Raw genomic sequence first — 112,049 nt, forward strand, 5'->3', positions numbered from 1 at the left:
GGGTGGAGCAGCCCGGTAGCTCGTCAGGCTCATAACCTGAAGGTCGTAGGTTCAAATCCTACCCCCGCAACCAAAACAAATTCTTCAATACATTCAGTGCCTAGTAACCCCAAAAAAGGGGCTGTCGGCGTTTGGCAATAGCCTAAACGCCCCAAACAATCTGGCCGTCAACAATCGTGGTTCGTGCTTTGGCTTGATCGAGCACGTCGATTGGTAAATCTTCAAGATTGCTGCCCATAATCACGAGATCAGCAAGCATCCCAGCCTTCAGCATCCCTAGTCGATCCTCGTCGAAACCAGCATACGCGCCTCCTGCCGTATAGGCATGGAAGGCTTCGTGGAGCGTGCAGGTATTGTCGGGGCAATCATCTGACAGCTTTGGGCGCGTCATGGCCGCTTTTACGCTGCGCATAGGGTTAATATCGGTGATTGGCCAATCTGAGGAGAAGGCGATTGGTACGTTCGCTTCACGCAGGGCCTTGTCTGGGAAAGCATGTTTCAAGCGAGCTTCACCTACCATTGCTGCCCACGGGTCGCGTGGAAAGTCCATCGCTAGGGGGGGATGTGAAGGTTGGACCGATGCGATCACGCCAAGTTCGGCAAAACGGTGAAGATCGTCAGGATGCATCACTTCGATATGCTCTACACGGTGGCGACTATCGCGCGGGCCGTTGGCTTTTCGAGCAGCTTCATACCCATCAAGCGTTCGCCTAACAGCGGCATCACCGATGGCGTGTACTGAAATTTGTAGGCCGTGTTTGTCCGCTTCAATACAAATTTCGTTAAACCTCTCAGCAGTGTGCAGCGGTTCGCATGTGCTACCGTCACTGAACGGTTCAAACATGAAGGCAGTGCCACTATCTATCACGCCATCCATAAACATTTTGATGCGTCCCGAACGGAGGCGGTCCGTGGAATATCGTTCGCGCATCTCGAGCGCGTCGATAATCGATGAAACCGGTTTTTCAGGGGTGAGGTGAAATGGGACTTCGGTGCGGCAGATGAGTTCCCCGCGCCTCTCCAATTCCCTTAGCAATTCTAATTGATAGAAGTTCCCGTCCATATTGTGGAGCGAGGTAAAGCCAAACGAGGCGCAGTATTCGAGGCCTCTGCGTAGGGTGTCGAGGTCTTCCTCTCTTTCTTCCGCAGTCGGCGGTGTGGAGGGTTCTAAGCCCGCGAAGCCCAAATCCTCGCGTCCGCCAGAGGTTCGCAAGGCTAGGACGGGTGCATATGCGAATTGTTCTCGCAACTCGCCGCTTGCGGTGCCATCGTCGGCCATGACGACTTCACATCCGACTGGCATTTTGGCGCCATATAGGATCCCAGCTTTTTCCAATGCGATTGTGTTTGCCCAAGCCGTATGATGATCGCTGGATAGTAGAATAACGGGTCGGTCGGAGAGAGCCGCGTCCAAATCCTGTCGCGTAGTATGTTTCCCGTCACCGAACAGGTTGTAGTCCGCAGCCTTGCAGATCAGTAGACCTTCAGTCGGGTTAGCATCTGCATAGGCTCGCAGCCGAGGGGCTAGCTGATCCAGCCCCTTAACGCCCGTCAGTTGGAGGAGTTTCAAGCCATATCCGCCCCAAAAAAGGTGCATGTGTGCCTCAACCAGTCCAGGCAGAACAGTGCAACCTTGTGCGTCGATCCGCTTGGTTGTGTGGTCCGCCAATGGCGCAATCGACGTGGCGTTGCCGACGGCGATGATACGATTGCCTTGAACTGCCAGTGCCTCTGCTCGGGGATTTTCTGGATCCATTGTGAGAATGGATGCGTTTTCGATAATCAAATCTGCAATCGGCATTTGGAAACCTGTTGCTAAGGGGTCGATCAAACACTCAGTGAGACGTGGTTTCCTGTCAATACGGCTAGAGCGAAGTGAATTGGGCGCCCTACTTTTCGGCATCGTAATTAATCAGATTTGAACCAAATCGATATTTGATTGGGCCAAGCCAGTCCAATCGCGGAGTGCTCTATGCACGTTTCGAAATTCCCCAATAACCTTCTAAGTCCGCTTTCTCTTTCTTGGCGTGCATTCGCTGTCGTTGGGCTTTTTAGTGCGGTCATCAATCTCTTGATGCTCACGGGCCCGCTGTTCATGCTTCAGGTCTATGACCGAGTATTGATCAGTCGATCGACGGCGACCTTGGGCGTTTTGTTTGCAATTGTCGTGTATTGCTATGTGCTGATGGGGCTGCTGGATATCTATCGTGGTCGCGTGCTCGCCCGCATTGGGGCGAAATTTCAGGCTTCTTTGGATCGCCGTGTTTACGATGCGGTGTTGATGCAGAACCAACCGAGCGAAGAGCTCCGTTCTGTGACGGTCGTCCGTGCGGCATTGGCCTCAGCCGGAACGGGTGCAATTTTTGACTTGCCTTGGGTGCCGATCTTTATCGGCGTCTTGTTCGTGTTCCACCCTGTGATGGGCGGCTTCGCTATATTTGGGGTTGGCGTTGTGTTCGCTTTTGCGCTGGTTAACCACAGCCTGACCGCCTCTCCCCAATCTCGAGAGGCTGCTGAGACGTCGCGCGCTGACGCTCATGCCTTCGCAATTAGCGCGCATAATGAGACCGTTCGTGGGTTGGGGATGGCGTCAGTGTCGGGCGATATCTGGCAGGATTTACGGATGCGGGCGCTTGGTGCCTCGCTGAAGGTTTCGGACGCTGGCGGTGTGGTCACCTCGCTCAGTCGTTCAGCGCGCATGATGATGCAGTCTGGTATGCTTGGCCTCGGGGCCCTTCTGGTCATTCAGGGCCATATTTCAGGTGGGGTGATGGTTGCGGGTTCTATCCTGCTTGGTCGAGCTCTTTCGCCTGTAGAGCAGGTTGTCGCTCATTGGCCCCACATGCAGCGCGCTATTTCAGCGTGGAAATCTTTGGATCAGACGTTGTCGATGACCACGCAGCGCACAATGAGATTGCCTTTGCCCCGCCCAGCAGCACAGCTCGAAGTGACCAATCTGGCGGTTGTCGTAGGACGCCAGAAACGGCCAACGCTCCAAGGTATATCGTTTAAGGCCAACGCTGGAGATGCGATCGCAGTGATTGGCCCATCAGCCGCAGGGAAATCAACCTTTGCCAAGGCCATCGTGGGGATATTGCCTATCGCAATCGGTGATGTTCGACTGGGAGGTGTTGCCTTGAGCCAGTATGATCCAGACCAATTGGGGCGCTATTTCGGTTACCTTCCCCAAGACGCCGCACTTTTCAACGGCACCATCGCACAGAACATCGCGCGATTTACGCCGGATGCCGACCCACAAGCGATCATAGATGCGGCCATGGCAGCGTCGGCGCACGATGTGATCCTTGGGCTGCCCGATGGCTATGACACGGTCGTCGACCACGGCGCGACTGTGCTCTCTGGTGGACAAAAACAGCGGATTGGCCTCGCCCGAGCGCTCTTTGGTGATCCAGTTGCGCTTGTTTTAGACGAACCGAATGCACATCTGGACGATGTTGGAGTTCAGGCTTTGAACGATGCAATTTCGAATGCGCGGAACGCGGGAAAGGTTGTGGTCGTCATGGCGCATCGCCCCTCTGCCTTAGTTGAATGTAATAAGGTGATGATTTTGCGTGACGGTCAAATGCGCGCCTTTGGGCCACGTGATGCGGTGCTTCAGAAATTCGTCCAGCCGCAGGGTATTCCCGCATGACTTTGACTGCTGATTTCTCTTCTGACAGGTCGACGAAACGCGGCATTCAGGTCATCCTGGTTGGGCTAGTTGGCTTTTTAGTCTGGGCAGTTTCTGTCGAAATCGACGGCGCAGTGATTGCATCTGGCCATGTGGAGTACTCCCTTGGGCGGCAGGTCGTGCAGCATCCTGATGGGGGTGTTGTTTCTCAAATCCACGTGCAAGATGGATTGGAAGTGCGCGCGGGCGATTCGATTGTGACACTCGATGGCATTGAACTAGTCGCCCAACGTTCTGTCATTCAGGCGCAATTGGCGACATTGCTGGCCCAAGCGGCACGATTGCGGGCAGAGGCAGTGGGGGCGGCTGCAGTTGATTTTGACGGTCTTCCAGTCGATGCCGGCCAAGACGCAATTTTTGCGGCGGGGCGAGCGGCTCAAGCGCAGGCACACTTGCAGCTCGCGCAACAGCAAGCGAAAGCAAATGCAATTGCGGCGGGGCGGGAGAGGCAGTTGACGGCGGTGCGTACTCAGATCGCGCTCGTTCAGGATGAACTTGTTGCTCAGGCCGCCTTGCTGAATGTTGGGCTGACACAAGCCAATCGGGTCTCCGCTTTGCAACGTGAAGAGGCGCGGCTCGAAGCGCAAATTGCCGAAATCGAAATAGCGATAACCGAAGCGCGAGGTGCCGCCGACGGCTATGTTGCCGAAGGGCTTCGTTTGGAAGCCGCGACCAGAGATGCAGCACGGGCTGAATTAGCGACGACCTTGTCGCGGGTTGAGGAACTACAAGAGCGCTTAGCGTTGATCGAGGCGCTCGTGGATCGCCTCGTTGTTCGGGCGCCCATCGACGGTATTGTCACTGCCCTACAAATCGAAACAATCGGCGGAGTAATTCCATCAGGTGCGGAAATCGCGACGATTTCTCCAATGGGCCAACCGCGCATAATCGCGGCGGAGGTTGATCCAACCCAAATTGATAGCGTTCAATTGGGCCAATCGGTACGAATTCGGTTTCCGACAGTTGATGCAGTCGCCACGCCAGAGGTCAGTGGCGTAGTTCGCTTAGTCTCTCCTGATACCGTCACCGACCAAATGACAGGAAGGGTGGCCTACCGCTTGGAGGTGGCGATAGACGACGACTTGTTCCCGCTTCCTGCAGGAGTGCCAGCCCAAGTGTTTCTGTCGACTGGGCCCCGCACTTTGGCGTCCTATTTGGTTAAACCAATTGCCGACTATTGGGCGCTCGCTGTGCGAGAACGATAGCCTTCTAAAGGTTCGCGATTTCGACTGTTTTCCCAGTCGCGGCGGACCTTTTGATAGCCGTGATCACTTCAACAGCCGCCAGCCCGTCGGCGCCGCTAACCACGGGTTCTGCGGTACCTGCGATAACCTCAGAAAAATGGGAAACTTGCAGAACTAGCGGGTCATCAAATTCGAAGATCGGTTTCGACGCCGAAATGGGGGACCACCAGCCGTTCGGCCCGTCGTGCGTCCAAACAGCGAGGTTCGGAAGGGCAAGCGACCCTTTAGTTCCACCGAGCCAATAGCAGTTTTCACTAGTCGCGGGATAATGCGCATTCTCTCGTGCGGTGAGTTCCCAACTCCACGGTGCCGATGCCGTGTCGCTCACGTTGACAGTGCCTAAAACGCCACTTTCAAATTTCAGCAGAACGACAGCGGTTTCTTCGACCTCGTTCCCACGAACCGCATTGGATTCCATCGCATGGACAGAGGTAATCGGACCGCATAGGGCGTTAAGCAGATCAATGTCGTGGATCAGGTTCAGGTAAACTGGGCCAGCGCCCGCCTTGCGGCGCCAATCGACGTCGAAATAGTGATCAGGTTTGAGGAAGCACGTTTGCGCTTGAACGGTGGTGATGTGACCAAGTTTGCCACTTCGAACGATTTCAACAGCCTTTCGTATCAACGGGTTATAGCGCCGATGATGGCCTGTCAAAAGCGGAAGGCCCGCGGCTTTGGCGGCGGCAAGCACCCTGCGTCCTTCAACTAAATCCGTTGTGAAGGGCTTTTCGACAATAGCGGGAATGCCTGCCTCAACGCATTGCATTGCAGTGACGCCATGAACGGTGTTCGGAACGGCTAGCACAACTCCATCAACCTCGCCCGCTGCAAAAAGAGCCGCAAGATCGGGATGCCACCTGACGCCCAAGCTACTGGCGAATGCTTTGCCTTCGTCTGTTGGGTCCACAATTGCGCAGAGTGTGGCAGCGGGGGACAGCTGCACTGCTTCCGCATGGCGACGTCCGATCAAACCTGCGCCGATACTGCAATTCTTTTGGTCGCGGTGGCCTTCAACTTACTCAAATGACAATGAAAACGCGGCGCTGGATTACCTCTAGCGCCGCGTTTTTAGTTTTAGATCAGTGTTGCAACATGGCTGGTTGCAAGTGTGTAGCCGTTGATCCCGAAGCCAGCCATCACAGCGTCAGCGCGCATGCTGACATACGAATGGTGGCGGAAGGACTCACGTTTGTGCACTTGGCTAATGTGGACCTCGATAACGGGACCTTCGAATGTGTTCAGCGCGTCGAGAACCGCAATGGAGTAGTGGGTCAGCGCACCTGGGTTGATGATGATTGCGGCCGCTTGTTCGCGGGCTTCGTGGATCCAGTCGACGATCTGACCTTCGTAGTTAGATTGCAGTAGCTTCACGGCAAAGCCAGCAGCAGTCGCCACTGCAGAGCAGTTTGCTTCGACATCGTCCAAGGTGTCGCGACCGTAAATTTCCGGCTGCCGTTTGCCCAATAGGTTTAGGTTCGGACCGTTCAGAATGTAGACGGTTTTGGACATGGTGTTCTCCTCACTTGAAATCTTTGGCGCGTTTTTCGAATAGAGCGCTTAGGTCGTTGCCCGTGCGTTCGATATGTCGGGCGAGCAGGGTTGGGCCGAGTTCCGCATCTCGGGCGAGAGCCGCGTCAGCAATCGCGGCGTGTTCGCCAGCCATGTCCCGTCCTGCTCCATCATAGTTCAGGATATTGGCGTATCGTTTGTGGAGATTGCCAAGCATGACGCACAAATCGCGTAGCATCGGCATCGCACATCCACGAATCAGACTTGTGTGGAACAGGTCGTGTGCGGCCGTCTGATTGGTCCCCGTGGTATTATTCATGTGGTGGATCGCAGCTGGAATTTTGCTTTCCCACTCAAGCGTTCCTATCGCTATCGCGTGTTTAAGAGCGAGAGCTTCGAGGTCCGCACGTAGACGAGTGATCTCCAGCAAGTTTGCCATGCCAAGAGGGACGATCCTGAACCCCTTTTTGTCTTCAAATTCAACGAGCCGATCAGCAACCAATCTGGAAATCGCTTCTCGGATCGGTGACAGCGATACGCCGTATTCTTCGCGGAGGTGATCAAGGTTCACCTTCGCTCCGGGCCTCATTTTGCCCGCAATAATAGCGTCGCGTATCTCGTTTGAGACGCGGCTTGCACGGGTTAGTTTGGACGGGTCTTGAAGCGTATCGTGGAGCATTTTTTTGCCTTTAGTTAGACCTGACCATCGGAATATAATCGATTTAGGTCAAGTCTGTTGCACTTCCCAATTACCTGTTTATCCTCCGCTCGTCTGAGGGAAGGCGTAGAGTTAGAGATTTTCATGAGCAAACTTGGGGACGATATTTACCGCGTAATGCGTCACGACATCGTTTTTGGTCGCTTGGATGCTAATTCGAAAATTCGGCTTTCTCACCTCAAGGCAACCTATGGCGCGTCGATCCCGACGCTACGCGAGATCCTGAACCGTCTCGTCTCTGAAGGCTTTGTTGTCGCCGAAGGAAAGCGCGGTCACATTGTGGCGCCCATTTCCAAGGAAGGCCTCAAGGAAATCGCGGACCTTCGCATTCTATTGGAGTGCTACGCTCTTCGGCAGTCACTGGCGGAAGGGACAACGGATTGGGAGGCGCATGTTATTTCGGCGCATTACAAGCTGTCCCAGATGGAAAAGCGTATGCAGTCAGGTGATGACAGCGCACGTGAAGCATGGAAGCAATATGACTGGGAGTTCCATCAGGCGCTGATTTCCGCCTGTGGTTCGACCGAACTGTTGCAAGTCCACGGCATCGTTTTCGACAAATACCTCCGCTACCAAATGCGCCTTCTGACATACCGTGGCGATGTCGCGAGTGCTGAACATAAGGCCCTGCTTGATGCCGCGCTGAATAGAGATGCCGACACGGCAGAATCCGTCTTGCGTGCTCATATCGACGGCGGTGTGGCGCATAGCCTCCAAATTTTCGCAAAGTGAGCCGATGGTCACAGTGCGGCGCTTGAGATGTTATAATCGATTATTTTCGCAAAATAAGATTTATAACGAATTTACATACAAAGTGAATATCGCCTGTTGATTTAGATTTTTTATTTGTCAGCATCCCTCCTGATGCTTCATCTGCCTACATAGAAGCACTGGCATATAAACGGAGGAAAATTTATGCTCCTTACCCTCGCATAAGTCAAAGTTCGGATGCGTCTTTCGACTGTTATGTCCGTCGCCGACCAGCGCGCCGTCGCTGACACTTCTGATCTTTGAAAACTATTTCGCCGATCAGAATGCACGTGGGTCTCTAAACGCAGAAGAAATTGCTCTCTTGAAGGCCGTGAACATCCTCTATGACGAGGATAAAAAGGGGCCTACTATCAGCTTTATAGCCCCCCATACGGCAATGGCTTCTTCTTCGAAATTATCCAGCGCAAAGTTGAGTATGCGGGCTATGGCGCACCAAACGCATCCTACCGGACTGCCGCGTTGAAACGGCTCGCCCGCGATATCCACATCCCCAAAGTGTGAGGCGGATTAGAGGCCGATTGTCTTTTCGGCCTCTGCCACCGCTATGGCAGCCATTTTCTGAATGGCCTCATAACTGTTGGCCACGGCGATAAAGCGTGCGTTGTGGCAGAACTTCGCGCCTTTGACACCTGACGCGAGTTCGAGCGCTTCATCAGTCAATCCAGCCCAAGCGGCGGGTAGATCGGCGCGTTGGTCAAAGGTGTCAGCCGACATTTTGATTCCGTTAATCGCCCAATCGTCATCGCGTGGATGGATCACAAAGAGCAAGTGATCCGCGCCGGCTTTCTCGACGGCTGATCGATATGGCATGCCCATTGGCAGTTCGAGCACCTTTGAAGTCCCCGCTTTTTCTATCGCGTCACGGACCATCGCTTCGGCTCGGTATTTTGCGACGACGTTCTGGATGCGGGCTTCGACGAAGGCGCGTGCGATGGGAAGGGCCGAGCGGAATGCATCATCGTCTGCTGTTGGGGAACGGTCGTCGAATATGGGCTTCAAGCTTTCGAGGAGCACAGGAAGCGTAAGGCCCGAGAGCGGTCCTGCAACCGAAGGCGCGACGGCACCATTGTCCAAAAGATCGATGGGCAGGACGAAACTCTTATCAAAGCTGGCGAACACCTCCTCGATCATCGTGTCGGGAACATCCATTGCCGCGAGGTAGTCGCGCCCATACTGTGCCCAAATCAGACCGAATGAGCTGTAAGGCTGACCGTCGTCGCGCAATGGGTTCGGGCGCTGATGGTGGTCAAAAATCTGCGCGACAGCGTCATAGTCGCGGCCCACATCGTAGATGATTTTCGACGGGGCAGGGGTGATCCACGTTTCATCACGGCTCCGCACCAGTTCGGCTTGTGGGTACAAGCGGGTCAGGATGACAGACGACAGAAGTTCGTCGGCATGAAAGCCGCCAGAGTGCGTAACGAGGTGGGTGATGGTCATGGATATGGGCTCTTGCAAAGGAACCCTCGGATACACCGAAAAACGACGTCACTTCCATGGTCTATTTTCTGTGACGGCGTTCGAAGCAAAAAACATCCGAGCCAAACGCCGATGAACTGTCGGTCAATCGAGGGGATTTAGCCACAGAAGGTGCAGCCGCTGTCCTGCCAATATCGCTATAGTAAGGGGCAGTTCTGCTCGAGGGCATTTGGGTAGCGCTCTCCCTCCAGTGTTGGCTGAACAAGTTCATTTGGGAAAGTCAGTTTACATACGGATCAGCGTATGTTCTGTTTGCGACATGCGTGGTCGTATTTTTGCATCTGCAGCATTTCGACTTCGTCTCAAGAGGGGCCGTAACGGCGACCCTTCAAAATGAAATATGACCAGGGAGACTGGACCGTTGAAATTCAAGACACTTAGCACAATCGCTGCCATCGGACTCACCGCGGGCTTTGCAAATGCGGCAATGGCCGAAGAATGTGGCTCGCTGACTATGGCAGAAATGGACTGGGCTTCGGCCGAGTTCATGGCAAACGTCGATAAAATCGTTCTCGAAGCGGGCTACGGCTGTGATGTCGAACTTATCCCGGGTGCAACGACGACTACTTTTGCATCTATGAATGAAAAGGGTCAGCCTGACGTAGCTGGCGAACTCTGGATCAATGCTGTTCGGGATCCGCTGGCCGCTGCAATGGCCGAAGGGCGTCTGCATTCCGTCAATGGCGGCCCGATTGATGGGCTCGGCGAAGGTTGGTGGGTCGATCCTAAATTCGCAGCTGATCACCCTGAAATTACTACTGTCGAGCAACTCCTCGAACACCCAGAGTTCTTCCCTTACGCCGAAGATGAATCGCTCGGTGCGTTCATGGGTTGCCCTGCGGGTTGGGGTTGCCAGCTGTCGAACGCCAGCCTGTTCCGTGCCTTTGACATGGAAGAAAAAGGCTGGACATTGGTTGATCCGGGTTCCGCAGCTGGCCTTGACGGGTCCATCGCCAAAGCGGTTGAGCGCGGCGAATATTGGTTTGGCTACTACTGGGCGCCGACTGCGGTGATCGGCAAATACCAGCTCCAGATGTTGGACTGGGAAACCCCGTGGGGTGGTTCTGAAAACTGGGACGGCTGTATCGTGAAGCCCGAACAGGAATGCCTCGATCCGCAGCCGACGTCCTACACCGAGTCCGAAGTGCACTCGGTCATCACCGATCGCCTGATGAAAGAGGGCGGCTTGGCTGTTGATTACCTCGGCACACGTGTGTTCCCGGGTGAGGTCATGAACGCCATGCTCGTTTACATGACCGAAAATCAGGCCACTGGCGAAGATGCTGCTTACTACTTCTTCGAAGAGTACGAAGACCTGTGGAGCGGTTGGGTCAGCGCCGAAGCTGCCGAAGGCATCAAGTCTGAACTTTGATCACTGAATAGACGAAAACATGCGGGGGGCCTGTGCCCCCCGTTTCCCATTCATGGGTATAATTTGGGACTAAGGACACAGAATGGAATTCTTGCTGGAATTTCCCGCACTTGGCCGCCGCACATTGAGCGGCATGAAACAGGCGGTTGATGAGACGTTCAAAGCGTTCTCTCGCGCGTATGGCGAAGCACTCGAAAACTTTTTCGACCCGCTTCTGCAATTTCTAATTTGGCTGGAAAAGCTGCTCTTGGCGGCACCGTGGCCGATCATTCTGTTGATCGTCGGTGGCCTGTCGTGGCTGGGTTCACGGTCGTGGAAGGTGACGATCGGAGCCGTCGCGGCCTTTGTTGTGATCGGCATTTTCGACATGTGGGAAGACACGATGGCCACGCTCGCGATCATCTCGGTCGCGACACTGGTGTGCATCGTGGTTGGGATTCCGCTGGGCGTCCTAATGTCCCGATCTGACCGCACACAAGGCATCATCACGCCCATCCTTGATGTGATGCAGACCATCCCGTCATTCGTTTATCTGATCCCTGTCGTGATGCTCTTGGGCATCGGCAAGGTTCCCGGCCTTTTGGCCGTCTGCATCTACGCGCTTCCGCCAATCGTTCGCCTGACAAATCTCGGAATTCGTTTGGTGGACAAAGACGTGCTCGAAGCGGCCGATGCGTTCGGCGCGTCACCGCGGCAGAAACTGCTGGGGGTTCAGGTGCCGCTGGCCCTGCCAAATATTTTTGCTGGCATCAACCAGACCATCATGATGGCACTGTCGATGGTTGTGATTGCCTCGATGATTGGTGTCAAAGGCCTCGGTGTGCCTGTGCTGCGCGCAATCTCGAACCAATACCTCGCGCTGGGCCTGATGAACGGCCTCGCCATCGTTGCATTGGCTATCATCTTTGACCGCGTCACGCAGAGCTACGGTAAACGTCTACAGGCATATCGACAGGGGCACGGCAATGACTGAGACCAAAGTCAGCATTAAAAATCTCTACAAAATCTTCGGCAAATCGCCCGAAAAAATGTTGCCGCTGGTCCAAAAAGGATTGTCCAAATCGGACCTTCTAGACCAGCATAACCACGTTCTTGGGATCGACAACGTGTCGCTCGAAATCCCTGAAAAGCAAATTCAGGTGGTGATGGGGCTTTCGGGATCTGGGAAATCCACCCTGATCCGACACATCAATCGATTGATCGAACCCACGGGCGGGGAAATCCTGATCGACGGCGAAGACGTTTTGGCGATGTCCGAAACCCAACTGCGCGACCTACGTCGGAAAAAGACGTCGATGGTGTTCCAGAAATTCGGTCTTCTGCCGCACCGTCGAATTGGCGAAAACGTCGCCTATGGCCTGAACATCCAAGGCGTCCCCGAAGACGAAGCGACCAAACGTGCACGTCACTGGATCGATCGGGTTGGATTGACTGGCTACGAGGACCATTACCCAGGGCAGCTATCGGGCGGTATGCAACAGCGTGTCGGTCTGGCCCGAGCATTGGCGACGGACGCAGAAATCCTCCTGATGGACGAAGCCTTCAGCGCGCTCGATCCGTTGATCCGTTTTGATATGCAGTCGATCCTTCTCGAACTTCAGGAAGAACTGCATAAGACGATCATCTTCATCACTCACGATCTGGATGAGGCACTCCGCCTTGGTGAAAACATCGCCATCCTTCGGGACGGATCAATGATCCAGCAGGGTGACGCGCAGGAAATTGTGCTCAAACCTGCGGACGACTACATCGCCGACTTCACCAAGGATATTAACCGCGCAAAGGTCATCCAACTGCGTGCCTTGGCGAAACCAGTGGCGAGCTTTGATGGGCCAACCTTGCGTGGCGCGACGGTTTTGGACGAAGCGCTATCCCCCCTTGCGCAAGCACCAGATCAAACGGTTGGCGTGGTGAACAGGGCTGGTGAATTGCTCGGCGCCGTCACACTGACTGACGCAATTGAGGCGCTGCACGGTTAATTCAGTGGCCCTAAGGGGTCCCATCAGCGGTCCGATAAAGCGCTAATCCCCAGATTGCATTGATATTTATCAGATAATCTGGGGGTGCTATCTGTCGCTACATGGCAACCAGCCCTTCGCTAGGTTGGGCGGACTGTGGGGTCACTTCTCCAGAGCGGGTCAGTAGAGCGGGCAGTTTCTTCTGGTCACTTTCTAATACTAATGCCCGCTCAGGAAAAGACGACACCGGCCGACGACATCCGCATTTCAGAAACGTCAGTTGGTCCAACCGCGAGAGTTCCATGCTTAATGACGGTGACGTCATAGCCTCTGTGTCTGGCGGCCAGCGCTGTCTTTTGCACACAATAGTTTAAATCCAGACCAACGAGACGCAGCGAGCCGACGTTAAGACGCTCTAAAAGAGCATCAAGCTCGCCTGTTTCAAATGCATCCTGCAAACGCTTTACAATCACATGTTCAGGACACGACGCGAATGGCCTCGCGAGTTCTGTCCCTTCACTGCCTTCTAGCGCCTGGCCTTTCATCGTGAGCTTCGCCAAGAATTTTGTTGAAGGGATCGACCATTCCTGACGGACCGCAATAACAGGATGGTTCTGTGCCCGAGCCGCTGCGACCTCCTCAAGAATGACGTCGGCAGCAGATTGCTTTGAAGTGTCCGAATAGGGGCCGCGATCCCAGAAAACGGATTGAAGATCAATCAGCAGGAGGGCTGATCCGCTACGTCGCCCTATGGGTTCCCCGACACTGACTGAGCCAATGCGTCTTATGCCATTGCCGAGCCAAAGTATGAGGAGAAGGACCGCAGCACCAATAATATACCCTGCTGTCATTTTCGTTCTCCGGTCCGTTTTTGCAAACCGTCCACCACAGAAAGTATAACCTTAAGTGCGGTTGCAATATCTTCCGTGCTGAGGTCTTCGCTCATTTCCTGCATGATCTGCATCTCTTTAGAAAGGATATCTTCGATGAGCGCGCTGCCCTGATTGGTCAACGTCAGGATAGGCGAACGCTTATGGCGGGGATTTGGACGTTGCTCAATGAAACCTGAGGTCAGCGTTTCGTTGCACATGATTTGGACGTATTGCCGCTGGATATCGAGCCTTGCCGCAAGTTCCGGCACGGTCTGCTCTCCGTACTTGTGCAGTATTTCGAGAACGGCGCGCATACGGACGGTAAGGTTGGTGCCAGTCAAGCCATTTTCAACGCAGCCTTCCGCAGCTTGCATCAAGGGGCGTGACATCCAAATCAGTTGGTGGAGTTGTTCTGCTTTCATATTGACATTATGCATGTCATTTTGACAAGTGCAATGTCAAAATCGGGCAGGACTGACGTGGTGTATCGTATTGTATCGAATAACGTAGGCACAGTGCGGTCATGCGGCGGCCTTTGTGACGATCAAACGAAGGTTGGCTTTGATCAATTATTGGTTTTTTGAACCAATCGTCGCCACTGACCCGGTGAAATCCCAAAGCCTGCTTTGAATTGCCGTGTCATGTGCGCTTGATCAGAAAATCCTGCACGAAGAGCCGCTTGGATCAGAGGTACACCAGCTGCAATGTCGCCACGCGCCTGATCTAGTCGGCGCATTGTCAGATACCGATACGGACTTGTTCCATAGGCTCTCCGAAACTGGCGCGACAGCGCATACCTGTCCAAACCAGTGATTTTTTCTAGCTCCTCCGATTGAACAGCCTCGCTAAGGTTACTTTCCAAGTATTCTTTGGCGCGACGGGTGGCATTAAAGTCGATCAAAGACCGGGTCGTTCGACGAGCGGATGCATCATTCGCAATCAACCCATCCGCCAGCAACACTGTCAATTCATCCATCGCGACCGTTTCAAGAGACCTGTCCATATCGGTAAACGCGGCATGGATAGCTCGCATCAACAGTGGATCAGTTAGAACAGCGTCACGCAGAAACGGAAGTGCACTTGCGCGCTCCGCCAGAGCGTCGCGCACCAACGAAGGTTCGACGTATAGCATTCGGTAGTGAAAGCCAGCTTCTGTCCCCGCCTCGCCCGTATGAATTTCGTCGGGATGAAGAACAATCACTTGGCCTGCGACACTGTCACTACGAGCACCACGATAGTCAAAGCTTTGGACGCCCTTAATTGTGTAGCCAATCGAATAGGTATCATGGCGATGCGGGGCGTAGGCCTCGCCAGAGAAATAAGCCTCGATCCTCTGGATGCCAGTTTGCCAAGGAGCGGTCACGACCCAATCCGTCGCGCACGATCGTTCAAGACCCGGCGTCAAGTCTTGTGATGTTATATCCTTGGATCGTCGTTCGTTTTGGATGGAAAGTCCCTCACCAGCTTCGAAAGTATATTGGAACACCAATTAGAAGGAAATCGTCAATGAATTCAGTAAATCTCGCAGAGAAATTATCTCAATTCTCAACGCATTGGGACCCGCATGTTGTCGCTGACTACAACGAAAACGAGATCATGGTGGTAAAGCTCATGGGTGAGTATCCATTCCACAAACACGACAACACCGATGACTTTTTCTATGTTCTGGAAGGTGAGATGCAGATGGATATCGAAGGGGAACCGTCGCGCACTGTAAAGGCGGGTGAATTGTTTGTTGTGCCCAAAGGCGTGGTTCATCGACCGAGGGCAGAATCCGAGGTGAAGGTACTTCTGATCGAACCGAAAGGGGAACCTAATTCAGGCGATTCAGATCGTGAAGCTGCGCCAAAAACTCGCATCTAAAACGTTGCGGCGGGATGGCCGGTGTTCGTTCCCGCCGCAGCTTACTGTAAATGCGGTCAGGTGAGAAACCTGACCGCAATTCACAAGGTGTAGGTTAAGTGCCCATGATTTCGGTCAGTGAAACAGTTCGATGTTCACGCATAGAGATTTGTGCCGCCATTCCCATCAAGATAGCCATTTTCCCGTCGTTCAAACTCACCTCCGGAGCGTTCCGTTCGCCACGGACGAGTTCAAGGAATTTCTGATGTTGGTAGAAGGTCGATCCGTTATGATCTCCAGCTTCTAGCAACGTCGGATCGACAGGTATTTCGCGCAATTCAGGACCCTTTGGTGCACGAGGACTGACGATCAGTTGGGGGATCGGCGGCTCGCCCAAATGCTCGGGCCAGAACCGTCCCGGTCCCGGCACCAGCGCCTCTACTTTGCCAGCGGGTCCGACGGCGGAAATTTCTTCCTGATATCGCGACCCTTCGGCGAACATGCAGAGTTCCAGCATTGCGCGCACGCCGTTAGCGAAATCGACAATCACATAGCCATTGTCGAGGATATCAGGCGTTTCACCTGCATAGGATTCTTCGAGGTGGTTGGCATCCTGACCACCTGACGCCATCACGCGGATCGGTTCAGACTGTATCGCGAGGCGCATCAGGTCAAAGAAGTGGCAGCATTTCTCGACGAAGGTGCCGCCTGTGTAGCGATTAAAGCGGTTCCAATCCCCCACCTTTTCCAAGAACGGAAAACGGTGTTCACGAATGGTTAGCATTTTTACTCCGCCAGTCGCGTCGTCCAAGCACTCCAGAAGTGCAGCGACTGGTGGCATGTAGCGATATTCCATCGCGACCCAAACTGGTGCGGGATATGTTTCGATAAACGTGTTTAGACGCGCAAGGTGGTCTGGGTCGGTGAAGAGCGGCTTTTCCACGAGAATTGGTACAGGCCGCTTTGCGCCAATCATCTCGAGCTGCTCGATATGACGGAAGTTTGGGCTTGCAATCAGAATACAATCGAGGTGCTCGGCCTCCAAAAGCGCGTCGATACTATCGACAAATTTGGCATCGGGTGCGAATTTCGCGGCCTCTGCTTGCATGCCTGTGTCAGGCTCAAAGATTACGGACACCTTCGTATCGGGCAAGAGCGCGATATTACGGAGGTGTTCCTGACCCATCATGCCGCAGCCGATGATGCCGTAGTGCGTGGTGGTGGACATGTCCTCTCCCTATTTCAGGCGCTGCACGTAGCGCGCCGTTGTGTGGTCAAACCAAGTGCGTGAGAATTCGACGGTGCCGACCTGTTCGGAGTGGCTAAACCGTTCGATAAATCCGATGGGGGTGCCGATGGGCTTGGGAAATTCGTTCGGAGACCAATCGGGGACCGAATCCACACCGACCGAGTCTTCCGCTCTCGAAATCCAAAACCCTAGCTGCATCTTGTAGTAGCGGTAGAGTGAATCAGAGAGTTCAGTGGCCTTGATTCGACCCGCCGAGCCGTCCAGCCAAATCTCTTCGACAGCGATTGGTACACGATTGAGATACCTCAGTCGCCGAATGCGATTGGCACGGTCTGACTGGCCGAATTCTGGTAAATCGTTCGGTTTCCTAAGGTCATCTACGGATAAAATCCGCGCAGTAGGAAGACCACCACCTGTCCGCAATTCGAGCCGGAACATAGAGTAGACGCTATCGACATTCTGGCTCGATCGGACATAGTTTCCCGAACCTTGGATTCGCTCGATAAGCCCCTTATTTTCTAATATATCCAATGCCTTGCGGAGTGTTCGGACGGTGGTGAAATGCTCTTTGGCGAGCTCGCGTTCGGGTGGCAAACGGGTGCCGTCAATCAGGCGTCCGGACGCAATTTCGCGGATCAGCACTTCGCTGATCTGGACATAAATTGGCAGCCCGCTGGAGGCCTCGCTCTTTGAGTAGATGGTCTGCGGCATTGTGTCCGATAAAAAATTGATACACCATTGATCCAGATCAAAGACACTGTTAGCGATAAAGAAAGTCAAGCGGTTTCTGAGGAGAGGGGCAGCATGACTGGAGCGCCAAAACAGGGGAGTTGGTCATGGGTGTTGTTCCCGTTACATCCGAAGATCTGGATGCAGTCGAAGTGTCGTGGTTCGCGGCGCTGTGTTCGGATGATTATCAATTCCTTGGCGTTCCGGATGGATCGCTGCGGTCTTCGTGGGCGCATTGTTCTGAAATCGTAAAAACCGCCGAAGAGCAGGGGTTCCGTAACATCCTGTGTCCGTCCTCCTATCAAGTCGGACAGGACACGCTGAGCTTTGTTGCGGGCTGTGCTCCGATCACGTCCAAGATCAATATGCTGGCCGCTGTGCGATGCGGGGAAATGCAACCGATCATGCTCGCTCGCACGATTGCGACGCTTGATCACATGCTCGAAGGTCGTTTGACGGTAAACATCATTTCGTCGGACTTTCCTGGCGAAGTTGCGGATAGCAGCTATCGTTATCAGCGGTCCCGCGAAGTCGTTGAAATTCTCAAACAGGCTTGGACCCAAGACGAAATCAATCACGCGGGCAACGTTTACAATTTCACGGGCATGACGACCGATCCGGTACGTCCTTATCAAACCGGTGGCCCGCTTTTGTACTTCGGGGGCTACTCGCCTGATGCGCTCGAGCTATGTGGACAACATTGTGATGTGTATCTGATGTGGCCCGAAAAAATGGAAGAAATCGAAGGACGTATGAAAGCCGTTCACGCCGTGGCTGACCGCTATGGACGGACGCTGGACTACGGTCTGCGCGTGCATGTCATCGTGCGAGACACCGAAGCCGAGGCTCGCGAGTATGCTGATTACATCGTGTCAAAGCTGGATGACGACAAGGGCACAGCCATTCGCAATCGTGCGCAGGACGCGAAATCTCTAGGTGTGAGCCATCAGGCCAAAAACCGTGAAATCGCAGACGATCATGGCTACATCGAACAGAACCTCTGGACGGGTGTTGGTCGTGCCCGCTCAGGCTGCGGGGCAGCGATTGTCGGATCGACCGATCAGGTGCTGAGCAAGCTAGAAGCTTATCAAAAGATGGGCATCCGCGCGTTTGTTCTGTCGGGTTATCCGCATTTGGACGAAGCCAAACACTTCGGCTCGCGTGTTCTACCGCAGATGAAAACCTGTTCCCTTCCTCACGCCTATGGCCGCGTTCCAGCGTCAACCCCAGCAACCCCACTCGGAATTGGAGAGCGCCGCTGATGATGCCGCGTGTTGATATCGCCCCTGACCTTACGTTTAGCCGCCTGATTTATGGCATGTGGCGTTTGGCTGATGATGCCGATACGTCGGTGAGCCACGTCGAGGCCAAGATCCAGTCGTGCTTAGAGCAAGGGATCACCACGTTTGATCAGGCCGACATCTACGGTGGCTACACAACCGAAGACGTCTTGGGCGCAGCCTTGCGCGCTAATCATTCGCTACGTGATCAGATGGAGATTGTCACCAAATGCGATATCGTGGCGCCCGTTGGTCGCTACGAGAATGCTCCGGTTAAGTACTACGATACGTCGCGTGCTCACATTCTGAAATCGGTTGATCTTTCGCTAAAAGCGATGGGGATCGATCATATCGACCTCTTGCTGATCCATCGTCCTGATCCTCTGATGGATCACCACGAAACCGGCATGGCGCTGGATGAAGTCGTCAAGAGCGGAAAGGTCCGCGCAGTTGGCGTGTCGAATTTCCGCCCTTGGGATTGGCAGTTACTGCAATCGGGCATGAAGACCCAGTTGGTGACGAACCAGATCGAGGTGTCTCTGTCTGCAGTCTCGCCCTTTACGAACGGCGATGTAGCGTTCCACCAACAGCACGGTCAGCCGATCATGGCGTGGTCGCCTCTGGGTGGCGGGGCTTTGATGTCAGATGGTGGTCTTTTGGGGCAGCGTCTCGATGCGATCGCTTCTGCACAGGGTGTCGATCGCGCGGCGGTCGCCATCGCGTTCCTGTTGCGTCATCCCGCTAACATTTTGCCAGTCCTTGGCACGAATAGTCTGGGACGGATTGCTACGATTTCAGAAGCCCTGAGGGTTGAGTTGGATCGCCCGACTTGGTTCTCTCTCTACGAGGCGGCGTTGGGGCAGGAGGTTCCATGACCGAACTTTTGCCGACCAAAACAATCCAGCATTTCGTTCCAAGTGAGCAAACACAGCGTTCGTTGCGCGATGCCTTTGGGCGGTTCGCAACGGGTGTGACTGTCGTGACAGTCGGCACGGATGAGGGACCAATCGCGATCACAGCGAACAGTTTCGCTTCGGTCTCAATGGAGCCGCCATTGGTGCTGTGGTCTCCACAAAAGTCGTCGAAACGCTCGCAGTACTTTTTGAATGCAAAGTATTTCGCGATCCACATTCTGGCCGCGGATCAGGACGATCTGTGCTGGCGCGTCGCTAAAGATATGAATGCGCTGTCTGGACTTGATTTGGTCGAAAACTCCGAAGGTGTGCCTTTGATCGATGGCTGTCTTGCTCGGTTCGAGTGCAGTCAATACGCGGTTCATGACGGAGGAGATCATGACATAATTGTTGGAAGAGTGCTGCGCGCGGCCTTTGTGGAGGAAGGCGACGGGCTGGGCTTTTTCAAAGGGAAGATGAACCGGATTGTGACCCAATAGCCCGAGGAGGGGCGGGTATCCGGACAAAAGAGTGATGGGCGCGCAGTGTCCAGAGCAACCAAACGGGAGGAAACTATGAAAAAACTGACAGCTTCGACGGCTATGTCGATTGCTCTTTTTGCTGGCGCATCTGTTGCGTGGGCAGATGAGATTACTTTTCTATGCTACCAAGACGCCAACGAATGTGACGTGATTGCAGGCATGCTGCCTGCGTTTACCGAACAGACCGGCCACACCGTGAAATTGGAAACGGTTGGTTACGATGTCATCCGTGACCAATTGGAAAACCAGCTTCAAACAGATGCGGCGCCTGACGTTGCACGGGTTACAAACCTTGGCGGTTTGAACCAGTACTACCTTGATCTCGCACCCTATGTAGATGGCGCGGCATGGGAAGCATCCTATGGCGCAACACTGCCGTGGTTCCGTCAACCCGGTGGTGCCGATCAGGGCATTTACGGCTGGATGACGCAGCTCACCGTGACTGGTCCGTTCGTGAACGTATCCCTCTTTGAGGATGCGGGCGTCGACATGCCGGGTGACGGCGCGACCTGGGATGACTGGGCGGCTGCTCTGTTGGAGGTCAAAGAGGCAACTGGCATCACTGCAGGTCTTGCAATGGACCGCACGGCACACCGCTGGGCTGGTCCAGCGTTCAGCTATGGCGCAAAGTTCTTTGATGATAGCGGCAACCCGATCCTCGTTGACGACGGCTTCCGCAAATACGCAGAGGTCTTTGTAGGCTGGCACCAGAGTGGTCTTATGCCCGCAGAGGGTTGGCCGGCAGGCGAGGGCACTCAGTATCGCAACGCGGCTCCGCTGTTCCAGTCGGGTGACGTTGCTATGCATATGTCGGGTTCGTGGATGATCAACAGCTATGCTGAGAACATCTCTGATTTCGACTGGAAAGCTGTCCCTGCGCCGTGTGGTGATGGTGGCTGTGGCGCAATGCCCGGTGGTGCTGCTGTTGTAGCGTTCAAATCGACCAAGTCGCCTGAGGCTTCTGCTGCATTGATCGACTTCCTTGCTGCCGAAGAAAACGCAGCGGCATTTGCTGCGCAGACAAAGAACATCACTGCGCATCAGGGCCTTCAGGAATCTGGTATTGATTATGCGGATGCGTCTCCTGCAGTCGCTGCGGCTTTGTCGGTCTTTGCGGCAAACGCAGGTAAGGCGGCTCAGACCACACCGCAGGCCTATACCTTCCAAGGCTACGCTAAGAACTTTGTCATCTATGGTGTGATCCCTGATTACATCACCAAAGCCATCACAGGCGAGATGACCTTGGACGAAGCACTGGCTGCCATCGACGCGGATGTTGCCGCGAAGATCGCAGAATAACCCAGCGGAGGCATTCGTATGACAGAGGCGCTTCACGCCGCGTTTGCGGGTGCCCCATGGCCACTTTATCTGCTGGTCTATTTACTCATCGGTTGGGCGCTCTTGCGCCCAACTGGCCCCTTGTGGGACCGTGCAGTCAGCGTGATTGGCTGGCCGATTGAGATGACACAGAAGCTGGCAGGCGCAACGGGGCTCCCATACTTGTTTCTCTTGCCTAATATGTTGATCTTTGGGGCATTTACCTTTGCGCCCATGTTTATCAACTTCGGCTTCTCGGTCACCGAAGGCCAGTCAATCTTGTTTTCAGAACGCGATTGGGCGGGGCTAGATAACTTGCGTCGTTTGCTGTCTGAGACACAGATCGATACGGGCGCACCCAACCTCGAAGACGATAAATTCCTTGGTGCCGTCTACGCGACAGCCACATTTGTCGTGTTCCAAGTGCCAATCATGATCGCGGTTGCTTTGATTTCTGCCTTGGCGCTGAACCGCAAAATTGTAGCCCGCGGGTTCTGGCGAGCAGTCTTTTTCTACCCAGTAATGCTGTCGCCAGTGGTTGTCGGCTTCTTGTGGTCTCTGATCCTGAAACGGCAAGGTGTGCTGTCGCAAACCTTAATGATGTGGGGCTGGATTGATGAACCGATCCAATGGCTGACGGACCCATCTTGGACAATGTTCTGGTCCGTTTTTGTCTACACATGGGCGCACCTTGGATTTTATATGTTGATCCTCCTCGCTGGACTGCAGGCAATCCCCCGTGATGTCTATGAGGCGGCCGAGATGGACGGAACGTCGGCGTGGCGCCAGTTGACGCGGATCACCATTCCGCTCCTTGCGCCGACCCTACTGGTCGTGACGGTTCTTTCACTGATTAAAGCCTTCCAAGCCTTTGAAGAGCTTTACGCCATGTCGGTTCGGTGGACCTCTCTCGTGGGTTACATCTTCGAAGCATCAGGCCTTCGCGGACAACCAACAGCCAACGGATTGGGGATTGCGGCGATGGCATCGCTCTTGGTCGCGATTGTCTTGATCTTCCTCTCCCTTCTCCAAGTTTACCTTTCGTCGAAATCGAGCAAAGCATGAACGCAGTAACCACTTTTCTAACGCGTAAAGCGGGCGGACAGCGGGCGAATTGGCTCGATTATCTGACCTATGCATATCTGCTGTCTGGGGTGTTGCTGATCCTCTTGCCGGTGGCGTGGCTGGCGCTCAATTCGTTGAAGTCCTCGTCGCAGCTGGAAAAACAGGATCTGTCGCTTCTGCCGACGTCGTTCGAAACCGTTGCACGGGCAACGGTGTCTTACCCAGACGGAAACCAGATCTTCTTCATCCCAGATTTGCCGCAGTGGGTATTGAATTGGGGTGACCTGTCCGACGACGAACGCGCTGCGCGGGATGTCTCAGAATTCCTGAGCGGTTTTGAAGGTCGTGACCTCTATGCGCTGCGGTCGCACCTAGGTCAGGTTCCGTCGCTCGTTCGGGATCTGATCGAAGCGAAGAATTTGCCGGAATGGATCGTTCGCTATCCGTCGATGTCAGCCAGCGCGCGCGGCGAATACGATCTGGATGGTGTGTTGACGTCTCTCAACACCGAAGACGTCCGCCTCTTGTCCGAATATCTGAACCTCGAACCATACGAACCAGCGCGGCTTGCGTTGCAGGTTTTGGTCACGGCACCTGACCCAGTGACGGGCGTGGAAACGGAGTTCGGCATTTCCAACTTCAAAGCAACCCGAGACTTCACGCCTGCGCGATATGTCAACAACCGCAATGATGATGTTGTGCGTTTGGATACGGCGTCCATCACCATGCGGCGAACCCTCGATCCGAGTTGGGAAAACTTCACAGATCCGGTTATAGGGCGCGCGTTTGGTGTGAACGTCAACTTTGCCACCTGTTTCACCAATTCCGTCTTAGTCACTGTGATTGCGACTGTTCTAACGTTGTTGATCAACTCGATGGCTGCCTTTGCATTGGCAAAGTATAAATTCCGCGGTCAGGTCGCGTTCTTTATCGTGATCTTGGCAACCCTTATGGTGCCACCGACCATCACGCTCGTTGGGGTGTTCAAGGCTGTCTACGCGACAGGGTTGTCGGGATCAATTTGGGGCGTGATCATTCCGGGGGCTGCAACACCAACCGGTGTGTTCCTGTTGCGCCAATACATGCTGTCGATCCCTGATGAGCTGATTGAGGCAGCGCGTATGGATGCAGCATCCGAGTGGAAGGTCTATTGGCGTATTATTCTGCCTCTAGCACTCCCTGCGATTGCTGCTCTCGCGATCCTGTCCGTCATTTGGCGGTGGAACGACCTTATTCTTCCTCTTGTGGCTATCGCCACCACCAAAGAGGCTTACACCATCCAACTCTGCCTGCTGGAGTTTCGTGGTGAACACCTGAGCCAAGAGCATTATCGACTTGCCATGACCATGGTTAGCCTCGTGCCTTCCACGCTCGTTTTCGTGTTCCTCCAGAAATACATCACCACAGGCATCGCCAATACGGGGCTGAAATAATGACTGATCTCGTCCTTTCCAAAGTTGTGAAACACTACGGTGCGGTTGAGGTCATTCATGGCATCGACATGGAAATCGCCTCGGGGGAGTTTTGCGTCTTCGTCGGGCCTTCGGGTTGCGGGAAGTCTACGCTCTTGCGCATGATTTCTGGACTCGAGAGCATCACGGACGGCGAAGTTCGAATTGATGGGGAAGTAGTGAACCATGTGCCCGCGTCGCAGCGTGGGCTGGCAATGGTATTCCAATCCTATGCTCTCTATCCTCATATGTCGGTGAGAAAGAACCTGAGTTTTGGCCTCGAAAACCTGCATACGCCGAAAGCCGAGATCGCAAAGCGGGTAGAGGACGCAGCACGTATGCTGCAGATCGAAGACTACCTAGATCGTCGACCCGGCCAGCTTTCTGGAGGGCAGCGTCAGCGCGTTGCAATCGGGCGCGCGGTGGTTCGAGAACCCAAAGTATTCTTGTTTGACGAGCCTCTCTCGAACCTCGATGCAGAACTGCGTGTGAACATGCGACGCGAGATTGCCAATCTGCACCGCCGGTTGGGGAACACGATGATTTACGTCACCCATGATCAGGTCGAAGCTATGACTATGGCCGACAAGATTGCGGTGCTTCGTGCAGGTAAGGTTGAACAATTCGGAACGCCGCTTGAGCTGTTCAATGCGCCAAAGAACCGATTTGTCGCGGGCTTCATCGGATCTCCGTCAATGAACTTTGTGACTGCGACGATTGCGGACGGTGGCGTAAAACTCAGCGACGGAACCCATCTGAACATCGATCGCACCCGGGCCGGTGTTGCCACTGGTGACGCTGTCGAAGTGGGATTTAGGCCCCGTGATCTGGCGATTGACGATACTGGACCGCTCGCACTGACCGTCACCGAAGTCGAACAATTGGGATCGGAAAGCTATGTCTTCGGCGAACTGGCAACGGGCCAAACAGTGACGGTTCATCAATCTGGACAGACATCAGTCAAGATTGGAGCTGTTGTTAAACTGTCTGTATCACCCTCGGCCCTTTACATATTCCGACAAGACACTGGTCTCGCATGTTACTAACAGCCGCTCGCGCCAAAGGCGTCGCGCCGGGTTTGTTCATGGCCTTATTGGTCGCGATGGCGGCGCAATTCTTGTCGGACCATTACGGCGCGCCTGTCATGTTGATGGCGATCCTTTTGGGGATACCGTTCCAGTTTCTGTCAAACGACCCTCGTATGGGCGAGGGTATCAATTTCGCGGCTAAATCTATTCTACGGATCGGGGTAGCCCTCTTGGGGCTCAGAGTAAGTGTTGAACTGCTTTGGCAAATCGGACCGACCTTTGCTGTGTTGATTGCATTCGGTGTTGTGCTGACAATCGCCATTGGCATCTTAACAGCCAGTATCTTTGGCAAAGACTACGCGTTCGGATTTCTGGCGGGAGGATCGGTTGCCATTTGTGGCGCATCTGCAGCCCTCGCATTGGCGAGCCTTCTGCCTAAACATGAAAAAAGCGAAACCAACCTGACGTTCACTGTGGTTTCAGTGACCGTCGCATCGACTGTTGCGATGATCGTCTATCCTATCTCGGCATCCTTGGTTGGTTTTGACGATAGATTGGCTGGAATATTCTTGGGCGGCACGATCCACGATGTTGCTCAGGTCGTCGGCGCCGGATTTTCGATGTCTGATGAAACTGGCGAAGTTGCGACACTGATCAAGCTGTTCCGCGTGACGATGTTGGCGCCTGTCGTCTTTGTCGGGGCACTCGTCTTGCGGAAAAATGCGCCCGCTGAAACTGCTCCCCCGATCGTACCGATGTTCGTACTCGTGTTTATTGCGCTGGCGGGGCTGAATTCCCTCCACGTTTTCCCTATAGCTTTGATTGAATATTCCAATCAGCTGTCACGTGCTTGTTTGATTACGGCTGTAGCTGCGGTCGGGATGAAGACATCGCTTCAGGATTTGCAGAAGGTTGGCGGTGGGGCCGTTGGTTTGGTCGCGTCACTGACAGCGTTCTTAGCAATATTCGTGATGCTGGGGGTGTTGGCGTTCGGCTGACGTTTGGGGGCAAGGATGACTGATCAGATGCATGACCTGTTTATCATTGGCGGCGGGATCAATGGCTGCGGGATTGCCCGTGATGCCGCGGGTCGTGGTCTGTCGGTTGTTCTGGCAGAGCAGGGGGATCTGGCATCGGCCACGTCCTCTGCATCGACCAAGCTATTCCACGGTGGTCTGCGGTATCTTGAGTATTTTGAGTTCCGTTTGGTTCGCGAGGCCCTGATTGAACGCGAGACGCTCTTGCAGGCGATGCCGCACATTTCATGGCCGATGCGGTTTGTGTTGCCGTATCACGCCTCGATGCGGTTCGAGGGTGCGACACCGACCTCACGGTTGTTGAATGTCGTAATGCCGTGGATGAAGGGACGAAGGCCCGCGTGGCTCATTCGGTTGGGACTTTTCCTCTATGATCATCTGGGCGGACGTAAGATTTTGCCGCCCACGCAGGTGGTTGATTTAACGACCGCTGTGGAAGGGAAGCCGCTCCACTCCAAATTCGAAACGGCTTACGAATATTCCGATTGCTGGGTCGAGGACGCGCGGCTTGTTGCGTTAAATGCACGCGATGCGGTGAACCGTGGGGCGCGCATTTTGACCCGCACAAAGGTGATCGCGGCTGATCGACTGAAGGATCATTGGGTCATCACGTTAGAGGACGTAGAGACGGGGGAACACCGCACCGAACGGGCGCGGATGCTGATCAATGCGGCGGGGCCGTGGGTTGGCAATGTGATCGCAAATACCCTGCGCCTCAACTCTCGCGATGGGGTGCGTTTGGTGCGCGGCAGCCATATCGTGACCAAGCGTCTCTATGATCACGATAAATGCTATTTCTTCCAAGGGACCGATGGGCGGATCATTTTTGCCATTCCCTATGAGACGGACTTTACCCTGATCGGGACCACGGACGCGGAACACCACGATGTTTCAGAAAAGCCGCGCTGCACGGAAGAAGAACGCGATTATCTGATCCGTTTTGCCAACGGCTATTTCAAACGCCAGCTTACAGCCGACGATGTTGTCTGGACCTACTCGGGCGTTCGGCCGCTCTACGATGATGGGTCCAGTTCTGCGACGGCCGCGACGCGGGATTACACGCTGAAGGTCGATGATACGGGCGGGGCTCCGATCCTCAATATTTTCGGGGGTAAGATCACGACCTATAGGCGCCTAGCTGAGGCCGCTATGGCGAAGGTCAAAGGCTATGTCCCAGACCTAAAACCTGATTGGACAGCTGGCGTTCCGCTGCCGGGTGGCGATTTCCCTGTCGATGGGGTGGACCATTTGATCGTCGAGGCAAAGATACAGTTTCCGTTCCTCGATGACCGTTTGATTAGACGATTGGTGCGTGGATATGGCACCGACCTCTGGGCGATCCTTGGGCAGGCTAGATCGATTGAAGAGCTCGGTCAGCACTTCGGAGCGACGCTCTATGAGGCCGAAGTGAACTGGTTGATGGAGCACGAATTCGCGCGAGAGGCCGAGGATGTCCTTTGGCGCCGGACCAAGCTTGGCCTAAGGTTCGAGGACGCAGAGGTGGAAGCGCTCGATGCGTGGATGCGGGATAAGAGGAGGTACTGAGGATGCCGTCAAAACAGTATATTCTGGCGATTGACCAAGGAACGACCTCATCGCGGGCCATCCTCTTTGATGCGGATATGACCATCGCGGCGAGCGCCCAAGAAGAATTCCCACAACACTTCCCTCAGTCGGGATGGGTCGAACATGATCCGAGCGACCTCTGGACAACGGTTGTCGACACGGCGCGTGGGGCGTTGGAACAGGCCAGTGCGTCAGCAGACCAAGTGGCTGCAATCGGCATCACCAATCAGCGCGAAACGACCTTGGTTTGGGACCGCACCACAGGCGAACCCGTCTACAATGCGATTGTTTGGCAGGATCGTCGCACGGCAGAGTTTTGCCGCGACCTGACCGCTGCGGGCCACGCAGAGATGATCACGGATCGGACGGGTCTGCTCGTTGATCCGTATTTTTCTGCGACCAAGGTGAAGTGGATTTTGGATCACGTCGATGGTGCGCGGGACAAGGCGCGGCGCGGTGATCTGCTCTTTGGCACCGTGGATAGCTACCTGATCTGGAAGCTGACCGGCGGCGCGTCCCATGTGACTGATGCGACCAATGCGGCGCGCACGATGCTCTACGATATTCATAAAGGACGGTGGAGCCAGACGATCTGCGATCTCTTTGATATTCCGATGGCAATGCTGCCCGAGGTCAAAGACTGCGCTGCTGAGTTTGGGACAACGCAGGCCGATCTGTTCGGCGCGCCCATCCCGATCACGGGCGTTGCGGGAGATCAGCAGGCGGCGACGGTCGGCCAAGCGTGCTTTGAACCCGGTATGATGAAATCGACCTATGGTACGGGCTGCTTTGCGCTGTTGAACACCGGCGACGTGCCCGTGCGGTCGAACAATCGCCTGCTCACAACGATTGCGTATCAATTGAATGGCAAGCCGACCTATGCCCTCGAAGGATCGATTTTTATCGCAGGTGCGGTGGTGCAATGGTTGAGGGATGGTCTACAAATCATCGACAACGCGTCAGAAACGCAATCCCTCGCTCAGAGTGCAGACGAAGGCCAAGACGTCATCCTCGTGCCCGCTTTCACAGGGTTGGGTGCGCCCTATTGGAACCCCGATTGCAGGGGCGCGATCTTTGGCCTGACACGCAATTCCGGTCCTGCGGAACTATCAAAGGCGGCACTCGAAAGTGTTGGGTTCCAGACGCGCGACCTCTTGGAGGCGATGAAAGCGGATTGGAGCACGGATGAGGCCACAGCCACCCTGCGGGTCGATGGCGGGATGACGGCCTCTGATTGGACGATGCAATTCCTCGCCGACATCATTGGTGCCCCCGTCGATCGGCCTGAAGTCCTTGAAACCACCGCGCTCGGGGCGGCGTGGTTGGCTGGCCAATTCGTCGGCTTCTATCCTGAACAGGTTACCTTCGCGCGCCGCTGGAAGGTCGACACACGTTTTGAACCCGCAATGGAGGACACGGTCAGAGACCGACGTTACGCAGCATGGAAACGCGCGGTCGCCGCGACGATGACTGCTGTATCATCCAGCCAATAGAGAACATGTCTTACGTTGCAGCGAATGACTGCAATTCGCCCAAGGTACCGTAACCTCTCAGTGGTAGGGGAGCTTTAGACCGTTCTCATAATTTTATTGGTCGTGAAATGTGTCTGAATTCGGAGTGTTGGGTTAGTCGTGCGCTGATCAGTAGCCGTTCAATGCGTTGCGCGGAGAACGAGTTCAGCATCGAGCCACTTGGTTTCGCCTGCGCGATCAGGTTCGGCCTCGCGCGCCATAAGGAGGTCTATCGTCCCTTTCACCAACGGCTCGATTGGATTGCGTAGGGTGGTAAGTGCCATGTTCGGCCACTCCGCCATTGAGATATCGTCGAACCCTGTCACCGCGATCTCTTCGGGCACAGAAGTGCCTTTTTCCTTAAGGTACATCAAAGCGCCCAGCGCCATTGCATCGTTAGCGCACACCAATGCATCAATGTCCGCCAGATCGGTACATGCCTGCATGGCGTTAAACCCACCCATAACGGAGTAATCGCCATAAAGCCGTGAAACAGGTTCTAGGTGATGCGCTTTCAGTGTCTCTTCAAACCCGCCGTAGCGTTCACCCGTGGACCAAAATGCGTCTGGTCCTGAAAGATAAGCAAATTTCCGGCGACCTTGCTTAATAAGGTGTTCTGTCATCACCGCCATGGCCTCGCGATTTCGGACGCAGATGTTATCGACGTTTGGCCCATCCACGATGCGGCCTGATGAAATCACTGGAATGCCGAGCTTTAGGCAGGATGACACGACATCCGCACCGAGGCTCCCTGACCGGAGGATCATCGCTTCGAGCGGATAGCGAAGGACGTTCTGAATGGCGGCTTTTGCCGCATCGCCAGACCCGCCGACAACGATGGGCCATTTGCCCGCAGCGTTGAGACCGTTGATCAACGCGGTCGCGACTTCTTTGTCGTAGTGGTTTGGCATTTCGCCGACAAAGATCGCGACGAGGTTTGACCCTGCCCCCTGCAAACTGGCCGCAAGGGCATTTGGACGATACCCCAATTCATCGGCAGCTTTTAGGATGCGGGTTTTCTTGTCAGCATCCAGATATGCGCCCTCGGTAAAGGCGCGGGACACAGCGGATCGAGACACATCCGCGAGCTTTGCCACATCAGCCGCGGTGACCCGACGTTTTTGACCAGTCATGAAAAAATGCTCTCCGCGTCACTTTGGCGTTACACAGCATCGGTATATGAACACGTGTGCAGATGGTGTGCAAGCGGAATCAATGCGCTGCGGCTGTCTGGCAAAACTCTGACCCGCGCTGGGTCCGAACCTGCCATCGCGTCCACATTTGAGGGCGTTGTCTAACCCAAGGCCATGACGGCTTTGATTGGAGAATGAGAATGAAACACCTGTCTTTTGTTTCGGCTGCCGCCCTCGCGCTGGTTGCCAATACTGCTTTTGCTGAAACTGAAATTACTTGGTGGCACGCAATGGGCGGCAAACTGGGTGACACCGTCAACCAGATCGCTGCTGACTTTAACGCGAGCCAAGACGAATACACCATCACGCCAGTGTTCAAAGGTTCTTACGAAGAGACCCTCACCGCTGGTATCGCGGCGTTCCGCGCGGGTGAACAGCCGAACATCATGCAGGTGTTTGACGCTGGCGCTGCAACCGTGATCGGCGCAAAAGGCGCAACTGTTCCGGTTCAGGACCTTCTCGAAGCAAACGGCGTTGAGTTTGACATCAACGACTACATCTCTGGCGTTCGTTACTTCTACGCTGACGCAGATGGCAAAATGATCGGCATGCCGTTCAACTCGTCCTCGCCGATCATGTACTTCAACGTCGACGCTCTGGCAGCTGCTGGTGTTGAAGCGCCGAAAACTTGGGAAGAGTTTGAAACTGTAACCGCACCTGCACTGGTTGCTGCTGGGTACATCCCGCTCGCAGAATCCCACTCCCCGTGGATTTTTGTTGAGAATTTCATGTCCCGCCACAACCTGCCGTTCGCAACGAACGACAACGGTTACACTGGCGTTGACACCCAGATCCTCGTCAACTCTGACGAACTGAAAATGCATTGGACCAACGTTAAAGAATGGCTCGATGAGGGCTACTTTGGCTGGTACGGCGCTTCGTGGGACGACAACCAAGCACCGTTTGAAGAAGGCAAAGTTGCACTGTGGATGGGCTCTTCGGGTTCGTTCGGTGGCCTGATGCAGAAAGACCTGCCGTTTGAATTTTCGGCAACCTACCTGCCGTATTGGGAATCGATCACCACGGAGCCGACCCAGACCTTTATCGGTGGCGCATCGCTCTTTGCTATGGCTGGTCAGTCTGACGAAGAAAACGCAGCAACTGCAGCGTTCTTTGACTACCTGACTTCGCCAGAAGTCCAGTACATGTGGCACCGTGAAACCGGCTATGTGCCGATCACCACTGCGGCCTACGAAATGGCAAAAGCTGACGGTCACTACGATCGCTTTCCTGCTGCCGAAGTTGGCATCCAGCAGCTTTCGCTCGCTTCTGGTGAGAACACCAAAGGCTACCGCCTGGGCTTCTACGTTCAGATCCGCGACGTGATGAACCGTGAATTCGGCCGCATCCTGACGGGTGAGACCTCGGTTGATGACGCATTCGCAACCATTGAAACCGAAGCAAACGAGCTCCTGTCGCGCTTTGCGATGACCCAAGGTTAATCGCTTAGCTCAGACACCGCTGGCGGCTGCAGAAATGCGGCCGCCAGTCCATATTTTAGGGGGTTTCATGAAACGCGCAGGATTTTCGACACGGTGGTTGCCGATCCTATTACTGCTTCCGCAGCTATCCATCATTCTCATCTTCTTTTACTGGCCAGCCGCCCACGCGGTTAAGTCGTCCTTTTATCTTCAGGACCCGTTTGGCTTTGGCGAAACCTTCGTCGGGATGAAGAACTATACCTCGCTGTTGAAATCTTCCGCCTATCTGCGATCTGCGCAATTCACTGTCATCTTTACCCTACTCGTGACGATCCTTTCCCTGTCTCTCGCCCTTCTCTTGGCGGTGAAGGCCGACAAAGTGATCAAAGGGGCCAAAGCCTACCGCACCCTTTTGATGTGGGTCTACGCTGTCGCTCCACCCGTCGCGGGCGTCATTGGCCTTGTTCTGTTTGACCAAACATGGGGACCGCTCAAGGACTTCTTTGGCCTCTTCGGCTGGGATTTCCGACTGGGCGTGAATTACTTCGATACCGCCTTTGCGATGGTTGTTGTCTCTGTCTGGAAACAGCTACCCGTGAATTTCATCTTCTTCCTGTCGGGCCTGCAGTCCATTCCCAAATCCGTCCGCGAGGCAGCGCTGATCGACAACCGTTCAGCATCGGGACGGTTCTGGGACGTGACCTTCCCTCTTCTCGCTCCGACCGCGTTTTTCCTGCTGATCATCAACATCACTTACGCGCTCTTTGACACTTTCGGCATCATCGACACGGTGGTCAAAGGGGAGCCCAGCAACAACCCCATGACGCTCGTCTACCGCGTTTATGTGGACGGTTTCCGTGGCAATGACCTTGGCGGATCGTCGGCGCAATCGGTCGTTCTGATGGTGCTCGTGCTTGCGCTGACCGTTTTCCAGTTCCGCATGGTGGAACGCCGCATCCATTACACCTGAGGATCACGATGAAACGTATTAAGTTTGAAACCATTGTGGACCATTCGATCCTGATCCTCGGATCGCTGATTATGATCCTTCCCGTGGTGATGTTGCTGCAAATGGCCTCCACCACGGACCTAGAGACCATGCGTAATGGTCCTGGTTTGGTGTTCGGGGATCAAATCCCGATCAACTTTGAAAAAGCCATGTTCGAAGCCTCTGGATTCAGCGGCGAAAATACAGGCCTGAGTATGCTCTATAACTCGCTGATCCTGGGGTTTGGCTTTGCCATTGGTAAGATCGTCATCGGTATGATGGCCGCCTACGCCATCGTCTATTTCCGTCTGAAGTTCGCGACAATGGCGTTCTGGATTATCTTCACGACGCTGTTGTTGCCGCTCGAGGTGCGCATCCTGCCGTCCTATGAAATCGTCCAGAAACTCGGCATGCTGAACACCTATCAGGGCCTGATTATCCCCCTGATCGCCTCGGCCACCGCCACGTTCTTTTTCCGACAGTTTTTCCGTTCGGTCCCTGAAGAGCTGATCGAAGCCGCCCGCATTGATGGCGCAGGCCCGATCAAGTTCTTCATCGACATTCTGGTGCCGCTCTCACGTACCATGATCGCCGCGATGTTCATCATCATGTTCGTCTACGGGTGGAACCAATACCTCTGGCCCACCATGATCACGACAGATGAGGGGATGTTCACCCTCGTTCGCGGTATCAAACAGATCACCCAAACCCTCGAAGGCACGAACCTGCCCGAATACGGCAAGTCGAACATCCTTCAGATCATTGCGATCCTTCCGCCCGTCCTCATCGTCATTTTCTTCCAGAGCTGGTTCGTAAAGGGCCTGACGGAATCCGATAAGTAAGGAATTTACCATGGCTCAGGTTACTCTGAACGCTCTCCGCAAGGTTTACCCCAACGGTTTCGAAGCCGTGAAGCCTGCGAGTTTCACCATTGAAGAAGGCGAGTTCGTCGTGCTCGTCGGACCGTCTGGATGTGGCAAGTCTACGATGCTGCGCATGATCGCAGGGCTTGAGGAAATCACTGAAGGCGACCTCCATATCGGCGACCGTGTTGTAAATACCGTCGACCCCGCCGACCGTGACATCGCGATGGTTTTCCAGAACTACGCTCTCTACCCGCATATGACCGTTCGTAAAAACATCGGATACGGGCTGAAAAACCGTAAAATCGCTAAAGATGTGATCAACCAAAAGGTCGAAGAGGCCGCGAACCTTCTGAACCTCAACGACTACCTTGATCGCAAACCCTCGCAATTGTCGGGCGGCCAGCGTCAGCGCGTTGCGATGGGCCGTGCGATTGTCCGCGATCCATCACTTTTCTTGTTCGACGAGCCTCTCTCGAATCTTGATGCAAAACTGCGCAATCAGATGCGGATCGAGATTAAGGCCCTTCAACGCCGACTTGGCGTGACCTCCGTCTACGTGACCCATGATCAGGTCGAAGCTATGACCATGGCCGACCGTATCATCGTGATGAATGGCGGAGAGATTGAACAGATCGGCACCCCGTCCGAGGTGTATCATTCGCCCGCATCGACATTTGTTGCGTCCTTTATGGGCGCGCCACCGATGAACCTTTTGGATGTCTCGCGCGAGAACGGCGCGGTGATGGTCGGTGGGCAACAGGTTGCCGAATTCACTGGCAGCGGTTCTGTGACGTTGGGCGTCCGTCCCGAGGATATTCTGCCTGATGCGAACGGTTCCTTCGAAATCAATGTCACCCTTATCGAGGAACTCGGTGCGCACCGAATTCTGCACGCGGTCTGGGCAGGACAGCCGATCATGATCAGCGTTACCAAAGACGTCGCCGCTGAAACGGGTCCGCTGCGCGTCGCTATCAAGCCTGATGCGCTTAAGTATTTTGACCCTCAGACAGGTCGCCGCCTATGATCACCGAAACTCTGAACGAACTGCCCCTCGTATCGGCAGAGCTAAGGGCCAAAATCCTTTCTGCCCCACGCACCACAGAGGCGCACCGCGATCTGTTTGAACAAACAGACGCGATGCATTTTGTGCAGACAGGAGGCGAGGCAACCTCCGAGGCTCTACCGAGCCCACTGACGATCGCCGCATGGAATGTTGAACGCTGTCTGTTCCCCAAAGAAACTGCCGATAAACTACGAGCCGAAGGTGCTGATATTGTTTTGCTGTCCGAAGTCGACCACGGCATGGCCCGCACAGGCCAACGTCACACGACCGAAGAGGTCGCAGCGCACCTCGGCATGGCCTACATTTACGGCGTCGAGTTTTTCGAGCTTGGCCTTGGCAGTCCCACCGAGCGTGAATTCTGCGAGGACACCCAAAATGCTCGTGGCTGGCACGGCAACGCGATCCTGTCTGCGGTGCCGTTCAATCGTGTCGCGCTCGTGCGGCTCGACGATCACGGACATTGGTTCTCGACCGAGTTTGGCGCCGATCCAGGTCAGCCACGCATCGGGGGCCGGATGGCTCTCCTCGCGGAGGCCGAAACCGAAAATGGTCCGATTTGTGTCGTATCGACCCATCTTGAGAGCAATTCAAACGAAGCCCACCGTGCGGCCCAGTTTTATATCCTGATGGATGCCATCGACGATTTCGCCCCCGACCTACCTGCGGTGATCGGAGGAGACTTGAACACAGGCAACCACATGCCTCCTGATTTCGATTGGCAGTCCGAGACCCTGTTCGAGAACGCGCGGAACCGTGGCTATCATTGGGATGGCACTGCCGAGGGTATGACCACCCGCCCCAGCCTAATCACCCGTCACCCCGACCGCACGATGAAACTCGATTGGTTTGCTTGCAGAGGTCTGACCGCACAGGCGCCGCGTATCGTGTCTTCGATGAATGGCGAGGTCCCGCTTTCAGATCATGATCTGATCGTAATGGAGTGTGTCAGCGAGTAATTTGGACGAACCTTGCGTTCAACCTCTATGCGGCGGGCATCGCTTTGGGCACAACAGACGTTCGATGGCCGACTGCTTGATTTAGAGCCATAACCGCCTAGCTCGATGAGGATGACGAAACGAGAAATTATCCCCGAAGACCATCTGAGCGAGATTGTCGAAATGGCGCTGTCTGATGATATCCAATTCGCGGACATTGAGCGCCAGTATGGGCTGTCCGAGAAGGCTGTCAAAGCGCTTATGCGAGACACCCTTAAACCCGGGAGCTACAGATCCTGGAGAAAGCGCGTGCGTGTTTTTTCGGACCGCCGCGAACACTATAAATAGTCAATAGGCCCCCGTCAGAGCAGGTTTCAGTTCACGGGACAAAGGATCATTTGTCAGCGGTTGCACAATATCTGCAATCGTTGTTTGGTGTGCTATGGTAGTTAAATGCCTTAAGACGCCGTTCCCAAATACTTTTTCCGAGGGCAACACATTGAAAACAGCAACGGTATGAAACGTCATTTTACAACTCGTGCATTCATAACGGCTCTGCTCTTTGGGGCGCTCTATTCGCTGGTTATTGGAATTATTGGAGAGGTGGCTGTTGAGTATTGGGGCCGTCCCAGAGGTGTCGCCTATGGCATCTTCGGCTACTATTACTGGGTCTTTCTCAGCATCAATGGGCTTGCAATGGGCTTTGTTTTTCGGACGACACCAATTCGGTATGCGCTGCCAATGTTCGTGACCATCATTACCGTGCCGACATTTCTGTTTTTGCCAGATCAGGGCGAGCGTCCGATCCTTGCCGTGTATGCTGGTGCCATCTCAATGTGTCTGGCCTTGGCTGCGTTGGAATACTATCGCAGGAAGCGACCCAAACGGCAGTCTGATGCTAGTATGAAGGACTTACGAAGCTGATACTGCTCACGCGTTTATCCTGTCCGAATTCAATCAAGATACCCCATTCGTCCTCCGCATCGGGTACGTCGGAGCAGACGTGGGTATAATACCGATCTGAGGTGGCTGAATATCCGCTTGGCACACGCCCCAAAATACGGATCACTTCGCCGCGGGTCAGGCCAACCCTTAGCCCTGAGGGCGTGTGCCAACCCGGTGATGTGGTGGACATTCCATAGACCTTGTCCTGAAAAATATCGATATTCGCGCCAACAAGGACCATCCGATCTATCAACTCACCGCTCCCGAAAGGGTCTGCGACCGTTTCGGGTGATCCAAGTTTGCCGAGCGTATCCAGCGGACTGCCCATGCTGACGCCATTCAGGCTGAACTCGGATACGGGCAGGCAATCTTCGACGGTCTGATACAGATGGCTTTCCAACAGAAGCGGCGTGATCGGCGGTACAATACTGTCCGATACCCATGTAAAGGAGGATGGGTCCCACGACTGCCCAGCTGCTACCTTGATGTCAAGAATGCCGCCGCCAAAACCGTAGCTCACCGTTTCGGGGATGCATTCGAGACGTGCGGCTATTTCACCGCTCTGGGTCACCTCTACCCAGCCAAAGCGCCTGATTGGCTTTTGCATCTCTTTTTCAGAAAATGGACGGTCAAAGCCGCCGCCAACGTCATAGGCAAAGTCTCCGTTGTAAAAGGTAACGCTTTCGCTGATCGCTTTCCCCAGACCCGACCATGGTTCATAGTCAACACGCTCAACAGGTTCTGACAGGAACAGATCAGGTGTGCCGCCGACAGGCCCATAGCTGTAGGTTGCGACCTGATCGTCGAAACAGACAAATACCTCTGTGTTGCGTCCCTCGATCTGGCACGATGTAAAGGGTTCTTGTCCTGCCGGACAACCAGCCTGCGTCATGTTACCGATAAGTGCGCAGCAAGAGGCGAGATACGGGACAAGGTTCTGTTTCATGCCCTCGAGCCTAATCCATTTCGCCTCTTCCAATCAAACCGAGTTTCAATGCAGACTCCCGCATCGCTTCGACGGCTCGCATTGGCGGGTTTGCAGCACATGTGCCCGAAATTTCGTAGTAGAAATCGGAATAGAGCAAAGGCCAAGGCGTTGACTGCGTAACCACTTTGCTTTCACTGATGTTGTTATCGCGCATAAATCCCATCATCAGAACAGCAAATGGCAGAACGTCTTCGGATGGGAGCCCTAGGTCCGCATGAAACGCGGCGGTCCGCCCGTAATGGACAATCTCTGCGTCATGGTAGGCATCGATGACTTCAGTGTGGCGTTCACTAAGCTCCTCACACGTCAATTCTGACAGGTCATCGAAGGTGTAATGCCTGATAGGGGCCGGACCTGACCAGACGAAAGCAGCCAGAGCAGCTACCGAGACACATAACATAAGAGCAACTGCAACATACACCTTCATGATGCCAACTTGGATATGTGCAAGTGGATTGTCAAAACGCAATGAACTGCTCGGAGGCTGGGAGGGGGTTTTGGACGAAAGGCCCACGACCACATTCTTTTTACGTTGATTAGACATCATCATATTTTACTCGAGTAAAACAGCTGAGGCCAGATCAGCGCATCCGGCCCAAAGCTGCCATTTGCCAATGGCGCAGTGAACGTCAGGTAAGGCTCCATTTGTCTTAACGACACGTTTGAGCCTGGACGATTGGCCGAGTCGAGGAACGATCCTCAAAGGTGCTACATTCTTCCTAAAACTATGCTGAAATCGGAAGGCATATCGTGAACTGAGCTCCTTTGGAGACTAGATCTACTGTTAACCTGCCGTTCGATTGCTGGACGATCTCATTTGCAATCGCGAGGCCCAATCCGCTGCCTGTATTCGGTTCAAGCTGTGTGAAGCGTCCAAAAATTTTTGTGGCGTTGTCAGGATGCAGATCCTTTCCGTCGTCCCAGATAGACACTTTCGCGTGGTTGTCTTCCGCGTAGCAGTTGACGATTATTGTGCTCAATAACGGGCCGCCATGCGTCAGGGCATTGTCCAGTATGTTCTTGATCGCCTCTTTCAATAAAACTTCTGTACCATGAACTTTTAGCGCACCGTCAGATGAGTTGAATTCAAAGTGGATGTCTTGCTTGAGTACGAGGTAGGCGAAATCGGTGCAAACATCTGAGACGACAGAGTTCAGGTTGATCTCATGTGTTTCTCTCTGGTCGCGGCCATATGTCAGCCGTTCTAGGGACAAGAGTTGCTCGGTGACATGGGCTGAGTGTTTGGCAGCATAGAGAAGCTTTTCGATCCGTTGTTCGCGATCCTCGTTTGTTTTCGCAGATTTGACGGCCTCTGCCATTGCCAAGATGCCAGCTGCAGGATTTCGAAGTTGATGGGCCGCGTCAGATATAAAGGCCTGTTGAGCCGAGATGCTGTCGGAAACTTGCCCGAACAGACGGTTTAACGTTCTCACAATCCCTTTTACTTCGCCTGGAACAGCCCGTTTGATCGGGCTTAGATCGTTCTGAGATCGCTTATCGATTGCGTCTTGAAGGTCGTTGAGGGGGCGCAGACCCAACTGCACACCAAACCAAACGACAAGAGCAAGAGTCACCAGAAGTGCGCCCATCAATGCAGCAGCCTTAAGTGCGAGATCTCGTGCAAATTCGTTTCGGTCTGACATGCGTTGCCAAACTCGAATTATCGTTTGACCCGTTATGCCTCCGACTTGAGTGTTTTCGGTGAGCTTTAAGACACGGACCGGCTCATCACGGTATATGGCTTCAAAATAGGACGTCGTTTGAGGTTCAGCGCCGAGCGTTGCTGGTTCGACGGGTGGATACGCATATCCGGTGACGTAATATCCACCAGGTCCTGTCGCGTGATAGAAGACTTCGCCGCCAGACGCGTCGGTGAGTAAATCGCGGGTTGAAGGCGAAAGTGCGTCGCCCTCAGAGCTCGCTACGTCGCGTGAAATTGCTAAGGCTGTAGACAGCAAACCCCTATCAAAAAGCTCGTTTGCAGTCTGTTGGGCAACCGAAAATCGCCAATAGCCAAGAAATAAGCTCACAATCAAAAGTGGTGTAAGGATCAGAACGAATAGGCGAAATCGAAGTGTATGCGGGTCGGTTTTCATCCTTCGACCTCGAGTAGATATCCGAGGCCGCGGGCGGTCTTGATTTGAACCCCACATTGCGCCAATCGGCGGCGAAGGCGCGAAATATGAGGTTCAATTGCCGTGTCATCCACATCAGCACCGATACCGTAAACGTGGTCAATAATTTGGGACTTGGATACCAATCTCCCCTTGCGTTCGATGAGGCATTCTAAAGTCGCCAGTTCTTTGCGTGGTAAATCGAGGGGAAGGCCGTCAACAGTCACTTGGCGAGTCGAGCGATCAAAAATAAGTCGACCGAGGGTCTCTTTCGGGCTGTATTCGAGGTTTTTACGTCGTGAAAGAGCTCTGATCCGTGCTTCGAGTTCGTCCATTTCAAAGGGTTTCACCAGATAATCATCAGCGCCGCGATCCAGTCCTAAAACACGGTCGCTGGTTTCAATGCGGGCCGTGAGCAAGATCACGGGTGTATGCCCTCCGCGTTGTCGCAGCGCGTGCAACACGTCCAAGCCACTCATACTTGGCAGATTGATATCAAGCACGATGAGGTCTGCGCCTTCATTGCGAAGGTAAGTGTCGGCTTCTAATCCATCATGCAGAACGTCAACAGCATGGCCGCGGTCCCTCAATCTATAGGCGATCGCGTTGGAGAGTGTGACGTTGTCTTCGATGATGACGATACGAATTTTTCGACTCCGCAAGTTTGCCGCAAGGTTCGCACACAAAGTTCAACGCGTTGGAGGGGGGAATCAATCCCCAAAAAATAAATCGGATTAAAGTGGAGTTTTGACTGCCGCTGTGATCCCATCGGTCATTAAGGGAGGAAACCAATGACCTTACTAAAGCTTTCACGCCGTGCGGCGCTTGCCCTTACCGCAGCTGCTGGCTTGGCTGCGCCCGCAATGGCTGACGTTGATTTTTCCGGTAAAACGATTGAGTGGGTGATCCCATTCTCTGAAACTGGTGGGTCGGCGAAATGGGCGAACTTCTTTGCACCTCTTCTGTCCGAAGAGCTACCAGGTAACCCAACCGTTGTCGTTAAATTCATGCCAGGCGCTGGCTCCACTAAGGGCGCAAACTGGTTCCAAGAACAAACTGAAGGCGACGGCACGCTTCTGTTCGGTTCGTCCGGTTCTACTCAGTTCCCGTTCCTGCTGGATGACCCGCGCGTGATGTATGAATACGCGGATTGGAACGCAGTTATGGCAACAGGCACTGGCGGTGTTGCCTATCTCAACGCTGAAGATGGCGCGTTGTTCGATGGCTCGGCCAACCAACTGAAAGATATCCCGTTCATTTTCGGTTCGCAGGGCGCGACTGGTCTCGATCTTGTGCCTCTCTTGGCTTGGGAAATGCTGGGCATGAACGTCGAACCCGTCTTTGGCATCAAAGGCCGTGGCGATGGTCGTCTGATGTTTGAACGTGGTGAAGCAACGATCGATTACCAAACGTCGTCTGGCTACATCAGCGGTTCTATGGACCTCGTGAACGCAGGTACTGCGGTTCCAATGATGTCGTGGGGCGCTCTGGACGAAAACGGTATGATCGTGCGCGATCCAACGTTCCCTGATCTTCCGAGCTTTAAGGAAGTTTGTGAAGCGACTGACGGTTGTGAAACCTCTGGCCCAGCATGGGATGCTTGGAAAGCGTTCTTTATCGCAGGCTACCCGTCCCAGAAGATCGCGTTCCTGCCAGCTGGAACTCCTCAGGACGTGATCGACACCTACACTGCAGCTTTTGAAGCAGTGCGGGCACGCCCAGATTTCAAAGAAATCGCATCCCAGCAGGTTGGCGAATACCCGATGTTCGTAGGTGCAGGTGCTCAAAAGGCAACCGACGAAGCGACAACTGTTTCGGACGAGGCAAAACAATTCGTCCTGACATGGCTTAAAGACGCATATGGCGTCGAACTGAACTAAGCCAGTTCAAAGCGCCCTCTCGAATACGAGGGGGCGCACCTCATCAAAAAATCCAAATTAACAGAAAGCGACTCCGATGGAGATTTTCGCCAACGCACTTCCTGCGCTCGGTGACGCATGGGCATTGATACTCCAGCCTATTGTGCTGGGCTATCTAATCCTTGGTGTCACCATGGGCCTCGCGGTTGGGGTTTTCCCTGGCCTTGGTGGTATCGCCGGCTTGTCCCTCCTGCTCCCCTTCATGTTCGGCATGGAACCCGTTTACGGTTTGGCCTTGATGGTGGGGATGGTGGCGGTTGTGCCAACGTCAGACACCTTTGCTTCGGTCCTAATGGGGATACCTGGGTCATCGGCATCTCAGGCAACTGTGCTTGATGGTTTCCCGATGGCGAAGAAAGGCGAGGCCGCGCGTGCGCTTTCTGCGGCATTCGCATCTTCTCTGTTTGGCGGCTTAGTTGGGGCTCTCTTCCTGACTGCGTTTATCTTGGTCGCGCGTCCTATTGTTTTGGCATTCGGGTTACCCGAAATGCTGATGATAACGGTCCTAGGACTTTCGATGGTGGCTGTGCTTGCAGGGCGCGTTCCGTTGAAAGGACTGGCCGCTGCTGGCCTCGGCATGATGGTCGGGACTATCGGGATCGCCGACGCTGGCGGTTCGCTTCGTATGGCCAGCTATGACATCCCATACCTGACCGATGGCCTTCAGTTGGTGATTGTCGGCCTTGGTATCTTTGCGATTCCAGAAATTGTGTCTCTGCTTCGTCAAGACCGCTCCATCTCTGAGAATAGCAATTTGGGCGCTGGTTGGCTGAGCGGGGTAAAGGACTGGTTTGACAATATCTGGCTGTCCGTCCGCTGCTCGTTGATCGGTGTCCTTGTCGGCATCATTCCTGGCCTTGGTGGATCCGTTGTTGACTGGATCGCTTATGGCCACACGGTTCAGACCACCAAAGATAAATCGGGCTTTGGCAAAGGTAATGTGCGCGGTGTCATTGGGCCTGAAAGCTCGAACAACGCGAAAGAAGGCGGTGGCCTCGTTCCGACCTTGCTCTTTGGTATCCCGGGTTCGGGATCAATGGCGATCTTCATCGGCGCTATTGCTCTTCTGGGCTCTGGTGACATCGAAGTCGGGCCTAAGATGCTCAAGGACAACCTCGACATCACTTATTCGATCGTCTGGTTGCTCGCGCTCGCAAACGTGTTTGGCACGCTGATGTGTATCGCGTTGTCGGGCGGGATCGCACGGTTGACGACGATCCGCTTCACATACCTTGCACCATTCCTGTTCATGCTGATCAGCTTTGCGGCATTCCAATCTGGTCAGAGCTTTGAAGACCTCCTTGCTCTCTTTGCGATCGGGTTGGTCGGTATTTTCCTGCGGCGCTTTGATTGGTCACGACCCGCATTCCTGATTGGGTTTGTTTTGTCGAACCCCGTGGAAAAGTTTTCCAACCAAGCGTTTCAGATTGCGAGCTTCAAGTTCCGTCGCGGCTTTGAGACGGGCATGGAATATCTGTTCAGCCCAATCGTCATTGTATTGATCATCGTTACCCTGATTTCGGTTGTCTTTGGCATCCGTCAGGCCAAAGCGATCATGGCGGAAGGCGATGTTCAGTCTGGTAGCAAGCGGGCACCCGTTACGTTCTTGCTGATCATCACAGCCTATCTCGTTGTTGCGCTGTTGAACGCCAATGCGATCCCAGACTTCAACATGACCGATAAAATCGTGCCGCTCGTTGTTGGTGGGATTTCGCTGGCCTGTTGCTTGATTGTGTTGGTGCAGATGATGCGTAGCCCCGAAGGCGATGTGGTCTTTGCCGACAAAGAAGTGGCCGGTGAAGATGCGGACGCGCCTTACGGCCTTTGGTCGACGTTGGCGTGGTTTGCGGGATTGATCGCGGCCACGTGGGTCGTTGGTTTCATCATCGCTTTGGTTGGTTTCTTGATCACGTTCCTTCGGGTTCGCGCTCAGGCTGGTTGGTTCAAAACTCTTATCCTCACGGCATGTGGCCTAGGGTTCATCTGTTTGATGGCCGGCGCATTGAACCGTGATTTCCCCCCAGGACTTTTGCAGGGAGCGGTTGATATGCCGTGGCCGTTGAAATGACACAACATCCTATTCCGTACGTTTTTATGCGTGGTGGTACATCTCGTGGTCCGTATTTTAGCCGCGCAGATCTTCCAGAAGATCTCGATCATTTGGCCGAGGTATTGTTGGCTGTGATCGGGTCTGGACACAAACTTAATATCGACGGCATTGGTGGCGGAGCCGCAGTCACAACCAAGGTCGCGATGTTGAGCCGGTCGACTGACAGCTGGGCTGATGTGGACTACTTTTTTGCACAGGTTTCGGTCGAAGATCGTCTCGTTGATTTCAAGCCAACTTGTGGGAATATCCTTTCCGGCGTTGGTCCAGCTGCTCTCGAAATGGGGTTGGTAGAACCCTTGGGGGATGTCACTGAAATCAAGATCAACGCGGTGAATACAGGAGCACAGGTTGTTGCAAAGGTCCAAACGCCCGGCGGAAAATTGGACTATACCGGGCAGGCAGAAATTGCGGGAGTTCCAGGGACGTCTGCGCCTGTTGCTCTCAATTTTATGGGCGTCGTCGGGTCGTCGACTGGGGCGTTTTTGCCGACCGGAAATCTAACTGATGTTATTGGCGGGATCGAGGTCACGTGCATGGACGTCGCCATGCCATTGGTTATAGCTCGTGCATCTGATTTTGGACTTACGGGATATGAGTCCGCTGAAGAACTGGACGCCAATCGCGACTTCTTTGCGCGAATGGAGGCGATCCGGATCGAAGCGGGCGCGGCCATGGGTATGGGGGATGTTTCGAAATCCGTCACACCCAAATTCGGATTGCTAGCGCCGGCTAAGAACGGCGGGACGATCGCGACACGATACTTTATGCCGTGGAATACGCACCCGACAATGGCGGTAACAGGGGCGCAGTGCCTTGCGTCTTGTGCTCTAACCCCTGGGACTGTTTCTGATGGATTGCTGGATCGACCATCAACGGGACCAGCCGAAGTCATCCTAGAACACGCCTCTGGTAACATCGATGTGCTGGTCGATTTTTCTAATGAAGACGGTTTCAACCTCAAATCAGCAGGGCTGGTCCGGACCGCTCGAAAATTGGCGGATGGGCATGTCTACGTCCCAGCTGATGTATGGAAGAAATAGGAGGCACAGATGCCAGTTCTGAATATTTTGGTGGCCTTTAATGGTTCGGCCTCTTCTGTTTCTGCTCTTAAATATGCGGCGATGCTCGCAGATAAGGACGAAGCATATGTGACCGCTATTTTGGCTCATACGACACACGATGTCATAGATCGCAAGCATCGTTGGATACCAGCGCAAGCTGCAGCACTGATCGCCAATGCTAACGATGAAGTCATCAATAAAATTGAGGCAAAATTTATCGAGTTGTCGACCGAACTCGATATGGGAGACCGTCTGACATTCCGTCGGACCTCGGGACGCGTTGATGATCTATTAGCGCGCACTGCAAGATCATTCGACCTTTTGATCGTCGGTCAGCACTTAGACAATGACGATGAACACATCACCCTGCATCCCGATCGCATAGCTCTTATTAGCGGTCGACCTGTCATCGTTGTTCCAGCTGACTTCAGCCTGTCTGGTACCCACAGCCATGTGGCGGTTGCTTGGGATGGTGGGCGTGCGGCTGCAAGAGTCGTGTCCGATAGCCTGAGAATTCTCGAGGATGAAGGGAAGGTCAGCCTCTTGACCGTGCGAGGGACGGATAATCCACCCGTTGACGATTTGCTTCAACATCTCAGCCGTCACGGTACGGATGCTATCCATCACGACTTGCCTCGTGTCACATCGATTGGGGATGCGTTGGTCAATTTCTGCAAACGCCAAGACGCAACGCTTCTTGTTATGGGAGCCTACGAACATTCCAAGTTCCGCGAAGACTTCATTGGCGGCGTGACGGCGACTGTTCTGCGGGACACAAAGATACCTGTGTTGCTTTCTCACTAAAGCGACTTAGCTTCGGCGCATTCGGACTGACGCGGTCAAACCTTTTGGCTGCGGGCATGTTAGGGGGACACACTATGAAAATTCATATCCTAGATGACTGGTTTAACACGCTCAGTGGTTTGCCATGCTTTGAAAAGCTCGATCAGCACGATGTTACTGTCTGGACAGATCATGTTGCGGATATTGATCAGCTCGTTGACCGTTTGAGTGACGCAGACGGTGTTGTCCTCTTCCGCGAAAGAACGAAAGTGACGCGTGATCTTGTTGCGCGACTCCCGAACCTCAGATTAATCAGCCAACGTGGCGTCTATCCCCACATCGATGTGCAAGCCTGTACCGATCACGGCATTCTCGTTTGTTCTAAGACCAGCGGTGAGGCGCCTGCGCATGCCGCTGCCGAATTGACCTTTGCGCTGATTTTGTCTGCAATGCGCCAACTGCCACAGCAGATGGCTTCGGCAAAAGCGGGGACTTGGCAGGTCGGCGTGGGAAAAACTCTACATGGCAGCACGCTAGGCCTTTATGGATATGGACGCATTGCCAAGGCCGTTGCGGGTTATGCCAAGGCGTTTGGACTTAATGTCATCTGGTGGGGGTCTGAAGAAGGTCGTCGTCGGGCTATTGCAGATGGCAATACCGTCCCTTCGTCGCGGGAAGAGTTCTTTGGCTCATGCGATATTGTGTCAGTACACGTGCGGATGCTGCCTCAGACTAAGGGGCTGATCACCGCGACTGACTTGGCATCGATGCGAGAAGGTTCGGTATTCGTTAACACCTCCCGAGCAGGATTGATCGAGGCGGGCGCGCTTTTGGAAGGCCTCAATCGGGGCAGACCCGAATATGCGGCTATTGATGTCTTTGACGTTGAACCTCTGCTCGATCCCACGGATCCACTGCTAAGTCATCCAAATCTAATCGCAACGCCTCATATTGGTTTCGTGACCGAAGATGAGTTTGATTTTCAATTCTCAGATATCTTTGATCAAGTGAACGCCTTTGCGAATGGTTCACCCATTCATATGATCAATCCCGAAGCTTGGAACGTTTGATCAGCCCCGCAATCAAAGGCGCTCCGGTAATCACGAGAATGATCCGGACTAGATGATGGGTTACGACATAACCCAGATCAGCGCCTGCGATGATGGCCAGAACAGTCATCTCTGCTTGGCCGCCGGGAGCGAAGGCCAAAAAAGCTTCGACTTTCCCGCCCAGGCCAAAATAGAAGACGATCTGGCTAAAGAACTCGGCGAGCACGGCGAGAAGAGCAACGTAAGCGATACCTGCTGCAACGAAGCGCCGAAGTTCCTTTAGCGTAACGCCGACAAAATGCACCCCGATGCCGACCCCAATGAAGAATTGGGCGAAAAGGATTGCTTCGCGAGGGGGGCGGACGTGAATGAGATCGCCGAGCGACAGCGCAGCGGTCGCTATCATAGGGCCAAGGATAGACGCCCCAAACAATCCAACGCGGGTCCCAATTTTCCAACCACCAATGGCTGCAATCGCCATAAGGACGAGTTCCATCAAAGGAACGTCCGCTACTGGGGTGCCGATCGGATTATTGAGGGAAGCGTCATAAAGAGTGGTTAGGACGAAAGGTGCGATAGTGACAATAATCAGGACTCTCGTCGCGTGAATGAGCGACAGCGCGCGTGGGTCTCCACCTGCCTCTGTTCCAAAGATGACCATGTCCTGCAACCCACCTGGCATCGCCGCGTAGTACGACGTGGTAGGGTCTAGTTTCCAAATGCGTCTGAAAAACGGGACCCCAACGGCCCCAATCGCGAAAATGAACACAGGTATCATAGCGATAGAGACCAGCATCGTCGGGAGCTGATGGAACAGTGCAGGTGTAATACTTGCGCCAACCGCGACGCCCAGAATAGTGCGCGCACCAACCGAAATGTCACCAAACCCTTTGAGAGGAAGGCCTGTGAGGGCCGCCAATAGGCAGGCAAACATGGGGCCGAACAGGAATGGCAGGGGCAGGTCGAGGGCCAAGAAAACGCCGACACCTATCAGAGCCAAGGCAAAGGTGACTGCTCTCATGGAGCCATTTGAAAGTTGGGGCTTTGCCATTGGATTATCTAACATTTGACTTGCTTTGAATCCGAATGTATACACTTGGATACAATATGCAAGGTAGTTGTTATGGCAAAGCACGACGACAACATTTCCGCCGATGGGCCGCAGGGCAATCAGGCTTATCTTCAATTGTTGTCTGATATCCGTGAAGGACGTCTGGCGGCTGGTGATCGCTTGCGTGAAACCGATTTGGCAGAGCGGTTTGGAATTAGCCGAACGCCGATCCGTGAAGCTATCCGGCTCCTCGAAGCAGATGGTTTAGTTTCTCATCAGCCGCGACAAGGGGCCACCATAAGGAGCCTCGACTATGCGGAGGTGATGGAGCTGTATGAAATGCGGTCAGTCTTAGAAGGGACTGCTGCGCGCCTTGCTGCCCGTTCCGCATCGGACATTGAGATTGAAGAATTGATCGCTTTGAACGACGACCTGGCTGCGGCGGGCAATTCGCCTGAGGCGTTTAGGTTGAACCGCCAATTCCACCACGCTTTGCTTCATTCGACGAAAAACCGCTTTCTGGCGAAATCAATGGATAGCCTGCAGAAGTCTTTGATGATTTTGGGGCCGACCACTTTGACTCAGCCCGACCGAGCAGAACGCGCGATTGAGGAACACAATGATGTTCTTACAGCAATTCGTTCGCGTGATGGCGATACCGCTGAAAAGGCGATGCGCGCTCATATCCAAGCCGCCCAAAGAGTGCGAATTCGCGCCCTGAGGCAATTGCCAGTTACGGAGGACTAACACTCTATCTGGCTGGTTCCTCCCTCCAACAAGCGATGAAACCAGAAACCGTGAATTGCGGTGCAGATAAAAGCAATACAGAGATGAACAGACAGTCAACAGCGAACGATCCCAACTGGGATGTAGTCGTGGTTGGAGGAGGGAACGCCGCCCTTTGCGCAGCAATGACTGCTGCCGAAGAAGGTGCGCGCGTCCTGATCCTCGAAACCGCTCCAAAACCCTATCGAGGTGGTAATTCTCGGCACACCCGTAACTTCCGGTGCATGCATCATGGACCACTTGGGCCATTGATCGAAAGCTACACCGAGGACGAGTATTTCAGTGACCTTATGAAAGTTACTGGTGGCAAGACACATGAGGGTCTGGCCCGTCTGGCCATACGCGCGTCCGAAGAGTGTCTGCCTTGGATGGAGGAACACGGCGTTCGGTTCCAGCCGTCATTGTCGGGAACGCTCTCGCTGGCGCGCACGAACGCGTTTTTCTTGGGCGGGGGTAAAAGTCTCGTTAATGCGTATTACCGAACCGCCGAAAAACTCGGCGTGACTGTGATGTACGAAGCGGCGGTGACCCACATCGAATTGGATGATGATCGGGTGAGCTATCTTGACTACACGCTGGCCGATGAAACGCATCGAGTCTATCCAAAGTCTGTCGTGGTCGCTTCGGGTGGTTTTCAAGCCGACACCGACTGGCTTGCCCGTGCTTGGGGGCCAGCCGCGAAAAACTTCCTCATCCGCGGCACACCTTTCAACAGAGGTGTCGTTCTCGCAGACCTTCTCAATCAGGGCGTTGAGCAGGTTGGAGATCCCACACAGTGCCACGCGGTTGCCATTGATGGGCGTGCTCCAAAATTTGACGGTGGCATTGTCACCCGATTGGACTGCGTGCCGTTCTCAATCGTCGTGAATAAGAACTGCGAGCGGTTCTATGACGAAGGCGAAGATGTCTGGCCAAAGCGCTATGCGATCTGGGGTCGCTTGGTTGCGGCACAACCAGATCAGGTCGGGTACGTCATCATTGATGCAAAGTCTCTGAATCTATTCATGCCATCTGTATTTCCGCCAATCAAAGCTGACAGCATTGAAGAGTTGGCCGAAAAGATGGGTCTTTCGCCAAGCGCACTGAAAAATACGGTTGAGGAATTCAATAGGTCTTGTGGTGATACCTCCAATTTTCACCCGACCGAACTAGACGGTGTAAGAACCACCGGACTTAACCCCGCGAAAACCAACTGGGCACGACCAATCACAGAAGCGCCGTTCTACGGCTACAGCCTCAGAACCGGCGTCACATTCACCTATCTCGGTCTAAAAGTGGATGAAAAAGCGCAATGTTCTGTGGGGAACCGCCCAATAACCAACCTATGGGCGGCTGGCGAAACAATGGCTGGTTCAATCTTGGGGCAGGGATACTTGGCCGGTTTTGGCATGACGATCGGAACAGTCTTTGGACGCATCGCAGGCAAGGAGGCCGCTGCCCATGCAAATTGATTTTCTAAATGAAGCGCGCCGACAGGCAGAGATCTGTAACGCTTGCCGTTACTGCGAGGGATATTGTTCAGTGTTTCCAGCGCTCCACGCCGAGCGCGCCTTTTCTGATGGAAATTTGACCCAGCTTGCCAATCTTTGCCACAATTGCAGAGGCTGCTACTACGCATGTCAGTACACAGCGCCGCATGAGTTTGACCTCAACCTGCCGCAGGCGTTGGCCAATGTGCGTCAGCAAAGCTGGGAAGAGTTTGCCTATCCAAAATCCGCAGCCAAAGCCTTTCAGAAGAATGGTGCATTGATCGCCCTGATGGCGACAGTAGGGTTTGCATTCTTCTTTTGGTTAGCAAGGCAGGTGGCAACGATCGGTGGCGAAGGCTTCTACTCAATCCTGTCTCATAACATGATGGTCGCCATTTTCATGCCGGCTTTCGTATTTCCGTTGGTGAGCATAGCGATGAGTCTTCGCAGGTATTGGCGTTCTGTTGATGGTGACCCTGTAAAGTTGGCTCACCTCAAAAAAGCATTTGCCGCAGCTGCCGTAATGAAGAACCTAAAAGGCGGTCATGGTGATGGGTGTAATTTCGAGGAAACTGATCGGTTTTCCCAAGGCCGACGCCACGCGCACCAGGCAGTGATGTATGGATTTTTGCTATGCTTCGCCGCGACGAGTTCTGCAACATTTATGCATTACCTCTTCGACATGCCCGCACCTTATCCGTTGTGGTCGTTGCCAAAACTCTTGGGCGTCGTAGGAGGAGTCATGCTTTCGCTCGGCTGCCTTCAAATGATCCGGCTCAAACTGAAGGCAGACAAGGCACTTTCTGCAAACAACGCATTCTCCGGAGAAATCGGGTTCATCGGTCTCCTGGGTTTCGTGGCATTCAGCGGACTGCTTCTCTATTTGCTCGGAAATACCGAGCTGATGCCGGTGACCCTGTTTCTTCACTTGGGCGCGGTATTGGCGTTTTTCACGCTGACACCATTCACTAAGATGGTCCACGGATTTTACCGTCTAGCTGCCCTAACACGTGATGCTCAACGGACGAAATAAGCTTGATGAGGCAAGATCGAGCTGTGTTCTTGCCTCATCGTTTTCTTGGTTCAGCGAATGACCGCTAACCGCCCAAAATGTAAAAGACGCATTCTGATCCATCGCATATTTCAAGCGATTTCCAAATTAATGCCTATCGATCTGACGAGGTGATGGCATCAAATCGGTCATTTCTCATCCATAATCAACATATAGAAAAGGCGCCCAGTAGGCGCCTACATTTTGTGCTGGAAAAGTCATCGCGAAATCTTTGCCCCGAAACCGAGACAACTTTGCCCCGTTTTACACCTCAGTGGGTCCAGACGGTGCGGCGGTTGGTGGCGAAGTTGTCGCCGTAGCCGCCGGGACGCACGTTGGGTTTGCGGGTCTTGGGGTCTTGGACGACGGCGTCGATGCCATGCGCCTGAGCGTAGTCCATTGCCGCTTCTTTGGAGTCGAACTTCAGTTTGACTTGCGCTTGCGTGTCACCCGACGAGGTCCAGCCCATCAGCGGGTCAACTTCGCGTGCCGAGGCCGGAGCGTATTCCAAAACCCATTGCTTCATCTTTGCGGTGCCAGACGACATTGCAGTTTTTGCTGGGCGGTAGATTCGTGCGCGCATCGGTATGCCTCCAAATTCCTTGGTTCCTTATCGTGAAAAACGCAGACAGTTTCAAGCTATGTCAGCAGATGATTGCTCCCCCCTTGAAGGTGAACAAAAAGAGGACATTATAAGGGCCGACAAAGGAGCTCAGATGCACAACAACAACCCCCAAGACATGCCAATGCTGCACCGCGCGCCTCAACAGCGCGAAAAGCTGGAAGGCGGCAAACGGTTTGTCATGAGCACAGAGTTCGAACCCGCAGGCGATCAGCCCACGGCGATTGCGGAACTATCGACGGGGGTTTTGCAGGGTGAGCGCGATCAGGTGCTGTTGGGGGCAACGGGCACGGGTAAGACATTCACTATGGCCAAGGTGATCGAGGAAACGCAGCGCCCCGCCATTATCCTCGCCCCGAACAAGACGCTCGCGGCGCAGCTTTATGGGGAGTTCAAAGGTTTCTTCCCCGACAACGCCGTCGAATATTTCGTGTCCTACTACGATTACTACCAGCCTGAAGCCTATGTGCCGCGGTCGGACACCTACATCGAAAAAGAGAGCCAGATTAACGAACAGATCGACCGTATGCGCCACTCGGCCACGCGGGCACTGTTAGAGCGGGACGATGTGATCATCGTGGCGTCGGTTTCGTGTATCTACGGTATCGGTTCGGTCGAAACCTATTCGGCCATGACGCAGGACCTGTTCGCGGGCAAAATGTATGACCAGCGTCAGGTGATGGCGGATCTCGTGGCGCAGCAATATCGGCGCAATGATGCGGCGTTCCAACGGGGATGTTTCCGTGTGCGTGGCGATAGCCTTGAGATTTGGCCTGCCCACTTGGATGATCGGGCATGGCGGTTGTCGTTCTTTGGCGAAGAGCTTGAGGTTATTCACGAATTTGACCCGCTGACGGGCGAGAAGACCGATACTTTCGATAAGGTAAGAATTTACGCGAACAGCCACTACGTGACCCCGCGCCCAACGATGCAGCAGGCGATCAAGGGCATCAAAGAAGAACTCCAAGTCCGTCTGAAGCAATTGCAGGACGAAGGGAAATTGCTGGAGGCGCAGCGTCTTGAGCAGCGAACGAACTTTGATCTCGAGATGCTCGAGGCGACAGGCGTCTGTAACGGCATCGAAAACTATTCGCGGTATTTGACGGGCCGCGCCCCGGGCGAGCCACCGCCAACGTTGTTCGAATTTATCCCTGATAATGCGATCGTTTTTGCCGACGAAAGCCACGTGTCCGTGCCGCAGATCGGCGGCATGTATAAGGGCGACTACCGTCGTAAATTCACGCTGGCAGAGCACGGGTTCCGTCTGCCGTCCTGTATGGATAACCGCCCGCTCAAGTTTGAAGAATGGGACGCCATGCGTCCGCAGTCGATCTATGTATCGGCAACGCCTGCCTCATGGGAGTTGGAACAAACGGGCGGTGTCTTTACCGAACAGATCATTCGTCCGACGGGCCTCCTTGACCCTGTCGTCGAAATTCGTCCTGTTGAGATGCAGGTCGATGACCTTTTGGACGAAGTGCGCAAGGTCGCGGCCCAAGGTTATCGGACGCTCTGCACCACGCTGACCAAACGCATGGCCGAAGACCTGACCGAATACATGCACGAACAGGGCATTCGCGTGCGCTACATGCACTCGGACATTGATACGATTGAGCGGATCGAAATCCTGCGTGACCTGCGTTTGGGGGCCTTTGACGTGCTGATCGGTATCAACCTCTTGCGCGAGGGTCTCGATATTCCTGAATGCGGATTGGTTGCGATCCTCGATGCGGACAAAGAGGGCTTCTTGCGTTCTGAAACCTCGCTCATCCAGACTATCGGTCGTGCGGCGCGAAACGCCGAAGGCCGCGTGATCATGTATGCGGATCGGATCACAGGGTCGATGGAACGGGCGCTGGGCGAAACAGAACGCCGCCGTGCCCGCCAGATGGCCTATAACGAAGAACACGGGATCACCCCGCAGACGGTCAAAAAGAACGTCGAGGATATCCTTGCAGGCCTCTACAAAGGTGACACCGATCAATCACGCGTCACGGCTACGGTCGACAAACCGCTCCACGGCGGGAACCTTGAGGCGGTACTGGAAGGGCTCCGCAATGATATGCGCAAGGCCGCTGAAAACCTCGAATTCGAGGAAGCCGCCCGTCTGCGCGATGAAGTCAAACGGCTAGAGACGGTCGATCTGGTGATTTCAGACGATCCATTGGCCCGACAGTCCGCCGTCGACGATGCGGTCGAGGAAAGCCGCAAGGCATCAGGTCGGTCATCCGCTGGCCGCGCGGGGCAGCGCGGTGGCAACAAACGCAGTCGTAAGTCGCGTTAGATAAACGGCACCAACGGCACGCCACCACATGCGGTGAGAAGTGTCAGGGTGATCAGTGCAAGTGTGATGCGCATTGTGTGTCTCCTACTGTGTGTTCAGAGAACACGAAGTTTGGCCACGAGGAAACCCGTGGCCAAATGTTTTTCAATGATCAGCGCATGACGTGCACAGCGCATTGCGCATGACGCACAACCCGCGCTGCGGTCGAGCCGATCAGATAATCGCCCAGACCCGGATGGTGCGAGGCCATGACGATAAGGTCGACGCCGTGCTCTTCGGCCCAGTCGAGGATGGTGCGGCCAGCGTGACCATCAACCACCCAAACTTCGGCATTGGGGATGTCTGCGGCTCTTTCCTGTAGGTCATTGCGTATGGCTTCGCGGCTTTCTGCGCGGAAGTCATCGGGCATGTAGGAAATCGCGTAGCTGGGCACTTCTTCGAGGACGTGGATCAGGCTGATCCGCGCATCTGGTTCAGCGAGCGCCTTTGCGATCGGAAAGGGATCGAGGTGATCATAACCCGCGTCAAATGAGACCGGCACAAGGATGTGTTTGTACATATCAGACTCCTGTTTCTGACCCCTACCAACCACGCCCGCAGAGTCGCCGCATTGATTCAGATCACCCTTTGATCAAAGGGGTTTGTCCATGCGGGCCTTTACCCAGACCTTGCCTTTGACCGCCGAGGGCCAGACCAGTCGGACTTGGCTCTGCGCGGTGCCATATGATGCGTCGATCCAAGGGGTTACGAACTGCGTTGCGTTCGAGGCGTTGGTGATCGCGCCGTTGGGTGCGCAGCTTTCCACGGTGCGGGACCGTCCGCCGAACGGCAGGAGAGGGGCCGTATCGACGACCCAAGCAGAGCTTGCCGTATCTTGGCTATGTTCGATCATTGCGGGGTTTTCGACCTCCTCTTGGACGCCATTAAACGTGTTGCCTTGGAACAGGACATTCCGCATCCGCCCGTAGTCGAGATCGGCAAAGGTGGTGTCGACTTTCTCGATCCGCTGGATACTGCCATTGAGCACGCGGAAGGTGTTCCCCGTCACCGAAATGCCGTGGATGTAGTGATTTGGGCCGTAGGGTTTGATGACGATGTAGTTGAACCAATCGGCCACATCGTTGGCGGTAAAAATATTCCCCGTGATCGTCAGGCCCCCAAACGAATATTGTTGTCCCAAGGCGGGCGTTTCGTCGTGTTCGTTGGTCCATTCGATAAAGTTGTTGTCGATGTAATTACCCGTGATCACCGACTTTGCGTTCGGCGTGGTAAAGATGATCCCGCCCTTGCGCACACCATCCGTTTCGCCATCCCCGTGGAACCAGTGGTTGCCGACGATCAGGTTACCAGTCCCGCCCAAAAGGCAGAAGTGTTTGAACCGCACAACGCGGCAATCGCGGATTTTCACGTCGTTGGCGTTTGCGTTGAACCCGATTGTGGTGCGGTTGCTGACGGGTTGATCCATTTCGTTCGATAGGAACTGGCAACGGTCGATGGTCAGACCCTGACAAGCCCCACCGACAGAGGTGATCCCGCGGTCTTTGGGTTTGGTCATGCGGCAGTCGCGGAGTTGGAAAATGCTGCCCTCAATAGCCAGCATCACTCCACTAGCGTTGCCCTGACAGTTAAAATCCACCCCGTCGATGATGAAGTTCGAAATGCTCTCGAACCCCGAAAAATCGAGCAGATATTGGAACCGCCTGAAGGTAAAGACCTGCGTCCCCTCCGCATCATAGAGCGGCTGGTTGAGTGTGATGGTTTGCGCGGCGATATTGCGGTCTTTGACATAGATTTCGCGGCCGACCCCGTTGCCCGTGATGTGCGATCCGATGGGGATGTTAGCGATGTTCACCACATTCGTCAGTTGCCGCGAATTGGCCGCCGAATAGGTCGCTTGCGATGTGACCGTGACATCGTCCCAATTGGCAGAGCTATTCGCTTGAAGCTGACCATTTCGGACTGCGCGTCGGCTGGCGTAGGTGGTTTTGGTGCCCTCGGCGGCCTGCATATCTACGGGGCCGTTCAATTGAATCCGCCGTCCGCAAAGGTCGAGCGAGTCATGATCCGCGTTGTTCAAAAGCGCCTGAAATGCCTTGCGAAAGGCGACCTCTTCGTCGGGGAAGGCATCGTTATAGGTCGCAAAGTCAAAGTTCTTTTGCAGGACGAGCCGTTTGTCGTCGGGCATCACAACCGAGCCCGAGAAATGGATCTGGTTCTCGATGGTCACATGGTTGGCGAGGTAAAATACGCCATCAGAGACGAGCACCTCACGTCCCCGCGCATCGGCATCGGCGGCTTCAAACGCGGCACTGTCGTCGGTGACGCCATCCCCCACAGCGCCGTAATCGCGCACATCGACAAAGCCGATCATGTCGCGGATGTAGACGTTGGTGATATCCTCAATCACGATGTCATCGACGCGGACCACGCCGCCCGTGCCGTTCACGATGTCGATGCCAAAGTGACCGTAAATCGCGTTCGGCCAGATCATATCGACGCCACCGCGCGGACCTGTGCCGACAATCGCGCTGATCTCTGTCACCTCGCCATAGGCGCTCAGCGTAACCTCTGGCCCTGTCTCGGTGAGGCCCGCTACGTGATTGCCACCCGCGCCACCAGCCCAGCCCGCAATGCGCACAGTGGGCAGCGGACCAGAGATCGCCTTAACCCGTGCGGTGACGCGCAGATAACAGCCCGGCAGGATCGTCGTTTGCCCCATGTATCGCAGCTTTTGCAGGGCGGCGGTCGATAGAATTTCAATACAGCCGTCAAAATGCTGATCGGCGGGCACATAGACGCCCTGTCCTGATCCGTCGTAGGTGTCCGATCCTGGGGTGCCTTCCCCGCTCGACCATACAGAAAGACCGAGCGCGAATTCAGGCGGCATAAAGACCAGACCGTCGGTAATAGCTTTGTTCATGATGACCTCTTTCATTCCAGCTTTGCGCTAGAAATATCAGGTCAGTTTGAACATCTGCTTAGACCACCGTGACGGTGCCCCCTGCGCCTAGAACAGAAACCGAAACGCGCGTTTCAGTTCGGCCACGCCGTCACGCTGATACCAATGCCCGTGGGCAAGGATCACCTGTTCAGGTCCCCACGATATCATCTGTTCGACCGCTGTCCGCAGTTGGTCACGATGGCCGTTAAAAGTCTGGCGCATATCAATCGGCATTTGCCCGTCAGGATGCTGAATGCGAGCGAATTTGGTAAGGATACGCATCCACCACGGCAGGGTGCGACGTTCAAAATTCTCGATCAGATCAGTGAGGATCAGCGTTTTCGACGCTGCGTGATAAAACACGGCCTCGTGGTGGATTTTGCTGCCGCGCACGATCATTTGGTCTAACTGATCCGCCCACGCATCGGGCGCCGTGTCGATAAGGTGTTCATCGACGGTCAGCGGCACATTATGTTTTGCGGCGCGTGCTTCAACCCCTGGCGCCACCCAAACCAGCGCCGCGGGATAGCGCGTTTTCCAATCGTGGAGCGAGGCGTAGTGAATCCAGTTCGGCCCGATCAAATGCCGAACAGGGCCGATTTTGTTGATCTGCGCGATGAGTTTGTCATCGGGTTTGATTGGGGAATGTATCCACAGACCGCCATCGGCCAATCGCACGACCGTCATTCGGGTCGGGAAGGGGAGGCCATAAAACGAGATATGCGGACCATCTGCAATCCAGATGTCCGGTCCAATCGTCTTGAGCGTGTTGAGGGGTTCGTAACCTGTCGTCATGGGCGAATGATGCGCCCATGACGTAACAGGTTCAAGACGTTAGCCGAGTTTACCGGCTAAACCGTCTTCGATCAGCTTGATGCTTTCTTCAACGCCGTAGAGCGCGATGAAACCACCGAAACGCGGACCTTGGGATGCGCCCAAGAGCACCTCGTAGAGGGCCTTGAACCAATCGCGGAGGTTCTCGAACTCGTGGTCCTTACCAACGGCAAAGACCATCGACTGCAGTTCTTCGGCATCCAGACCGCCGTCCCAAGCCTTGAGGCGTGTGACCATGTCCTGCATTGCGGCGCGTTCTTGATCGTTTGGCGCGCGGTAGGTTTTCTCAGGCTTCACGAAGTCCTGATAGTAGCGCACGGCAAAGCCTGCGGCCTGATCCAGATCGGGGTGCGACTCTGGGCCCGCGTCGGGTGCGTAGCGCTGGATAAAGCCCCACATTGCGCCCTTGTCCTCTGCGCCCGAAACAGACGCGAGGTTGAGAAGCATGGAGAACGGCACGACCATGTTGGACTGCGGAACGTTACCGTTGTGAATGTGGTAGACGGGGCTCGCCAGCTGACCTTTGGCATCCTGACCGTGGTAGGCGTTCAGCTGCTGGTGATATTCGTCCATCATCTTTGGGATCACATCAAAGTGCAGGCGCTTTGCGGTCTTGGGCTTCAGGAACATGAAGTAGGACAGCGATTCCGTCGAGGCATAGGTCAGCCATTCGTCGATGGAGATACCGTTGCCTTTGGACTTCGAAATCTTTTCACCGTTCGCGTCGAGGAATAGCTCATACACCATGTGGTTCGGCTTTTTCGCGCCGAGGATTTCCGAGATGCGGTCGTAGATGTTGGTGTTGGTGGAGTGGTCCTTGCCATACATCTCAAAATCGACGCCAAGCGCAGCCCAGCGTGCGCCAAAGTCCGGCTTCCACTGGAGTTTCACGTTGCCACCCGTGACGGGCAGTGTCCATTCTTTGCCTGTCTCGTCGTCAAAGGTGATCGTGTAGTTTTCGCGGTTCACTTCCTTCATCGGCACGTACAAAACGCGGCCCGTTTCAGGGTGGATCGGAAGGAAGATCGAATAGGTCGCCTGACGTTCGTCGCGCAGCGAGGCCAGCATCACTTTCATGATGTCGTCGTATTTATCGACAGCGCGTTTCAGGACTTCGTCGAACTGGCCCGACTTGTAGAACTCAGTTGCCGAATAGAACTCGTACTCGAACCCAAAGGTATCGAGGAAACGGCGCAGCATCGCGTTGTTGTGGTGGCCGAAGGATTCGAATTCACCGAACGGATCGGGCACAGAGGTCAGCGGCTTTTGCTCATGGTCTTTGAGCATGTCCTGATTGGGGACGTTGGTCGGAACCTTGCGCATCCCGTCAAGGTCGTCCGAGAAACAGATCAGACGGGTCGGGATGTCCGAAATTTGGTGGAATGCATTGCGGATCATCGTGGTCCGCAGAACTTCGCCAAAAGTGCCGATATGCGGCAGACCCGACGGCCCGTATCCTGTCTCAAACAGAACGTATCCCTTTTCCGGCGGCGCCTTTTCATAGCGTTTGAGTAGGGCGCGGGCTTCTTCAAAGGGCCATGCCTTGCTCTCCATCGCTACTGCGCGCACGTCGGTCATTGTGATACTCTCAGATTTATGGCCCGCCCCCATGGCAGGTCTCAAGCGCACTCCCTATTGCGACAGCGCCATGTCGTCAATAAATGAAGGGGTGTAACACGATGGAGACGACAATGATCGAAGACGCCCCAATGACCGCTCAGGACGCACTTGTTGCCCTGATGATTGCCGTTTCCGCAAGCGACGCCGACATCCGCACCGCGGAATTGGTGCGGATCAACAATATGATCAACCATTTGCCAGTATTCGCGGAATTCGATGAAATCCGCCTGCCGCGCCTGTCTCAGACCGTTTTCGATCTGTTGGAGCAAGAAGATGGATTGGACGCCTTGTTCGGCCTGATCCGTGATGCATTGCCTGAAAAACTATTTGAAACGGCCTATGCGTTGTCCTGCGATGTTGCGGCAGCAGATGGTCGGATCGAAGGCGCCGAAGCACGTATGTTGGAAGAAATCCGCCACGAGTTGGATATCGACCGCCTGCATGCCGCGGCAATCGAACGTGGTGCGCGTGCGCGTCATATGACGATCTAATAGCGGCCCCAGCGTTTCAGCAGCTCTTGTTGCAGCGCCTTGGCGCGGTGGTTCCATCCGACCGCGCCCGCTGGCACATCGTCTAGGCTACCTTCGGCGGCTATGCGTTCCCCGAGGTTGGCCGAGAAAATCGCGAATGCCAGTTCGCGACCCGTCTCCGTGTGGATGTATCCCGCAAGCGTAGAGACAAAGTTCAACGTGCCCGTTTTCGCCTCGACTTTGATCGGGGTTTCCATCGGGCGACCGTTTTCATCCTTAATCGGAATGGACTTCAGTAACGGTCGAAGTTGCGCCTCGACCCCATCGGTCGTCAGGAATTTCACCATCTGCGCCGGGCTCACCTTCGAATCGCTTCCAAGGCCAGAGTGATCTTCGACGGCGACCCGTGCCCCCGTGCGCTGGGCGATCCAATCGCACATGTGTTGGGCGGATCTGTGCTGGTCCTCAACGTCTCCAGAAAGGCGGGCGCTTGCAGCTAGGCCAATCGCCTCAGCCGTGAGGTTGGTCGAGTATTTGAGGCAATCGCGCACAACAGTGGTCAGCGGTTCGCTGCTATGGGTCACCAGTATTGCGCCACGCGGAGCACGGCTACGTTTCGTCGGCGCGGGCAGGGTGATGCCGTGGCTGCTGGCAAAACTGCGGAACACATCACCCGCGTAGAGCGCGGGTTGCCGAACGGGGAGCCAACGAGAACCGTCGTTCCCCAAGGCACGCCGCGCAACCGTCCAGTCATCGACCTCGCCATCGGCATCGTAGGTGTAAACAGGCAGATCACGATCAACGACTCGCATTCGTGCCATATGCACTTCGGGGCGGTAAAGTTCGCTTCGGGCGTCTAGGCTGACGCGATAGTCCCCCGCCGTCCGCGCCCATTCAAAATACACGCGGTTAAAGTTCAGGTTCAGCCCCGACACCGCAGGGTTATAGCCCAGATGGTCGAGCTGGTCTGGGTCGATTTCATTGATGTAGGGCAGGGCGCCGTTCCAGACCTCGAACCCGCCGCGCACTTCGCGCAGACCCGTCGCGGCAAGCCCCTCTGCCATCGCAGCGAGGTCATCCGTGACCAAGGTCGGATCGCCGCCACCCGCCAAGATAAGCGTGCCATCCAGCACCCCATCGGTGATCGTGCCCTCAGCGCGAAGGGTGGTCCTGAATTGGTAATGCGGCCCGAGAGCCTCTAGCCCGTAAACCGATGTCAGGGTTTTCGTCACGCTCGCTGGAGGGAGTGGCACATGCGCCGATCCACGTTCGATGACTTCGCCCGTTTGGGCGTCCGCAATGACAAAGCCCGTAGTTCCGCCCAATCGGGCCTCGGCGATCAGGTCTTCGACCTCTGGACGGGTCACGGGGCGCGGGGCGGGTGGCCAAAAAGCTGGTCGTTCGGTCGGACGGGGTGACTGCGTAGGTGCGCCAGCCAACGCGATGGACGCGCTAGACGACAAGAGGCCGATCATGGCGGCGCGGCGTGTCAGTCGAACCGTCATGCGCCTGCCTTGCCGTGATCCCATTCGCCCTTATCGCGGATCGCGGTGCTCGATGCATGCGAGAGCGGGTGGTTCACATAGCACCACGCGGGCGCGTCGTGGGAGCCAAGCACATTAGACGCGCGGGGATCCAATTGCGCGCCCCTAAACATCCGCGCCATTTTCGAGGTCCGCGCCTGAACGCCATACCCCGGACGGGCGACGACACCGATAGGCACCGAATTGGCGATCTGTTTCCAGCTCTGCCAGCGATCAAACTGTGACAGGTTATCGGCCCCCATCAACCAAACAAACCGCACGCCGCGATAGCGTTGTTGCAGGGCAGCGATGGTTTCAGCGGTGTAGCGCGTACCGAGCCGTGCTTCGATGCCCGTGACGATAACACGCGGGTCATTGATGACCTTGCGGGCACGTTCAATGCGCAGGTCCAACGGTGCTGGGCCGTGCTCTTTTAACGGGTTCCCCGGAGAGACGAGCCACCACACGCGGTCCAGTCCGAAACGGCGCAAGGCCACGCGGGTGATATGGGCATGGCCTTCGTGGGCGGGGTCGAATGACCCGCCCAAAAGGCCGATCACCTGACCGGCTTGCGCGACTGGAAACCTCTGATCCATGGCTGACCAGAAACCGTGTGGCGGCTGAAAAGTAAAGCCGCTGTTTGTTATTCCAGCTCTGACGACCGCGCCCAGAGGTTGATCTGTTCCTCATTTGCATAGGTGTCGATCAGAGCCAGTTCATCGGCGGTGAAATCGAGGTTCCCGATCGCGCCACAGCAATCCACGACCTGCGAGGCCTTGGACGCACCAATCAACGCCGTCGTCACCCGACCACCGCGCAGCACCCATGCAATCGCCATTTGGGCGAGTGTTTGACCACGGCCCTCTGCGATTTCGTTGAGCTTGCGGATATTGTTCAGAACACGTTCGTCCAGAACATTCGGATCGAGGCTCTTGCCTTGAACTGCGCGGCCTTCGGTGACACCGCCGAGGTATTTGTTCGTCAGCATACCTTGGGCCAGCGGCGTAAAGGCAATCGACCCAACGCCAAGGTCATCCAATGTATCCAGCAGACCGTCATGTTCGACCCAGCGGTTCAGCATGTTGTAGCTGGGCTGATGGATCAACAGCGGCACGCCCATATCCTTTAGGATCGCGGCGGCTTCGCGGCTGCGTTGCGAATTGTAGGACGAGATGCCGATATAGAGCGCCTTGCCCGACCGCCAGATATGCTCCAGCGCGCCCATTGTCTCTTCGAGCGGGGTTTCGGGGTCAAAGCGGTGCGAATAGAAGATATCGACGTAGTCCAGACCCATCCGTTTCAGCGATTGATCACAAGATGCGATCAGATATTTGCGGCTTCCCCATTCGCCGTAGGGTCCAGGCCACATGTCATAGCCCGCCTTGGAAGAAATGATCAATTCATCACGATAGCCTGCGAAGTCGGTCTTTAGGATTTCGCCAAAGGCTTCTTCTGCAGAGCCTGCGGGTGGGCCGTAGTTGTTCGCCAAATCGAAATGCGTGATGCCTAGGTCAAAGGCCGTCTGGCAGATGTCGCGCTTTGTTTGATGCGGTGTGTCATGTCCAAAATTGTGCCAAAGGCCGAGCGAGATCGCGGGCAGTTTCAGGCCAGAATTTCCGCACTTGCGGTAGACCATTTTCGAATAACGGTCCTCGGCTGGTGTGTATGTCATGTCATCCTCTCTCATGTTGGCGCTAACTTGATCGGAAAGATGGTATTGAGCAAGCGGATTGCAAGCCACGCCGCATTGCCCCTCGTCGCCATGATCGCTATCTAGGGCCAAACCAGATTCAGAGGATCACCCAATGGCCAGCTACCAGTTTGTCTATTTCATGGACGGCGTGTCCAAGACCTACCCAGGCGGGAAGAAGGTCTTTGAGAACATCCGTCTCAACTTCCTTCCCGGCGTTAAAATCGGTGTTGTCGGTGTCAACGGCGCCGGTAAATCGTCGCTTCTTAAAATCATGGCTGGCTGGGACAAGGATTTCTCGGGCGAGGCATGGGCCGCAGAAGGCGCAAAGGTCGGCTACCTGCCGCAGGAACCGCAACTCGATGAAACGCTGTCTGTGCGTGACAACGTGATGTTGGGTGTGGCTGAGAAAAAGGCCATTCTGGACCGCTACAACGAACTCGCGATGAACTACTCGGACGAGACCGCCGACGAAATGGCGCGTCTTCAGGACGAGATCGACAGCCAGAACCTCTGGGACCTCGACAGCCAAGTGGACGTGTCGATGGAAGCACTGCGCTGTCCGCCAGATGATGCGATGCCTGCGAACCTCTCGGGCGGTGAACGTCGCCGTGTGGCGCTGTGTAAACTCCTGCTCGAAGCACCTGATATGCTTCTGCTCGACGAACCGACCAACCACCTCGACGCTGAAACCATTGCGTGGCTCCAGAAGCACTTGATCGAATACAAAGGCACGATCCTCTGCGTTACCCACGACCGTTACTTCCTCGACGATATCACGGGTTGGATTCTCGAACTCGACCGTGGTCAGGGCATCCCCTACGAAGGCAACTACTCCAGCTGGCTCGAACAGAAAGCCAAACGTCTGGAGCAGGAAGCCCGCGAAGACAAATCCAAGCAGAAAACGCTGGAACGCGAACTTGAGTGGATGCGTCAGGGTCAGAAAGCCCGTCAGGCAAAACAGAAGGCGCGTATCAACGCCTATAACGAACTGGCTGAACAGTCAGAGCGTGAAAAGGTCGGTCGCGCACAGATCGTTATCCCGAACGGCCCCCGTCTGGGTGGCAAGGTGATCGAGGTCAACGGCTTGAAAAAGGCGATGGGCGATAAGCTCTTGATCGAAGACCTGTCGTTCGACCTGCCGCCGGGTGGTATCGTGGGCGTCATCGGTCCGAACGGCGCTGGTAAATCGACCCTGTTCAAAATGCTCACAGGTCAGGAACAGCCGGACGAGGGATCTATCACCCTCGGTGATACTGTGAAACTGTCCTACGTTGACCAGTCGCGTGACGACCTCGATCCGAATGCGACCGTTTGGGAAGCAATCTCGGGCGGTGCAGAACTGATCGCGCTGGGCGATGCCGAAGTGAACTCGCGCGCGTATTGTTCGTCGTTCAACTTCAAAGGCGGCGACCAACAGAAGAAAGTCGGACTGCTGTCGGGCGGTGAACGCAACCGTGTTCACATGGCGCGTCTGCTCAAAGAAGGCGGCAACGTTCTTCTCCTCGACGAACCGACCAACGACCTTGACGTTGAAACCCTCCGTGCTCTCGAAGACGCGCTGACAGATTTCGCGGGCTGCGCCGTTGTCATCTCGCACGACCGTTTCTTCCTCGACCGTATTTGTACCCACATCCTCGCCTTCGAGGGTGAGGCACATGTCGAATGGTTCCAAGGTAACTTTGAGGACTACGAAGAAGATAAGAAACGTCGTCTCGGGGCCGATGCACTAGAACCGAAGCGCCTGAAGTACAAAAAGTTCTCGCGCTAATACGATCCAGACAAAGCCGCAGCCCCGCGCTGCGGCTTTTTCATTCTCAAGGAACAAAGCCTTGGCTGCAGCACTCATCTTCTTTTTCTCGACCTTTGGCGCAGTCAGCGCGGCCCTGTCGGTCTGGCTCTTTGGCGCGGGTATTGGCGTGGCTGCATTGCTCTACGCAGCCATTGGATTAGGCATTCCAGCGGCCATTGTGATCATTCGCCATTCAGGTGAGGATTGCGGGCCTGACGATCAGTGATCCGATTTGGTAGTGACAAAGATCACAACGCATCCCGCAACCAATACCGCTGACAACACAAACGGTGCACCTGGGAGGTAACCCCAGCCACCCGACGTGAAAGCCCAGAAAATCCAAGTCATGATCAGTGGCGAAATCGCCATGCCGACCGCGTTTATGGATTGGACGACGCCTTGCAATTCGCCTTGCTGGTTGTCGGGGGTCGCGCGGGACATGATGCCTTGGATCGTCGGTCCAGAGATAGAGCCGAGGGCCATCACAGGCGTCAGCGCGAGAACCATCCAGCCGTTGTCGACAAAGACCACGAGCAGCATCCCGACAATATCGACGATAAAGCCTGCGAGCACCGTTTTGCGGTCCCCAAGTATGCGGAGGATCGGGCGGATCAGGACGGCTTGAACCACAGCCATCGAAATACCGAAGGCGGCGAGCGATAGGCCGATCATCGTCGGGTCCCAGCCGAATTTCTCTTTGCCGAAATAGGCCCAAATTGCAGGGTAGACGAAATGCGCGACGCTAAAGACAAAGATGATCAAGAGCATCGGCGATTGGCCAGGAAGTGACCCAATCGCACGGAACGCTGACAAGGGGTTCGCGCGCTTGATATCAAAGCTGCGGCGGTTTTCTTTTGAAACAGTCTCTGGCAGCACAAAAAAACCAAAGACAAAGTTTGCCGCGGCAAAGATCGCCGCAGCATAGAACGGCGCACGCGTGCCGAGGTCAGCGAGGAACCCGCCAATCATAGGCCCCACGACAAAGCCCACGCCAAAGGCAGCACCGATTAGGCCAAAGTTCGCAGCCTTTTCTTCGGGTTTTGAAATGTCGGCCATATAGGCGCCTGCGGTGGTGTGGGTCGCACCCGTGATACCGCCGATAATCCGTCCAACCAGCAGCAACCAAATGGTGCCCGCCACGGCCATCAGCATGTAGTCCATCGCCATGATCACAAGCGCGATCAGCAAGACGGGCCGACGGCCAAAGCTGTCAGAGATATTGCCGATCAGTGGTCCAAAGAGGAACTGCATCGCGGCAAAGACGGCGGTCAGGATGCCGCCCCAAAACGCTGCGTTGCCAACATCGCCGCCATGGATCTCTTGGATCAGGTCGGGCATGACGGGCATGATGATGCCGATACCCATCGCATCAAGCAGGACTGTGATCAGGATGAAAACGATAGGTAAGCGCATGTCAGGCTCCAATTAGCCTGACAGGAGTTAAACCATCGGGTTCACTTTGCAAGTGTGTTTAACCTACCTAGCGCAAGCGCCATTTGTGGGAGGCACATGCGACGGGTCAGTCGCTCTGCGTCTGTGTCGCGTGCGGATTGGAGGCTGTGGTTCAGGCCGGTGATCAGGGCAACCAGTGCAGAAGCGAGTGGCGATGTGGCGGCTGACTGTTGAGCGGTCGTAACCATCCAGTCCGCGAAATTGGCAAAGGTCGTGTCGGCATCGTCCCCAACGAGGCCAAGGTTCAGGCCCTTTGCCAAATCGGCGTCCGCAATGTGGCTGACCTTTAGCCGCGCAGCGAGCGGCGCAAGGGTGTCGTGCGCACCCATACGTTCTGACATGATCGTCAGGAACTGACGAAGGCGGAGCGCTTGGGCCGTGTCCTCTATCTGCGCCATGGTCGCACCTTCGCCAACGTGCGGCGCGAATTCAGGTGCCTGCATCAATTCGCGGAAATACTGGATGACAGGGGCAACGGGATCGCCGTCAACGGCGACAACCTTGGCCAGACCCGACGGGTCGATCTGCAGTTCGAGCGAGGCACGGTGGATCGCCTTTGCCGCGATATCAGGAACCTCACCCCGTTCACCGCGAACCTTTGCCAAGGTGCCCAGCACGATCATGATCGCACGCACTTCGGCCGTATCAGTAAAGAGCGCAGCCGTTTCGCGATCGAAGAGGGCGTCGCGCCAGATTGCGCTGTCAAAGGGGGATGCGGTCATCAGATATGGCCCGTGTCTTTCATGAATTGCGTCAGGAGTGCGGTATACTCTTCCGGCTTTTCAACACAAGGCAGGTGACCTGCTTTGCGGATGATCTCGAATTTTGAGCCGGGGATCACGTCGATGGTTTCGCGTACCAGATCGGCAGGGGTCGACCCGTCATCAGACCCCGCGATGCCCAGCGTGGGGCAACGAAGCCCGCTGGTGGGCGTATAGAAATCCGTGCCCGAAATCGCGGCGCAGCACCCGCAATATCCCTCGACCGAGGTTGCACAGACCATATCGCGCCACGGTGTCACGGCAGGCGAATTGCGAAAATCGCGGGTGAACCATTTCTGCATGATCCCATCGACCAAGGCCTCTAGACCTTTGGTGCGGACTGTATCAATGCGGTCTTGCCAAAGTTTCGGCATGCCGATCTTTGCGGCGGTATTTGAAAGAACAAGCGTGCGGATAATGTCGAACCGTTTGACTGCCAAGCCTTGGGCAATCATGCCGCCAATCGACAGACCAACGAACATCGCATCGCGCACGTTCAACGCGTCACAGACGGCCTCTGTATCGGAAATCAGCGCACCCATTGTATAGGGCGCCTCAGGGGCCGAGGATTTCCCGTGCCCACGTTTGTCCATCCTCACGATCCGCAAGCCTTCGGGCAAGAGCGGGAGAACGGCGTCCCACAGATGAAGGTTGGTGCCGAGAGAGTTGGCCAACACAACGGTCGGTGCAGCGGGATCATCGACCCCGTCAACGCGTGCGTAGAGGGTCACATCGCCCCGTTGGATGAAATGTTCGGACATGGTCGCCTCCTCAGTTTCCCCGATACATGAGGCGGGTTCCGTCGAAAGGCAACCTTTAGACCTAGATCAGAGGCTAGGCTTGGGCGTCCTTCACAGCTGAGAGCCAAACCCGCAGGGCCTCAATGGCTTCTGGTTCGTCCAAAAACGGCACGTGTCCGCGATCTGGCACCTCGGCAGGGATCATGTCGGGGCGGCGTTTTGACATTTCGTCGGCTGTTTCGACCGAGAGCAAATCGCTGTTCATCCCACGGATCAGCGCAATCGGCAGTCCGTCGAGCGCGTCGAAAAACGGCCAAAGCGATGGGGCGTTGTTGTCTGCCGCGTTGAAGGTATCGCGTAGCTTTGGGTCATAACGAATGACGAGCCCATCGGCGGTCTGTTCGTAGTGGGCACGAACCTCGGCCAACCAACGTTCCATCGGGACGTTCTTAAAGTGCACCCAGTTGCGGTCGCGGAATTGGGCGGCTTCTTCATAAGTTTTTTGTGCGGGATTGCGGCCAATGTAGGCGCTGATGATGTCCAGCCCTTGGGTGTCGATCACCGGACCAATGTCATTGAGCGCAACGCCCAGCAGTCGGTCCTTGGCGGTTGCAGCGAGAACCATTCCAATAATCCCACCGCGCGACGTGCCGATGATCGCGGCCTTTTCCAGCCCCAGATGATCCATGAGCGCCAGAATGTCCTGTGCCTCATGCGGCACAGTATAGGTATCCGACGTGGCCCAGTCCGATTTGCCCCGACCGCGATAATCAGGCCGAATGAGCCTGATCCCGTCTAGGAGAGGTGCGATGTGGTCAAAGTCAGCCGCGTTGCGCGTTAGGCCTGCCAGCGCGAGGACGGGCAGCCCTTCGCCTTCGTCAAGGTAATGCAGTCGGGTTCCGTCGGGGGCGCTGTAATAAGGCATTAGATCAGGTCCGGGATCGTGCTGAGGTCAGTGAGTACCAATTCAGGCGCGGCATAGAGCCGATCCATCGGGTCGCCATTACGGTTCACCCAAGCGGTGCGATAGCCAAATTTGGAAGCACCCGCCGCATCCCAGCCGTTCGACGAGACAAAGAGGACTTCGTTCCGTTCGCAGACAAAACGGCTCTCGACCATTTCGTAAACGAGGTCGTGGGGTTTATAGACACCCACCGTTTCGACCGACAAAACATCATCGAGAAGCTCGGACAGGCCCGCCGATTTCACCGCCGCATCCAGCATCGCAGGCGAACCGTTCGAGAGGATCGCCGTGTTCATCCCGCGCTCTTTCAACGTGGCGAGCATTTTGGGCACTTCGGGATAGGCGCTCAGTTCCCAATAGAGCGCCAAAAGACGTTCGCGGAGGGCGGCATCGTCGAGGCCAGAAGCCTCCATCGCCCAATCGAGGCCGTCACCCGTCACCTGCCAGAAATCAACGTGTTGGCGGGCCACAGCCCGGAGCCATGAATATTCCAACTGCTTGCGGCGCCAATTTGCAGCCAGTGCTGGCCAGACTTGCGCCAGTGCCTCTTGTCCGGGTTCTGCTGCAGCTTCCCGTGCTGCGGCAGCGACGTCGAACAATGTGCCATAGGCATCAAAAATACAGGTGTTGATCAATGTGGGTCCTCCATCCTGTCGCGCAGAGTGACCAACTCTGAGCGGAAGAACAAGGGCGCCATTTGCAATCCAGCCATGCATTCCATAGGGTGTCCCCCGAATCCCAGAGCACCCGCAGAGTGCGGCCTCTTTCATTCTTTCCCTGACAGACCGGAGATTTTTATGACCCAAGTAAAATCGGGTGACACCGTTCGTATTCATTACACTGGCACCCTGACCACTGGCGAAACCTTTGACAGCAGCGAAGGTCGTGAGCCGCTGGAGTTCATCGTTGGCTCGGGTCAGATCATTCCTGGTCTGGATAAGGCTCTGCCTGGCATGACCGTCGGCGATAAGAAAACCGTCGAAGTCCCCTGTGCCGAAGCCTACGGCGAAGCCAGTGCTGACGCGATCCAAGCGATCCCGCGTTCCGAAATTCCTGATCACATCCCAACCGAGATCGGTACCCAGCTTCAGATGCAAGCACCGACGGGTCAGGTTGTTCCTGTGACCGTTGTCGACGCGAACGAAGAGCAGGTTGTTCTGGATGCGAACCACATGCTCGCTGGCAAAGACCTGATCTTTGCGATCGAACTGGTCGAGATCAAAGCGGCCTAAAGGCCCAAGGCGAGAACAATGAGCGGCCAGCCGAACCGATACAGGCTGGCCGTGACCACAAGATAGGCCCCGATCAATAGCCATGCGGCGTCTTTGGGCATCGGGGATTGATGCGGCGTCGGGTGTTCAAGGGCCATGAGGCCACGAATGCCGATAAAGGCGATAGCGCCAAGCGTGAATGACGTAAAGCCAGCGGCCAATGTCAGGATCACAGCGAGGGCGGCACCCCCCAATACAAACGGCAGCATTGGCCAGAACGTCTCTGACACCGCGCGAATGATCCGCCCTCCTGCCAGCGGCCAGAACGGTAACAGCGTGAAAGCGCCATAGGTGGCCGAGACGGCTGCAAACCCCGCGAGGTAATTCCCCAGCAGCGGTGAGCTGTTCAGCAACATCGCTGCAATCGCGAGGCACAGAAATACAGCGGGCACAGTGAAGGCAGGGCCCATCAGCGCGACATAGGCTTCTTTGCCTTGGTCCAGTTTGTGCAAATCCCACTTGGGCGGGTTCGCAAAGACGGGGATGGCGCGGATTTTCGCGTTCACGCCGAAAGAGCGAAGCGTGACGACGTGGCCGAGTTCTTGGAAATAGAAGGTTGCGATCAGGCAGGGGCCAAAGAACGGGCCGAAAAAGTAGAAGATCGCTGCGGCGGCGAGTGCGCCAAAGGCCCAGAACTTGCGGTCAGGCCACTCAATGGAAAGTCCAGCCCAGCCCCCGCGTGTTGCCAGCCAAAAGGCGGAGCAAAACCCGAGGGCAAGGGCCAGTAATCCCATGGATCAGAGGTGGTCTTGCTGTGGCATCCCGAGAACGTGGAAGCCGCCGTCAACGCGGATGATTTCGCCTGTTGTGTAAGCGCCAGCATCGGATGCGAGGTAAACCGCGGTGCCGCCAACAGCCTCGAGCGTTGCGTTCGACCGCAGCGGTGCGTTCTGTTCCGTGTGGCGGAAGGTTGCGCGTGCGCCACCGATGGCTGCGCCAGCCAGCGTTTTCATCGGGCCGGGGGAGACCGCGTTCACGCGAATACCCTGCGGGCCGAGGTCGTTCGCCAGATAGCGGACCGAAGATTCCAGTGCCGCCTTTGCAACGCCCATGACGTTGTAGTTCGGCGTCACGCGGTTGGAACCGCCGTAGGTCAGCGTCAGCAGCGTGCCGCCGTTCGGCATCAGTTCCGATGCGCGCTTGGACACTTCGATGAACGAATAGCAGCTGATAACCATCGAATTGCAGAAGTTATCGCGGCTGGTGTTGATGAAACGACCTGTGAGTTCGTTTTTGTCCGAATAGGCAATCGCGTGGACCACGAAATCAATGGTGCCCCATTTGTCTTTCAGTGTCTGAAAGGCGAGGTCCATGCTTTCGTCGTTGGTCACATCTACGTCGATGAGGGTGTCAGAACCTACCGACGCGGCCAGAGGTTCAACGCGTTTGCCAAAGGCTTCGCCTTGATAAGAGAACGCGAGTTCTGCGCCTGCGTCCGCCATTGCCTTAGCGATACCCCATGCGATGGAGCGTTCGTTGGCAACGCCCATGATCAAGCCACGTTTACCCTGCATCGAAATAGTCATGTGAAAAAGTCCTTAGTCTCGAAACTTGGAGAGCAGCATCGACCCGTTCGTGCCACCAAACCCAAAGCTGTTGGTCATGATGGTATCTAGCCCAGCATTTTCAACCAGAGAAGTCGCTATTTCTGCGGGATTCAACTCTGGGTCGAGTGTTTCGACGTTGATCGAGGGTGCAATGAAGTCACCCTGCAGCATCAGGAGGCAGTAAATCGCCTCGGATGCGCCAGTCGCGCCTTGGCTGTGGCCCGTCATCGATTTGGTCGACGAGATCGGCGGTGTGGTGCCTTCGCCAAAGACGCGGCGCACAGCCTGAACCTCGCCCACGTCACCGACGGGTGTCGATGTGCCGTGTGCGTTGATGTAGCTAATTTTGCGGCCTTCGGGCAGGGTTTCCAGAGCGAGGCGCATCGCGCGTTCGCCGCCTTCACCCGACGGGGCAACCATGTCGTGACCGTCCGAAGTCGCGGCAAAGCCTGTGACCTCAGCGTAGATTTTCGCGCCGCGTGCTTTCGCGTGCTCCAGTTCTTCGAGGACAACGATACCGCCGCCGCCTGCAATGACGAAACCGTCACGGCCAGCGTCGAATGCGCGGGACGCTTTGGTCGGTGTGTCGTTGTATTTCGAAGACATCGCACCCATCGCGTCGAACAAGCAGGACAGCGTCCAGTCGAGTTCTTCTGCGCCACCTGCAAACATTACGTCCTGTTTGCCCATCATGATCTGTTCTGCTGCGTTGCCGATGCAGTGCAAAGAGGTCGAGCAAGCCGAGGTGATCGAGTAGTTGATGCCCTTGATCTTGAACTGGGTCGAAAGGTTGGCAGAGATGGTCGAGGACATGCACTTCGGCACAGCGAAGGGCCCGATCCGTTTGGGCGAACCGTTGTTGTCGACGATCTGGTGCGCGGCGTACATCGCGCTGGTGGACGGGCCACCCGAGCCAGCGATCAGACCTGTGCGGGTGTTGGATACTTGATCCTCGGATAGGCCAGAATCCTCGATCGCTTGCTTCATCGATATGTAAGCATAAGCCGCGCCCGGACCCATGAAACGCAGAGCACGTTTATCAACGTGTTCTGTGACATCGATTTTGACGGTGCCTGCGATCTGGCTGCGGAAGCCGCGTTCTGCCATTTCGGGGCTGGCTTCGATGCCCGATTTACCCGCACGAAGAGAGGCCTCTACCTCGGCAGCATTGTTCCCGATCGGTGAAACGATCCCGAGACCAGTTACGACAACACGGCGCATAGGCACCCTCCCTTGTAGTCTTTGATGTTCTGTCGGTCTTAGGACGCGGACAGAGCCACTTTCATGTCTTTAACGACGTAGATCACTTCACCGTCAGCTTCGACGATACCGTCCGCCACACCCATGGTTAGGCGACGGGTTTGCACGGCTTTGGTGAAATCGACCTTGTAGGTCAGCATTTTGCGTTCTGGACGCACCATGCCAGTCAGCTTCACTTCGCCAACGCCGAGCGCGTAACCGCGACCTTCCCAACCACGCCAACCGAGGTTGAAGCCTGTCAGCTGCCACAGACCATCAAGTCCAAGGCAGCCCGGCATGATCGGGTTGCCGGGGAAGTGGCAGTCGAAGAACCAGAGGTCTGGTTTGATGTCGAATTCAGCTACAACATGGCCTTTGCCATGCAGACCACCATCCTCGGAAATCTCGGTGATGCGGTCCATCATAAGCATCGGCGGTTCCGGCAGCTGCGCGTTACCGGGGCCGAAAAGTTCGCCACGGGCACATTTTAACAGATCGTCGCGGTCAAAGCTGCTCGGGTATTGGGCCATGCGTATGTGTCCCCCTTGTTGGGATAGTGATGCGTTATTAACGTTCGTCTATCACCCAGAGGTTAACAAGAGCAAGTGTAGCGGCGACGCGGGGCAATTTGACTTTGCGATTGAAAAAAGTCGCTGCCGCGCTGTATTGTACCCTTCAACATAAGGATGACCTTCATGCTGGATGACCGGATCAATCGCGGAACAGAATGGCTCGCTCAGGCGGGGCTGCGTCCGACACGGCAACGTGTGGCGCTGGCGGCTGTTTTGGTGGGTGACGGTATGGATCGGCATGTGACCGCTGAGTGGCTCTATGAGGCCGCGACCAAAGCGGACGCCGACGTATCGCTCGCGACGGTTTATAACACCCTGCGTGCGTTCAGCGAGGCAGGGTTGGTCCGTGAGATCACCGTTGATGGGTCGCGCAGCTACTTCGACACCAATATGTCCGACCACCCGCATTTCTACTGGGAAGACGACGGTCGTCTGACCGATGCGCCTGCGGACCAACTGCGTATCGAAGGACTGCCAGACGCCCCTGATGGCGCGCGCATCTCTGCGGTGGATGTTGTGATCCGCCTGCGTCGGTCCTAAAGAATCAGAACCACTGACCCGGTTCGATTAGCCCGAAATCCAACAATTGACGTGAGTGCCAATCAAACGGCACAGAATTTCGCCATTCAAAGGTGTTGATCGCAAAGGTCGACCCCGGGTTTCGTTTCAGCGCCTTTGCAGTGCGAAACGAACAGATTGCCGCCGTGAGGTTATGGTGCCACGGACATGCGTAGGTGTTGTATTCTTCGACGTTAAACGTGTGATCGTCATTGAGACGCAGCCCTTTTTGGGCGCGGAAGATTGCGATCCTGTCGATCCGACGCTTGGCAGCGGGGATGAACTCTTCATACCGCCAGCGCAGACCGCCGTAGAAATCCAACTGTCGTTCTTTGGGGTGGTTGTGGTTCGCTGGATCGTTGCGGGCCAGCGCATAGTAGCCCGTTTTGTCCAGCATGGCTTCGTCGACCGAGACTGCCGACGGGTATTTTCCCAAGTCGCCCGCATAAAGATCAACGACGTAGGTCAGCATCGCATCGCGACGCTCTTCTGTGTGGAAAGCGAGCATTTCGCCGATCGTGCGCGTCTCGCAAAACGGGTAGAACAGGTACTCTGCGTTGTAGCAGTAATACATCCAGACGTTCGGCGCGGCCTCAATGCAAGCGTTCACAGCCGTCGTCAGCGCATGTTCACCCCGCATATCGAGATCGACGCGAATGGTCTTTGTCTCGACCTTCGGGGACACTTCGATATCGGGATCGGCAAAGAGGACGACCTTTTTGAACCCAAGGTCGAGATGGTGCCGCACGGTGCTGTCCACTTCGACCTCGTCCTCGACCATGATCAGGGCAATCGGACCTTTGGCGAGCGCGGACGGGGCGTCGGATAGAAAATCTTTGAGTGAAGAATACCGCATGGGCCTGTCTTAAATTGTTCGCCTGTAAGGTCTGTCAAATCCGTCGGCATTGCAAGACAGAGGGCGAGGCGTTAGGTAACGCCGACTTTCCCCACCGCTGTAAAACGGGATGCCGCCCATGACCGAGCCGAAGAAGCTGTTTATCAAAACCTATGGCTGTCAGATGAACGTCTACGACAGTGAACGCATGGTCGAAGCACTGGGCGGAAACGGCTACACGCAGGTGGACTCGGCGGATAAGGCGGACATGATCCTCCTCAACACCTGCCACATCCGCGAAAAGGCGGCGGAAAAGGTGTATTCCGAACTGGGCCGTCTAAAAGAATTGAAGGATGTGAACCCTGATTTGAAAATCGGCGTTGCTGGCTGTGTCGCGCAGGCCGAAGGCAAAGAGATCATGGCGCGTGCACCTGTTGTGGACCTGATCGTCGGGCCGCAGTCCTACCATCGCCTCCCGCAGATGGAAAAAGCCGTGCAGCGCGGTGAACGTGCGGTCGATACGGATTTTCCCGAAGAAGACAAATTCGACACCTTGAACAAACGCCCTCGCGCCACCCGTGGCCCGACCGCTTTCCTGACGGTTCAGGAAGGATGCGATAAATTCTGCGCCTTCTGCGTGGTGCCCTATACGCGCGGGGCCGAGGTTTCGCGTCCCAAAGAACGCATCCTGCGCGAGGCGGCTGATTTGGTCGCTGCGGGTGTTCGTGAAATTACGCTGCTCGGCCAGAACGTGAATGCCTATCACGGCCATGACGAAGGTCTGGCTGGTTTGATCTGGGAACTCGCTGACATTGATGGGCTAGAGCGCATCCGCTTCACCACCTCGCATCCGAACGACATGGATGACGAGTTGATCAACGCCCATGCGACCTGTGAAAAGCTGATGCCCTATTTGCACCTCCCCGTGCAGTCGGGCAGCGATAAAATCCTCAAGGCGATGAACCGCAAACACACGCGGGATGATTATTTCCGTCTGATCGACCGTATCCGTGGCGCACGTCCTGACTTGCTGCTGTCTGGCGACTTTATCGTCGGCTTCCCCGGTGAAACCGATCAGGATTTTGAGGATACGCTCGATCTGATCCGTCAGGTGAACTACGGGCAGGCCTATTCGTTCAAATATTCGACCCGTCCGGGTACACCCGCGGCTGAGAAACCGCAGTTGCCCGATGACCTGATGGATGACCGTCTGCAGGAGCTTCAGGCGCTTTTGACCCAGCAGCAACGCGCTGCCCAGGACGGAATGGTCGGGCGCGAGGTCAAAGTTCTGTTTGAAAAGGCAGGGCGCATGCCGGGGCAGATGATCGGGAAATCCGACTACCTCCACGCGGTCTATGTCGAAGCACCTACTGACGTAAAAGGGCAGGTTCGGACCGTTCGGATCGTCGAAAGCAGCCGAAATTCCTTGGGCGGCGTCCTCGTCTGAGTCGGGTTTGTTGCCGATTTCGATCTAAAATTACATGAATTGCACCGATTGTTGTGGTTATAGCCACAGCATTCTACTAAATTTGCTTTTTTTTGCTAAAACATCAGTTAAGGTAGTCGTTATATACGATAGCGTAGCGTATGAGGTTGTCTGCTCGACCTCAGAGCAAGTACGAAAAGGGCATTAGCTGTGAAAATGAAATTGGGATCGATTGCGGTCAAGGCGTTCGGGGGCGCTTCGATTGCTGCACTAGGGCTCGCGGCAGTCGCGACCACTTCTTTTGCGGAAACCGCTCAAGTGATTGAGCTTCCGACCCGTGTGATTGAAGGCGAACAATACATTCCAACGATCTGGATTGACCCAGATGGTTGTGAGCACTGGGTCATGGATGATGGCGCCGAAGGTTATATGGATGCGAACCGTCGTCCCGATGGGTCCGCTGTATGTCACCGTAGCGAGATTTGTGGTGTCGTTCCGACAGACCAGCTTTTCGCGACGGATCGTTACGCGATCAGCAGCGCGGGTCGTTCGTCGTTGCAGCAGTTCTTTAGCCAGTCGATGCAGAACGGCGTATTTGGCTTCTTGATCTACGGTCACACCGACAGTCGCGCGTCTGACGAATACAACATGCGCCTATCGAACAACCGCGCGAATGCTGTTGCTCGCGTTGGTGCTGAAACAGGTGCTCGCATCGTTGATGTTCGTGGCTTTGGTGAGCGCAGCCCGCGTGCGGACAACTCGACCGCAGCTGGTATGCAGCAAAACCGCCGCGTCGAAATTTACTGCCTGCGCTAAGGAGAGATGGACATGAAACTCGTTAAACTAACGTTCGCTCTCGCTGCTGCAGCTTCGCTTTCGGCTTGTATCGGTGCCGAAGGGTTCGAAGGCTCTGGCTTTATGGGTCGTGGTGGCATTGGCGCTGACAAAAGCATCGACTACGGCGTGAACAAACACCACCTGTCGGACATGGTTGCTGGCATCTGGGTTGACCCGCATGGCTGTGACCACTGGATCATCGATGACGGTGTCGAAGGGTATCTGTCGCCGCGTCTGACCCCTGATGGTCTTCCTGTGTGTTCGGGCGTTGCCCCGCCGAACTACGCGGTTGGTCCGTTCAAAGATGGTTCGCCGATTGCAGACCCTCTCTAACTGTTTATAGAATGTGCAGAATGAACAGGCCGCGGTGAGATCCGCGGCCTTTTTCGTCTTTCAGCTGTCACATACGCATGAGACGCTTGCCACAGGTCCAAGTTCTTGCCACCATGAAAGTACACAACCTGTTGTAAGGAGTCGTGATTGCCAGTCGATATCTTGACCCCCGCTAGCGAATTCGTCATCGAATTTCCGGATAACTTTCTGCTCATCGACCTGTGTGGAGAGCACGACAGAAATCTGGCCAAGATTGAGGAACGACTGGGAATACAGATTGCGCGACGTGGTAACCACCTGATCTTAATCGGTGAGGAAGCCTCGCAGAAACAGGGCGCAGAGGTTCTGCAATCTCTTTACTCTCGTCTGGAATCTGGACGCGGCATCGAAGCGGGCGACATTGATCGCGAACTTCGCATGGGCAACTCTGAAAAAGAGACCGCACCGCAAGCAGGTGATCAGATGGAGATGTTCAAGGGCGGACCCGTTGAGATCAAGACCCGTAAAAAGGTGATTGAGCCGCGCACCGACGCGCAAAAGGCCTATGTCCAAAACCTGTTCAAAAACGAACTTGCGTTTGGCATCGGCCCAGCGGGCACGGGTAAAACCTATCTCGCGGTTGCTGTCGGCGTGTCCATGTTCATTCAGGGCCACGTGGATAAGATTATCCTGTCCCGTCCTGCGGTCGAAGCGGGTGAAAAGCTCGGCTTCCTCCCTGGTGATATGAAGGACAAGGTCGATCCCTATATGCAGCCTCTCTACGATGCGCTGGATGATTTCCTGCCGGGGAAACAGACGGCCAAACTGATCGAAGAGAAGAAGATCGAGATCGCGCCGCTTGCCTTTATGCGGGGCCGCACCCTGTCCAATGCCTTTGTTGTGTTGGACGAAGCGCAGAACGCGACCACTATGCAGATGAAGATGTTCCTGACCCGTCTTGGTGAAGGTTCACGTATGGTGATCACGGGGGACCGTTCTCAGGTCGACCTTCCGCGTGGTGTGGACTCTGGCCTTGCTGATGCGGAACGGCTGCTGAAGGGCATTCCAAAGATCAGCTTCAACTACTTCACAGCCAAAGACGTGGTGCGTCACCCGCTCGTGGCTGCGATCATTGAAGCTTATGATGCGGATGCCTCGCGCAAGTAATCTCTGGCAGAGGGGCGGGCGGCCTGTTATGCGCCGCCCAACCTGACCGGAGTGCATGCCCGTGGACATTGATATCGACATCACCGACAACCGTTGGGAAACGCTGGGGCTGTCTGCGATTGCAGAGCGCGCAGCGATTGCTGTTCTCGAGCGCTTGGATATTGATCCTGAGGAGTGTGAGCTGTCCATCCTCGGCTGTGGTGACGATAAAATCAAAGAACTAAACGCCGATTTCCGTGAAAAGGATAAGGCGACGAATGTTCTGTCTTGGCCTGCCGATGAGCGTGGCGCCGAAGTTGAAGGCGAACTGCCCGAACCGCCCGAAGAGGACGTATTCGGCGCAATCGAACTGGGTGATATCGCGATTTCCTACGATACCTGCGCTCGCGAAGCGGACGAAGCGGGGAAGTTGTTAGAGCATCATGCGACCCATTTGATGGTCCATGGCGTGCTCCATCTGTTGGGTTTTGATCACATAAGAGAGGGTGACGCGTCTCTTATGGAGGGATTAGAGACAGAGATACTTGGCAAAATGGGTATTGCTGACCCATATTCAGAGGAATGAAGGTCGGGCCCTGACGCCGCGACCATAGGTTTGGAGACAATGGGCGACACCAGCGAGGGTCCTTCTATCGCAGCGCAGAGCGCGCAATCGGACCAAATTGACGAACAACGTAGTGGTTTTTTCAGCCGTATTATTGGCGCACTTAGCCCGTCTGATGATCTTCCTGAGGCAGAGTTTAACGGTAGTAAAACGCATTCGGTGACCACCACATTGGGTCTATCGAACCTGCGTCGTATGCGCGTTGAGGATGTGAGCATCCCCAAGGCCGAAATCGTTGCGGTCTCTGCGACCATTGGCAAAGACGAACTGGTACAGGTGTTCCGTGAAAGCGGCCTGACTCGTCTGCCTGTCTATGATGGCACGCTCGATACGCCGCTTGGCTTTGCCAACCTCAAGGACTTTGCCCTGCGGCATGGGTTCAACGGGGACACGCCAGAGTTCGATGTAAAAGAGATGTTGCGTCCGCTGCTCTATGTGCCGCCGTCGATGCCGCTGCATGTTCTTCTGCAAAAGATGCAGGCAGAGCGGATCCATATGGCTTTGGTCATTGACGAATACGGTGGCACCGATGGCCTCGTGACGATCGAGGATTTGATCGAACAGGTCGTGGGTGAAATCGAAGACGAACATGACGTCGAAGAGGATGAAACCTTCACCCGCACGGGCAATGGCATCTACATGGCGCAGGCCAAGACGCTTCTCGATGAATTCGAAGAAGAGATCGGCCTCGATCTGACGGCTCATGATGAGATTGACGCAGAAGAGGTCGATACGCTCGGTGGTCTGGTCTTTATGCTGGCGGGTCACGTGCCCGCTCGTGGTGAAGTCATTAAACACCCTGATGGCCCAGAGTTCGAAGTTGTCGATGCAGACCCGCGGCGGATCAAACGTTTGCGCGTGCGTCTACATTCCAAAGCCGAGGACTAAGCCTTGAACCGTGCCCTGTCGGCTTATGGCCTGCCATTGGCCGCAGGGATGGCACTGTCTTTGGGACAAGAGCCTGTCGCGCTCCCCGTCATGATCTTACCCGCGCTGGTTCTATTCGCTCTGCTATTGCAGGGATTAGAGGCGCGGGCGGCGGCGGGACGCGCGTGGCTGGTTGGGTTCGGGTATTTCGGGCTGACGCTCACGTGGATTGTGAACCCGTTCTATGTGGAGGCTGATCTCTATTCTTGGATGGCGCCTTTTGCGGCAGTGCTACTGCCTGCAGGACTTGCCGCATTTTGGGCGGCGGGCGTATGGGTGGCCTTTCGCATCGGTCGGGGCATGTCGGCATGGGCGCTGGGCCTGATCCTCGCTGAATTGGCGCGCGCGCATTTGTTCACGGGGTTCCCGTGGGTGCAATTTGGCCAAGGATACCTCGATACAATCAGCGCATCTTTGATGGCCTATATCGGGGCAGAGGGGCTGTCTGTTCTGATCATCGTTGTTGCAGCAGTCGCGGCAGCAGCGATGCGGTATCGCTCGGCGATCATTCCTGTATGTGCGGCCTTGTTGCTGCCCGCAGTCACCTATTCACCTGACCCACAACCCAGCGATGGCCCTGTGGTCCGATTGGTCCAGCCAAGCGCACCGCAGGATGAAAAGTGGATCCCTGAACGGGCAGAGGCTTTCTACCGCCGTATGATCGCAGCAACCGAAGCAGAGCCGCCTGTCGATCTGGTGGTCTGGCCTGAAACTGCGATCCCATATCTGCTTAACTATTCTGGCCCCATCCTGACCGACATCGCGGATACGTCGAACGATACCCCAGTGATCTTTGGCGTGAACCGCGAAGAGGGTGGTCTCTATTACAACAGCCTCGCCATGGTTGGTGCGGGCGGAGCGGTTGATGCGATCTATGACAAGCGGCATCTGGTGCCGTTCGGCGAGTACATCCCCTTTGGCGACCTGCTGGCCCGTTTCGGCATCCACGGTTTAGCGGCGGCGGATGGTGCGGCCTATGCGGCAGGGCAATCGGGCGATCTGATCACTGTGCCAGAAGTTGGCGGTATTTTGCCCCTGATCTGTTACGAGGGGATTTTTCCGAGCATGTCCGCCAGCGCCGAGCGTCCCAGAGCCTTGGTCCTCATTACCAATGACGCGTGGTTTGGCCCCGATGCTGGTCCGCGCCAACATTTCGCCCAAGCCCGTCTGCGTGCTATCGAACAGGGACTTCCTATGGTGCGGGTGGGGAATACAGGGCTAACGGCGATGATCGATGCGCGCGGTGCTGTCACCGCATCGCTGCCGTTTGAAACGGTCGGATATGTGGATGCGACACTCCCCCAAGCCCGCGCAGAGACTATTTTTGCTCGATTTGGATCGTGGCCATTGGTAATAGTGATCCTTTTGTCATGCTCAGCCGTAGCAATACGACGCCGGATAATATCCGGTTGACCTAGAACGCACAGAGGATTAGCCGTCCTCCATTATGCCCCCACAACGGCTTCCTGGCGTGGCGGGTTCACCCTAACGGAGCATTTCAATGTCACGTAACGACTATATTTTCACTTCGGAATCGGTTTCCGAAGGCCATCCGGATAAGGTTTGCGACCGTATCTCGGACACCATTCTTGATGCATTTCTGGCTGAAGAGCCCGAGGCCCGCGTTGCCTGCGAAACCTTTGCGACCACAAATCGTGTCGTAATCGGTGGCGAAGTTGGCCTGTCGGATCAATCCAAACTTACTGAATACATGAACGCCGTGCCGGACCTCGTCCGTGGCGCGATCAAAGACATTGGTTACGAACAAGACAAATTCCACTGGAATACGGTCGAGATCACCAACCTTCTTCACGAACAGTCTGCGCATATCGCCCAAGGCGTTGATGCGACCGCGGACAAAGATGAAGGCGCAGGCGATCAGGGCATCATGTTCGGCTACGCCACAAACGAAACCGAAGCGCTTATGCCTGCGCCGATCCAATACGCACATGCGATCCTGCGCCGTCTGGCCGAAGTTCGCAAAAACGGAACAGAGCCTGCGCTGGGACCGGATGCGAAATCTCAGCTGTCGATCCAGTATCGTGATGGCAAACCCGTTGGCGTGACCTCGCTGGTTCTGTCGACGCAGCACCTTGATGAATCGCTGTCGTCGAATGACGTGCGTGCAATTGTTGAGCCCTACATCCGCGAAGTGCTGCCCGAGGGCTGGCTGACCGACGCGACTGAATGGTGGATCAACCCAACAGGCAAGTTTGTCATTGGTGGCCCCGATGGGGATGCGGGTCTGACGGGCCGTAAGATCATCGTGGACACCTACGGCGGCGCGGCTCCGCATGGTGGCGGCGCGTTCTCTGGCAAAGACCCAACCAAGGTTGACCGTTCGGCGGCATATGCTTCGCGCTATCTGGCAAAGAACGTTGTTGCTGCTGGTCTGGCTGACAAATGCACCATCCAGTTGTCCTATGCGATTGGCGTAGCAAAGCCGCTGTCGATCTACGCAAACACCTACGGCACAAACACCGTGGATGAGGCTGCGATCGAACGCGCGGTTGCGCAAGCCATGGACCTGACCCCACGCGGCATCCGCACTCATCTAGGCCTGAACAAACCGATCTATGCCCGCACTGCAGCTTACGGCCACTTTGGTCGTGCGCCCGAGGCGGACGGTGGTTTCTCTTGGGAACAGACCGATCTGGTCGAGACGCTCAAGAAAGCGGTTTGATCCAATGAAAAAGGCGGCCTTCGGGTCGCCTTTCTTTTTGGTTTATTGCGCGCAGAGCACGGAGTTGCTATGGCGCCGCCCATGACCGCATCGAACAAACACCCCGAAGCCCCTTGGCGCAATTTCTACGGCCGTATTCATGGGAAAACCCTGAATCAGGCTCAGAAGGACTATCTGGACGAAGATCTAGAGGCCTTGTCGCCAGGTGCGGTGAGCTGGGACATTAACCCTAATCGTGACCCCATTGATATGGACGCGCGGTTTAAGGGTAAACCAGTTTGGCTCGAAATCGGGTTCGGTGGGGGCGAACACCTCGTTCACATGGGTGAAACCTACCCCGAGATTGAGATCATCGGTTGTGAACCGTTTATGAACGGTGTCGCGATGCTCTTGGGCAAGATACGCAAGCTGCAAACCCAGAACGTTGCTGTCCATCCGGGCGATGCGCGGGATTTGTTCGACGTTCTCCCCGATCACTCGATTTCTAAAGCATTCCTGAACTACCCCGACCCGTGGCCGAAAAAGCGCCACCACCGTCGTCGGTTCGTGACCGCAGAACATCTGGAGCCGCTGTTCCGTGTGTTGAAGCCAGGTGCAGAGTTCCGCGTGGCGACGGATATTCCTGACTATGTGCGTCAAACTCTGATCGAAGTGCCCAAGGCAGGGTTCGTCTGGCAAGCCGAAGGCCCACAGGATTGGAGCCAACCATGGTCAGATTGGTATTCAACCCGCTATGAGCAAAAAGCCCTGCGTGAAGGTCGGACGCCTCATTATCTGACGTTCGTTCGCCCATAGTGGAATTAGGATGCGGACGATAACCTAAAAGTTGTAATTTCTGTGTGGAATTGAACACAAAAAGATAGCGTCGCTTACCTTTTGGATTTTCGTGCTGAAAGACTAGTCTCACCTTGATACAGGTTTCTCATAAGATTCCATTATTTATGAGATTTCTACCATGGATGCAGTTCGGTTGTTTAAATGTCCGAAGTGCGATCACAAACTTCGGTTCGGATCTGAGTTTTGTGGTTGGTGTAACGCTCGTACGCCTTTGCGGAACCGCAAAGGTTTTTGGGTGGCTTCGGTGATCGCGCTTTGCGCGGCTGGCGTGATTTTGACGCGATAGCTGTTTTTTAAGAGACCAAGATAAGGGACGAGGCGGCGTAAATGCCGCCTTTTTCGTTTTCGAACGCTGCGGTTTTTTGAGTCATCCACATGAAATTTCGGCGATGGCTGCGTTATCCCCAAGAAAGTGCTTTACAGAATAGCGCCTCTCGGCCCACCATATATCGTATGGGGTTGTGGATATATCCACAGGTCCTTGAGCAGGCACCAAGCGCTAGGGACGCTGCTTATGCCCAAGCGCAATAGCGAACGAGGCCGAGCAATGGCACTGACCGAGCATTTCGAAGACAGCGGTGACATTCATCCGATTGATGTCGTTGAAAACATCGCTGAATTTCACGAATGGGAATTCGACCGTATCGCGGACGACCAAATCGCGATGCAAGTCGAAGGCCAATGGCGCACCTATTCCATCACTCTCGCGTGGTCCCACTATGATCAGACCCTCCGTCTGATCTGCACCTTCGATATGGAGCCACCCGCACACCGCGAGCCCGCCTTGTATGAGGCGCTGAACGCGGCGAATGAGATGTGCTGGTCTGGTAATTTCACATGGTGGACAGGGCAAAAGGTCATGGTGTTCCGTTATGGTCTGGTGCTTGGCACCGACCAGATCGCAACGCCTGATCAGATCGATACGATCATCGGTGCGGCGGTCATGAGCTGTGAACGGTTCTATCCTGCGTTCCAACTGGTCACTTGGGCCGAACGTGACGTTGCAGAGGCGATGCAGATCGCCCTCACCGAGGCTTACGGCACCGCGTAACACTTTATCGGCGGGGCGGGGATCAACCGCCGCGCCTTGAACCCGTTCGTTTGCCTGCTATCAATAGTGCAAATGACACGGGGAATTCTCATGAATATGGATGATGTTGCGCATCGCGGTCTGGTTTTGCTGGGCTGCGGTAAAATGGGTTCGGCTATGCTGGCGGGCTGGTTGAAGTCGGGACTGCCCGCAACCTCTGTCTGGGTGAACGACCCATTCCCGAGCGATTGGCTCAAGGCGCAAGGGGTGCACGTGAATAAAGCGCTCCCTGCTGATCCAGCGGTTGTTCTAGTTGCGGTGAAACCACAGATGATGGGTGATGCCCTGCCGACCTTGCAGGCCTTGGGCAATGGCACGACCGTGTTCCTGTCTGTTGCAGCTGGGATCACAATTGCCACCTATGAGACAATGTTGGGTGCCCAGACGCCAATCATTCGCGCGATGCCGAACACGCCCGCTGCGATCGGTCGTGGGATCACGGCCATCGTTGGCAATGCTCATGCGTCTGGCCCAATGCTCGATCTTGCTGATGCGCTGTTGTCGGCGATAGGGCAGGTTGTGCGCCTTGAGGGTGAACATCAGATGAGCGCGGTCACCGCGATTTCTGGCTGTGGTCCTGCCTATGTTTTCCACCTGATCGAAGCGATGGCTGCGGCGGGTGTCGGCGCGGGACTTGCGCCTGATCTGGCGATGAAGCTCGCCAAAGCGACGGTGGGTGGTGCAGGCGCACTGGCTGAAGAAGCCGCTGAGGACCCTGCAACGCTCCGCCAAAATGTGACCTCTCCGAACGGAGTGACCTATGAGGCCTTGCAAGTTCTGATGAACGACACAGATGGTTTTCCGCCACTTCTCGTTCGTGCGGTCGAGGCTGCGGTGAAACGGGATCAGGAACTGTCCAATGGCTGACATCGACTTTGACGATTTCCTAAAGGTGGACATCCGCGTGGGTCGTGTCATCCGTGCAGAACCCTATCCCGAGGCCCGCAAACCCGCGATCAAGATGTGGATCGATTTCGGAGGAGAGATCGGTGAGCGTCGCAGTTCGGCGCAAGTGACCAAGCACTACACGCCAGAAGAGCTTGTTGGGAAACAGGTGATGGGCGTTGTGAATTTCCCGCCTCGGCAAATCGGGAAGTTCATGTCTGAGGTTTTGGTGCTCGGGCTGCCTGACGAAAATGGCGACATTGTTTTGGTTGGCCCCGATGACGTGGTGCCAGTCGGGGGGAGGCTACATTGAAGAAACTACTCATCACGCGCCAAATCGCGGAACCTGTTCTCGAACAGGCGGCGGGGCTGTTTGATCTGACTGTTCGGACGGACGGTAATCCGTTGACTGTCGCAGACGCGGCAGAGGCTTTGGCGACTTACGACGCGATCCTGCCGACCTTGGGCGATGCGTTCTCGGCTGATGCTTTTGCGGGGGAAATGCGGTGCAAGATCCTCGGGAATTTCGGTGTTGGGTATAACCACATCGACGCGGCCGCTGCTGCTAAGGCTGGGGTGATCGTCACCAACACGCCTGACGTTCTGACGGATGCGACGGCTGATATCGGCCTGACTCTCATCCTCGCCACCGCACGTCGTGCGGGCGAAGGCGAACGGATGCTGCGTGCGGGCCAGTGGGAGGGCTTTGGCCCGAAGGTAAAACTCGGCACTCATGTGACGGGTAAACGCGTTGGTATCGTCGGCATGGGCCGCATCGGTCAAGCGGTTGCGCGTCGTTGCCACTACGGGTTCGGGATGGAAGTGCTGTTCTATAACCGCAGCCCCAAATCGGTAGATTTCCCTGCGACACAGATCAGGAGCCTGACCGAGCTTGCAGCGTCTGTCGATTTCCTCGTTGTGACTGTGCCCGGTGGCGCAGAGACGCGGTATTTGATCAACGCCGACGTGCTGGGTGCCATGCAGCCACACGGGATTTTCGTGAACATTGCACGGGGTGAAGTGGTCGATGAAACCGCGCTGATCGATGTGCTGGAGGCGGGTAAGATCGCGGGTGCTGGTCTGGACGTGTATGAAAACGAACCGCATGTGCCTGCGCGTCTCGTGGCGTTGGAAAACTGTGTACTGCTGCCGCACCTTGGCTCTGCGACAGTCGAAACCCGTCAGGCGATGGGGCAGATGGCGCTCGATAACATCATCGCGTGGAGCGAGGGTCGTGAGCCGCCGCAGCGGGTGAATTAACCGCGATCACCCACGGCTTCGCGCCAATGTCGGCGGCAAAGGGATACGTAGCGATCATTGCCGCCGATCGACACCTGCGCACCATCGGTCACAACGACGCCGTTTTCGTCTTTGCGCACGACCATGGTCGCTTTTTTCCCGCAATGGCAGATCGTCCGCACTTCACGCATTTCGTCCGCAAGGGCGAGCAGAGCCGCTGAACCAGGGAACAGTTTGCCCTGAAAATCGACGCGCAGCCCGTAGCACATGATCGGCACGTTGAGGTCATCCACCACGCGGGCGAGCTGCCAGACTTGGGTCTCCGTCAGGAACTGAGCCTCATCGACGAAAACACAGGCGCAAGGACCTTCGTTCAGGCGGGTTTCGATCTGGGCAAAGAGATCGCTTTCGGGCGTGTAGGTATCGGCATCAGCACCGATGCCGATACGGCTCGCAATGCGGCCAGCGCCTGCACGATCATCAAACCGCGCCGTCAGCAGATAGGTCTGCATTCCGCGTTCGATATAGTTGTGACTCGCTTGCAAGAGGATCGTCGACTTGCCAGCGTTCATGGTCGAATAATTGAAATAGAGCTTTGCCATGGCAGAGGAATAAGCGGCAGAACCGTCCAGATGCAAGAGGGCTGTCTCAGGTGATTTGAGCGGCCAGAGAACGCGGTGCGGTGAAGATCGGCAAGCCGCCAACAGCGCGCAGGATGGGGTCGCATTCTCTGGCCTAGCGCGGCGGTTCCGCAGCGCATTCTGGAAACTGAATCGGGGCATGCGGTGCGGTAAATGCACGCTATGCGCGCTGATGTATGGTAAATTAACCAATAACGTGTAATGGGAAACAATCGGGTTGGTTCCCCGAAATAAAATGTACACCGCGTTAGAGGTTCATCCGTAGTGAATGGTTATTTGAAAAAACACACCGAGGCCTTGGTCAAAGATGTCGGGATCGAGGTGGCCTGTCGCGTTTCGGGCAAGTCCAAGGCGACCTTGGGTCGGTATTACTCTGAAGCTCCAGAACATGCCGAACGCTATATGCCAGTCGATACCGTGGCCGCATTAGAAGCCGTCGCGTCCTATCCGCATGTGACATCTGCTTTGGCCGAAATTCGTGCGATCAAACTAGGTGATGCAGAGACGCAGCCCGAAGGCCTTTGCGCGATCATGATCGGGTTGAGCGAGCAGTATGCTACTTTGATGGCTGAATTTGGTCGCTCGCTTGAGGAGGACATGTCCGAGAACGACACCCGCCGTATGCTGCGCGAGGCGATGGCGCTACAGAAAACCTTATTGGGCCTGAAAGTGCATCTCGAACGTCGCGTGGTCTGATTATTTGCGCCGAACGATCACGGAGCCAACAGAATACCCCGCGCCAAACGAACAGATCAGGCCCGTGTCCCCGCTGGCCAGATCAGCGGAGTATTTGTCAAAAGCGATGATCGACCCTGCTGACGAGGTGTTTGCGTAGTCCTGTAGGATGTTGGGCTGTTCGCCTGCTTCGGGTTCGCGGCCTAGAACCTTTTTGCCGATGTAGTCGTTCATCGTCTTGTTCGCCTGATGGAGCCAGAGACGTTTGAGGTCTGCCGCCTCAACCCCTTCGTCGGCCATATGATTGGCGATATGGGCGCTGACCAATGGCAGCACTTCTTTGAACACTTTGCGCCCGTTCTGCATAAACCGCATATCGCGGCGGTCTTCCATCGCGTCACGGGTCGGTCGCAAGAAGCCGTTGTTATTGCGAATGTTGTTCGAAAACTGCGTAGCGCAGCGGGTTGAGAGAACGCTGAACCCGTCCTGTCCTTCGTCGCGCTCTAGCAGAACTGCCGTCGCAACATCGCCAAAGATGAAGTGGCAATCGCGGTCGCGCCATTCGAGGTGACCAGAGGTAATCTCGGGCGAGATCACAAGCGCACGTTTCACCGATCCCGCGCGGATCATATCGGCGGCGGTTTGGATGCCAAAGGTCGCGGACGAACAGGCGACATTCATGTCAAAGGCCATACCGCCCGCGCCGATGAGCTGCTGAATTTCTACCGCCATCGCGGGGTAGGCGCGTTCCATATTCGATGCCGCACAAAGGATCAGGTCAACGTCCGCCCCAGTCAGCCCCGCACGGTCGAGAGCGGTCTGCGCAGCCTTCACGCCAATCTCGGCCATGAGCGACGGTTCGTCGTCGGACCGTTCGGGAAGTCGTGGATACATGCGTGTCGGGTCGAGGATGCCGTCGCGCGACATGACATATCGCTGTTCGATGCCAGAGGCGGCTAGAATGAAATCGCTGCTCGAATGTGGGATCGCTGCGATGGTCCCCGCCTCAATCGCATCCGCGTTCTGGGCGTTCTGGAGGTCCGCGTAGGCGTTGAAGGCTTCGACCAATTCGTCATTCGTGATGACTTCGGACGGGGTGAATACGCCGGTGGCGGTCAGGACGACAGAATGCATGGGTTCCTCCAACATCGTTGGGGCAGAGTGGGCGTTAATCCCCTAGTTGTCCAGATTGACCAAAGGTCGTTTGACCCAACGAAAAAGGCCGGACACGACGGTCCGGCCTTTGATCGATGTCTGCGCGATTAACCTTGGAGGCTGCGGACGCTGATATCGTCCTCAACGCGGGCCTTCATCGCCTGTGCCGCAGCTTGGCTGCCTGCTGCCGTGGTGAAGTAGGGCAGCTTGTCATATAGAGCGACCGAGCGGATATCGCGGCTGTCGTTCACAGCCTGCGCACCTTCGGTGGTGTTGAACAAGAGGTCCACTTTACCGTCTTTCAAGAGGTCGACTATGGTGCGGCCACCCTCGTAAACTTTGTTGACGATTTCGCAGTCGATGCCGTTTTCGCTCAGGAACGAAGCAGTTCCGCGGGTAGCGAGGATTTTGAAGCCAAGGTCAGAGACGGTTTTCGCCGCTTCGACCATGCCTGCGGTCTTGTCGTTGTCACGAACCGAGATAAACACGGTGCCTTCGGTTGGCAGGTGGGTGCCTGCACCCATCTGCGCCTTGAGGAACGCACGTGCGAACGAACGGTCCCAACCCATGACCTCACCCGTGGAGCGCATTTCCGGTCCAAGGATGGTGTCAACGCCGGGGAAGCGAGCGAAGGGCAGAACAGCCTCTTTGACGGAGAACCAAGGCGTTTTCGGATCAGCGAGGGTGAACGGGTCGCCCTGCGGCTGCATCTGATCAGCGCTGATGGTTTCGTCATAAGGTTCGCGCACTGGGAAGTTCGACAGCGGTTCGCCAGCCATCAGGCGGGCAGCGATAGATGCGATCGCGCTGTCGGTTGCTTTTGCAACGAACGGCACGGTGCGGGATGCGCGCGGGTTAACTTCGATCAGGTAAACTTCGCCGTCTTTGACTGCAAACTGAACGTTCATCAGGCCTTTGACTTCGAGCGCGAGCGCGAGAGCCTGGGTCTGTTTGCGGATTTCAGCAACGATCTCTGCCGACAGAGTGTGCGGCGGCAGACAGCATGCGGAGTCACCAGAGTGAACGCCTGCTTCTTCAATGTGTTCCATGATGCCCGCAACGTGGACGTTTTTACCGTCACAAAGTGCGTCGACGTCAACTTCGGTCGCGCCAGCGAGGTAGCTGTCCAAGAGAACAGGGCTGTCACCCGAAACAACCACAGCTTCGGCGATGTAGCGTTCGAGCTGCGCCTGATCGCGCACGATTTCCATCGCGCGGCCACCCAGAACGTAGGACGGACGGATCACCAGCGGGAAGCCGATATCAGCAGCGATTGCAAACGCTTGTTCGTCGGTCGACGCGATGCCGTTGACAGGCTGTTTCAGGCCCAGACGGTTCACGAGGTCTTGGAACCGTTCGCGGTCTTCTGCGAGGTCGATTGCGTCCGGCGAGGTGCCGAGGATCGGGATACCTGCTTCTTCCAGCGCGTTCGCGAGTTTCAGCGGGGTTTGGCCGCCGAACTGAACGATAACGCCGTGGAGGGTGCCGTTGTCCTGTTCCACGCGAAGGATTTCCATCACGTGTTCAAAGGTCAGCGGTTCGAAATACAGACGGTCCGAGGTGTCGTAGTCGGTCGACACGGTCTCGGGGTTGCAGTTGATCATGATGGTCTCGTAACCCTGATCGGTCAGCGAGAAACATGCGTGACAGCAGCAGTAGTCAAATTCGATACCCTGACCGATACGGTTCGGGCCACCGCCGAGGATCACGACCTTCTTACGGTCGGTCGGGCGGCTTTCGCATTCCACGTCGCCCATCGCTGGGGCTTCGTAGGTGGAATACATGTAGGGTGTCTGCGCTTCGAACTCTGCAGCGCAGGTGTCGATGCGTTTGAACACAGCCGTAACGCCAAGGTTCTGACGTGCGCGGCGCACTTGTGCTTCGTCGCGGCCAGTTAGTTTCGCAAGGCGTGCGTCGGTGAAGCCCATCATTTTGAGCTTACGCAGACCATCTTCGGTCACAGGCAGACCGTTTTTAGCCACGTCCTGTTCGACTTCGATGATTTCGCGGATACGGTCGAGGAACCACGGATCGAACGAAGTGATCGCGATGATTTCATCGTTGGTAAAGCCGTGGCGCATCGCCTGAGCGATGGTGCGCAGACGGTCAGGGGTTGCCTTGCCAAGAGCGGCAGAGACAGCGGCCTTGTCCGGTGCGCCCGGAATTTTCACTTCGTCGAAACCAGTCAGGCCAGTTTCCATCGAAGCGAGGGCTTTCTGGACCGACTCGTGGAAGGTCCGGCCAATCGCCATCGCCTCGCCCACGGATTTCATTGCGGTGGTGAGGTAGGGTTCAGAGCCCGGGAACTTCTCAAATGCGAAGCGCGGGATTTTGGTGACGACATAGTCAATGGTCGGCTCGAACGATGCCGGCGTGACCTTGGTGATGTCGTTGTCCAATTCGTCGAGCGTATAACCCACGGCCAGTTTCGCTGCGATTTTAGCAATCGGGAAACCTGTCGCCTTGGAGGCCAGAGCCGACGAACGCGACACGCGCGGGTTCATTTCGATGACGACCATACGGCCGTCTTTGGGGTTCACAGCCCACTGAACGTTCGAACCGCCTGTCTCAACGCCGATCTCACGCAGAACCGCGATCGAAGCAGTGCGCATGATCTGGTATTCTTTGTCGGTCAGGGTCAGGGCAGGGGCCACAGTGATCGAGTCGCCTGTGTGCACGCCCATCGGGTCCACGTTTTCGATCGAACAGACGATGATGGCGTTATCCGCTTTGTCGCGGACCACTTCCATTTCGTATTCTTTCCAGCCCAAGAGCGATTCATCGACGAGGATCTGACCTACTGGCGATGCATCCATGCCCGAGCGGCAGTAGTATTCGTATTCTTCGCGGTTGTAAGCAACACCACCGCCTGTGCCGCCCAAGGTGAACGCAGGACGGATAATTGCAGGCAGACCGATGTCTTCCAGTGCTTCCATCGCGATTTTAACACCTGCGTCGATGTCGTGTTTGCCCTTTTCGTTTTTCGGGGCAGTCACAATCGTCGCGCGCGGGTTTTCGAGGCCGATACGGTCCATCGCTTCGCGGAACAGTTTACGGTCTTCGGCCATCTCGATCGCTTCTCGGTTCGCGCCGATGAGTTGGACGTTGAATTTCTCGAGCACACCCATGTCCGCCAGAGCGAGCGAGGTGTTCAGGCCGGTTTGACCACCCATCGTCGGCAGAAGCGCGTCGGGGCGTTCTTTCTCGATGATCTTCGCGACGACCTCAGGGGTGATCGGTTCGATGTAGGTGGCATCGGCCAGACCAGGGTCGGTCATGATCGTCGCGGGGTTCGAGTTCACGAGGATGACGCGGTAGCCTTCTTCGCGAAGTGCTTTACACGCTTGAGCGCCCGAGTAGTCAAACTCGCAAGCTTGGCCAATCACAATTGGCCCCGCTCCGATGATCATGATCGACTTGATGTCGGTTCTCTTCGGCATGGGACCCTCATATGTTATGGCAGCAGACAGCAGAGCGCATAGCGCGCCCAAATTGTTGGGCGTTATAGACAGAGTCGCCCAAGGTTCAAGGGGTATGATTAGCGAAAACCATGTCGCTTTTGTACTGTCGCTGGCTGAATGGCTGGTTTATCCGTCCAGCATGCAAAGATTAGGTGCGAAAAATGCGTGTTTTATTTGACCGAGGACCAGATGGGTCAGCGGCTGAATTTGATGTGCCGCATCAAATTATTGAGGCATGGGAGCCCGAAGATATCCCCGCCGCGTTCGAGGAGCTGAAGGCCGCTAAGGGCTGGCTGGTTGGCTATTGTTCATATGAACTCGGCTATGCGTTAGAGCCGCGGCTTTTGCCGTTGATGCCAAAGAACCGTAAACTGCCGCTATTGCGGTTCGGGGTTTATGGCGGGCCAAAGCCCGCGGTGATGCCAGAAGTCGATGGGACCATCGGCGATTTGGCCCCGCTTTGGGATGCGCCAAAACATGCCGATGCGATTGGGAAGCTGCGCGACTACATCGCGGCGGGCGATATTTATCAGGCCAATCTGACATTTCCGATCACCACGACGGTCGATGGAACGCCCGAAGGCATCTATGGCGCGCTCGCTGCGCGTCAGGCCGTCGGTCATTCGGCGTTGGTCGTTCAGGATGGCCCTGCGATTCTCTCGCGTTCGCCCGAACTGTTCTTCCGTATCAAAGACGGGATGATCGAAACCGCGCCGATGAAAGGCACCATGCCGCGCGGTAAGACCGAAGACGAGGACGCCGCGAATAAGGCGTTCCTGTCGATGGATGAAAAGAACCGCGCCGAAAACCTGATGATCGTGGATTTGCTCCGCAATGACATCTCGCGAATCTCTGTCGCGGGGACGGTTAAGGTGCCGAAACTGTTCCACGTCGAAACCTATGCGACCGTTCACCAGATGATCAGCCGTGTTGAGGCGCGTTTGATGGATGACGTGACCTTCCCCGATATTTTGCAGGCGCTATTCCCTTGCGGGTCCATCACGGGTGCGCCGAAATTGCGGGCGATGGAGATCATCGAAGAACTCGAAACCGCTCCGCGCGAGGTCTACTGCGGGTCTATCGGTTGGTTCGCACCAGATGGACGCGCAGAATTCAACGTCGCGATCCGCACGCTTATGGTAGACGGGGATCAGGCGACATTGAACGTGGGCGGCGGGATCGTTTGGGATTCGACCCCAGCATCGGAATACGAGGAAGCCTTATGGAAAGCGCGCTTCGCACAGATCGACCCGAAAACCTCCTCCTGATCGAAACGATGGGGCGCGGGGCGGAGGGTATCCGCTACCTTGATCTCCACCTTGCGCGGTTGAAACGCGGTGCCGAGGCGCTGGGCTATCCCTTTGATGAAACTCAGGTTCGTGCTGCGTTGGCTGACGCAACCGAAGGGCATGAACGTATTCGTCTGACGCTGAACGAGGCTGGCAATGCTGTGGTCGAAACGGGCCACCTGCCGCCCAACCCGCCGCATTGGACTGTTGCGGTTCATAGCACCCGCCTAAATGCCGACGACCCGTGGCTAAAGGTAAAGACCACCAACCGCGCGCTCTACAATCAGGCCCGCGCTGACTTGCCGAGTGGCGTTGATGAATGGCTGTTCTTCAATGAACAGGGTGAGGTCTGTGAGGGCACGATCACAAATATCTTCGTCGTGACTGAGGACGGACGACGGGTCACGCCGCCTCTGACCTCTGGTCTTTTGCCCGGCATCTTGCGGCAGTCACTGATCCAGAACGGGTGGGAGGAACAGGTTCTGACCCTCTCTGACCTGTCAAAAGCCCGCGAAATCCACATGGGGAACGCTTTAAGAGGCCTTATCCGCGTCCAACTCGCGCCCTTTGCTTGACATCGGGCGGTGAACCCTGTGTATCGGCGCGGAACCCCGCAAACCCAAGGGACATGACATTATGCACGCCTATCGCACTCATACCTGCGCCGCACTGACGAAAGACAACGTTGGTGAGACCGTCCGCCTGTCGGGCTGGGTCCACCGTGTGCGCGACCACGGCGGTATCCTCTTTATCGACCTGCGTGACACCTACGGCGTGACGCAGGTTCTCTGCGACCCCGACTCGGCTGCGTTCTCTGCTGTCGAAAAGGTTCGTTCGGAATGGTGTATCCGCATCGATGGCGAGGTGAAGGCCCGCGATCCAGAGCTGGTGAACCCGAAACTGCCAACCGGCGAAATCGAAGTCTTTGTTCGCGACATCGAAGTGCTGGGCGCAGCCGCTGAACTTCCGCTAATGGTGTTTGGCGATCAGGAATACCCCGAAGAAACCCGTCTGAAATACCGCTACCTGGATCTGCGCCGTGAAGCGATGCAGACCAACATGAAGCTGCGTTCGGATGTTGTCGCTTCTATGCGTCGTCGCATGTGGGACAAAGGTTTCCGCGAATTCCAGACCCCGATCATCACGGCGTCCTCGCCTGAAGGCGCACGCGACTTCCTCGTGCCGTCGCGTCTGCACCCGGGCAAATTCTACGCACTTCCGCAGGCACCGCAGCAGTTCAAACAGCTGATCATGGTGTCGGGCTACGACAAATATTTCCAGATCGCACCGTGCTTCCGTGACGAAGACCCGCGCGCTGACCGTTCGCCGACCGACTTCTACCAGCTCGACATGGAAATGTCGTTCGTCACCCAGCAAGACGTGTTCGACACCGTTGAGCCTGTGATCGCTGGCATCTTTGAAGAGTTCGGCGGCGGGAAAAAGGTCGACCGCGACTGGACCCAGATTTCTTACAAAGACGCGGCGCTGTGGTATGGTTCGGACAAACCCGACCTTCGCAACCCGATCAAAATGCAGGACTGCTCGGAACACTTCCGCGGGTCTGGCTTTGCGATCTTTGCGAAACTGCTCGAGCAAGACGGCACCGAAGTACGCGCAATTCCAGCGCCGACAGGTGGCAGCCGTAAATTCTGTGACCGCATGAACGCTTTCGCTCAGAAAGAGGGGCTGCCGGGCATGGGCTACATCTTCTGGCGCGAAACTGACGGTGAAATGGAAGCGGCTGGCCCGCTTGCTAAAAACATCGGACCAGAGCGCACCGAAGCGATCCGCCAGCAGCTTGGCCTCGGTATCGGTGACGCGGCGTTCTTCCTTGGAGGTAAGCCGAAAGCCTTTGAATCGGTTGCTGGCAAAGCTCGTAACGTCATCGGCGAAGAACTGGGTCTGACCGACAAGAACCGTTTCGCCTTTGCTTGGATCGTGGACTTCCCGATCTACGAAAAAGACGACGAGACTGGCAAAATCGACTTCGAACACAACCCGTTCTCGATGCCGCAGGGTGGTATGGACGCGCTGTTGGGCGATCCGCTGGCCGTTCGTGGTTTCCAGTATGACCTTGCTTGTAACGGCTACGAACTGGTGTCGGGCGCGATCCGTAACCACAAGCCTGAGATCATGTTCAAAGCCTTCGAAATCGCTGGCTATGGCAAAGAAGAAGTCGAAAAGCGGTTCGGCGGCATGGTTAACGCGTTCCAATACGGCGCCCCGCCGCACGGTGGTTGCGCAGCAGGTATCGACCGTATCGTGATGCTCTTGGCTGAAGAAGCGAACATCCGCGAAGTCATCATGTTCCCGATGAACCAGCGCGCAGAAGACCTGATGATGAACGCGCCGAGCGATCCGACCAACGAACAGCTCCGCGAACTGAATCTGCGCGTTGTTCCGCAGGAAAAGTAAGGCAAACGTCAGATAAACAAAGAGGCCGGCAGGGAAACCTGACCGGCCTTTTTACGTGGAGGATTAAGTCTTAAACGCCAGTCGCAGTGTAGAGAGGGAGGCTATCCGCCGCAAATTTTCCAGTCGATGTATCGATCACGGCAACCACAGCAACGGCCAGCATAATGAGGCCAGCAGTCAATACGACCCAATCTACAAGGTCGCTGCCTTTGTCCTCTGACCAAATATGGTCGATAATTTTTACCATGATCTCACTCCTAACTCTCTTAACGGCGGGGGCCGCGTTGAGGTTAGGTTTGACATCTGACTAGGGCTGCTTGGCGGACGGTTTGTGCCTTTTTTGAGGAAACTAGGCACCCGATTGTGGCATTGATCGGACCGTCGCAACAATCCGAAGTGTTTATTGGTTACTGTAGCCTCGGTCCTGACGGTGCCGATAGACGATCCTGCACCAGCGCCATCACCCGCGACAACGACGGGAGAATCGGTTGTCCATCATGGCGGCATCGGTCCAGCGCCGCGACCGCGTGGGTGAGGGTGTGATCATCGGCACTGCGGGCGATGCCCGATAGAAACTGCGTCACATAGTCGAGCGACCTACCGTCATGGCAGTGCGACAGAACCTCCGCTGCTTGGGCGAGGTCATCCTCATAGGCCACTAGATCGGGGACGACATTGTCATTCGTCACAACCCGCAATCCGTGTAGTTGCCGATCCGTCGGGAGGTGATTGAGGATAAGGGACTGAAACGCGGCCAGAGACCCCACTGGTTTGGGCAGAAATCCATCAGCCCCCGCCACGACCGAGCGCATTTCGCCGTCTGGATCCCCGCTTGTCCCGAGAATCACATCAACGCGGGGGTGGGCGCGGGACAGGTCCGTGATCAATCCTTCGCCGTAGCCATCAGGCAGGCCAAGGTCGATAATCACGACGGCAGGACGATAGACGCGTAGATGCATTCGCGCGCTCGCCAGCGTATCCGCCCGCCGCAATCGTGCGCCCGACCTCTGGGTCATGAGGCGCATCGCCTCTGACGCGAAACGGCTGTCTTCGACCAAGAGCAGCGTCAGCCCAGCCAAGGGGCGGCTGGCGGTGGGGGGGAGGGTCATCATAAAATCGGTTTGGCTGTCCATCATCAGGCCCTTTGGTCGGGGTTGGGTGAGGTCAGAAAACACCAGCATGGTTGATGAAAGATTAATCCGCGACGAAACGACAGCTTTGCCTTGGGGGGCGGAACCCGCGATAAGGTGATCAACGCTATGAGGGAGAGATCGCATGATCGGACGTTTGAACCATGTTGCCATTGCAGTGCCGGACTTAGAGGCCGCATCGGCGCAATACCGTGATACTTTGGGTGCCAAAGTGAACCCGCCGCAGGACGAACCTGATCACGGCGTGACTGTCGTATTCATCGAACTGCCGAACACAAAGATCGAACTCCTGTATCCGTTGGGCGAAAACTCTCCGATTGCGGGCTTTTTGGAAAAGAACCCAGCGGGCGGCATTCACCACATCTGCTACGAGGTCGACGATATCCTCGCGGCGCGTGACAAGCTCAAAGAGCAAGGCGCACGGGTTCTAGGCACAGGCGAGCCGAAAATCGGGGCGCATGGGAAACCCGTTCTGTTCCTGCACCCCAAAGATTTCAACGGCTGCTTGGTCGAGCTTGAGCAGGTCTAAGGCTTGCCCCTGACCTGAAGCAGAGTATGTAAGCATCAAACAAAAGGGGCGGTCCGTCGCCCCTTACTTTAACAGGAGAGTCCGATGGCTCCGACGTCCGCATTTGTCCTCTTTGCCGTGATCTGGTTCATGGTGTTCTTTATCGTCCTGCCGCTGCGGCTCGAAACGCAGGGTGAGGCGGGCGAGGTGGTCAAAGGGACCCATGCGTCCTCCCCTGCGAACTTTAGCTTTAAGCGCAAGGCGTGGATCACCACGATGGTGGCTGTTCCGCTTTGGGGTGTGATCGCTGGTGTGATCCTGTCGGGCCTGATTTCGGTGCGCGACATAGATTGGTTCCACCGCATGAGCACACCCGAAGTGAGCCGTCCCGCTGAATAATCAGCGAGACGCGAGCCGGTGATAGAGGTGGGTGAACGTTGCCGCGCCAAGCACTGGAATGAACAGGTTCACGAGCGGAAATGAGAGCGGCACGGCCATCAGGCAGCCCGCGACCCAGATTTGTCCCGAATAGTGCCGACGCATGGCTTTGGCGCCTTCGCGACCCTCACGGCGCTGGGCAGCGAGGGTGAAATATTCTCGACCCAATAGGTAGCCGTTCAGCATGTAGAAAATCGGCAGCGCGAAAATCGGCAGGAGCGTCGAAAGAACAAACGCCAGAATGTTGCCGACCAACAGCACGCCGAGGAAGTTGATCGTGTCACGCAGGCCGTCCCAGAATCCCACATGAGGGACAGGTGGCAGGTGAGGGTAATGGCGGTCCTCAACCGCTTGGGCGACGTCATCCAAAAAGAGCGACGTCATCGCAGAGGCGACAGGCACCATCAGGAACATGGAGGCCACGATCATCAGGATCAGCGATCCCCACGACAGCAGATCGCCCAGCCACGTGACTTGACCCACCCCAGGGAGCGTTAGGGCAGAGGGGTCTGCCCAGTCGATCAGCATCAGAAAGCCCGCGTAGATCGCGACGAGCAGGGCAATGGTCAGCCCGATGCCGAGCATCACAACCCGCTGAAAGCGGCTATCACCCAGTTGAGCGACGGCCTTAAAGAAATCGCCGAGGATCATTTCCACGTCACAATCTGGCTGAGGTCAGGGCGGGGGCGTTCTGGGGGCACCATGCCTTCGGTGCCGATATGGATGATGCCAGCGACCTTTTCGTCTGCGGTGACGCCCAACTGTTCGGCGGTGAACTGTGGATCATGGCTATGCCAGCCAGACACCCACGAGGCAGCCCAACCCGTAGCGAGCGCCGCATTCACGAGGCTGAGGCAAACAGCGCCCGCTGAATACTGCTGTTCAATGGCAGGCACCTTTGCCGCGTCTTTGGGGCTGTAGACGACCACGACGGCACAGGGGGACTGTGCGTAGACGGTTGCGGGTTTGTCGATGTTGCCTTGTTCGATGCCCAGCCGCTCTCCCGCCGCTTGCAGCGCATCTGCGTAGGTTTCGAGGGCCTCTTTGCTCAACACGATAAACCGCCATGGTACCAATGCGCCGTGGTCTGGTGTGCGGGCTGCGGCGGTCAGGATGGTTTCCAATGCGGCACGATCTGGCCCCGGCCCTTTGATCGTTTTTGCGGGACGCGACCGGCGGGTCAAAAGGAAATTTACGGCGGCGTCATTGCGTGTGAGGGGCGGAATCGTCGTGTCGGTCATCAAAATCTCCTGCTTCATTAGGGATATCGGCATTAACGGGATCGAATTCAATCAGTAGAATTATACGCAGCGGCAGATTAAACCCGTCGCTATGACTGATCTTTCCCATCTTGCCGTTGAGGGCGCTGAAATCGCTGTGCGGGTAACACCCAAGGCCAGCCGTGACCGTATCCTCGTCGAAGATGACACGATCCGTGTCTACGTAACCACGTTGCCTGAGGACGGCAAAGCGAACAAAGCGGTGGTCAAACTGCTGTCCAAAGCGCTGGGCGTGCCCAAAACGCGGCTCGATCTGATCCGTGGGGCAACATCGCGGGATAAGGTGTTTCGGATCGTCTAGCCGTCCTTGCGCAGACGATAGACACCTTCTGGCAGATCCAATGCCGCCTCAAGATCGCGGAGCTGGCTGAGCGATAGGGTGATTTTAACGACCTGATCGGTGCGAGGGTCCAACTGCTGAACCGTGATGCAATCCTCGAACGCCGAGACGGTCACATCCTCTTGCAAAAAGGCTGCGTCTTCGTCGACCAAGGTCACGACGGTGGCATCGAAATCGTGTTCAATCGTAAACATGAGATCAGCCTAGACCTGCAATCGCGACTTGAAAAGAGGAGATGCCAATCCCGTGAGGACGCGGCATCAGGGGCTTACGGGCCGTCGGCGGAATGATAAGATGGCCCAAAGCAAAGCGAGAGGCCAATGCGGGCGTTCCTCATTCTCATGTTCGGTGTTTTCGGGTTGGCTGGTTGTTCAATGCCACCAATCACCGTGGCCACCGTTGCGCCCAAGGCTGTTTCCGTCACGCCTGATCGCCAAACCGCGAATATGTTCGTGGCCGTGGTGCAGGACGTGGAACCCTTTGTCGAAGAGATTTGCGTTCGAACAGATGCGCGTCGCAACTGCGATTTCCGTATTGTGATTGATGACACCCCCGGTGCGCAGGCCAATGCGTTTCAGACCGTGGATCGGTCGGGGCGTCCTGTGATCGCGTTTACGCTAGCCCTATTGGATGACATCCAGAACGAGAACGAGTTTGCCTTTGTTTTGGCGCATGAAGCCTCGCACCACATCGCTGGGCATTTGGAACGGACACAACGCAACGCGGCGGTCGGCGCGATGATCTTTGGCGAATTGGCGGGGGTTGCTGGTACGGGCCTCCCGTCGAATGTGCAGGCCGCGCGGGAGATTGGCGCCGCTGTGGCCTCCCGTGCCTATTCCAAGGATTACGAGCTTGAGGCGGATATGATGGCCGCCCGTATCGTGACAGCAGCGGGGTATGATGCGCTGCGCGGGGCTGCATTCTTTGCTCGTATTCCTGACCCGGGGGATCAGTTCCTCGGATCGCACCCAGCGAACGCGGACCGTGTTGCCGCGGTGCGCCGTGCCGTGGGAGCAATCTGAAACTGACACAAAGCTTTTAACTCGCGCTGTTATGAGCGCCGAATTAGACTTCTCTGCACCAACGACAGAGAGGAGCGGTCAGTGGGGAAGATCATGCAAGGTATTATGCGTATCCGCCAAAGGGCTATTTGGTCGTGGCAAGGCTGGGTTCACGTTTGGAAAACCGAACAATCGCTGATGCAGTGGATTTGGGCCAACGCGGTCTCGATCCCTTTGGCCGTGATTTTGCCGCTGACGGCGGGTGAAACCGCGCTGATCATTATGGGCGGTGTGTTCGTTCTGGCGATGGAGTGTATCAATACAGCGATTGAGCGCGTTGTTGACGACATCTCAACCCAGCGCCGTGACCGCGCAGGCCAAGCCAAGGACGCAGGTAGCGCCGCTGTCGCGGTTTCTGCTGTGGGCGTCGGGATGGCTTGGCTCGTGATCCTGTTTAGGCTCGTGACGAACGGCTAACCTTCCGCGTTTCGGGGTGTAGCGCCTTGCCCAGAATATGTTCGTCGGTGTGGATGACCTTATCCGCAGAGCCTACGATTTCGGGGTCGGGGAGTACGGCGATTGACGGGTCTTTGCCTGGATAATCGAGGGTCGATAGGAAGTGGCGCATGCAATTAATCCGCGCCCGTTTCTTATCGTTCGATTTAACCACGGTCCAAGGCGCATCTGCGGTGTTCGTATAAAAGAACATCGCCTCTTTTGCCTCGGTGTAGTCATCCCATTTGTCGAGCGACGCCTTATCAATCGGGGACAGCTTCCATTGCTTCAGTGGATCGGTTTCGCGGGCCTTAAAGCGGCGAAGTTGTTCGTCTCGGGTCACTGAGAACCAGTATTTATAGAGCCGAATACCAGACCGAACGAGCATCTGTTCGAGGTCGGGGGTCATGCGCATGAATTCTAGGTATTCATTGGGTTCACAGAACCCCATGACCCGTTCGACGCCTGCGCGGTTATACCAACTGCGGTCGTAGAACACCATTTCGCCCGCCGTTGGCAGATGTTCGATATAGCGTTGAAAAAACCACTGGCCGCGCTCTGTCTCAGTCGGTTTATTCAGGGCCACAACCCGCGCATGACGTGGGTTCAAATGTTCCATAAACCGTTTGATCGTACCGCCTTTGCCTGCAGCATCACGGCCCTCGAACAGGATGACGAACTTCTGGCCTGTTTCTTGGGCCCAGTGCTGCACCTTGAGCATTTCCGCCTGAAGTTTGGCTTTTTCGGCCTCATAGGGAATGCGGGCCATACGTGTGTGGCGGTGTCGAGGCGGTGATGGTTTGGCCTCGACAGAGGGGTCCTGAGCATCTGTGGCAATCGCGGCGGTGGTCTCTGTCATGGCGTCGTCCTCTGTTCGTGTCTGATTGGGGACTCTAGACCTGATGTCGGAAGGGTGCCTTGATATGCGTCAACGGTGCGCCGTTTTGATCTGGCGCAATGCGGGCGTCAGCGACTTGGCGCACAACTTTGCTTGATTGGATTAAGACATACAAAGGATGAACCGATGCAGCGGTTGGGCGATATTCGGGAACATTTTTGGCTGACCCTCGCTATGGCGAAACATTGTGAGGTCGATCTGGCGGAAGCCATGCGTGAAGGCCATATTTCTACGGCGGAATATGCCGATCACATCACCCGTTGCCGCGCGTGCCCATCCCCCGAACATTGCAAGCATTGGCTCAAAAACGCATCTGCGGGAGACGAGCCCCCGCAGTATTGTCAGAACAAAGCGTCCTTTGCTGAATTGGCGAGCGAACCCGCCTAGCCTTTGACGGCAGAGAGTAGGCTGATCGAGCCGCGCATGTCACCATCAGAGAGGTCGATCAGGGTCTGATCCGCCGTTGCGGTCACGCCCTGTTCGGCCAGTTTCGCAATGAGGTTCTCGGCATCGGTGCCCATCAGCGGTGCGAGGTCGGTCAGCGAGGCAGAGCTAACCAACTGCAAAGCGATAATGTCAGGACGCGCATCACCTGCATCATCCCCGAGTGACACGAAAGACGCCGCCAGCATCACCGCAGACGCCGTCATCAGCGTCAGTGCAACAGGCCGTTTGAAATAGGTCTGAAATGCACGCCAGTTCAGCACAACGTGCAAAAGAACCGCAGCAACCATGACCAGCCCGACATATTCATGAACGACTTTGTTCAGCGTCGTATTGGTATGGAAAAACATCAGAATGCCGGTCGCCCCCATAATGAGGAAGGTGCCGATCGTGAGTGGCGTTGCATAGGCGCGGAGGTGTTTCATCGCGATAATCCTGACTGATCAAATACTCACCTTGAAACGGGGACTAAACGAAAGTCCGTCGAAATTTTTCACTCGGTCAGGGTTTTTTGTCAGTGGTATGTAAAATGCCTCCCTTTGGAACCGTTACCCTAACCAAATGAAACACACGCTAGGCTGCGGGATGTGAGATGACGGATCTAAGACACTCAGATTTTAAGACAGCCATTACTATGATCCACGTTCCACCCTGCGCGGCAGATATTCTTGCTGCTTTAGCAGACGGATACGTGGACGAAGTTCAGGCGGACGAGCTTTTGAGGAAGTGCCGTGTTTGCGCACGTCGCTACACGCCTCGGGGCTGGCTGAGTGGCGATAGTGGGTGTGGTGTTTGGCAAGGTTGCGCGCATTTGGACCGTATCAAGGCAGCGCTGATAGACTGATGAAAGGCCGGCCGTTCCGGTATGAGTTACACAGTTAAATCTCTTTTGCCTGCCAAAGTGATCCACGACGCAGGACGGCCAGACAGCCCAAGCGACGCTGTGACGATCATCGGGTTTGATGTGCTCGATACAGCGGTCCTCGCCATGACGGTCGAGAACAAAGACGGTCAACTCTCTCAGTTCCCGCTTTGGCCGACGGTTCGGATTAGCAGCCAATATGGTGACTCCCTGACAGGCGACCAGCTTTTGATGGCCCTACTCAAAGAGGGCGTCGTGAACGAGATAAAACCGCCGAAACCGCGTGTCGAATTCCACAATCCGCCGCCACAGGTCCGCATGGTCCAACTCGGTCGGGTCGAGGTCTACACGATCACCGCTGCCGTTGTTTTCCTCCTCTGGGTGGTGCTTTCCGCGCTTTAATTGCGATTTCTACGACCAAAGGACTAGGCTTAGGCCCGTCTTCGTTGATCTGGGTCAACCCTCCTGCTGACCAGAGGCGTAGCCTTGGCGCATTCATTCAGGAGGGCACTATGACCTACTTTAAAACCGCTGCGACCCTTGCGCTGATCGCTTTGTCGAGCCCCGCTTTCGCGGACTCCTACAACGAGATCAAAGTTGAGGCAGGCGAGAAACTCTTTGACGCGGAATGCCACCGTTGCCACGCCGATAACCCCACCGACCCGAGCTATGGTCCGCCTCTCGTGAACGTTGTGGGCCGTGGCGCTGGGACCGTGGCGGATTACGACTACTCCACCGCTCTGGCGGCCTCTGGCATCGTCTGGACCCCTGCCGCGCTGCGGGCGTGGATGGAGGACAACAGCGGCTTTATGCCGGGGACGAAAATGCGTCACGTGGGGATCACCGACCCCGTCGTGCAGGACTTTATCCTGTCCTACCTGCAGAGCATCACGACCCAAGATAACGCTGCCATCAGCGAGTAACCCTTTCGCCTGCGGCCCTCGCGGACTAGGGTCGCGGGCATGAAGATCATCGACAATGTCATCAGCGACCGCGGGTCGAAATACGCGGTCTCTGGCGCGCCCTGCAGCAGTGCAGAGGACGCAAAGGCGTTCATCAAAGAGCTGTGCAAAACCAAGAAATTCGCCAAGGCGACCCATAACACATGGGCCGTGCTTCTCGACGATGGGCCGCTGAAAAACGACGACGGCGAAAGCGGCGCGGGCATGGTGATCGTGCGGATGCTAGAGCGCGAAGGCCTCCGAGGACACCTCATCTGCGTCACCCGCTGGTTCGGCGGCAAACACCTTGGCGGAGACAGGTTCCGCCACGTGCAGGAGGCGGTCAGGGTTTATTTGGAGGGGATGTAGGGTTCTGCGTATTATTTTTATGGTGAATTTGTCCGCAACTGACCATTGCGTAACTTTTATTTGAGCAACTATAAGTTAATTTGTTTCTGGCATTTATCAGCCCAAGGGTGTTGCGTTGGATTTTTTCAAAGAAGTAAAAGACTTTTTCAGCGAGAGGCTGCGTAGCCCTATTATCACGAGTATCAGCTTCGTCTTTTTCCTCCTGAACTGGCCATCATTATTCAATTTAGTTTTTGGCGATACAACTGTGCTCGAGAGGATCGAGTATTTTGATGCAAATACAACTATCTGTTCTAAATACGTTTTTCCTGTCGCATTTGGTTTCATGTTGGCCTCGATATGGCCTTGGATCGCGTTTGCAGGGTCAAAGATAGTATCTCGAGGCGTTGCTCGGACCAAAGAGTTTCAGATTGAGGAAGCTCACAAAGTCCAGCTGCAGCGGATAATTTTGCGTGGTGAAATTCAAGACGAACAGGATCGGATTGCTCGGGAAAGAGAAAACACGATTGAACAGATCGCTCGGCAACGTAAGCAAGCGGTAGAGGACGTGGGAGAGGAAAACCTTCAAAGGGTTAAAGAGACGTTTGAGCAGCTAGAATCTGTTGAGAAAGAAGAGTGGGACGATTGGGCTAAAGCCTATGTCGATCAATTACACCCCGTTAAACGGGAGATCATTTTGCAGATTGGAAGTTCAGAAAGGAGAATTTCAATCACAAGCGGTACACGTGACCACTATGAAATTCTAAGAAAAATGGCAGCGATAGCACCGAACCATACAAAAATTCGGCAAGAAACTGAATTACAGACCTGTCTCGACGAGCTTGTATCTGAAAGAATAGCAGATAGGACTGCAGGCGAATATGCCTTGACGCTCAAAGGCTTCGAGGTTTTTGATCTACTTAAGTTTTAAACCCCACAAATCATACTCGCCCGCTTCATCTACCTCAACGGTAACAATATCACCCACTGACAACCCTTCAGTGCCTTCGTCGATAAAGAGGTTGCCGTCGATCTCGGGGGCGTCGGCCCATGTGCGGCAGGTCGCGATGCCGTCCTCGTCGATGTCGTCCACGATGGCTTCGAGGGTTTTGCCGACTTTGGCCTGAAGCTTGGCCTCGGAAATGGCTTGGGCCTTTTCCATAAAGCGGTCCCAGCGGTCTTGCTTCACGTCATCAGGGACGTGATCGGGCAGGTCGTTCGACCGTGCGCCATCCACGTTTTCGTATTGGAAGCAGCCCACGCGGTCTAGTTGCGCCTCATCCAGCCAATCAAGGAGCGTCTGGAATTCCGCTTCGGTCTCACCCGGGTAGCCGACGATAAAGGTCGAACGCAGGGTGATATCAGGGCAGACCGACCGCCACGCCGCGATCTCGTCCAGCGTTTTGGCTGCCGCCGCAGGGCGGGCCATACGTTTGAGCGTGTCAGGGTGCGCGTGCTGGAACGGGATATCCAGATAGGGCAGGATCAGGCGGTCTGCCATCAGCGGGATCAGGTCACGCACATGCGGGTAGGGGTAGACGTAGTGCAGCCGCACCCAAGCGCCCAAGCTGCCCAGATCACGAGCAAGGTCGGTGATATGCGCGCGGTGGTCCCGCTCGGTCGCGTGTTTGATGTCGACGCCGTATGCGCTGGTGTCTTGCGAGATGACGAGCAGTTCTTTGACGCCCGCCTCGACCAGCTTTTCTGCCTCGCGGATCACAGCGTGGGCAGGACGCGAGGCGAGTTTGCCGCGCATGTCGGGGATGATGCAGAACTTGCACTTGTGGTTACAGCCCTCGGAGATCTTGAGGTAGCTGTAGTGGCGCGGGGTGAGTTTCACGCCCGAGGCAGGCAGCAAGTCGATGAAGGGATCGGGTGACGGCGGCACAGCGCCATGCACAGCGTCGAGCACCTGTTCGTATTGGTGCGGCCCCGTCACGGCGAGGATATTCGGGTGGTGTTCACGGATGTAATCAGGTTCGGCGCCCAGACAGCCGGTCACGATCACTTTGCCATTTTCCACGAGGGCTTCGCCAATGGCATCAAGGCTTTCCGCCTTGGCCGAGTCGAGGAACCCACAGGTGTTCACAATCACTGCGTCCGCGCCCGAATAGTCAGGGCTGATCGTATAGCCTTCGGCCCGCAGGCGGGTCAGGATGCGTTCACTGTCGACCAAAGCCTTGGGGCAGCCGAGGGACACCATGCCGATGGTCGGCTGGCCGTCACGTTTCGGCTCCGAAAAGCGAGGTTTCGGGGCAAGGTCGGGGCGGAGGTTTGGCGGGTTCTGGGACATGGGGCGCATATAGCGCTGTAAATGGCATCTGGGAAGTGGTGCTAGACAGGGGGCGGTTCGCTCACGTATTGGTAAGGAATGAAGTATTCCTACCGCACCCGCAGCGCCGACTGCCCTTATGAGCTGGCGATGGGCCTTGTGTCCAAACGCTGGAAGGCGCGTGTGTTGGATGTGCTGTCCCGTGGGACGCTGCGATATGGCGACCTGAAGGACGCGCTGGCAGGCGTGTCGGACAAGGTGCTGAGTGCTGCCTTGGATGAACTGACCCGCGATGGTTTGATCAGCCGCACGGCGTTCGCCGAGATACCGCCGCGAGTGGAATATGCGCTGACCCCGCAGGGCGAAGGGCTACTCGCCGCGATGGAGCCGCTACGCCAATGGGCGGAACGGGAAAACGGGCGTTAATCGTTTGCAGCGATGATTTCTGCGATCCGTGCGCCGATGGCCTGACTGCCTTTGGGCGACGGGTGGACGAGGTCGAGGCCGTGATAACTACGGTCGCCAAAGGGCACGAGGTCTGACATCGCGACAAAGGTGACGCCATCATCTGCCGCAGCCATGAGCGCCAGACGACGATCTAGTTCGTCGCCCACGACACCACAGCTTTCGACGGGGGCTTGGATACCAGGGGTTCTGAGGTAACCAGAATAGATCACCTTTGCACCACGCGCACGCAGGGTCGCAACGAACTCTGGTATCGACCCTGAAAGACCATCCGCGCTGATTAGGCGATCCACCTGACGGTCGCAGGCGCGGCAGCCACAGCCGAACAGAATGTCATTGCCGTAGCCATTCATGACCACCCATTCCCACGGGCCGTCGATCACTTGTTTCGGGATGCTAAGGCCAGCGGCACCACTGACGGGGAGCGCATAGTTGATCCGTGCGCCAGAGACAGAGCGATCAACGACTTCTTCGCCAAGTTGATCCTCAATCGCATCTGAAACGGCTGAACCAGAACCGCGATTGAAGGCCATCATCGAATCGCCCAAAAGTAGAATTCGCGCGTTTTCGGCACGAGACGCGGTTTCGCCGCAGCTTATTAATGCAATGAAAACAAAACCAAAAAGCCACCGAAACGACATTCGACTACCTATCAAATGAGCCTGCGGAGTTGAGGCCGCGTCACTGCTACATATAGCAAATGGGCCTTGTGCGCATATGACTTTACGCAGGGGAAACAGTTTGTCGCCGCTTAGCGTTCGCCTTTGCCGTGCATGGCCATAATGGTCTGTTGCATCACTGCGCAGAGCGTTTCGGTGCCATCCTTGACCGCGTAGACATCTGCCTTGGTCAACAGCAGGGTCCGGCCCGCCCGCAGCACTGAACCTTTGGCGACGATTTTATCGCCGTTCGCAGGGGCAACCATGTTGATCTTATATTCGACGGTGAGAACGGATGTTCCCTCGGGCACCACGCTCATCGCAGCATAGCCCGCCGCAGAATCCGCGATCATTCCAACGACGCCACCGTGCACATATCCGTGCTGCTGAAGAACCCCGTCCCAATGCGGGATTTCGATCTCCGCGCGGCCCTCTTCGATCACCGGAATTTCGGCATGGATCAACGCCATCGCTGATTGTTTGGCAAAGCTGTCACGGATGCGGGTGCGGGTGTCGTCACTAAATGTCATGCGGTGACGCTAGAATGGGATCCGTCAGTTTGTAAAACAAAACCCGCCGTCACGGGCGGGTTTCATTTGGTATCATTTGTGCTGAACGCTTAGCGACGACGGTCGCGGCGGGCGCTCATGGGTTGGAAGGCTACGCCAACGTGGGCTTCGCAGTAGGGCTTGCCCTGTTGGGTCGGCAGACCGCAGAACCAGAAGTCCGGCGTTGCAGGGTCGCCAATCGGCCATTTGCAGGTCCGCTCGGTCAGTTCCATCAGCGACAATTTTTTTGCGGTTTTTTCGACCTCGTTCACCTTGGCCAGAGCCTCGGGCGAAATTTCATTCGCAGAAGGCTGCGGCGGCAGAGGCTGGCCAGCTGGGATGATCGCCTTGCGTGCAGGGCTCATCGGGATCGGCGCGAGGGTCGTTTCAGCCGGTTTCGGCTCTGCCTTCGGCTTGGGCGCTGCAGCCGCTGCGGGTTTCGGTTCTGCCTTAGCGACTTTGGGCGCTGCGGGCTTTGCCTCTTTGGCAGGTTTTGCGGGCGCTGCAGGAGCCGCACCAGTGGTACGGTTCGATAGGCCAAGACGATGCACCTTACCGATGACCGCATTTCGGGTCACCCCGCCAAGTTCTTTGGCGATCTGGCTGGCCGACTGGCCTTCGCCCCACATCTTTTTCAAGAGCTCGACGCGTTCGTCGGTCCAGGACATATTGCGTTCCTTTGGCTAATTGGGCGGGCGCATCTGCGCATCCGACCTTGCATCATTGGTCAAGGGACTATTCTAAGCACGTGGGCGCGGGATACAAGCGTTCGAATCGCGAAAACGGAGGCAAAGATGTCACAAGATGCCGGAATGGGTGTGCGTAGGTTCGGAAAAGTGAATTGGTTGGGCCTCTATACCCTGTGCCGACGCGAAGTTTTGCGATTCCTCAACGTGTGGTCGCAGACGCTTATGGCGCCGTTGATCAACGCGGGCCTGTTCCTTTTGATCTTTACCATTGCGATTGGATCGCAACGCGGTGACGTGATGGGCGTGCCGTTCATGCACTTCCTCGCGCCGGGTATCCTGACGATGACGGTGATCCAGAACGCGTTTGCGAACTCGTCCTCTTCGCTCACCTCGGCCAAGGTACAGGGCAATATCGTGGACACGCTGATGCCGCCCTTGTCGGCTGGTGAATTGGTGACGGGATACATCGCAGGTGCGGTTGCGCGTGGCCTTTTGGTGGCTGTGGTGATCGCGATTGGCGTCTGGCTGTTCCTCGGCGTCGGGATGCAGCATCCGCAGTGGGTTCTGGTTTTTGTGGTTCTAGGCGCCGTGTTTATGGGCGGTTTGGGCATCATCGCAGCCATTTTCGCCAATAAATTCGACCAGCTTGCTGCGATTTCGAACTTTGTCGTGACGCCGCTGTCGTTCTTGTCGGGGACGTTCTATTCCATCGACGCGCTGCCGCCTGTGTTGAACAAACTCAGCCACGTGAACCCGTTTTTCTACATCATCGACGGTGTTCGTTTCGGCATGATCGGTGTGTCGGACGGAAGCCCTTGGCGCGGCCTGTGGGTGGCAATCTTGGCCTGTGCGGTCGTCACCTCGATCTGCTGGTATTGGTTCAAACGCGGCTACCGCCTGAAAGCCTGACAAAACCCTTTGCGAAAATCTCGGGGTCGCCTATACGCGGCCCCATGATGACCAATGCGAAAATCACACTGATTCGACGCCGACGCTAATTTTTAGCGCCGTGCGCCTTTTTGCGCATCCATCTGACTTCCTTATACATTGACACGCCTTTGCCCCTGCGGCACCAATCAGGCTTCTATTTACAAAGGGTTTATCCATGATCCCCTCAGTCTTGCCGACCTATAACCGTGCACCTCTGTCTTTCGTCTCTGGCGAAGGCTCTTGGCTGGTGGAGGCATCGGGCCGACGTTATCTCGACCTTGGGGCAGGGATTGCAGTGAACGCACTTGGCCATGCGCACCCTGATCTGGTGGCAGCCCTGACGACCCAAGCGAACGCGCTGTGGCACGTGTCGAACCTTTATAACATTCCGGCTCAGCAGGAATTGGCGGACCGTCTGGTCGCGGCGACCTTTGCGGACACCGTGTTCTTTACCAACTCGGGGACAGAGTCCTGCGAGCTCGCTGTGAAAATGGCGCGGAAGTATCATTATGAGAAAGGCCAGTCAGAGCGCACGACCATCATTGCGTTCGAAGGATCGTTCCACGGTCGTTCGTCGGCTGGTATCGCTGCGGCAGGGTCCGAGAAAATGACCAAGGGCTTTGGCCCGCTCCTGCCTGGGTTCAAGCACCTGAAATGGGGGGATCACGACGCGCTGACCGCTGCGGCGGCAGAGGCTGATGTCGGTGCAATCCTGATCGAGCCCGTTCAGGGTGAGGGCGGCATTCGTCCGCTTCCCGATCAGTGCTTGAAGGGTCTGCGCGATCTGTGCGACCAGCACGGCATCCTGTTGATCCTCGACGAGGTTCAGTGCGGCATGGGTCGGACGGGTAAACTCTTTGCACATGAATGGTCGGGCGTGACGCCTGACATCATGATGGTCGCCAAAGGCATCGGCGGTGGTTTCCCACTGGGCGCCGTTCTGGCCACTGAAAACGCGGCATCTGGCATGACAGCAGGCACCCACGGGTCGACCTACGGCGGCAACCCTCTCGCTTGCGCAGTAGGCAACGCAGTGATGAAGGCCATCGCGGATGATGCGTTTCTGGCAGAGGTGAACCGTAAGGCGGCCCTGCTGCGTCAAAAGCTCGAAGGTCTGGTCGCGGCACACCCTGACGTGTTCGAGGGCGTGCGTGGGTCTGGCCTGATGCTTGGCCTGAAATGCAAAGTCACCAACACCGATGTGGTTAAAGCGGGCTATGACGCTGGCGTTCTGACCGTTCCTGCGGGTGACAACGTGCTGCGCCTTTTGCCAGCTTTGAACATTACCGACGAAGACATTTCCGAGGCCGTTACACGCCTCGACACAACTGCAACGAAACTGGAGCAAGCCTGATCGTCTGATGGCATTGAACCTTCGCGGGTGAGGGGCGCAGCCCCGATCCCGACGACGAAAGAAAACACTATGAAACACTTCCTTGATATCCACACCACCTCGCCCGAAGAACTGCGGACGATTATTGATAACGCCAAAGCGATGAAAGCGGC

At 55.7% G+C, this 112,049-nt stretch carries 117 protein-coding genes and 1 riboswitch (1 of these 118 running past the window's edge); of the genes, 69 read left to right on the plus strand and 48 right to left on the minus strand.

Annotation, left to right across the window (positions count from 1 at the left end; all coding sequences use genetic code 11):
• Window positions 1-142 precede the first annotated feature (142 nt).
• The gene (locus QWY83_RS11710) at window positions 143-1,831 is read right to left on the minus strand and encodes an amidohydrolase (RefSeq protein WP_249946839.1); all 1,689 of its coding nucleotides are present in this window, start codon (window positions 1,829-1,831) and stop codon (window positions 143-145) included.
• Between the two features lie 141 nt (window positions 1,832-1,972).
• On the opposite strand from QWY83_RS11710, the gene QWY83_RS11715 reads away from it, so the two are divergent.
• Window positions 1,973-3,652 carry a type I secretion system permease/ATPase gene (locus tag QWY83_RS11715; RefSeq protein ID WP_249946840.1) on the plus strand — a complete coding sequence of 560 codons (1,680 nt, stop codon included), beginning with the start codon at window positions 1,973-1,975 and terminating at the stop codon, window positions 3,650-3,652.
• Window positions 3,649-4,896 carry an HlyD family type I secretion periplasmic adaptor subunit gene (locus QWY83_RS11720; RefSeq protein WP_249946841.1) on the plus strand — a complete coding sequence of 416 codons (1,248 nt, stop codon included), beginning with the start codon at window positions 3,649-3,651 and terminating at the stop codon, window positions 4,894-4,896. The genes QWY83_RS11715 and QWY83_RS11720 overlap by 4 nt, the downstream gene beginning before the upstream one ends.
• A 4-nt stretch (window positions 4,897-4,900) precedes the next feature.
• Here QWY83_RS11720 and QWY83_RS11725 read toward each other — a convergent pair whose 3' ends face one another.
• The 3 genes from QWY83_RS11725 to QWY83_RS11735 all read right to left on the minus strand — a co-directional run bounded on the left by QWY83_RS11725 (window position 4,901) and on the right by QWY83_RS11735 (window position 7,123).
• Complete coding sequence (locus tag QWY83_RS11725) at window positions 4,901-5,905, minus strand: Gfo/Idh/MocA family protein (protein ID WP_249946842.1); 1,005 nt, start codon at window positions 5,903-5,905, stop codon at window positions 4,901-4,903.
• A gap of 104 nt (window positions 5,906-6,009) precedes the next feature.
• Complete coding sequence (gene aroQ / locus QWY83_RS11730) at window positions 6,010-6,444, minus strand: type II 3-dehydroquinate dehydratase (RefSeq protein ID WP_105235945.1); 435 nt, start codon at window positions 6,442-6,444, stop codon at window positions 6,010-6,012.
• Window positions 6,445-6,454: 10 nt separating this feature from the next.
• Entirely contained in the window at window positions 6,455-7,123 is a 669-nt protein-coding gene (locus QWY83_RS11735; protein ID WP_249946843.1) for a GntR family transcriptional regulator, read from the minus strand.
• 123 nt (window positions 7,124-7,246) lie between these two features.
• Between QWY83_RS11735 and QWY83_RS11740 the strand changes: the two genes are divergently transcribed.
• On the plus strand, window positions 7,247-7,894 hold the full coding sequence (locus QWY83_RS11740; RefSeq protein ID WP_249946844.1) for a GntR family transcriptional regulator: 648 nt from the start codon (window positions 7,247-7,249) through the stop codon (window positions 7,892-7,894).
• A 546-nt stretch (window positions 7,895-8,440) separates the two neighbouring features.
• On the opposite strand, the gene QWY83_RS11745 is transcribed toward QWY83_RS11740, so the two are convergent.
• Entirely contained in the window at window positions 8,441-9,373 is a 933-nt protein-coding gene (locus tag QWY83_RS11745) for an MYG1 family protein (protein ID WP_249946845.1), read from the minus strand.
• A 400-nt stretch (window positions 9,374-9,773) separates the two neighbouring features.
• Between QWY83_RS11745 and QWY83_RS11750 the strand changes: the two genes are divergently transcribed.
• From QWY83_RS11750 to QWY83_RS11760, 3 genes are all read left to right on the plus strand, one after another.
• A complete protein-coding gene (locus tag QWY83_RS11750) occupies window positions 9,774-10,784 on the plus strand; it encodes a glycine betaine ABC transporter substrate-binding protein (RefSeq protein ID WP_249946846.1) in 1,011 nt (336 codons plus the stop codon).
• An 82-nt stretch (window positions 10,785-10,866) separates the two neighbouring features.
• Entirely contained in the window at window positions 10,867-11,757 is an 891-nt protein-coding gene (locus tag QWY83_RS11755) for an ABC transporter permease (protein WP_105235941.1), read from the plus strand.
• Complete coding sequence (locus QWY83_RS11760) at window positions 11,750-12,763, plus strand: quaternary amine ABC transporter ATP-binding protein (protein ID WP_249946847.1); 1,014 nt, start codon at window positions 11,750-11,752, stop codon at window positions 12,761-12,763. Before QWY83_RS11755 ends, QWY83_RS11760 begins: the two co-directional genes overlap by 8 nt.
• 209 nt (window positions 12,764-12,972) lie before the next feature.
• On the opposite strand, the gene QWY83_RS11765 is transcribed toward QWY83_RS11760, so the two are convergent.
• The 3 genes from QWY83_RS11765 to QWY83_RS11775 form a co-directional block, all read right to left on the minus strand.
• Window positions 12,973-13,593, minus strand: a complete 621-nt coding sequence (locus QWY83_RS11765) for a cysteine hydrolase family protein (protein WP_249946848.1) — start codon at window positions 13,591-13,593, stop codon at window positions 12,973-12,975.
• Window positions 13,590-14,051, minus strand: coding sequence for a MarR family winged helix-turn-helix transcriptional regulator (locus QWY83_RS11770; RefSeq protein WP_249946849.1), 462 nt, complete (start codon window positions 14,049-14,051; stop codon window positions 13,590-13,592). The genes QWY83_RS11765 and QWY83_RS11770 overlap by 4 nt, the downstream gene beginning before the upstream one ends.
• A gap of 128 nt (window positions 14,052-14,179) precedes the next feature.
• Complete coding sequence (locus QWY83_RS11775; RefSeq protein WP_249946850.1) at window positions 14,180-14,977, minus strand: AraC family transcriptional regulator; 798 nt, start codon at window positions 14,975-14,977, stop codon at window positions 14,180-14,182.
• A 143-nt stretch (window positions 14,978-15,120) separates the two neighbouring features.
• Here QWY83_RS11775 and QWY83_RS11780 point away from each other — a divergent pair, with 143 nt between their 5' ends.
• Window positions 15,121-15,477, plus strand: a complete 357-nt coding sequence (locus QWY83_RS11780) for a cupin domain-containing protein (protein ID WP_249946851.1) — start codon at window positions 15,121-15,123, stop codon at window positions 15,475-15,477.
• Window positions 15,478-15,571: 94 nt separating this feature from the next.
• On the opposite strand, the gene QWY83_RS11785 is transcribed toward QWY83_RS11780, so the two are convergent.
• Together QWY83_RS11785 and QWY83_RS11790 are read right to left on the minus strand one after the other, a co-directional pair.
• Window positions 15,572-16,684: a Gfo/Idh/MocA family protein gene (locus QWY83_RS11785; RefSeq protein WP_249946852.1), complete on the minus strand. Its 1,113-nt coding sequence runs from the start codon at window positions 16,682-16,684 to the stop codon at window positions 15,572-15,574.
• 9 nt (window positions 16,685-16,693) lie between these two features.
• Window positions 16,694-17,416, minus strand: a complete 723-nt coding sequence (locus QWY83_RS11790; RefSeq protein WP_249946853.1) for a GntR family transcriptional regulator — start codon at window positions 17,414-17,416, stop codon at window positions 16,694-16,696.
• Between the two features lie 125 nt (window positions 17,417-17,541).
• Here QWY83_RS11790 and QWY83_RS11795 point away from each other — a divergent pair, with 125 nt between their 5' ends.
• The 10 genes from QWY83_RS11795 (at window position 17,542) to glpK (ending at window position 29,106) form a co-directional block, all read left to right on the plus strand.
• Complete coding sequence (locus tag QWY83_RS11795; protein ID WP_249946854.1) at window positions 17,542-18,696, plus strand: LLM class flavin-dependent oxidoreductase; 1,155 nt, start codon at window positions 17,542-17,544, stop codon at window positions 18,694-18,696.
• A 2-nt stretch (window positions 18,697-18,698) separates the two neighbouring features.
• Window positions 18,699-19,589, plus strand: coding sequence for an aldo/keto reductase (locus QWY83_RS11800; RefSeq protein ID WP_249947053.1), 891 nt, complete (start codon window positions 18,699-18,701; stop codon window positions 19,587-19,589).
• Window positions 19,586-20,107 (plus strand): flavin reductase family protein, encoded by a 522-nt coding sequence (locus tag QWY83_RS11805; RefSeq protein WP_249946855.1) that lies wholly within the window; start codon window positions 19,586-19,588, stop codon window positions 20,105-20,107. Before QWY83_RS11800 ends, QWY83_RS11805 begins: the two co-directional genes overlap by 4 nt.
• Window positions 20,108-20,182: 75 nt before the next feature.
• Entirely contained in the window at window positions 20,183-21,448 is a 1,266-nt protein-coding gene (locus tag QWY83_RS11810; RefSeq protein ID WP_249946856.1) for an ABC transporter substrate-binding protein, read from the plus strand.
• Window positions 21,449-21,466: 18 nt separating this feature from the next.
• Window positions 21,467-22,531 carry a carbohydrate ABC transporter permease gene (locus tag QWY83_RS11815; RefSeq protein ID WP_249946857.1) on the plus strand — a complete coding sequence of 355 codons (1,065 nt, stop codon included), beginning with the start codon at window positions 21,467-21,469 and terminating at the stop codon, window positions 22,529-22,531.
• Entirely contained in the window at window positions 22,528-23,964 is a 1,437-nt protein-coding gene (locus QWY83_RS11820; protein ID WP_249946858.1) for a carbohydrate ABC transporter permease, read from the plus strand. The genes QWY83_RS11815 and QWY83_RS11820 overlap by 4 nt, the downstream gene beginning before the upstream one ends.
• Window positions 23,964-25,028: an ABC transporter ATP-binding protein gene (locus QWY83_RS11825; RefSeq protein ID WP_249946859.1), complete on the plus strand. Its 1,065-nt coding sequence runs from the start codon at window positions 23,964-23,966 to the stop codon at window positions 25,026-25,028. Before QWY83_RS11820 ends, QWY83_RS11825 begins: the two co-directional genes overlap by 1 nt.
• Complete coding sequence (locus QWY83_RS11830; protein ID WP_249946860.1) at window positions 25,019-26,008, plus strand: YeiH family protein; 990 nt, start codon at window positions 25,019-25,021, stop codon at window positions 26,006-26,008. Before QWY83_RS11825 ends, QWY83_RS11830 begins: the two co-directional genes overlap by 10 nt.
• Window positions 26,009-26,023: 15 nt before the next feature.
• Window positions 26,024-27,592: a glycerol-3-phosphate dehydrogenase gene (gene glpD, locus QWY83_RS11835; RefSeq protein WP_249946861.1), complete on the plus strand. Its 1,569-nt coding sequence runs from the start codon at window positions 26,024-26,026 to the stop codon at window positions 27,590-27,592.
• A gap of 2 nt (window positions 27,593-27,594) precedes the next feature.
• The gene (gene glpK, locus QWY83_RS11840; RefSeq protein ID WP_249946862.1) at window positions 27,595-29,106 is read left to right on the plus strand and encodes a glycerol kinase GlpK; all 1,512 of its coding nucleotides are present in this window, start codon (window positions 27,595-27,597) and stop codon (window positions 29,104-29,106) included.
• Window positions 29,107-29,264: 158 nt separating this feature from the next.
• Here the strand turns inward: glpK and QWY83_RS11845 are convergent, their stop codons facing one another.
• Window positions 29,265-30,257, minus strand: a complete 993-nt coding sequence (locus QWY83_RS11845) for a LacI family DNA-binding transcriptional regulator (protein WP_249946863.1) — start codon at window positions 30,255-30,257, stop codon at window positions 29,265-29,267.
• 200 nt (window positions 30,258-30,457) lie between these two features.
• On the opposite strand from QWY83_RS11845, the gene QWY83_RS11850 reads away from it, so the two are divergent.
• The 7 genes from QWY83_RS11850 to QWY83_RS11880 all read left to right on the plus strand — a co-directional run bounded on the left by QWY83_RS11850 (window position 30,458) and on the right by QWY83_RS11880 (window position 36,514).
• Window positions 30,458-31,759, plus strand: coding sequence for an extracellular solute-binding protein (locus QWY83_RS11850; RefSeq protein WP_249946864.1), 1,302 nt, complete (start codon window positions 30,458-30,460; stop codon window positions 31,757-31,759).
• Between the two features lie 67 nt (window positions 31,760-31,826).
• Window positions 31,827-32,708 (plus strand): ABC transporter permease subunit, encoded by an 882-nt coding sequence (locus tag QWY83_RS11855; protein ID WP_249946865.1) that lies wholly within the window; start codon window positions 31,827-31,829, stop codon window positions 32,706-32,708.
• An 8-nt stretch (window positions 32,709-32,716) separates the two neighbouring features.
• Window positions 32,717-33,568 carry an ABC transporter permease subunit gene (locus QWY83_RS11860; RefSeq protein ID WP_249946866.1) on the plus strand — a complete coding sequence of 284 codons (852 nt, stop codon included), beginning with the start codon at window positions 32,717-32,719 and terminating at the stop codon, window positions 33,566-33,568.
• 10 nt (window positions 33,569-33,578) lie between these two features.
• A complete protein-coding gene (gene ugpC, locus QWY83_RS11865; RefSeq protein WP_249946867.1) occupies window positions 33,579-34,616 on the plus strand; it encodes a sn-glycerol-3-phosphate ABC transporter ATP-binding protein UgpC in 1,038 nt (345 codons plus the stop codon).
• The gene (locus tag QWY83_RS11870; protein WP_249946868.1) at window positions 34,613-35,611 is read left to right on the plus strand and encodes an endonuclease/exonuclease/phosphatase family protein; all 999 of its coding nucleotides are present in this window, start codon (window positions 34,613-34,615) and stop codon (window positions 35,609-35,611) included. Before ugpC ends, QWY83_RS11870 begins: the two co-directional genes overlap by 4 nt.
• Before the next feature lie 162 nt (window positions 35,612-35,773).
• Complete coding sequence (locus QWY83_RS11875) at window positions 35,774-35,938, plus strand: DUF2805 domain-containing protein (RefSeq protein WP_435404533.1); 165 nt, start codon at window positions 35,774-35,776, stop codon at window positions 35,936-35,938.
• Window positions 35,939-36,106: 168 nt separating this feature from the next.
• Complete coding sequence (locus tag QWY83_RS11880; RefSeq protein ID WP_249946870.1) at window positions 36,107-36,514, plus strand: hypothetical protein; 408 nt, start codon at window positions 36,107-36,109, stop codon at window positions 36,512-36,514.
• Here the strand turns inward: QWY83_RS11880 and QWY83_RS11885 are convergent.
• From QWY83_RS11885 to QWY83_RS11900, 4 genes are all read right to left on the minus strand, one after another.
• Window positions 36,489-37,481, minus strand: a complete 993-nt coding sequence (locus QWY83_RS11885; protein ID WP_249946871.1) for a hypothetical protein — start codon at window positions 37,479-37,481, stop codon at window positions 36,489-36,491. The two genes, QWY83_RS11880 and QWY83_RS11885, sit on opposite strands and share 26 nt — an antisense overlap.
• A 10-nt stretch (window positions 37,482-37,491) precedes the next feature.
• Window positions 37,492-38,067, minus strand: a complete 576-nt coding sequence (locus QWY83_RS11890) for a hypothetical protein (RefSeq protein WP_249946872.1) — start codon at window positions 38,065-38,067, stop codon at window positions 37,492-37,494.
• Between the two features lie 181 nt (window positions 38,068-38,248).
• Window positions 38,249-39,619 (minus strand): sensor histidine kinase, encoded by a 1,371-nt coding sequence (locus tag QWY83_RS11895; RefSeq protein WP_249946873.1) that lies wholly within the window; start codon window positions 39,617-39,619, stop codon window positions 38,249-38,251.
• Window positions 39,616-40,284, minus strand: a complete 669-nt coding sequence (locus QWY83_RS11900; RefSeq protein ID WP_249947054.1) for a response regulator transcription factor — start codon at window positions 40,282-40,284, stop codon at window positions 39,616-39,618. The genes QWY83_RS11895 and QWY83_RS11900 overlap by 4 nt, the downstream gene beginning before the upstream one ends.
• A 144-nt stretch (window positions 40,285-40,428) precedes the next feature.
• On the opposite strand from QWY83_RS11900, the gene QWY83_RS11905 reads away from it, so the two are divergent.
• The 5 genes from QWY83_RS11905 (at window position 40,429) to QWY83_RS11925 (ending at window position 46,580) form a co-directional block, all read left to right on the plus strand.
• Window positions 40,429-41,517: a type 2 periplasmic-binding domain-containing protein gene (locus QWY83_RS11905; protein ID WP_249946874.1), complete on the plus strand. Its 1,089-nt coding sequence runs from the start codon at window positions 40,429-40,431 to the stop codon at window positions 41,515-41,517.
• 76 nt (window positions 41,518-41,593) lie between these two features.
• A complete protein-coding gene (locus tag QWY83_RS11910; RefSeq protein ID WP_249946875.1) occupies window positions 41,594-43,624 on the plus strand; it encodes a tripartite tricarboxylate transporter permease in 2,031 nt (676 codons plus the stop codon).
• Window positions 43,621-44,706 carry a 4-oxalomesaconate tautomerase gene (locus QWY83_RS11915; protein WP_249947055.1) on the plus strand — a complete coding sequence of 362 codons (1,086 nt, stop codon included), beginning with the start codon at window positions 43,621-43,623 and terminating at the stop codon, window positions 44,704-44,706. The genes QWY83_RS11910 and QWY83_RS11915 overlap by 4 nt, the downstream gene beginning before the upstream one ends.
• A gap of 9 nt (window positions 44,707-44,715) precedes the next feature.
• Window positions 44,716-45,531, plus strand: a complete 816-nt coding sequence (locus tag QWY83_RS11920; RefSeq protein ID WP_249946876.1) for a universal stress protein — start codon at window positions 44,716-44,718, stop codon at window positions 45,529-45,531.
• A 74-nt stretch (window positions 45,532-45,605) separates the two neighbouring features.
• A complete protein-coding gene (locus QWY83_RS11925) occupies window positions 45,606-46,580 on the plus strand; it encodes a D-2-hydroxyacid dehydrogenase family protein (protein ID WP_249946877.1) in 975 nt (324 codons plus the stop codon).
• On the opposite strand, the gene QWY83_RS11930 is transcribed toward QWY83_RS11925, so the two are convergent.
• On the minus strand, window positions 46,555-47,580 hold the full coding sequence (locus QWY83_RS11930; RefSeq protein ID WP_249946878.1) for an AbrB family transcriptional regulator: 1,026 nt from the start codon (window positions 47,578-47,580) through the stop codon (window positions 46,555-46,557). The genes QWY83_RS11925 and QWY83_RS11930 overlap by 26 nt on opposite strands.
• Before the next feature lie 102 nt (window positions 47,581-47,682).
• On the opposite strand from QWY83_RS11930, the gene QWY83_RS11935 reads away from it, so the two are divergent.
• From QWY83_RS11935 to tcuB, 3 genes are all read left to right on the plus strand, one after another.
• Complete coding sequence (locus tag QWY83_RS11935) at window positions 47,683-48,357, plus strand: GntR family transcriptional regulator (protein ID WP_353958953.1); 675 nt, start codon at window positions 47,683-47,685, stop codon at window positions 48,355-48,357.
• A gap of 164 nt (window positions 48,358-48,521) precedes the next feature.
• Window positions 48,522-49,847, plus strand: a complete 1,326-nt coding sequence (gene tcuA / locus QWY83_RS11940; RefSeq protein ID WP_435404526.1) for an FAD-dependent tricarballylate dehydrogenase TcuA — start codon at window positions 48,522-48,524, stop codon at window positions 49,845-49,847.
• Window positions 49,837-50,898, plus strand: a complete 1,062-nt coding sequence (tcuB, locus tag QWY83_RS11945; protein WP_249946881.1) for a tricarballylate utilization 4Fe-4S protein TcuB — start codon at window positions 49,837-49,839, stop codon at window positions 50,896-50,898. The genes tcuA and tcuB overlap by 11 nt, the downstream gene beginning before the upstream one ends.
• A 289-nt stretch (window positions 50,899-51,187) precedes the next feature.
• Here tcuB and QWY83_RS11950 read toward each other — a convergent pair whose 3' ends face one another.
• A complete protein-coding gene (locus QWY83_RS11950) occupies window positions 51,188-51,499 on the minus strand; it encodes an ETC complex I subunit (RefSeq protein ID WP_249946882.1) in 312 nt (103 codons plus the stop codon).
• A gap of 133 nt (window positions 51,500-51,632) precedes the next feature.
• Between QWY83_RS11950 and uvrB the strand changes: the two genes are divergently transcribed.
• Entirely contained in the window at window positions 51,633-53,822 is a 2,190-nt protein-coding gene (gene uvrB / locus QWY83_RS11955; RefSeq protein ID WP_105234164.1) for an excinuclease ABC subunit UvrB, read from the plus strand.
• A gap of 151 nt (window positions 53,823-53,973) precedes the next feature.
• On the opposite strand, the gene QWY83_RS11960 is transcribed toward uvrB, so the two are convergent.
• The 4 genes from QWY83_RS11960 to QWY83_RS11975 all read right to left on the minus strand — a co-directional run bounded on the left by QWY83_RS11960 (window position 53,974) and on the right by QWY83_RS11975 (window position 59,175).
• Window positions 53,974-54,381, minus strand: a complete 408-nt coding sequence (locus tag QWY83_RS11960) for a universal stress protein (protein ID WP_105234165.1) — start codon at window positions 54,379-54,381, stop codon at window positions 53,974-53,976.
• 72 nt (window positions 54,382-54,453) lie between these two features.
• Window positions 54,454-56,742, minus strand: coding sequence for a glycosyl hydrolase family 28-related protein (locus QWY83_RS11965; RefSeq protein ID WP_249946883.1), 2,289 nt, complete (start codon window positions 56,740-56,742; stop codon window positions 54,454-54,456).
• 87 nt (window positions 56,743-56,829) lie between these two features.
• Window positions 56,830-57,558: a DUF4336 domain-containing protein gene (locus QWY83_RS11970; RefSeq protein ID WP_249946884.1), complete on the minus strand. Its 729-nt coding sequence runs from the start codon at window positions 57,556-57,558 to the stop codon at window positions 56,830-56,832.
• Between the two features lie 39 nt (window positions 57,559-57,597).
• A complete protein-coding gene (locus QWY83_RS11975) occupies window positions 57,598-59,175 on the minus strand; it encodes a lysine--tRNA ligase (RefSeq protein WP_249946885.1) in 1,578 nt (525 codons plus the stop codon).
• A 113-nt stretch (window positions 59,176-59,288) separates the two neighbouring features.
• Between QWY83_RS11975 and QWY83_RS11980 the strand changes: the two genes are divergently transcribed.
• Window positions 59,289-59,708, plus strand: a complete 420-nt coding sequence (locus QWY83_RS11980; RefSeq protein ID WP_067550901.1) for a tellurite resistance TerB family protein — start codon at window positions 59,289-59,291, stop codon at window positions 59,706-59,708.
• Here the strand turns inward: QWY83_RS11980 and dacB are convergent.
• The 3 genes from dacB to mgrA are packed head-to-tail and all read right to left on the minus strand — an operon-like array spanning window position 59,705 to window position 62,882.
• Complete coding sequence (dacB, locus tag QWY83_RS11985; protein ID WP_249946886.1) at window positions 59,705-61,192, minus strand: D-alanyl-D-alanine carboxypeptidase/D-alanyl-D-alanine endopeptidase; 1,488 nt, start codon at window positions 61,190-61,192, stop codon at window positions 59,705-59,707. The two genes, QWY83_RS11980 and dacB, sit on opposite strands and share 4 nt — an antisense overlap.
• Window positions 61,189-61,806 (minus strand): nicotinate-nucleotide adenylyltransferase, encoded by a 618-nt coding sequence (locus QWY83_RS11990; RefSeq protein WP_249946887.1) that lies wholly within the window; start codon window positions 61,804-61,806, stop codon window positions 61,189-61,191. The genes dacB and QWY83_RS11990 overlap by 4 nt, the downstream gene beginning before the upstream one ends.
• A gap of 47 nt (window positions 61,807-61,853) precedes the next feature.
• On the minus strand, window positions 61,854-62,882 hold the full coding sequence (gene mgrA, locus QWY83_RS11995; protein ID WP_067550824.1) for an L-glyceraldehyde 3-phosphate reductase: 1,029 nt from the start codon (window positions 62,880-62,882) through the stop codon (window positions 61,854-61,856).
• Window positions 62,883-63,015: 133 nt separating this feature from the next.
• Between mgrA and ettA the strand changes: the two genes are divergently transcribed.
• Both ettA and QWY83_RS12005 read left to right on the plus strand, forming a co-directional pair.
• A complete protein-coding gene (gene ettA, locus QWY83_RS12000; RefSeq protein ID WP_249946888.1) occupies window positions 63,016-64,671 on the plus strand; it encodes an energy-dependent translational throttle protein EttA in 1,656 nt (551 codons plus the stop codon).
• Between the two features lie 61 nt (window positions 64,672-64,732).
• Window positions 64,733-64,918 (plus strand): hypothetical protein, encoded by a 186-nt coding sequence (locus tag QWY83_RS12005; protein ID WP_249946889.1) that lies wholly within the window; start codon window positions 64,733-64,735, stop codon window positions 64,916-64,918.
• Here the strand turns inward: QWY83_RS12005 and QWY83_RS12010 are convergent.
• The 5 genes from QWY83_RS12010 to QWY83_RS12030 all read right to left on the minus strand — a co-directional run bounded on the left by QWY83_RS12010 (window position 64,912) and on the right by QWY83_RS12030 (window position 69,244).
• Window positions 64,912-66,105 carry a TCR/Tet family MFS transporter gene (locus tag QWY83_RS12010; RefSeq protein WP_249946890.1) on the minus strand — a complete coding sequence of 398 codons (1,194 nt, stop codon included), beginning with the start codon at window positions 66,103-66,105 and terminating at the stop codon, window positions 64,912-64,914. The two genes, QWY83_RS12005 and QWY83_RS12010, sit on opposite strands and share 7 nt — an antisense overlap.
• 41 nt (window positions 66,106-66,146) lie before the next feature.
• On the minus strand, window positions 66,147-66,866 hold the full coding sequence (locus tag QWY83_RS12015; protein WP_249946891.1) for a lyase family protein: 720 nt from the start codon (window positions 66,864-66,866) through the stop codon (window positions 66,147-66,149).
• Window positions 66,866-67,666, minus strand: coding sequence for a 3-oxoadipate enol-lactonase (gene pcaD / locus QWY83_RS12020; protein WP_249946892.1), 801 nt, complete (start codon window positions 67,664-67,666; stop codon window positions 66,866-66,868). The genes QWY83_RS12015 and pcaD overlap by 1 nt, the downstream gene beginning before the upstream one ends.
• A gap of 73 nt (window positions 67,667-67,739) precedes the next feature.
• A complete protein-coding gene (locus QWY83_RS12025; protein WP_249946893.1) occupies window positions 67,740-68,570 on the minus strand; it encodes an alpha/beta fold hydrolase in 831 nt (276 codons plus the stop codon).
• The gene (locus QWY83_RS12030; protein WP_249946894.1) at window positions 68,570-69,244 is read right to left on the minus strand and encodes a haloacid dehalogenase type II; all 675 of its coding nucleotides are present in this window, start codon (window positions 69,242-69,244) and stop codon (window positions 68,570-68,572) included. Before QWY83_RS12030 ends, QWY83_RS12025 begins: the two co-directional genes overlap by 1 nt.
• 162 nt (window positions 69,245-69,406) lie before the next feature.
• On the opposite strand from QWY83_RS12030, the gene QWY83_RS12035 reads away from it, so the two are divergent.
• Window positions 69,407-69,841 (plus strand): FKBP-type peptidyl-prolyl cis-trans isomerase, encoded by a 435-nt coding sequence (locus QWY83_RS12035; protein ID WP_067550816.1) that lies wholly within the window; start codon window positions 69,407-69,409, stop codon window positions 69,839-69,841.
• Here QWY83_RS12035 and QWY83_RS12040 read toward each other — a convergent pair.
• The 4 genes from QWY83_RS12040 to fabA are packed head-to-tail and all read right to left on the minus strand — an operon-like array spanning window position 69,838 to window position 73,196.
• On the minus strand, window positions 69,838-70,614 hold the full coding sequence (locus QWY83_RS12040) for a zinc metalloprotease (RefSeq protein ID WP_249946895.1): 777 nt from the start codon (window positions 70,612-70,614) through the stop codon (window positions 69,838-69,840). The genes QWY83_RS12035 and QWY83_RS12040 overlap by 4 nt on opposite strands.
• A 3-nt stretch (window positions 70,615-70,617) precedes the next feature.
• The gene (locus QWY83_RS12045) at window positions 70,618-71,406 is read right to left on the minus strand and encodes an enoyl-ACP reductase FabI (protein WP_067550814.1); all 789 of its coding nucleotides are present in this window, start codon (window positions 71,404-71,406) and stop codon (window positions 70,618-70,620) included.
• A 12-nt stretch (window positions 71,407-71,418) separates the two neighbouring features.
• Complete coding sequence (gene fabB, locus QWY83_RS12050; protein ID WP_249946896.1) at window positions 71,419-72,648, minus strand: beta-ketoacyl-ACP synthase I; 1,230 nt, start codon at window positions 72,646-72,648, stop codon at window positions 71,419-71,421.
• 38 nt (window positions 72,649-72,686) lie between these two features.
• On the minus strand, window positions 72,687-73,196 hold the full coding sequence (gene fabA, locus QWY83_RS12055; RefSeq protein ID WP_105234180.1) for a bifunctional 3-hydroxydecanoyl-ACP dehydratase/trans-2-decenoyl-ACP isomerase: 510 nt from the start codon (window positions 73,194-73,196) through the stop codon (window positions 72,687-72,689).
• Between the two features lie 165 nt (window positions 73,197-73,361).
• On the opposite strand from fabA, the gene irrA reads away from it, so the two are divergent.
• A complete protein-coding gene (gene irrA, locus QWY83_RS12060) occupies window positions 73,362-73,778 on the plus strand; it encodes an iron response transcriptional regulator IrrA (RefSeq protein ID WP_067550811.1) in 417 nt (138 codons plus the stop codon).
• Between the two features lie 4 nt (window positions 73,779-73,782).
• On the opposite strand, the gene QWY83_RS12065 is transcribed toward irrA, so the two are convergent.
• Window positions 73,783-74,652: a glycosyltransferase family protein gene (locus QWY83_RS12065; protein WP_105234181.1), complete on the minus strand. Its 870-nt coding sequence runs from the start codon at window positions 74,650-74,652 to the stop codon at window positions 73,783-73,785.
• A gap of 118 nt (window positions 74,653-74,770) precedes the next feature.
• Between QWY83_RS12065 and miaB the strand changes: the two genes are divergently transcribed.
• The 13 genes from miaB to QWY83_RS12130 all read left to right on the plus strand — a co-directional run bounded on the left by miaB (window position 74,771) and on the right by QWY83_RS12130 (window position 86,659).
• On the plus strand, window positions 74,771-76,078 hold the full coding sequence (miaB, locus tag QWY83_RS12070) for a tRNA (N6-isopentenyl adenosine(37)-C2)-methylthiotransferase MiaB (RefSeq protein ID WP_249946897.1): 1,308 nt from the start codon (window positions 74,771-74,773) through the stop codon (window positions 76,076-76,078).
• 195 nt (window positions 76,079-76,273) lie between these two features.
• Window positions 76,274-76,873 carry an OmpA family protein gene (locus QWY83_RS12075; RefSeq protein ID WP_105236266.1) on the plus strand — a complete coding sequence of 200 codons (600 nt, stop codon included), beginning with the start codon at window positions 76,274-76,276 and terminating at the stop codon, window positions 76,871-76,873.
• A 12-nt stretch (window positions 76,874-76,885) separates the two neighbouring features.
• A complete protein-coding gene (locus QWY83_RS12080; protein WP_105236267.1) occupies window positions 76,886-77,227 on the plus strand; it encodes a hypothetical protein in 342 nt (113 codons plus the stop codon).
• A 147-nt stretch (window positions 77,228-77,374) separates the two neighbouring features.
• Window positions 77,375-78,373, plus strand: coding sequence for a PhoH family protein (locus QWY83_RS12085; protein WP_249946898.1), 999 nt, complete (start codon window positions 77,375-77,377; stop codon window positions 78,371-78,373).
• A 55-nt stretch (window positions 78,374-78,428) separates the two neighbouring features.
• A complete protein-coding gene (ybeY, locus tag QWY83_RS12090; RefSeq protein WP_435404528.1) occupies window positions 78,429-78,938 on the plus strand; it encodes an rRNA maturation RNase YbeY in 510 nt (169 codons plus the stop codon).
• Window positions 78,939-78,977: 39 nt separating this feature from the next.
• A complete protein-coding gene (locus QWY83_RS12095; protein WP_105234185.1) occupies window positions 78,978-79,865 on the plus strand; it encodes a transporter associated domain-containing protein in 888 nt (295 codons plus the stop codon).
• A gap of 3 nt (window positions 79,866-79,868) precedes the next feature.
• Complete coding sequence (gene lnt / locus QWY83_RS12100; RefSeq protein ID WP_249946900.1) at window positions 79,869-81,317, plus strand: apolipoprotein N-acyltransferase; 1,449 nt, start codon at window positions 79,869-79,871, stop codon at window positions 81,315-81,317.
• A 34-nt stretch (window positions 81,318-81,351) separates the two neighbouring features.
• A riboswitch (SAM-SAH riboswitch) is annotated at window positions 81,352-81,400 on the plus strand.
• Window positions 81,401-81,405: 5 nt separating this feature from the next.
• Window positions 81,406-82,587 (plus strand): methionine adenosyltransferase, encoded by a 1,182-nt coding sequence (metK, locus tag QWY83_RS12105; RefSeq protein ID WP_249946901.1) that lies wholly within the window; start codon window positions 81,406-81,408, stop codon window positions 82,585-82,587.
• 81 nt (window positions 82,588-82,668) lie between these two features.
• On the plus strand, window positions 82,669-83,382 hold the full coding sequence (gene trmB / locus QWY83_RS12110) for a tRNA (guanine(46)-N(7))-methyltransferase TrmB (RefSeq protein ID WP_249946902.1): 714 nt from the start codon (window positions 82,669-82,671) through the stop codon (window positions 83,380-83,382).
• Window positions 83,383-83,971: 589 nt separating this feature from the next.
• Entirely contained in the window at window positions 83,972-84,475 is a 504-nt protein-coding gene (locus tag QWY83_RS12115; protein WP_105234188.1) for a type III secretion system chaperone family protein, read from the plus strand.
• Window positions 84,476-84,565: 90 nt separating this feature from the next.
• Window positions 84,566-85,381 carry a pyrroline-5-carboxylate reductase gene (proC, locus tag QWY83_RS12120; protein ID WP_249947056.1) on the plus strand — a complete coding sequence of 272 codons (816 nt, stop codon included), beginning with the start codon at window positions 84,566-84,568 and terminating at the stop codon, window positions 85,379-85,381.
• Entirely contained in the window at window positions 85,374-85,712 is a 339-nt protein-coding gene (locus QWY83_RS12125) for a tRNA-binding protein (protein WP_105234190.1), read from the plus strand. The genes proC and QWY83_RS12125 overlap by 8 nt, the downstream gene beginning before the upstream one ends.
• Complete coding sequence (locus tag QWY83_RS12130; RefSeq protein ID WP_249946903.1) at window positions 85,709-86,659, plus strand: 2-hydroxyacid dehydrogenase; 951 nt, start codon at window positions 85,709-85,711, stop codon at window positions 86,657-86,659. The genes QWY83_RS12125 and QWY83_RS12130 overlap by 4 nt, the downstream gene beginning before the upstream one ends.
• Here the strand turns inward: QWY83_RS12130 and QWY83_RS12135 are convergent.
• The gene (locus QWY83_RS12135) at window positions 86,656-87,240 is read right to left on the minus strand and encodes a thymidine kinase (RefSeq protein ID WP_249947057.1); all 585 of its coding nucleotides are present in this window, start codon (window positions 87,238-87,240) and stop codon (window positions 86,656-86,658) included. The two genes, QWY83_RS12130 and QWY83_RS12135, sit on opposite strands and share 4 nt — an antisense overlap.
• A 315-nt stretch (window positions 87,241-87,555) precedes the next feature.
• Here QWY83_RS12135 and QWY83_RS12140 point away from each other — a divergent pair, with 315 nt between their 5' ends.
• Window positions 87,556-87,975 (plus strand): hypothetical protein, encoded by a 420-nt coding sequence (locus QWY83_RS12140; RefSeq protein ID WP_249946904.1) that lies wholly within the window; start codon window positions 87,556-87,558, stop codon window positions 87,973-87,975.
• Here QWY83_RS12140 and QWY83_RS12145 read toward each other — a convergent pair whose 3' ends face one another.
• A complete protein-coding gene (locus QWY83_RS12145) occupies window positions 87,976-89,088 on the minus strand; it encodes a beta-ketoacyl-ACP synthase III (RefSeq protein ID WP_249946905.1) in 1,113 nt (370 codons plus the stop codon). It lies immediately after the preceding gene.
• 128 nt (window positions 89,089-89,216) lie between these two features.
• Window positions 89,217-92,549: a carbamoyl-phosphate synthase large subunit gene (gene carB, locus QWY83_RS12150; protein WP_249946906.1), complete on the minus strand. Its 3,333-nt coding sequence runs from the start codon at window positions 92,547-92,549 to the stop codon at window positions 89,217-89,219.
• 182 nt (window positions 92,550-92,731) lie between these two features.
• Between carB and QWY83_RS12155 the strand changes: the two genes are divergently transcribed.
• The 3 genes from QWY83_RS12155 to aspS all read left to right on the plus strand — a co-directional run bounded on the left by QWY83_RS12155 (window position 92,732) and on the right by aspS (window position 96,274).
• Complete coding sequence (locus QWY83_RS12155) at window positions 92,732-93,838, plus strand: aminodeoxychorismate synthase component I (protein ID WP_249946907.1); 1,107 nt, start codon at window positions 92,732-92,734, stop codon at window positions 93,836-93,838.
• A complete protein-coding gene (locus tag QWY83_RS12160; protein ID WP_249946908.1) occupies window positions 93,793-94,434 on the plus strand; it encodes an aminotransferase class IV family protein in 642 nt (213 codons plus the stop codon). The genes QWY83_RS12155 and QWY83_RS12160 overlap by 46 nt, the downstream gene beginning before the upstream one ends.
• A 61-nt stretch (window positions 94,435-94,495) precedes the next feature.
• Entirely contained in the window at window positions 94,496-96,274 is a 1,779-nt protein-coding gene (gene aspS / locus QWY83_RS12165; RefSeq protein ID WP_249946909.1) for an aspartate--tRNA ligase, read from the plus strand.
• Between the two features lie 70 nt (window positions 96,275-96,344).
• On the opposite strand, the gene QWY83_RS12170 is transcribed toward aspS, so the two are convergent.
• Together QWY83_RS12170 and QWY83_RS12175 are read right to left on the minus strand one after the other, a co-directional pair.
• Window positions 96,345-96,521 carry a hypothetical protein gene (locus QWY83_RS12170; RefSeq protein ID WP_156529597.1) on the minus strand — a complete coding sequence of 59 codons (177 nt, stop codon included), beginning with the start codon at window positions 96,519-96,521 and terminating at the stop codon, window positions 96,345-96,347.
• 160 nt (window positions 96,522-96,681) lie between these two features.
• Window positions 96,682-97,407, minus strand: a complete 726-nt coding sequence (locus QWY83_RS12175) for a response regulator (RefSeq protein ID WP_249947058.1) — start codon at window positions 97,405-97,407, stop codon at window positions 96,682-96,684.
• Between the two features lie 142 nt (window positions 97,408-97,549).
• On the opposite strand from QWY83_RS12175, the gene mce reads away from it, so the two are divergent.
• Window positions 97,550-97,954, plus strand: coding sequence for a methylmalonyl-CoA epimerase (mce, locus tag QWY83_RS12180; protein WP_105234198.1), 405 nt, complete (start codon window positions 97,550-97,552; stop codon window positions 97,952-97,954).
• Between the two features lie 84 nt (window positions 97,955-98,038).
• A complete protein-coding gene (locus QWY83_RS12185) occupies window positions 98,039-98,332 on the plus strand; it encodes a DUF1467 family protein (protein ID WP_249946910.1) in 294 nt (97 codons plus the stop codon).
• Here QWY83_RS12185 and QWY83_RS12190 read toward each other — a convergent pair whose 3' ends face one another.
• Entirely contained in the window at window positions 98,333-99,022 is a 690-nt protein-coding gene (locus QWY83_RS12190) for an EI24 domain-containing protein (protein WP_105234199.1), read from the minus strand. It lies immediately after the preceding gene.
• On the minus strand, window positions 99,019-99,612 hold the full coding sequence (locus tag QWY83_RS12195; RefSeq protein ID WP_249946911.1) for a nitroreductase family protein: 594 nt from the start codon (window positions 99,610-99,612) through the stop codon (window positions 99,019-99,021). The genes QWY83_RS12190 and QWY83_RS12195 overlap by 4 nt, the downstream gene beginning before the upstream one ends.
• 91 nt (window positions 99,613-99,703) lie before the next feature.
• Between QWY83_RS12195 and QWY83_RS12200 the strand changes: the two genes are divergently transcribed.
• Window positions 99,704-99,952: a DUF167 domain-containing protein gene (locus tag QWY83_RS12200; RefSeq protein WP_249946912.1), complete on the plus strand. Its 249-nt coding sequence runs from the start codon at window positions 99,704-99,706 to the stop codon at window positions 99,950-99,952.
• Here QWY83_RS12200 and QWY83_RS12205 read toward each other — a convergent pair.
• Entirely contained in the window at window positions 99,949-100,185 is a 237-nt protein-coding gene (locus QWY83_RS12205; protein ID WP_067550788.1) for a DUF8831 family protein, read from the minus strand. The two genes, QWY83_RS12200 and QWY83_RS12205, sit on opposite strands and share 4 nt — an antisense overlap.
• A gap of 180 nt (window positions 100,186-100,365) precedes the next feature.
• Between QWY83_RS12205 and QWY83_RS12210 the strand changes: the two genes are divergently transcribed.
• Window positions 100,366-101,013, plus strand: a complete 648-nt coding sequence (locus QWY83_RS12210; RefSeq protein ID WP_249946913.1) for a M48 family metallopeptidase — start codon at window positions 100,366-100,368, stop codon at window positions 101,011-101,013.
• Between the two features lie 93 nt (window positions 101,014-101,106).
• Window positions 101,107-101,469, plus strand: a complete 363-nt coding sequence (locus QWY83_RS12215; RefSeq protein WP_105236270.1) for a diacylglycerol kinase — start codon at window positions 101,107-101,109, stop codon at window positions 101,467-101,469.
• Here QWY83_RS12215 and ppk2 read toward each other — a convergent pair.
• Window positions 101,447-102,256: a polyphosphate kinase 2 gene (gene ppk2, locus QWY83_RS12220; protein ID WP_245918156.1), complete on the minus strand. Its 810-nt coding sequence runs from the start codon at window positions 102,254-102,256 to the stop codon at window positions 101,447-101,449. The two genes, QWY83_RS12215 and ppk2, sit on opposite strands and share 23 nt — an antisense overlap.
• A 255-nt stretch (window positions 102,257-102,511) precedes the next feature.
• Here ppk2 and QWY83_RS12225 point away from each other — a divergent pair, with 255 nt between their 5' ends.
• Entirely contained in the window at window positions 102,512-102,772 is a 261-nt protein-coding gene (locus QWY83_RS12225; protein ID WP_105234205.1) for a DUF6455 family protein, read from the plus strand.
• Here QWY83_RS12225 and QWY83_RS12230 read toward each other — a convergent pair.
• Window positions 102,769-103,254 (minus strand): DUF4405 domain-containing protein, encoded by a 486-nt coding sequence (locus QWY83_RS12230; protein ID WP_249946914.1) that lies wholly within the window; start codon window positions 103,252-103,254, stop codon window positions 102,769-102,771. The two genes, QWY83_RS12225 and QWY83_RS12230, sit on opposite strands and share 4 nt — an antisense overlap.
• Before the next feature lie 440 nt (window positions 103,255-103,694).
• On the opposite strand from QWY83_RS12230, the gene QWY83_RS12235 reads away from it, so the two are divergent.
• The 4 genes from QWY83_RS12235 to QWY83_RS12250 all read left to right on the plus strand — a co-directional run bounded on the left by QWY83_RS12235 (window position 103,695) and on the right by QWY83_RS12250 (window position 105,911).
• Window positions 103,695-104,093 carry a hypothetical protein gene (locus tag QWY83_RS12235; RefSeq protein ID WP_249946915.1) on the plus strand — a complete coding sequence of 133 codons (399 nt, stop codon included), beginning with the start codon at window positions 103,695-103,697 and terminating at the stop codon, window positions 104,091-104,093.
• A gap of 110 nt (window positions 104,094-104,203) precedes the next feature.
• Complete coding sequence (locus QWY83_RS12240) at window positions 104,204-104,614, plus strand: c-type cytochrome (RefSeq protein ID WP_249946916.1); 411 nt, start codon at window positions 104,204-104,206, stop codon at window positions 104,612-104,614.
• A 39-nt stretch (window positions 104,615-104,653) separates the two neighbouring features.
• A complete protein-coding gene (locus QWY83_RS12245) occupies window positions 104,654-105,001 on the plus strand; it encodes a YigZ family protein (protein WP_249946917.1) in 348 nt (115 codons plus the stop codon).
• Window positions 105,002-105,116: 115 nt separating this feature from the next.
• A complete protein-coding gene (locus QWY83_RS12250) occupies window positions 105,117-105,911 on the plus strand; it encodes a hypothetical protein (protein WP_249946918.1) in 795 nt (264 codons plus the stop codon).
• On the opposite strand, the gene rimO is transcribed toward QWY83_RS12250, so the two are convergent.
• Complete coding sequence (gene rimO / locus QWY83_RS12255) at window positions 105,897-107,273, minus strand: 30S ribosomal protein S12 methylthiotransferase RimO (protein WP_249946919.1); 1,377 nt, start codon at window positions 107,271-107,273, stop codon at window positions 105,897-105,899. The genes QWY83_RS12250 and rimO overlap by 15 nt on opposite strands.
• 78 nt (window positions 107,274-107,351) lie before the next feature.
• Between rimO and QWY83_RS12260 the strand changes: the two genes are divergently transcribed.
• Window positions 107,352-107,678, plus strand: coding sequence for a winged helix-turn-helix transcriptional regulator (locus QWY83_RS12260; protein ID WP_249946920.1), 327 nt, complete (start codon window positions 107,352-107,354; stop codon window positions 107,676-107,678).
• Here QWY83_RS12260 and QWY83_RS12265 read toward each other — a convergent pair.
• From QWY83_RS12265 to QWY83_RS12275, 3 genes are all read right to left on the minus strand, one after another.
• Window positions 107,675-108,358, minus strand: a complete 684-nt coding sequence (locus QWY83_RS12265; RefSeq protein WP_290245996.1) for an SGNH/GDSL hydrolase family protein — start codon at window positions 108,356-108,358, stop codon at window positions 107,675-107,677. The genes QWY83_RS12260 and QWY83_RS12265 overlap by 4 nt on opposite strands.
• Before the next feature lie 110 nt (window positions 108,359-108,468).
• On the minus strand, window positions 108,469-108,906 hold the full coding sequence (locus QWY83_RS12270) for a PaaI family thioesterase (RefSeq protein ID WP_105234213.1): 438 nt from the start codon (window positions 108,904-108,906) through the stop codon (window positions 108,469-108,471).
• Between the two features lie 89 nt (window positions 108,907-108,995).
• On the minus strand, window positions 108,996-109,592 hold the full coding sequence (locus QWY83_RS12275; protein ID WP_067550775.1) for a GcrA family cell cycle regulator: 597 nt from the start codon (window positions 109,590-109,592) through the stop codon (window positions 108,996-108,998).
• Between the two features lie 126 nt (window positions 109,593-109,718).
• Between QWY83_RS12275 and QWY83_RS12280 the strand changes: the two genes are divergently transcribed.
• The 3 genes from QWY83_RS12280 to argF form a co-directional block, all read left to right on the plus strand.
• Entirely contained in the window at window positions 109,719-110,522 is an 804-nt protein-coding gene (locus QWY83_RS12280; RefSeq protein WP_067550774.1) for an ABC transporter permease, read from the plus strand.
• 196 nt (window positions 110,523-110,718) lie between these two features.
• Window positions 110,719-111,897 carry an aspartate aminotransferase family protein gene (locus QWY83_RS12285; protein WP_249946922.1) on the plus strand — a complete coding sequence of 393 codons (1,179 nt, stop codon included), beginning with the start codon at window positions 110,719-110,721 and terminating at the stop codon, window positions 111,895-111,897.
• Window positions 111,898-111,966: 69 nt separating this feature from the next.
• Window positions 111,967-112,049: the beginning of an ornithine carbamoyltransferase gene (gene argF / locus QWY83_RS12290; protein ID WP_105234216.1), read on the plus strand. It continues 844 nt past the right edge of the window; only the first 83 of its 927 coding nucleotides appear in the window; the start codon lies at window positions 111,967-111,969; its stop codon lies beyond the right edge, outside the window.

The sequence above is a fragment of the Marivivens donghaensis genome, from assembly GCF_030410045.1.
Classification (GTDB): Bacteria; Pseudomonadota; Alphaproteobacteria; order Rhodobacterales; family Rhodobacteraceae; genus Marivivens; species Marivivens donghaensis.

Excerpts from the sequence above, each read along its gene's own strand:
- QWY83_RS11715 (WP_249946840.1), top strand. The coding sequence starts at position 1,973 with ATGCACGTTTCGAAATTCCCCAATAACCTTCTAAGTCCGCTTTCTCTT.
- QWY83_RS11720 (WP_249946841.1), top strand. The coding sequence starts at position 3,649 with ATGACTTTGACTGCTGATTTCTCTTCTGACAGGTCGACGAAACGCGGC.
- aroQ (WP_105235945.1), bottom strand. The coding sequence starts at position 6,444 with ATGTCCAAAACCGTCTACATTCTGAACGGTCCGAACCTAAACCTATTG.
- QWY83_RS11735 (WP_249946843.1), bottom strand. The coding sequence starts at position 7,123 with ATGCTCCACGATACGCTTCAAGACCCGTCCAAACTAACCCGTGCAAGC.
- QWY83_RS11740 (WP_249946844.1), top strand. The coding sequence starts at position 7,247 with ATGAGCAAACTTGGGGACGATATTTACCGCGTAATGCGTCACGACATC.
- QWY83_RS11745 (WP_249946845.1), bottom strand. The coding sequence starts at position 9,373 with ATGACCATCACCCACCTCGTTACGCACTCTGGCGGCTTTCATGCCGAC.
- QWY83_RS11755 (WP_105235941.1), top strand. The coding sequence starts at position 10,867 with ATGGAATTCTTGCTGGAATTTCCCGCACTTGGCCGCCGCACATTGAGC.
- QWY83_RS11760 (WP_249946847.1), top strand. The coding sequence starts at position 11,750 with ATGACTGAGACCAAAGTCAGCATTAAAAATCTCTACAAAATCTTCGGC.
- QWY83_RS11765 (WP_249946848.1), bottom strand. The coding sequence starts at position 13,593 with ATGACAGCAGGGTATATTATTGGTGCTGCGGTCCTTCTCCTCATACTT.
- QWY83_RS11770 (WP_249946849.1), bottom strand. The coding sequence starts at position 14,051 with ATGCATAATGTCAATATGAAAGCAGAACAACTCCACCAACTGATTTGG.
- QWY83_RS11780 (WP_249946851.1), top strand. The coding sequence starts at position 15,121 with ATGAATTCAGTAAATCTCGCAGAGAAATTATCTCAATTCTCAACGCAT.
- QWY83_RS11785 (WP_249946852.1), bottom strand. The coding sequence starts at position 16,684 with ATGTCCACCACCACGCACTACGGCATCATCGGCTGCGGCATGATGGGT.
- QWY83_RS11790 (WP_249946853.1), bottom strand. The coding sequence starts at position 17,416 with ATGCCGCAGACCATCTACTCAAAGAGCGAGGCCTCCAGCGGGCTGCCA.
- QWY83_RS11795 (WP_249946854.1), top strand. The coding sequence starts at position 17,542 with ATGGGTGTTGTTCCCGTTACATCCGAAGATCTGGATGCAGTCGAAGTG.
- QWY83_RS11800 (WP_249947053.1), top strand. The coding sequence starts at position 18,699 with ATGCCGCGTGTTGATATCGCCCCTGACCTTACGTTTAGCCGCCTGATT.
- QWY83_RS11805 (WP_249946855.1), top strand. The coding sequence starts at position 19,586 with ATGACCGAACTTTTGCCGACCAAAACAATCCAGCATTTCGTTCCAAGT.
- QWY83_RS11810 (WP_249946856.1), top strand. The coding sequence starts at position 20,183 with ATGAAAAAACTGACAGCTTCGACGGCTATGTCGATTGCTCTTTTTGCT.
- QWY83_RS11815 (WP_249946857.1), top strand. The coding sequence starts at position 21,467 with ATGACAGAGGCGCTTCACGCCGCGTTTGCGGGTGCCCCATGGCCACTT.
- QWY83_RS11820 (WP_249946858.1), top strand. The coding sequence starts at position 22,528 with ATGAACGCAGTAACCACTTTTCTAACGCGTAAAGCGGGCGGACAGCGG.
- QWY83_RS11825 (WP_249946859.1), top strand. The coding sequence starts at position 23,964 with ATGACTGATCTCGTCCTTTCCAAAGTTGTGAAACACTACGGTGCGGTT.
- QWY83_RS11830 (WP_249946860.1), top strand. The coding sequence starts at position 25,019 with ATGTTACTAACAGCCGCTCGCGCCAAAGGCGTCGCGCCGGGTTTGTTC.
- glpD (WP_249946861.1), top strand. The coding sequence starts at position 26,024 with ATGACTGATCAGATGCATGACCTGTTTATCATTGGCGGCGGGATCAAT.
- glpK (WP_249946862.1), top strand. The coding sequence starts at position 27,595 with ATGCCGTCAAAACAGTATATTCTGGCGATTGACCAAGGAACGACCTCA.
- QWY83_RS11845 (WP_249946863.1), bottom strand. The coding sequence starts at position 30,257 with ATGACTGGTCAAAAACGTCGGGTCACCGCGGCTGATGTGGCAAAGCTC.
- QWY83_RS11850 (WP_249946864.1), top strand. The coding sequence starts at position 30,458 with ATGAAACACCTGTCTTTTGTTTCGGCTGCCGCCCTCGCGCTGGTTGCC.
- QWY83_RS11855 (WP_249946865.1), top strand. The coding sequence starts at position 31,827 with ATGAAACGCGCAGGATTTTCGACACGGTGGTTGCCGATCCTATTACTG.
- QWY83_RS11860 (WP_249946866.1), top strand. The coding sequence starts at position 32,717 with ATGAAACGTATTAAGTTTGAAACCATTGTGGACCATTCGATCCTGATC.
- ugpC (WP_249946867.1), top strand. The coding sequence starts at position 33,579 with ATGGCTCAGGTTACTCTGAACGCTCTCCGCAAGGTTTACCCCAACGGT.
- QWY83_RS11870 (WP_249946868.1), top strand. The coding sequence starts at position 34,613 with ATGATCACCGAAACTCTGAACGAACTGCCCCTCGTATCGGCAGAGCTA.
- QWY83_RS11875 (WP_435404533.1), top strand. The coding sequence starts at position 35,774 with ATGGCGCTGTCTGATGATATCCAATTCGCGGACATTGAGCGCCAGTAT.
- QWY83_RS11880 (WP_249946870.1), top strand. The coding sequence starts at position 36,107 with ATGAAACGTCATTTTACAACTCGTGCATTCATAACGGCTCTGCTCTTT.
- QWY83_RS11885 (WP_249946871.1), bottom strand. The coding sequence starts at position 37,481 with ATGAAACAGAACCTTGTCCCGTATCTCGCCTCTTGCTGCGCACTTATC.
- QWY83_RS11890 (WP_249946872.1), bottom strand. The coding sequence starts at position 38,067 with ATGTCTAATCAACGTAAAAAGAATGTGGTCGTGGGCCTTTCGTCCAAA.
- QWY83_RS11895 (WP_249946873.1), bottom strand. The coding sequence starts at position 39,619 with ATGAAAACCGACCCGCATACACTTCGATTTCGCCTATTCGTTCTGATC.
- QWY83_RS11905 (WP_249946874.1), top strand. The coding sequence starts at position 40,429 with ATGACCTTACTAAAGCTTTCACGCCGTGCGGCGCTTGCCCTTACCGCA.
- QWY83_RS11910 (WP_249946875.1), top strand. The coding sequence starts at position 41,594 with ATGGAGATTTTCGCCAACGCACTTCCTGCGCTCGGTGACGCATGGGCA.
- QWY83_RS11915 (WP_249947055.1), top strand. The coding sequence starts at position 43,621 with ATGACACAACATCCTATTCCGTACGTTTTTATGCGTGGTGGTACATCT.
- QWY83_RS11920 (WP_249946876.1), top strand. The coding sequence starts at position 44,716 with ATGCCAGTTCTGAATATTTTGGTGGCCTTTAATGGTTCGGCCTCTTCT.
- QWY83_RS11925 (WP_249946877.1), top strand. The coding sequence starts at position 45,606 with ATGAAAATTCATATCCTAGATGACTGGTTTAACACGCTCAGTGGTTTG.
- QWY83_RS11930 (WP_249946878.1), bottom strand. The coding sequence starts at position 47,580 with ATGAGAGCAGTCACCTTTGCCTTGGCTCTGATAGGTGTCGGCGTTTTC.
- QWY83_RS11935 (WP_353958953.1), top strand. The coding sequence starts at position 47,683 with ATGGCAAAGCACGACGACAACATTTCCGCCGATGGGCCGCAGGGCAAT.
- tcuA (WP_435404526.1), top strand. The coding sequence starts at position 48,522 with ATGACTGCTGCCGAAGAAGGTGCGCGCGTCCTGATCCTCGAAACCGCT.
- tcuB (WP_249946881.1), top strand. The coding sequence starts at position 49,837 with ATGCAAATTGATTTTCTAAATGAAGCGCGCCGACAGGCAGAGATCTGT.
- QWY83_RS11950 (WP_249946882.1), bottom strand. The coding sequence starts at position 51,499 with ATGCGCGCACGAATCTACCGCCCAGCAAAAACTGCAATGTCGTCTGGC.
- uvrB (WP_105234164.1), top strand. The coding sequence starts at position 51,633 with ATGCACAACAACAACCCCCAAGACATGCCAATGCTGCACCGCGCGCCT.
- QWY83_RS11960 (WP_105234165.1), bottom strand. The coding sequence starts at position 54,381 with ATGTACAAACACATCCTTGTGCCGGTCTCATTTGACGCGGGTTATGAT.
- QWY83_RS11965 (WP_249946883.1), bottom strand. The coding sequence starts at position 56,742 with ATGAACAAAGCTATTACCGACGGTCTGGTCTTTATGCCGCCTGAATTC.
- QWY83_RS11970 (WP_249946884.1), bottom strand. The coding sequence starts at position 57,558 with ATGACGACAGGTTACGAACCCCTCAACACGCTCAAGACGATTGGACCG.
- QWY83_RS11975 (WP_249946885.1), bottom strand. The coding sequence starts at position 59,175 with ATGACCGACGTGCGCGCAGTAGCGATGGAGAGCAAGGCATGGCCCTTT.
- QWY83_RS11980 (WP_067550901.1), top strand. The coding sequence starts at position 59,289 with ATGATCGAAGACGCCCCAATGACCGCTCAGGACGCACTTGTTGCCCTG.
- dacB (WP_249946886.1), bottom strand. The coding sequence starts at position 61,192 with ATGACGGTTCGACTGACACGCCGCGCCGCCATGATCGGCCTCTTGTCG.
- QWY83_RS11990 (WP_249946887.1), bottom strand. The coding sequence starts at position 61,806 with ATGGATCAGAGGTTTCCAGTCGCGCAAGCCGGTCAGGTGATCGGCCTT.
- mgrA (WP_067550824.1), bottom strand. The coding sequence starts at position 62,882 with ATGACATACACACCAGCCGAGGACCGTTATTCGAAAATGGTCTACCGC.
- ettA (WP_249946888.1), top strand. The coding sequence starts at position 63,016 with ATGGCCAGCTACCAGTTTGTCTATTTCATGGACGGCGTGTCCAAGACC.
- QWY83_RS12010 (WP_249946890.1), bottom strand. The coding sequence starts at position 66,105 with ATGCGCTTACCTATCGTTTTCATCCTGATCACAGTCCTGCTTGATGCG.
- QWY83_RS12015 (WP_249946891.1), bottom strand. The coding sequence starts at position 66,866 with ATGACCGCATCCCCCTTTGACAGCGCAATCTGGCGCGACGCCCTCTTC.
- pcaD (WP_249946892.1), bottom strand. The coding sequence starts at position 67,666 with ATGTCCGAACATTTCATCCAACGGGGCGATGTGACCCTCTACGCACGC.
- QWY83_RS12025 (WP_249946893.1), bottom strand. The coding sequence starts at position 68,570 with ATGCCTTATTACAGCGCCCCCGACGGAACCCGACTGCATTACCTTGAC.
- QWY83_RS12035 (WP_067550816.1), top strand. The coding sequence starts at position 69,407 with ATGACCCAAGTAAAATCGGGTGACACCGTTCGTATTCATTACACTGGC.
- QWY83_RS12040 (WP_249946895.1), bottom strand. The coding sequence starts at position 70,614 with ATGGGATTACTGGCCCTTGCCCTCGGGTTTTGCTCCGCCTTTTGGCTG.
- QWY83_RS12045 (WP_067550814.1), bottom strand. The coding sequence starts at position 71,406 with ATGACTATTTCGATGCAGGGTAAACGTGGCTTGATCATGGGCGTTGCC.
- fabB (WP_249946896.1), bottom strand. The coding sequence starts at position 72,648 with ATGCGCCGTGTTGTCGTAACTGGTCTCGGGATCGTTTCACCGATCGGG.
- fabA (WP_105234180.1), bottom strand. The coding sequence starts at position 73,196 with ATGGCCCAATACCCGAGCAGCTTTGACCGCGACGATCTGTTAAAATGT.
- irrA (WP_067550811.1), top strand. The coding sequence starts at position 73,362 with ATGCTGGATGACCGGATCAATCGCGGAACAGAATGGCTCGCTCAGGCG.
- QWY83_RS12065 (WP_105234181.1), bottom strand. The coding sequence starts at position 74,652 with ATGCGGTATTCTTCACTCAAAGATTTTCTATCCGACGCCCCGTCCGCG.
- miaB (WP_249946897.1), top strand. The coding sequence starts at position 74,771 with ATGACCGAGCCGAAGAAGCTGTTTATCAAAACCTATGGCTGTCAGATG.
- QWY83_RS12075 (WP_105236266.1), top strand. The coding sequence starts at position 76,274 with ATGAAATTGGGATCGATTGCGGTCAAGGCGTTCGGGGGCGCTTCGATT.
- QWY83_RS12080 (WP_105236267.1), top strand. The coding sequence starts at position 76,886 with ATGAAACTCGTTAAACTAACGTTCGCTCTCGCTGCTGCAGCTTCGCTT.
- ybeY (WP_435404528.1), top strand. The coding sequence starts at position 78,429 with ATGCCCGTGGACATTGATATCGACATCACCGACAACCGTTGGGAAACG.
- QWY83_RS12095 (WP_105234185.1), top strand. The coding sequence starts at position 78,978 with ATGGGCGACACCAGCGAGGGTCCTTCTATCGCAGCGCAGAGCGCGCAA.
- metK (WP_249946901.1), top strand. The coding sequence starts at position 81,406 with ATGTCACGTAACGACTATATTTTCACTTCGGAATCGGTTTCCGAAGGC.
- trmB (WP_249946902.1), top strand. The coding sequence starts at position 82,669 with ATGACCGCATCGAACAAACACCCCGAAGCCCCTTGGCGCAATTTCTAC.
- QWY83_RS12115 (WP_105234188.1), top strand. The coding sequence starts at position 83,972 with ATGGCACTGACCGAGCATTTCGAAGACAGCGGTGACATTCATCCGATT.
- proC (WP_249947056.1), top strand. The coding sequence starts at position 84,566 with ATGAATATGGATGATGTTGCGCATCGCGGTCTGGTTTTGCTGGGCTGC.
- QWY83_RS12125 (WP_105234190.1), top strand. The coding sequence starts at position 85,374 with ATGGCTGACATCGACTTTGACGATTTCCTAAAGGTGGACATCCGCGTG.
- QWY83_RS12135 (WP_249947057.1), bottom strand. The coding sequence starts at position 87,240 with ATGGCAAAGCTCTATTTCAATTATTCGACCATGAACGCTGGCAAGTCG.
- QWY83_RS12145 (WP_249946905.1), bottom strand. The coding sequence starts at position 89,088 with ATGCATTCTGTCGTCCTGACCGCCACCGGCGTATTCACCCCGTCCGAA.
- carB (WP_249946906.1), bottom strand. The coding sequence starts at position 92,549 with ATGCCGAAGAGAACCGACATCAAGTCGATCATGATCATCGGAGCGGGG.
- QWY83_RS12155 (WP_249946907.1), top strand. The coding sequence starts at position 92,732 with ATGCGTGTTTTATTTGACCGAGGACCAGATGGGTCAGCGGCTGAATTT.
- QWY83_RS12160 (WP_249946908.1), top strand. The coding sequence starts at position 93,793 with ATGGAAAGCGCGCTTCGCACAGATCGACCCGAAAACCTCCTCCTGATC.
- aspS (WP_249946909.1), top strand. The coding sequence starts at position 94,496 with ATGCACGCCTATCGCACTCATACCTGCGCCGCACTGACGAAAGACAAC.
- QWY83_RS12170 (WP_156529597.1), bottom strand. The coding sequence starts at position 96,521 with ATGGTAAAAATTATCGACCATATTTGGTCAGAGGACAAAGGCAGCGAC.
- QWY83_RS12175 (WP_249947058.1), bottom strand. The coding sequence starts at position 97,407 with ATGGACAGCCAAACCGATTTTATGATGACCCTCCCCCCCACCGCCAGC.
- mce (WP_105234198.1), top strand. The coding sequence starts at position 97,550 with ATGATCGGACGTTTGAACCATGTTGCCATTGCAGTGCCGGACTTAGAG.
- QWY83_RS12185 (WP_249946910.1), top strand. The coding sequence starts at position 98,039 with ATGGCTCCGACGTCCGCATTTGTCCTCTTTGCCGTGATCTGGTTCATG.
- QWY83_RS12190 (WP_105234199.1), bottom strand. The coding sequence starts at position 99,022 with ATGATCCTCGGCGATTTCTTTAAGGCCGTCGCTCAACTGGGTGATAGC.
- QWY83_RS12195 (WP_249946911.1), bottom strand. The coding sequence starts at position 99,612 with ATGACCGACACGACGATTCCGCCCCTCACACGCAATGACGCCGCCGTA.
- QWY83_RS12200 (WP_249946912.1), top strand. The coding sequence starts at position 99,704 with ATGACTGATCTTTCCCATCTTGCCGTTGAGGGCGCTGAAATCGCTGTG.
- QWY83_RS12205 (WP_067550788.1), bottom strand. The coding sequence starts at position 100,185 with ATGTTTACGATTGAACACGATTTCGATGCCACCGTCGTGACCTTGGTC.
- QWY83_RS12210 (WP_249946913.1), top strand. The coding sequence starts at position 100,366 with ATGCCACCAATCACCGTGGCCACCGTTGCGCCCAAGGCTGTTTCCGTC.
- QWY83_RS12215 (WP_105236270.1), top strand. The coding sequence starts at position 101,107 with ATGCAAGGTATTATGCGTATCCGCCAAAGGGCTATTTGGTCGTGGCAA.
- ppk2 (WP_245918156.1), bottom strand. The coding sequence starts at position 102,256 with ATGGCCCGCATTCCCTATGAGGCCGAAAAAGCCAAACTTCAGGCGGAA.
- QWY83_RS12225 (WP_105234205.1), top strand. The coding sequence starts at position 102,512 with ATGCAGCGGTTGGGCGATATTCGGGAACATTTTTGGCTGACCCTCGCT.
- QWY83_RS12230 (WP_249946914.1), bottom strand. The coding sequence starts at position 103,254 with ATGAAACACCTCCGCGCCTATGCAACGCCACTCACGATCGGCACCTTC.
- QWY83_RS12235 (WP_249946915.1), top strand. The coding sequence starts at position 103,695 with ATGAGTTACACAGTTAAATCTCTTTTGCCTGCCAAAGTGATCCACGAC.
- QWY83_RS12240 (WP_249946916.1), top strand. The coding sequence starts at position 104,204 with ATGACCTACTTTAAAACCGCTGCGACCCTTGCGCTGATCGCTTTGTCG.
- QWY83_RS12245 (WP_249946917.1), top strand. The coding sequence starts at position 104,654 with ATGAAGATCATCGACAATGTCATCAGCGACCGCGGGTCGAAATACGCG.
- rimO (WP_249946919.1), bottom strand. The coding sequence starts at position 107,273 with ATGTCCCAGAACCCGCCAAACCTCCGCCCCGACCTTGCCCCGAAACCT.
- QWY83_RS12260 (WP_249946920.1), top strand. The coding sequence starts at position 107,352 with ATGAAGTATTCCTACCGCACCCGCAGCGCCGACTGCCCTTATGAGCTG.
- QWY83_RS12265 (WP_290245996.1), bottom strand. The coding sequence starts at position 108,358 with ATGTCGTTTCGGTGGCTTTTTGGTTTTGTTTTCATTGCATTAATAAGC.
- QWY83_RS12270 (WP_105234213.1), bottom strand. The coding sequence starts at position 108,906 with ATGACATTTAGTGACGACACCCGCACCCGCATCCGTGACAGCTTTGCC.
- QWY83_RS12275 (WP_067550775.1), bottom strand. The coding sequence starts at position 109,592 with ATGTCCTGGACCGACGAACGCGTCGAGCTCTTGAAAAAGATGTGGGGC.
- QWY83_RS12280 (WP_067550774.1), top strand. The coding sequence starts at position 109,719 with ATGTCACAAGATGCCGGAATGGGTGTGCGTAGGTTCGGAAAAGTGAAT.
- QWY83_RS12285 (WP_249946922.1), top strand. The coding sequence starts at position 110,719 with ATGATCCCCTCAGTCTTGCCGACCTATAACCGTGCACCTCTGTCTTTC.